Origin of the sequence: Duganella sp. Root1480D1 (assembly GCF_001427305.1) — a bacterium.
Taxonomy (GTDB): domain Bacteria; phylum Pseudomonadota; class Gammaproteobacteria; order Burkholderiales; family Burkholderiaceae_D; genus Rugamonas.
The window spans coordinates 166,780-264,474 of sequence record NZ_LMFZ01000049.1 but is presented as its reverse complement, the minus strand read 5'-3'; the positions used below and the strand labels follow the sequence as shown (position 1 = coordinate 264,474).

86 protein-coding genes and 2 tRNA genes (1 of these 88 only partly in view) are annotated in these 97,695 nt (G+C 60.9%); 29 read left to right on the top strand and 59 right to left on the bottom strand.

Annotated features, from left to right (window positions below):
• Positions 1-225 precede the first annotated feature (225 nt).
• From ASD58_RS29195 to ASD58_RS29185, 3 genes are read right to left on the bottom strand one after another with little or no spacing between them, the layout of a single operon-like run.
• A complete protein-coding gene (locus ASD58_RS29195) occupies positions 226-606 on the bottom strand; it encodes a hypothetical protein (protein ID WP_057265824.1) in 381 nt (126 codons plus the stop codon).
• Positions 603-6,122: an RHS repeat-associated core domain-containing protein gene (locus tag ASD58_RS29190; RefSeq protein ID WP_057265822.1), complete on the bottom strand. Its 5,520-nt coding sequence runs from the start codon at positions 6,120-6,122 to the stop codon at positions 603-605. Before ASD58_RS29190 ends, ASD58_RS29195 begins: the two co-directional genes overlap by 4 nt.
• 31 nt (positions 6,123-6,153) lie before the next feature.
• Positions 6,154-9,132, bottom strand: coding sequence for an IPT/TIG domain-containing protein (locus ASD58_RS29185; RefSeq protein WP_057265820.1), 2,979 nt, complete (start codon positions 9,130-9,132; stop codon positions 6,154-6,156).
• A 128-nt stretch (positions 9,133-9,260) separates the two neighbouring features.
• On the opposite strand from ASD58_RS29185, the gene ASD58_RS29180 reads away from it, so the two are divergent.
• Positions 9,261-10,409: a cytochrome-c peroxidase gene (locus tag ASD58_RS29180; protein ID WP_057265818.1), complete on the top strand. Its 1,149-nt coding sequence runs from the start codon at positions 9,261-9,263 to the stop codon at positions 10,407-10,409.
• A gap of 65 nt (positions 10,410-10,474) precedes the next feature.
• On the opposite strand, the gene ASD58_RS29175 is transcribed toward ASD58_RS29180, so the two are convergent.
• Genes ASD58_RS29175 through ASD58_RS30960 form a run of 3 tightly spaced genes read right to left on the bottom strand, consistent with a single transcriptional unit; the run spans position 10,475 to position 12,448 of the window.
• On the bottom strand, positions 10,475-11,095 hold the full coding sequence (locus ASD58_RS29175; RefSeq protein ID WP_156401555.1) for a hypothetical protein: 621 nt from the start codon (positions 11,093-11,095) through the stop codon (positions 10,475-10,477).
• On the bottom strand, positions 11,070-11,846 hold the full coding sequence (locus ASD58_RS29170) for a hypothetical protein (RefSeq protein WP_156401554.1): 777 nt from the start codon (positions 11,844-11,846) through the stop codon (positions 11,070-11,072). Before ASD58_RS29170 ends, ASD58_RS29175 begins: the two co-directional genes overlap by 26 nt.
• A complete protein-coding gene (locus ASD58_RS30960) occupies positions 11,843-12,448 on the bottom strand; it encodes a PAAR domain-containing protein (protein WP_082565768.1) in 606 nt (201 codons plus the stop codon). Before ASD58_RS30960 ends, ASD58_RS29170 begins: the two co-directional genes overlap by 4 nt.
• A 493-nt stretch (positions 12,449-12,941) precedes the next feature.
• On the opposite strand from ASD58_RS30960, the gene ASD58_RS29160 reads away from it, so the two are divergent.
• Positions 12,942-14,816 (top strand): cellulase family glycosylhydrolase, encoded by a 1,875-nt coding sequence (locus tag ASD58_RS29160; protein WP_156401553.1) that lies wholly within the window; start codon positions 12,942-12,944, stop codon positions 14,814-14,816.
• Between the two features lie 45 nt (positions 14,817-14,861).
• Here the strand turns inward: ASD58_RS29160 and ASD58_RS29155 are convergent, their stop codons facing one another.
• A complete protein-coding gene (locus ASD58_RS29155) occupies positions 14,862-15,596 on the bottom strand; it encodes an SDR family oxidoreductase (protein ID WP_057265812.1) in 735 nt (244 codons plus the stop codon).
• 78 nt (positions 15,597-15,674) lie between these two features.
• Between ASD58_RS29155 and ASD58_RS29150 the strand changes: the two genes are divergently transcribed.
• Positions 15,675-16,589 (top strand): AraC family transcriptional regulator, encoded by a 915-nt coding sequence (locus tag ASD58_RS29150; protein WP_057265810.1) that lies wholly within the window; start codon positions 15,675-15,677, stop codon positions 16,587-16,589.
• A 58-nt stretch (positions 16,590-16,647) separates the two neighbouring features.
• On the opposite strand, the gene ssb is transcribed toward ASD58_RS29150, so the two are convergent.
• On the bottom strand, positions 16,648-17,151 hold the full coding sequence (gene ssb, locus ASD58_RS29145) for a single-stranded DNA-binding protein (protein ID WP_057265808.1): 504 nt from the start codon (positions 17,149-17,151) through the stop codon (positions 16,648-16,650).
• 104 nt (positions 17,152-17,255) lie between these two features.
• Entirely contained in the window at positions 17,256-18,479 is a 1,224-nt protein-coding gene (locus tag ASD58_RS29140) for an arabinose transporter (protein WP_057265806.1), read from the bottom strand.
• Positions 18,480-18,591: 112 nt separating this feature from the next.
• Here ASD58_RS29140 and ASD58_RS29135 point away from each other — a divergent pair, with 112 nt between their 5' ends.
• The 3 genes from ASD58_RS29135 to ASD58_RS29125 all read left to right on the top strand — a co-directional run bounded on the left by ASD58_RS29135 (position 18,592) and on the right by ASD58_RS29125 (position 22,627).
• Positions 18,592-19,230 carry a TetR/AcrR family transcriptional regulator gene (locus ASD58_RS29135; protein ID WP_057265804.1) on the top strand — a complete coding sequence of 213 codons (639 nt, stop codon included), beginning with the start codon at positions 18,592-18,594 and terminating at the stop codon, positions 19,228-19,230.
• An 83-nt stretch (positions 19,231-19,313) separates the two neighbouring features.
• On the top strand, positions 19,314-22,166 hold the full coding sequence (uvrA, locus tag ASD58_RS29130; RefSeq protein ID WP_057265802.1) for an excinuclease ABC subunit UvrA: 2,853 nt from the start codon (positions 19,314-19,316) through the stop codon (positions 22,164-22,166).
• Positions 22,166-22,627, top strand: a complete 462-nt coding sequence (locus ASD58_RS29125; protein WP_057265800.1) for a YbaK/EbsC family protein — start codon at positions 22,166-22,168, stop codon at positions 22,625-22,627. Before uvrA ends, ASD58_RS29125 begins: the two co-directional genes overlap by 1 nt.
• Positions 22,628-22,646: 19 nt before the next feature.
• On the opposite strand, the gene ASD58_RS29120 is transcribed toward ASD58_RS29125, so the two are convergent.
• Together ASD58_RS29120 and ASD58_RS29115 are read right to left on the bottom strand one after the other, a co-directional pair.
• Positions 22,647-23,252, bottom strand: a complete 606-nt coding sequence (locus ASD58_RS29120) for a 2-hydroxychromene-2-carboxylate isomerase (RefSeq protein ID WP_057265798.1) — start codon at positions 23,250-23,252, stop codon at positions 22,647-22,649.
• Between the two features lie 203 nt (positions 23,253-23,455).
• Positions 23,456-24,073 carry a TetR/AcrR family transcriptional regulator gene (locus ASD58_RS29115; RefSeq protein ID WP_057265797.1) on the bottom strand — a complete coding sequence of 206 codons (618 nt, stop codon included), beginning with the start codon at positions 24,071-24,073 and terminating at the stop codon, positions 23,456-23,458.
• A gap of 122 nt (positions 24,074-24,195) precedes the next feature.
• On the opposite strand from ASD58_RS29115, the gene ASD58_RS29110 reads away from it, so the two are divergent.
• Positions 24,196-26,694 carry a kelch repeat-containing protein gene (locus tag ASD58_RS29110; protein ID WP_057265795.1) on the top strand — a complete coding sequence of 833 codons (2,499 nt, stop codon included), beginning with the start codon at positions 24,196-24,198 and terminating at the stop codon, positions 26,692-26,694.
• Here ASD58_RS29110 and ASD58_RS29105 read toward each other — a convergent pair.
• From ASD58_RS29105 to ASD58_RS29090, 4 genes are all read right to left on the bottom strand, one after another.
• Positions 26,688-27,176, bottom strand: a complete 489-nt coding sequence (locus tag ASD58_RS29105; RefSeq protein WP_057265793.1) for a GNAT family N-acetyltransferase — start codon at positions 27,174-27,176, stop codon at positions 26,688-26,690. The two genes, ASD58_RS29110 and ASD58_RS29105, sit on opposite strands and share 7 nt — an antisense overlap.
• Positions 27,177-27,196: 20 nt before the next feature.
• The gene (locus ASD58_RS29100) at positions 27,197-27,643 is read right to left on the bottom strand and encodes a GNAT family N-acetyltransferase (protein ID WP_057265791.1); all 447 of its coding nucleotides are present in this window, start codon (positions 27,641-27,643) and stop codon (positions 27,197-27,199) included.
• A 267-nt stretch (positions 27,644-27,910) separates the two neighbouring features.
• Positions 27,911-28,156: a hypothetical protein gene (locus ASD58_RS29095; protein WP_057265789.1), complete on the bottom strand. Its 246-nt coding sequence runs from the start codon at positions 28,154-28,156 to the stop codon at positions 27,911-27,913.
• A 6-nt stretch (positions 28,157-28,162) separates the two neighbouring features.
• Positions 28,163-28,636, bottom strand: coding sequence for a hypothetical protein (locus tag ASD58_RS29090; RefSeq protein WP_057265787.1), 474 nt, complete (start codon positions 28,634-28,636; stop codon positions 28,163-28,165).
• Between the two features lie 115 nt (positions 28,637-28,751).
• On the opposite strand from ASD58_RS29090, the gene ASD58_RS29085 reads away from it, so the two are divergent.
• Positions 28,752-29,468, top strand: coding sequence for a DUF6624 domain-containing protein (locus ASD58_RS29085; protein ID WP_057265785.1), 717 nt, complete (start codon positions 28,752-28,754; stop codon positions 29,466-29,468).
• Positions 29,469-29,542: 74 nt separating this feature from the next.
• Here the strand turns inward: ASD58_RS29085 and ASD58_RS32035 are convergent, their stop codons facing one another.
• The 6 genes from ASD58_RS32035 to ASD58_RS30950 all read right to left on the bottom strand — a co-directional run bounded on the left by ASD58_RS32035 (position 29,543) and on the right by ASD58_RS30950 (position 33,184).
• Positions 29,543-29,689, bottom strand: a complete 147-nt coding sequence (locus ASD58_RS32035; RefSeq protein ID WP_200951750.1) for a hypothetical protein — start codon at positions 29,687-29,689, stop codon at positions 29,543-29,545.
• A 3-nt stretch (positions 29,690-29,692) separates the two neighbouring features.
• Complete coding sequence (locus ASD58_RS29080; protein WP_057265783.1) at positions 29,693-30,901, bottom strand: RtcB family protein; 1,209 nt, start codon at positions 30,899-30,901, stop codon at positions 29,693-29,695.
• A 189-nt stretch (positions 30,902-31,090) separates the two neighbouring features.
• The gene (locus ASD58_RS31585; RefSeq protein WP_156401551.1) at positions 31,091-31,501 is read right to left on the bottom strand and encodes a hypothetical protein; all 411 of its coding nucleotides are present in this window, start codon (positions 31,499-31,501) and stop codon (positions 31,091-31,093) included.
• A complete protein-coding gene (locus ASD58_RS29075; protein ID WP_156401550.1) occupies positions 31,464-32,021 on the bottom strand; it encodes a hypothetical protein in 558 nt (185 codons plus the stop codon). Before ASD58_RS29075 ends, ASD58_RS31585 begins: the two co-directional genes overlap by 38 nt.
• Complete coding sequence (locus tag ASD58_RS30955; protein WP_082565765.1) at positions 31,972-32,595, bottom strand: hypothetical protein; 624 nt, start codon at positions 32,593-32,595, stop codon at positions 31,972-31,974. The genes ASD58_RS29075 and ASD58_RS30955 overlap by 50 nt, the downstream gene beginning before the upstream one ends.
• The gene (locus ASD58_RS30950) at positions 32,543-33,184 is read right to left on the bottom strand and encodes a PAAR domain-containing protein (protein WP_082565764.1); all 642 of its coding nucleotides are present in this window, start codon (positions 33,182-33,184) and stop codon (positions 32,543-32,545) included. Before ASD58_RS30950 ends, ASD58_RS30955 begins: the two co-directional genes overlap by 53 nt.
• A 99-nt stretch (positions 33,185-33,283) precedes the next feature.
• Here ASD58_RS30950 and ASD58_RS29065 point away from each other — a divergent pair, with 99 nt between their 5' ends.
• Positions 33,284-33,760: a hypothetical protein gene (locus tag ASD58_RS29065; protein ID WP_156401549.1), complete on the top strand. Its 477-nt coding sequence runs from the start codon at positions 33,284-33,286 to the stop codon at positions 33,758-33,760.
• Between the two features lie 46 nt (positions 33,761-33,806).
• On the opposite strand, the gene ASD58_RS29060 is transcribed toward ASD58_RS29065, so the two are convergent.
• Positions 33,807-35,669: a phosphoenolpyruvate carboxykinase (GTP) gene (locus ASD58_RS29060; protein WP_055938829.1), complete on the bottom strand. Its 1,863-nt coding sequence runs from the start codon at positions 35,667-35,669 to the stop codon at positions 33,807-33,809.
• 348 nt (positions 35,670-36,017) lie between these two features.
• On the opposite strand from ASD58_RS29060, the gene ASD58_RS29055 reads away from it, so the two are divergent.
• Positions 36,018-36,968: a D-2-hydroxyacid dehydrogenase family protein gene (locus ASD58_RS29055; protein WP_057265777.1), complete on the top strand. Its 951-nt coding sequence runs from the start codon at positions 36,018-36,020 to the stop codon at positions 36,966-36,968.
• Positions 36,969-37,019: 51 nt separating this feature from the next.
• On the opposite strand, the gene ASD58_RS29050 is transcribed toward ASD58_RS29055, so the two are convergent.
• Entirely contained in the window at positions 37,020-37,799 is a 780-nt protein-coding gene (locus ASD58_RS29050) for a hypothetical protein (RefSeq protein ID WP_057265775.1), read from the bottom strand.
• Positions 37,800-37,914: 115 nt separating this feature from the next.
• Between ASD58_RS29050 and ASD58_RS29045 the strand changes: the two genes are divergently transcribed.
• Entirely contained in the window at positions 37,915-38,400 is a 486-nt protein-coding gene (locus tag ASD58_RS29045) for an asparaginase domain-containing protein (RefSeq protein ID WP_057265773.1), read from the top strand.
• 1 nt (position 38,401) lies between these two features.
• Here the strand turns inward: ASD58_RS29045 and dsbD are convergent, their stop codons facing one another.
• Positions 38,402-39,862: a protein-disulfide reductase DsbD gene (gene dsbD / locus ASD58_RS29040; protein ID WP_057265771.1), complete on the bottom strand. Its 1,461-nt coding sequence runs from the start codon at positions 39,860-39,862 to the stop codon at positions 38,402-38,404.
• Positions 39,859-40,887 (bottom strand): redoxin domain-containing protein, encoded by a 1,029-nt coding sequence (locus ASD58_RS29035; RefSeq protein WP_057265769.1) that lies wholly within the window; start codon positions 40,885-40,887, stop codon positions 39,859-39,861. Before ASD58_RS29035 ends, dsbD begins: the two co-directional genes overlap by 4 nt.
• 49 nt (positions 40,888-40,936) lie before the next feature.
• Here ASD58_RS29035 and ASD58_RS29030 point away from each other — a divergent pair, with 49 nt between their 5' ends.
• Positions 40,937-42,364, top strand: a complete 1,428-nt coding sequence (locus tag ASD58_RS29030) for a PLP-dependent aminotransferase family protein (RefSeq protein ID WP_057265888.1) — start codon at positions 40,937-40,939, stop codon at positions 42,362-42,364.
• On the opposite strand, the gene ASD58_RS29025 is transcribed toward ASD58_RS29030, so the two are convergent.
• The 4 genes from ASD58_RS29025 to dinB are packed head-to-tail and all read right to left on the bottom strand — an operon-like array spanning position 42,361 to position 45,793.
• Positions 42,361-43,257 (bottom strand): recombination-associated protein RdgC, encoded by an 897-nt coding sequence (locus ASD58_RS29025; protein ID WP_057265767.1) that lies wholly within the window; start codon positions 43,255-43,257, stop codon positions 42,361-42,363. The two genes, ASD58_RS29030 and ASD58_RS29025, sit on opposite strands and share 4 nt — an antisense overlap.
• Positions 43,258-43,310: 53 nt before the next feature.
• The gene (locus ASD58_RS29020; RefSeq protein ID WP_057265765.1) at positions 43,311-43,952 is read right to left on the bottom strand and encodes a hypothetical protein; all 642 of its coding nucleotides are present in this window, start codon (positions 43,950-43,952) and stop codon (positions 43,311-43,313) included.
• On the bottom strand, positions 43,949-44,587 hold the full coding sequence (locus tag ASD58_RS29015; RefSeq protein WP_057265763.1) for a hypothetical protein: 639 nt from the start codon (positions 44,585-44,587) through the stop codon (positions 43,949-43,951). Before ASD58_RS29015 ends, ASD58_RS29020 begins: the two co-directional genes overlap by 4 nt.
• A gap of 54 nt (positions 44,588-44,641) precedes the next feature.
• Complete coding sequence (gene dinB / locus ASD58_RS29010; protein ID WP_057265762.1) at positions 44,642-45,793, bottom strand: DNA polymerase IV; 1,152 nt, start codon at positions 45,791-45,793, stop codon at positions 44,642-44,644.
• A gap of 81 nt (positions 45,794-45,874) precedes the next feature.
• On the opposite strand from dinB, the gene ASD58_RS29005 reads away from it, so the two are divergent.
• Together ASD58_RS29005 and ASD58_RS32690 are read left to right on the top strand one after the other, a co-directional pair.
• Positions 45,875-46,699 (top strand): ABC transporter substrate-binding protein, encoded by an 825-nt coding sequence (locus tag ASD58_RS29005; protein ID WP_057265760.1) that lies wholly within the window; start codon positions 45,875-45,877, stop codon positions 46,697-46,699.
• Positions 46,700-46,782: 83 nt separating this feature from the next.
• Positions 46,783-48,720, top strand: a complete 1,938-nt coding sequence (locus ASD58_RS32690; protein ID WP_057265758.1) for a methyl-accepting chemotaxis protein — start codon at positions 46,783-46,785, stop codon at positions 48,718-48,720.
• Here ASD58_RS32690 and ASD58_RS28995 read toward each other — a convergent pair.
• The 3 genes from ASD58_RS28995 to ASD58_RS28985 are packed head-to-tail and all read right to left on the bottom strand — an operon-like array spanning position 48,717 to position 50,751.
• Positions 48,717-49,526: a helix-turn-helix domain-containing protein gene (locus ASD58_RS28995; protein WP_082565763.1), complete on the bottom strand. Its 810-nt coding sequence runs from the start codon at positions 49,524-49,526 to the stop codon at positions 48,717-48,719. The two genes, ASD58_RS32690 and ASD58_RS28995, sit on opposite strands and share 4 nt — an antisense overlap.
• A gap of 10 nt (positions 49,527-49,536) precedes the next feature.
• Entirely contained in the window at positions 49,537-50,385 is an 849-nt protein-coding gene (locus ASD58_RS28990) for an alpha/beta fold hydrolase (protein WP_057265756.1), read from the bottom strand.
• Between the two features lie 15 nt (positions 50,386-50,400).
• A complete protein-coding gene (locus tag ASD58_RS28985) occupies positions 50,401-50,751 on the bottom strand; it encodes a nuclear transport factor 2 family protein (RefSeq protein ID WP_057265755.1) in 351 nt (116 codons plus the stop codon).
• A gap of 100 nt (positions 50,752-50,851) precedes the next feature.
• Here ASD58_RS28985 and ASD58_RS28980 point away from each other — a divergent pair, with 100 nt between their 5' ends.
• Entirely contained in the window at positions 50,852-51,463 is a 612-nt protein-coding gene (locus ASD58_RS28980; RefSeq protein WP_057265754.1) for a hypothetical protein, read from the top strand.
• On the opposite strand, the gene ASD58_RS28975 is transcribed toward ASD58_RS28980, so the two are convergent.
• Both ASD58_RS28975 and ASD58_RS28970 read right to left on the bottom strand, forming a co-directional pair.
• Entirely contained in the window at positions 51,456-52,715 is a 1,260-nt protein-coding gene (locus ASD58_RS28975; protein WP_057265752.1) for a glycerate kinase, read from the bottom strand. The genes ASD58_RS28980 and ASD58_RS28975 overlap by 8 nt on opposite strands.
• Positions 52,712-53,983, bottom strand: a complete 1,272-nt coding sequence (locus ASD58_RS28970) for an MFS transporter (protein WP_057265750.1) — start codon at positions 53,981-53,983, stop codon at positions 52,712-52,714. Before ASD58_RS28970 ends, ASD58_RS28975 begins: the two co-directional genes overlap by 4 nt.
• Before the next feature lie 66 nt (positions 53,984-54,049).
• Here ASD58_RS28970 and ASD58_RS28965 point away from each other — a divergent pair, with 66 nt between their 5' ends.
• The 3 genes from ASD58_RS28965 to ASD58_RS28955 all read left to right on the top strand — a co-directional run bounded on the left by ASD58_RS28965 (position 54,050) and on the right by ASD58_RS28955 (position 56,437).
• Positions 54,050-56,164, top strand: a complete 2,115-nt coding sequence (locus ASD58_RS28965; protein ID WP_229210142.1) for a S9 family peptidase — start codon at positions 54,050-54,052, stop codon at positions 56,162-56,164.
• A 101-nt stretch (positions 56,165-56,265) separates the two neighbouring features.
• A tRNA-Val gene (locus ASD58_RS28960) sits at positions 56,266-56,341 on the top strand.
• Positions 56,342-56,360: 19 nt separating this feature from the next.
• Positions 56,361-56,437: transfer RNA gene (locus ASD58_RS28955), tRNA-Asp, on the top strand.
• Between the two features lie 198 nt (positions 56,438-56,635).
• On the opposite strand, the gene ahpF is transcribed toward ASD58_RS28955, so the two are convergent.
• A complete protein-coding gene (ahpF, locus tag ASD58_RS28950) occupies positions 56,636-58,216 on the bottom strand; it encodes an alkyl hydroperoxide reductase subunit F (protein WP_057265748.1) in 1,581 nt (526 codons plus the stop codon).
• A 101-nt stretch (positions 58,217-58,317) separates the two neighbouring features.
• Entirely contained in the window at positions 58,318-58,881 is a 564-nt protein-coding gene (gene ahpC / locus ASD58_RS28945; RefSeq protein WP_057265746.1) for an alkyl hydroperoxide reductase subunit C, read from the bottom strand.
• Positions 58,882-59,146: 265 nt separating this feature from the next.
• Here ahpC and ASD58_RS28940 point away from each other — a divergent pair, with 265 nt between their 5' ends.
• A complete protein-coding gene (locus ASD58_RS28940) occupies positions 59,147-59,938 on the top strand; it encodes a hypothetical protein (RefSeq protein ID WP_057265744.1) in 792 nt (263 codons plus the stop codon).
• A gap of 70 nt (positions 59,939-60,008) precedes the next feature.
• Here the strand turns inward: ASD58_RS28940 and ASD58_RS28935 are convergent, their stop codons facing one another.
• The 7 genes from ASD58_RS28935 to ASD58_RS28905 form a co-directional block, all read right to left on the bottom strand.
• Entirely contained in the window at positions 60,009-60,473 is a 465-nt protein-coding gene (locus ASD58_RS28935; RefSeq protein ID WP_057265743.1) for an SCP2 domain-containing protein, read from the bottom strand.
• Complete coding sequence (locus ASD58_RS28930; RefSeq protein ID WP_082565762.1) at positions 60,470-61,357, bottom strand: U32 family peptidase; 888 nt, start codon at positions 61,355-61,357, stop codon at positions 60,470-60,472. The genes ASD58_RS28935 and ASD58_RS28930 overlap by 4 nt, the downstream gene beginning before the upstream one ends.
• A 2-nt stretch (positions 61,358-61,359) precedes the next feature.
• A complete protein-coding gene (locus tag ASD58_RS28925; protein WP_057265738.1) occupies positions 61,360-62,358 on the bottom strand; it encodes a peptidase U32 family protein in 999 nt (332 codons plus the stop codon).
• On the bottom strand, positions 62,355-63,989 hold the full coding sequence (gene ipdC / locus ASD58_RS28920) for an indolepyruvate/phenylpyruvate decarboxylase (RefSeq protein WP_057265736.1): 1,635 nt from the start codon (positions 63,987-63,989) through the stop codon (positions 62,355-62,357). Before ipdC ends, ASD58_RS28925 begins: the two co-directional genes overlap by 4 nt.
• An 81-nt stretch (positions 63,990-64,070) precedes the next feature.
• Positions 64,071-65,639: an oleate hydratase gene (locus tag ASD58_RS28915; protein ID WP_057265734.1), complete on the bottom strand. Its 1,569-nt coding sequence runs from the start codon at positions 65,637-65,639 to the stop codon at positions 64,071-64,073.
• An 83-nt stretch (positions 65,640-65,722) separates the two neighbouring features.
• The gene (locus tag ASD58_RS28910) at positions 65,723-68,512 is read right to left on the bottom strand and encodes an EAL domain-containing protein (protein ID WP_057265877.1); all 2,790 of its coding nucleotides are present in this window, start codon (positions 68,510-68,512) and stop codon (positions 65,723-65,725) included.
• A gap of 134 nt (positions 68,513-68,646) precedes the next feature.
• Entirely contained in the window at positions 68,647-70,881 is a 2,235-nt protein-coding gene (locus tag ASD58_RS28905; protein WP_057265732.1) for a YgiQ family radical SAM protein, read from the bottom strand.
• Between the two features lie 243 nt (positions 70,882-71,124).
• Here ASD58_RS28905 and ASD58_RS28900 point away from each other — a divergent pair, with 243 nt between their 5' ends.
• Positions 71,125-71,637, top strand: a complete 513-nt coding sequence (locus ASD58_RS28900) for a DUF1269 domain-containing protein (protein ID WP_229204499.1) — start codon at positions 71,125-71,127, stop codon at positions 71,635-71,637.
• 157 nt (positions 71,638-71,794) lie between these two features.
• Here ASD58_RS28900 and ASD58_RS28895 read toward each other — a convergent pair whose 3' ends face one another.
• Genes ASD58_RS28895 through ASD58_RS28880 form a run of 4 tightly spaced genes read right to left on the bottom strand, consistent with a single transcriptional unit; the run spans position 71,795 to position 75,121 of the window.
• Positions 71,795-72,067 carry a DUF4404 family protein gene (locus ASD58_RS28895; protein WP_057265728.1) on the bottom strand — a complete coding sequence of 91 codons (273 nt, stop codon included), beginning with the start codon at positions 72,065-72,067 and terminating at the stop codon, positions 71,795-71,797.
• 33 nt (positions 72,068-72,100) lie between these two features.
• Positions 72,101-72,616 (bottom strand): MerR family transcriptional regulator, encoded by a 516-nt coding sequence (locus tag ASD58_RS28890; protein WP_057265726.1) that lies wholly within the window; start codon positions 72,614-72,616, stop codon positions 72,101-72,103.
• Positions 72,613-72,963 (bottom strand): hypothetical protein, encoded by a 351-nt coding sequence (locus ASD58_RS28885; protein WP_057265724.1) that lies wholly within the window; start codon positions 72,961-72,963, stop codon positions 72,613-72,615. The genes ASD58_RS28890 and ASD58_RS28885 overlap by 4 nt, the downstream gene beginning before the upstream one ends.
• A gap of 43 nt (positions 72,964-73,006) precedes the next feature.
• Positions 73,007-75,121, bottom strand: coding sequence for a M3 family metallopeptidase (locus ASD58_RS28880; protein WP_057265722.1), 2,115 nt, complete (start codon positions 75,119-75,121; stop codon positions 73,007-73,009).
• Positions 75,122-75,246: 125 nt separating this feature from the next.
• Between ASD58_RS28880 and ASD58_RS28875 the strand changes: the two genes are divergently transcribed.
• The gene (locus ASD58_RS28875) at positions 75,247-75,918 is read left to right on the top strand and encodes a hypothetical protein (RefSeq protein ID WP_156401547.1); all 672 of its coding nucleotides are present in this window, start codon (positions 75,247-75,249) and stop codon (positions 75,916-75,918) included.
• On the opposite strand, the gene ASD58_RS28870 is transcribed toward ASD58_RS28875, so the two are convergent.
• From ASD58_RS28870 to ASD58_RS28855, 4 genes are all read right to left on the bottom strand, one after another.
• A complete protein-coding gene (locus ASD58_RS28870; RefSeq protein WP_057265719.1) occupies positions 75,893-76,096 on the bottom strand; it encodes a SlyX family protein in 204 nt (67 codons plus the stop codon). The genes ASD58_RS28875 and ASD58_RS28870 overlap by 26 nt on opposite strands.
• A gap of 32 nt (positions 76,097-76,128) precedes the next feature.
• Complete coding sequence (locus ASD58_RS28865) at positions 76,129-76,485, bottom strand: hypothetical protein (protein WP_057265717.1); 357 nt, start codon at positions 76,483-76,485, stop codon at positions 76,129-76,131.
• A gap of 74 nt (positions 76,486-76,559) precedes the next feature.
• Positions 76,560-77,012 carry a cache domain-containing protein gene (locus ASD58_RS28860; RefSeq protein ID WP_057265716.1) on the bottom strand — a complete coding sequence of 151 codons (453 nt, stop codon included), beginning with the start codon at positions 77,010-77,012 and terminating at the stop codon, positions 76,560-76,562.
• 43 nt (positions 77,013-77,055) lie between these two features.
• Positions 77,056-79,128, bottom strand: coding sequence for a UvrD-helicase domain-containing protein (locus ASD58_RS28855; RefSeq protein ID WP_057265714.1), 2,073 nt, complete (start codon positions 79,126-79,128; stop codon positions 77,056-77,058).
• Positions 79,129-79,198: 70 nt separating this feature from the next.
• Between ASD58_RS28855 and ASD58_RS28850 the strand changes: the two genes are divergently transcribed.
• Entirely contained in the window at positions 79,199-79,681 is a 483-nt protein-coding gene (locus ASD58_RS28850; protein WP_057265711.1) for an SRPBCC family protein, read from the top strand.
• A gap of 6 nt (positions 79,682-79,687) precedes the next feature.
• Here the strand turns inward: ASD58_RS28850 and ASD58_RS28845 are convergent, their stop codons facing one another.
• Positions 79,688-81,130: a dihydrolipoyl dehydrogenase gene (locus ASD58_RS28845; protein WP_057265709.1), complete on the bottom strand. Its 1,443-nt coding sequence runs from the start codon at positions 81,128-81,130 to the stop codon at positions 79,688-79,690.
• A 66-nt stretch (positions 81,131-81,196) separates the two neighbouring features.
• On the opposite strand from ASD58_RS28845, the gene ASD58_RS28840 reads away from it, so the two are divergent.
• Complete coding sequence (locus tag ASD58_RS28840) at positions 81,197-82,093, top strand: ArgP/LysG family DNA-binding transcriptional regulator (RefSeq protein ID WP_057265707.1); 897 nt, start codon at positions 81,197-81,199, stop codon at positions 82,091-82,093.
• Between the two features lie 5 nt (positions 82,094-82,098).
• Here the strand turns inward: ASD58_RS28840 and ASD58_RS28835 are convergent, their stop codons facing one another.
• Together ASD58_RS28835 and hemE are read right to left on the bottom strand one after the other, a co-directional pair.
• Positions 82,099-84,108, bottom strand: coding sequence for a primosomal protein N' (locus ASD58_RS28835; protein ID WP_057265704.1), 2,010 nt, complete (start codon positions 84,106-84,108; stop codon positions 82,099-82,101).
• 725 nt (positions 84,109-84,833) lie between these two features.
• Positions 84,834-85,910 carry a uroporphyrinogen decarboxylase gene (gene hemE, locus ASD58_RS28830; RefSeq protein ID WP_057265868.1) on the bottom strand — a complete coding sequence of 359 codons (1,077 nt, stop codon included), beginning with the start codon at positions 85,908-85,910 and terminating at the stop codon, positions 84,834-84,836.
• 75 nt (positions 85,911-85,985) lie between these two features.
• Between hemE and ASD58_RS28825 the strand changes: the two genes are divergently transcribed.
• From ASD58_RS28825 to ASD58_RS28800, 6 genes are all read left to right on the top strand, one after another.
• A complete protein-coding gene (locus ASD58_RS28825) occupies positions 85,986-87,899 on the top strand; it encodes a S9 family peptidase (protein WP_057265702.1) in 1,914 nt (637 codons plus the stop codon).
• A complete protein-coding gene (locus ASD58_RS28820) occupies positions 87,896-92,062 on the top strand; it encodes a DEAD/DEAH box helicase (protein WP_057265700.1) in 4,167 nt (1,388 codons plus the stop codon). Before ASD58_RS28825 ends, ASD58_RS28820 begins: the two co-directional genes overlap by 4 nt.
• Positions 92,063-92,070: 8 nt before the next feature.
• Positions 92,071-92,982, top strand: a complete 912-nt coding sequence (locus ASD58_RS28815; RefSeq protein WP_057265698.1) for a DUF2785 domain-containing protein — start codon at positions 92,071-92,073, stop codon at positions 92,980-92,982.
• The gene (locus ASD58_RS28810) at positions 92,979-93,404 is read left to right on the top strand and encodes a hypothetical protein (RefSeq protein ID WP_057265696.1); all 426 of its coding nucleotides are present in this window, start codon (positions 92,979-92,981) and stop codon (positions 93,402-93,404) included. Before ASD58_RS28815 ends, ASD58_RS28810 begins: the two co-directional genes overlap by 4 nt.
• Before the next feature lie 35 nt (positions 93,405-93,439).
• Positions 93,440-95,353 (top strand): DUF885 domain-containing protein, encoded by a 1,914-nt coding sequence (locus ASD58_RS28805; protein WP_057265694.1) that lies wholly within the window; start codon positions 93,440-93,442, stop codon positions 95,351-95,353.
• Positions 95,354-95,424: 71 nt separating this feature from the next.
• Positions 95,425-95,727, top strand: a complete 303-nt coding sequence (locus tag ASD58_RS28800; RefSeq protein WP_057265692.1) for a hypothetical protein — start codon at positions 95,425-95,427, stop codon at positions 95,725-95,727.
• Here the strand turns inward: ASD58_RS28800 and tatC are convergent.
• The 5 genes from tatC to ASD58_RS28775 form a co-directional block, all read right to left on the bottom strand.
• Positions 95,724-96,482 (bottom strand): twin-arginine translocase subunit TatC, encoded by a 759-nt coding sequence (gene tatC, locus ASD58_RS28795; protein WP_057265690.1) that lies wholly within the window; start codon positions 96,480-96,482, stop codon positions 95,724-95,726. The genes ASD58_RS28800 and tatC overlap by 4 nt on opposite strands.
• Positions 96,483-96,980 (bottom strand): Sec-independent protein translocase protein TatB, encoded by a 498-nt coding sequence (gene tatB, locus ASD58_RS28790; protein WP_057265688.1) that lies wholly within the window; start codon positions 96,978-96,980, stop codon positions 96,483-96,485. It lies immediately after the preceding gene.
• A gap of 6 nt (positions 96,981-96,986) precedes the next feature.
• The gene (gene tatA, locus ASD58_RS28785; RefSeq protein WP_057265686.1) at positions 96,987-97,211 is read right to left on the bottom strand and encodes a Sec-independent protein translocase subunit TatA; all 225 of its coding nucleotides are present in this window, start codon (positions 97,209-97,211) and stop codon (positions 96,987-96,989) included.
• Between the two features lie 73 nt (positions 97,212-97,284).
• Positions 97,285-97,659: a histidine triad nucleotide-binding protein gene (locus ASD58_RS28780; protein ID WP_057265684.1), complete on the bottom strand. Its 375-nt coding sequence runs from the start codon at positions 97,657-97,659 to the stop codon at positions 97,285-97,287.
• 2 nt (positions 97,660-97,661) lie between these two features.
• Positions 97,662-97,695, bottom strand: partial view of a phosphoribosyl-ATP diphosphatase gene (locus tag ASD58_RS28775; protein ID WP_057265682.1) — the end only. It continues 296 nt past the right edge of the window; the window shows 34 of its 330 coding nt (coding positions 297-330); its start codon lies off the right edge, out of view; it ends in the stop codon at positions 97,662-97,664.

Below are 97,695 nucleotides of genomic sequence, written 5' to 3'. Positions count from 1 at the left end.
GGCTGGCTTTGGTCCCATGAAACCCTCGAAAATTTGCAAGGAATTGCCACCATTTTAGCGAAACCTTGCAAATCTCAGCAGTGATTTTTGAGCGTTTCGCCTTTAGAATCGGGCGGTATGGGATTATTCAAGGCCGACTATTTAGCTCAACCTTTACAAAACTTCCAAGCGAATGTCTAAATGATAAAACGAACATCAGATCCCAGTTTACAACCTAAATATAGTTTAATCGCATAATTTGGGCTTAGCTGACGTCGGATGCACTACACAGCTCCAAATCACTTTTCCATTTATGATTTTTGGCTCCTGGACCAGGATTACGCCAAATTTTTCATTGTGCACGAAAATTACACCTGCGCGGGTAATCCAACCAAAGTCAGGAGGAGGAGTTTTAGTGCCGTCAGTGGGCCGCCAGACTAACGAACCCGCAATAGGCACATCTTTATCACTCAAAAGGGCTTTCGAAATAGCATTACGCTGCAATTCCAAATCTGCCACGACAAAGGCAAGATACTTGCGGGGGGTGACCTCGTCAACATGGCTGCATGACACAATCAGAAAGGCAAACATGGCAAGCAGGAAATATTTATATTCAAAACTTCTCATTTGCACTTGCAACCTCCTCGATTATTGCGATTGGGACTAGGGTTGCGATTCCTATTATATTCATCCATGACATCAGAATTAACCAAGTTTTCAGCCTTTTCATTCAATTCACGATGTAGATAACCAAGCGGATTCCCCATCCTAAACATGTTGCTTAACAATCGACTTCCAAATGATTCGTTAACATGGAGCATTTCATGCGCCATCGTTTCCACAAACAGTGTTGATTTTGCATCCGCTACCGGTGTGTTAGCGTCGCCGAAATAGCTCGAATTCATAAATATGTTATCCTTCCAATCTGTATAACCCAACCCACCTTCCCCCATGTCTGCCCACTTAACCGATTTGTGCTTTTTCTTGTATTCATTAGGATGAATACAACGCAGTGCCTCCTCAGCTGCTCGTATTTCATTGGCGGTAACAAGACCAGAAGGGTCGGAATTACTAATTGGGTCTCCAAGAACATAGCTATATGTATTAATTCCGCCATTAAGACCAATCGGATCACTCTGAATAAATCGACGAGCCGCTGGCGAATAGTAGCGAGCACGGTAATAATACAACCCACTCCCATCATTTTCGCGCCCTGTATACTGGAACGGATTACTATCCGCAACACTCGCCACACTTTTACCATAATCATCGTAAGAATATGTCACAACGCTAGCTCCAGCCATATCCTTGAGCGCCAAAACGGATCCAATATGATCTGTCAAATAGGTATCGATCCGATTTGACGATCCCTCTAGCACAATTCTTTGCAGCCGTTCATCCAACGCACCAGTAACATATACGGCTTTTACTTGCGATTGGCTCCCCCGCTCTTGCACAGCATCGACTTGGTCATAAACGTACTTGGTCATTTCACCGTAAATCGTCTTTTCGCGACGCCGCCCCAGAGCGTCATAGCTGAACTTCGCAATGACGTCTCCCAGCGAGTTGCGCATCTCAACTAATTGGTTCCTCGCATCCCAGATGTATGCAGTCGAGGCATCCCAAGTCAAATTCCCATTCCCATCATAGGTGAGGGTTACGCCGTTGACAGGAGACTCCTTAGCTGCCGCATCGTATGTAGCATCAGTCATCTCTTCTGATTGCGAGGACTTCGCAAGGCTTCCACCTTTTGCAACGATCTGACCATCAAGATCATACTGATAGGCAAGGTCACCAGCAACGCTCCCATCTGCTGCCTTATATGTGATCGAAGTCATCTGGCCAGACTTATCGAAACTATTTTCGCGGACCATGCCGTTAAAGTAGGTCGTGTTAGTTCGCCGACCAGCGGGATCATATTCAAAGGCCACTTTACGAACTTGGTTACCATTGATTGCGTCCGCTGCCTGAGAAATTCCTTCGACACCATTTCGCGCGGTATAGGTATAAGTCAGCGTCGGCTGCCCTGCCACAGACATCGTTTTGCGGCGTCCGTCAGCATAATATGTATAGATCACACTACCGTCAGGCGTCGTTTCATTGGTGATGTTATCCAGCCCATCATAGGTTCGCGTGATGGTTCCGTTTGCAGAATCAGCAATTTGGGAAACACGGTTCCCCTGGTCATATGTGTATGTGATCGTACTCTGATCGGCATAAGTGATCAGTTTCGTGCGGTTAAGCGCATCATGTTGGAACTGCGTCACTTGGCCCTTACGGCCAATGGTTTGCTTGACGTTGTGCGCCTGGTCATATTCAATCGAATCCGACTGACTAACCGGATTCGTCTGTTGCATGGTCGCGTTGCGCTTGTCGAATCCGAAGGTGTGCTCGGCTCCTTTCGCATCTCGAACCTTCGTTTGATTGCTGTTCCCGTCATAGTCCATGACGGTGGCGTTTCCAAGGCCATCACGCGCGGTCACCGGGCGGTCTAGCGCGTCCAAATCGACCGAAGTACGAATTCCTGATGGGGAAATGGCCGCCGTTACACGCCCAACCGCATCGGTTACCCTGCTTGACACACGGCCGAGCGGGTCGGTTACTTGTGCCAGATCGAAGCCATCATATTGGTAGGTGGTGAGGTTGCCGAGAGCATCTTCCGACGTTACCAGTTGGCCCGAGCCGTTATAGCTTCCTTTGAAAAGCACGCCATTCGCGTCTGCGACCTGCACCAAATTGCCCGCGCCATCGTAACTCCGTGTGGTCACCCGGCCGGTCAAGTCCTTATAGGTCTGGACATTGCTGTAGTCAGCCGTGTAGGTGGTCTCCGTTGAAACTGCATTGGCCGTCCCTGCGAGCAGCGTCTTCCGAGAGACATTGCCCCTCGCGTCGTACTCGTATGCTGTCTTCCGTCCAAGCGGATCGGTAACGGACAGCAGCTGATTGGTCGGCGTGTACTCGTAAGTGGTTACCTGCTGCTCCGGCAAACCCAGCGCTTGGATAATCGACGTGACATAGCCTCCCGATCCGAACACCATGCGCTTCACCACGCCGCGCTCATTCGTGATGTCGGTCTGCGTAACGCGATTGCTTGCGTCCAGGGTGTAGGCGAGCAGATTTGTAGTTCCGTCGGCGTAAGTTTGTTTCGCTACGCGTCCATTGCCATCGTACTCATTCGTCACCATCAAGTTGCCACGCTTGTCCTGCACCGTCAGCATGCGGTGGGCAGAGTCGTAAGTGAAGGCTTCGAAATTACCGAGCGGGTCGGTTACTTTGACCAAGCGGCCTTGCGCATCGTATTCATACTTTACGGTACGGCCGATATTGTCCGTCGCTTGCGTAATGCGGTTGGCCGAGTCGTACTGCAGATCGACAGCTCGTCCGGATGGCGAAGCGATACGCGTAAGATTGTCGTTCGTTCGAGTAAACGTCAATGCGTTGCCGTACCGGTCAGACATCGAAAGTGCTGCAGCACGGCGAGCAGACCCTGAACTCGTCGACTCCGGGAAGCAAATATGGCTTCCGTCCATCAATGCAAGATCCCAATAGCAGGCGGCGCCGCTGCCACGCCTAATGGTCGAACCATAATAGCTGGTAGCGGACGCCCTATGCTCGTAGACGGCGTCGGTAAAGCTTGTGCCAGGCGAGATTCGATTGAAGCGAATCCTTCCCCCGTCAGGCAAAATCAGCTCCTGATAGGTCCATGGGTTGACGTCCCCGACCAGGAATATGTCATACGCAAGATTGGTACCAATACCGAAAGCGCGGGAGGCCGCATCGCGAGGGCGATAGGTACGCGAAATCTGGATCGGCATGATGTCATTGATCATGAGGTCTGTCGCCGAATTCAGGAACAGGCCCGTTCCGCAGTCGACAGGGTCTGCATCGCAGCCTCTCGGCGGAGGTGGCTGATTTTTCGGGCAAGTAGCGCTGGGTCCTACCGAACCATTATCACCGCAACTTCCCGGTGCCGCACCGTCGGACGGCGCATTGCTTGGCAGCGAAATCATCGCGCCGGTGAACTCATAGATTTTTACGCCAGCATCAGGAACGGCCTGCTTGCCATCTTTGCTGATCGTGCCCTGACCGTACACATACCAGCCCTTGCCACGGGCATCGTAGTTCCAGAAGTCCACCCGGCTGCCTGGTGCCAGTCCGTTGAAATTCGGATAGATCAGGCGAGCACCTTGCAGCGCCTGACCGCTTGCGCTGGTCAGCGTCGCGCCACCAGGTTGGATCGTGAAATAGACAGGCACGCCAACGTTTGGTAGCGGGAACGGCGGACGGTCAACAGGAATTGCCGTCATGTTCAATTGCGTGACGATCTTGCCGTTGTGGTCACGAATGATTGTGCCCGCAGGGATACGCAGCTCCAGGCCCGGGATGCGCGGCGACGTCAAAACGACTTCGCCGGCAGTCGGTGAAGACAATGCCACATTACCAGCGGGATCGAGACGCGTGCTCCAGATTGTGTAATCCAATACGCTTGTCTGCTGCGCCTTGACGTCAACGCGCACCTGGTAGTAGCCGTACTGGCCCTTGCCCTCTCCGCCGCCATCGATAATCAACGGCTGTGCGCCGGGCGTGAGGTTCGTCAGCAGGAAGCGGCCCGTTTCATCCGTCAACGCCGTCTGGTTACCAATCTGGACCTTTGCGTTGCGCAGCGCGCGGCCATGGGCCGTAAGGATTTGCCCAGCGAGTGCAGTGACACCTGGGGGTGCCTTCAGCGGCGGCAGCTTCTGCAGGGGACTTGCTCCGCGCTTTGCGTTCCAGTCGCCTTTGAAATGACGCCCATCCGGCAGCCAGAATTCACTGTCGGTATTGTTAGCCGCTGCGGCCAACGCCTGGCGTTCCAGCGATTGCGATGCGCCAGTTGCATGCAGCGCCTCTTGCGCGAGGCTCGATGTGCTCGGCGAGCTTGTGCCTGCCTCCACGTGGTTTGCCGAACCGCTATTGGGCGGTGTATTGGGTTCGCCGTTATTGCTGCCGCCTTGCAGGCGAGCAGTGGTAAAACCGAACGAGTTGAATGGCAAGGCTTTGCCGGCCCAGGACTTCACGCCATCTAGGAACAGGTTATACCGGCTATCAGGCAGCAGATCGATCGTCGGCTTAACGAAGGCAAGCATGCCCTGCTCTACCGGTACAATCTTCACCGGAACGGCACCGTGTGGTCCCATCAACGTCACTGTCGATGCGTCAAGAGTCGCCACCGCCATCGGCTGGTTGAAACGAATCACGATTGGTTGATCTACCGGCGCAGACGGATCGTTGGCTTCTGGCCGTGTCGCCATAATGGCTGCAACTTCTGGCGCTTTCGCTCCGCGAATGGCCTCCGCCGTTGCTGCCTTCGACAAAGCGCTAAATCGCTGGGATGCAAATTCGTACAACTCGCCGTCTTCGCGAGGTTGATTCTCTGCGTCGAGTCCTTGCCAAAGCAGGACGTCGGCCGATGGGAGCAGCGTCGCAATATGATTCAGGCGGGGAGCGTCAAGCTTTGGATTAAAGCGCTCAATTGTCTTGGTCATGGGATCATAAATTTCGGCCTCATAAACCGCGTTTCCTCGAGCGTCTGCGCCACCTGCAATCAGAACGCGCCCATCCATCAATACTGTCGCCGTATGGCCCCTGCGGGGGAGTAAGCCGGTGTCTTCCGGATCAGTAAAGCGCCCGGTGGCGGCATCAAAACGCTGAAGCGTCGGGACCACTTCGCCAAAACTATCGGTGCCGCCTATGATGAGCACCGTTCCATCTGGAAGTAGTGTCGCGGAATGGGCGGCACGGCTGGTGGTCAGTTGGGCCGCGAGTACCTGTGGCTTACCATCGGGCAGGACAAGTGTCGCAGACGCGATCGCTTTATGGTTCTTGCCCTCACCTCCGAGCAACAGCCATCGACCATCCGGCAAAAGCGTGGCTGATTGGCCTCGCTTGGTGACCGGTGCAGCCGGGAAGCCTACGGCACCGGGGCCGGATGCAACGGGCACTGCCGCCAGCGCCGGCAGTTGGCCGACAGCAGATATACCCAGCAGCGCCGGGAACAGGCCCGCAATCACCCATTTAAATACACGCGACTTGCCGGTTCGAGCGGGAACCGCAAACTGCTCATGGTCTTGATTTGCCACGTTGATTTTTCTTTGTGGAGTCATAGCTATTCTTCGCATTCGTTAGCTGTTTTTCTTACTGCAACTGGACGTTGACCTGGCCAGTCGTCGTTCCACTCGGTCCGATAAGTACTGTGTAAACGCCTGCCGTCGTAAGTGCCGACAGGTTCAAGGTCGCGCTGGATAACACCGATGTCGAATTCACCGTATTGCCGCTTGGATTCAATACTGTGATGCTGACGAAGGATGGGAAGGTGCCGCCAGTAAATCGCAAGGTGTAGGCTTGGCCTGCGACGCCATTGAACGTTAGCCGCGCGCCCTGCCCAGCACGAGCAATATTCACGTTCAGGGGATCAGCATTCTGAACGAGCGTTCCAGTCACGTCACTCGACAGCAGTAGCGACATGTTCGCGGAAGCGAAAGCAGCAGACTGCACCTTGATGGAATAGGTGCCACTCGCGGGCAAGGCAGGCAGGCTGTTGCCGTTACTGCTGTTCCCACTAGCCGAGAACAGTTGGCTTCCATCAGGTTTAAGCACGGTGTAAGAGATAGACTGCGACACCGGATTGGTGATGACGTTGGTGTACCCCAGGCCCAAGCGCTGACCAGCAGCCCCATTGAAGTTGAGCATTGCGCGCTGGCGAGCGTTGAGGGAAATAGGCAACGCTGCGCCGTCGACCTCAATTGCACTGACAAAATCGCCGGGAATTGTCACAAGCTCCACGTCGACCTTGCCGGTCGCAGTAGACGGGGCATCAAACCAGATGGCGTAAGTCCCCGATGCGGAAAGAACGCCCGTGTCAAGGTCCTGCGACGTCGAAACCGAAGTGCTGTTCATCTCAGACCCATCCGGCTTGTAAATGTAGACAGTGGGCGCTCCAGAAATAGGGAAGGTCCCTCCGCGCAGCTTGAGCCAATAATGCTGGCCGGCGACGGCATCGAAAGTCAGGCGGGCATTTTGCCCAACGCGAGCAATGTTCACGTTCAAGGGAGCAGCATCCGGAACGAGCGTTCCCGTCACTTCGCTCGACAAGAGCAGCGACAGGTTCGACGAAGCAAAAGGAGACTGCACTTTGATAGTGTAGGTGCCACTCACGGGCAAGGTGGGCGGGTTGCTGCTGTTACTGTCGTTCCCGCTAGACGAGAACAGCTGGCTTCCGTCGGGTTTAAGCACGGTGTATGTGATTGATTGCCGCGCAGGGTTGGTCGTGACATTGGTATACCCCAGTCCTATACGCTGGCCGGCAGTACCATTGAAGGTGAGCATGGCGCGCTGGCGGATGCCCAGGGATAGCGGCAATGCTGATCCGTCAATTGCTATTGGACCCGTTACGTCCGGTGCAACCTGGCCAAGCTGAACGTCAACCTTTCCGATCAATGTGGAACTTGGATCAATGAAGATGGCATACGCGCCGGTCGTCGGCAATGCCGGGATCTCAAAACTTGCGGCCGCAGTACCGATGGAAAAACTCGTCAGCAATGCGCCATCGGGCTTTACCACATTCACAAAGGCAGTCGAGAGCGTGCTGCCGTTGAACGACAGCCAATAGCGTTCTCCAGCAGTGCCGCTGAACGTAGGGCGGAAGTTCTGCCCGACACGGGAAGAGCTCAATGCCATTGCCTGCCCGGATTCGAACTGGCCTGGGGTATCCTTGGACAACCATATTTTTACGCTGGCAGTCGAGATGGCAGGCGGGTCAACGACAAGCGTATAGGTTCCAGATGCCGGCAACATTGGCAAGTTGTCGCTGCTGTTATTGTTCCAGGTATTGCTGAACAGCTGCGATCCGTCTGGCTTGAAGACTTTATACGACATCGACCCGCCAGGATTCATCGCGAGGTCGGTGTACCCCAGCCCTAGATACTGCCCCGCTTCGCCAGCGAACGTGTAGTACCCGTTTTGCGCAGCGCTAAGGTTGACAAGCTTCGCTGGACCATCGATCACCAATGTGCCGGTATCAGCCGCCTTCAGTTGCAGGTCAGCTTTCCCTGCAACGGACGCAGAAAGCACCATCGTGTATGTGCCATAGCGCGGCAGCGCGGTGAAGTCAAAATAGCTATTGTTGTTTATGCTGGAGGACGCCACTATCCCTCCATCTGGGTCATAGACTGTCATCGCTGGGGAACTCGAAAAAGTTCCTGCCGCAGAAAACAGAGAAAGCATTTGCTTCGCATTGCCGTCAAACAGAAGGATCGCTTTCTTTCCCGCCGTCCCTATCTGCACGGTCTGCGCGCTTCCGCCGACAACGAGTCGCCCCGTATAAACGACATCGGCAGCACTTACGCCTGGGGGCAATGCGAAGAAGTCCGTTGTACTAACTGCCTTCCCAAAGGCCGTGGTCAAAGAAATCCTGCCCGATGCTGAAATCGTTGGGGCGGAAGTCACAACCTGATTGGCACTGGAGGCACTTACACTGGCAGAGTGTTCGCCGATCTTCACCTTGTTCGCGGCCGGTTGAACACTAAAGTTAGTTCCCGAGATTGTGATTGCTGTCCCTACTGGCCCCATGGCCGGAGTAAAGGAAGTAATCGATGGCGCGTTGGCGGTCGCTATCACGAAATCTGAAATGCTGGTCGCCGTCCCCATCGAATTGGACACGCTGATCTTTCCCGTCGTCGCGTTCGAAGGAACTGTAACGGTCATCGCGGACTTCGTCGCGTTCAGAACAGCAGCCGATGCACCATTAAAGGTTACCGCGTTGTTTGAAGGGACTTCATCGAACCCGCTGCCATAGATCGAGACCTGGGCCCCGCTCACACCCGAATTTGGAGAGAACCCGGAAATGACAACACCGCCAGCGACAATGCGCTTGACTGAAAGAATATTTCCAATTTCGTCGTAGCGATACACCGTCCCACTTCCATCGGACGAAGTCGCCTGAACCAGCCTGCCAGCATCGTCATAAACGTAGCGAATCTGATCTGCCATTGCCGGGGTGTTGGCTTGCACCGCCACTGCAACAACAAGGGAAACGAACAGAGTCCAAGCTCCTCCGAGAGTGGAGCGCAACCCTTCTCCCTTCAATAGCTGTCTTCCAGGCAAAACAAACAACATCGCAACCTCTTCAATCGAGTTTTCAGGTGTGTATAATTTCTAAATAGAAATTTGCGGTCGGAAAGTTTTGCATAGCGCAAGACAAAGATCAACCAATTTGTTAAAGTGATAATTGGATAGAATTCTCAATGTTGGAAAAATTGAAACTGATGCGAATGCGGCTTTGGTGCATCCACGTTTTCTTGGCCAGCCTCGCGGGACTCGCGTTCTTCGCAACTACCGAAGCGGGTGAAATATTCGATAAGCTTCGAGGGTTGCCCTCTAACAGTGGGGAACAAGCGCAGCAGTCCCCCAGTCTTATCGCTTTGGGTAAGCAACTGTTCTTTGACAAGCGGTTGAGTGCAAACGGAACAATCAGCTGTGCTTCCTGCCATATGCCTGAGAAGGCCTTTACCGATGGAAAAGCACTTGCCATTGGCATTAATGAGCAAGTAGGCACGCGTAATACGCCATCGCTGCTAAACGCCAAATTCAATACGTCGTTCTTTTGGGATGGACGACGAGATACGCTGGAAAATCAGGCACTTGATCCGATCTTGAATCCCAGGGAGCATGGATTAACCGATCTGGATAGTCTGTTGAATGCTATCCAAATTGATTCTGTCTATAGCAAGCTGTTTGCTTCAGCTTTCCCAGAAGGTTCTGCTGAAGCCAGTGCCAAAAAGGTCTCTTACGCAATTGCTGCGTATGAACGGACCTTGGTCGCCGCAGACTCTCCCTTTGATCGCTTTTATTACGGCGGCAATCAATCTGCGATCAGCGCGGCTGCAAAACGCGGTCTGAAATTATTCCAGGGAAGTGCAAAGTGCGTCACCTGCCATTCGTTTGACAGGCAGAGTGCGTTGTTTACGGACAATGAGTTTCATCAACTCGGCGTTGGTATCACCAGGATCGCAAACGAATTGCCTGAACTAACGAAGCGAATCGTAAAGTTAAAAGAACAAAACCTGAGTCTTGATTCATCCATTCTTCACGACATAAAGCTCGCAGAACTCGGACGATTTGCAGTAACCATGCGGCCGCTGGATATCGGTCGGTTCCGCACGCCTTCGCTTCGCAATGTGGCGCTTACAGCTCCGTATATGCACGATGGAAGCATTCCTACCCTGCCTGAAGCAGTCGAACTCGAGCTTTACTACCGCAGCACCGAGATCGGATATCCACTGATTTTGACCCCGGCTGAAAAGGAAGATCTTGTGCAGTTCCTCGAAAGTCTCAACAGTCCTGCCGCCCTTGCTCCGCCTCGCGAATGGCAGGCGCCACAGACTCGGCCTTAGAGCAAAAGCCGGGCTGCTAACTATGCGGAGCGGCGTTCTTCCAGTGAGGTAATCTTCTTCACCAATTAAGTTACTGGAACCCGAACACGCCAGGACCGTGGCATCGGTGCCGAATCTATTGTTTTGGCGCAGATAATGTCGACACTCAGCTCGACGTCTTTGTTGCGCCACTCGGCCTTCAGTGGCACAGCGCATTTGTAGACCATCGTGGATGCCGACGGATATCCAGCTTCCTGGTTTGCTCCGCCGCGGGTCGGCTCCGAACGAATGAACTTCAATGCGGCTTCGTGGATGTCGTAGTTGCGCTGCAAGCGGTCGCTCCCGATGGACACCGGTAGTTCCCACCGCCGCTGCGGAGCCGAAGTCACCGTGCGACTACAGCTAACCAGCACGCTTTTACGCGATTCAAACATGGTCCATTTGCTTTTCAACGGGACCGCGCAGCGATCAACCACAATCCGAATATCGGGATCAATGGGCCGCCAGTCAGTGCCGTCTCGAGCATTCTGTCGGTCGAGGAAGTCTTTTGCCTCCGCCCGAACCTCGTACAGCCCATGAATTTCATCATTGCTGCGATACTTCGCAAGCGGGTCAATGGCCGGTTCCGTCGTCACGCCACCAGCTAGTGCAGCGCCTGCAGAGAGGATCGCGAGGATTGCACTATTCAATCGTAACAGTACCGACATACTTCCCTTCCTTGTCACTGCGGTTGGAGATCAAATATTTGTACAGCGCATTCCACTTCGTTAAATCGTACATGGTGACGCAACCTTCAGACAGATTGCCGACGTGGACGAAGTTACTGTTCTGGGTAGCGGCGTATTCAATCGGGAACCATACCGTATGATATTTCAGATCAGGATTCCCACCCGGTGCCGTCACGTAGAAGCTGGTGAAATCGGCACGCTTGGCGACTACCGGCGTGAGGATCCGGTAGGTTCCTTTCGGCAGCGGCTGCGAATGCCTTACCTGCTCATAGTACGGGCTCAGAGGATTCGATTCCTTAAAATCCACGTCCGAATCCAACGTGATCATTGCGCTCTGACCATCGAAGGTTAGTGTTGCGATCAGTTGATTGAGTACTTCGTTGTGACGGGGCTTGGAAGCCAGGCGTTGCCGGCCCAATGTCTTCGCTATGAGTTTGGCGCCACTCCCTCGTGACGTCGAGACAAGGCAATTTGCTGCATTTTCACTTTTGAGGCTGGCCACCTTGCCCTTATGTTCGCCCTCAAGAATCATAAAGTGAGTACGACTGTCCTCCTTGGTCACCGAGACCTTCACGTACTCCGGAAGGAACGTCATTTTGCCTGAGGGTTCCAACTGAACCTTCAACCAGCCTGACGTGTCCGAAGACTTCGTAAATTTCGTCGTGACCACTACCGGATGTACGCTACCCGCCGTGGTGTTGGTGCGAGCCCTCGCAATTACTTGATTCATGTTTCGATGTGCCCCAAACAAATTTCGATGTACTGGGCGTCGCCTGTACGATAGCGGCCGGTGCGCCCCTCTGTGTCCGAGATACCGTGGATCAGCTCACCTGATGGGAGTTTTACGGTGTACGGCATGTCGGCCAAGATCACATCGTCTCCATCCTTAAGGAGGAACTGTTCATCGTAGAGCGATTCGTTCTTGCCATTGTCTGCGGCGAGCGGTGGAGACGACTGGCCTCCGCCGAGAGGCGCGGCCAACGGGGCAATGCCCGAAGCTGCCTTTTCACTGGGTGGGTCCGAAGGTTTTGCAGTGGCTTTGGCGGCGCCCGAGGTACCGCCACCGCCCCATTCGACGGTATCGGTAAATTGGCTGGCAATGAGAACTGCCCCGCACGAAGTCTTCATTCCGGCCAGCGCAACGCCTTTGCCGAAGAACGTCGTGGTTGGTACGCCTTCTACGATCGGATAGTCGCCTTTGCACTTGGGACAATGGACTTTGTGGCCGATATAAGCGATCGGTTTGCCCAAGCAAATATCGGTCTGTGATCCTTCCAGGACCGTCCCATCGTGACTGGTTCTGTCACCGAGACGAATTATTTCTCCGGCCATGCATTACCCTTCAATCTGCGTGATCGAATATTGTATTTCTTACCACTTCGTTTCGGCCGCACTGTTGACTCTGCTATTTCATTCCACCAATTGGCAGATTTCGTAATATCTTCGCCAGAGTGCAGGGTGCAGAATCAATGCATCGACTGTTACATTGCGATAGATTTGAACAGGCGATATCGTCAGCAAAGGAGACATTGCGATGGTTCACAATAAAGGACGCGATAACGCGCCTGTTCTTCCTGCGCGACGCGCAACCCGCCGGCTTCCCAAAGCCGTTCACAGGATGCGTGCTTGCCAACATCACTGGCTGGGGCACGCACCCGGGCCACTGTCGTCTTCCAAGCTGGCGCCCTCCGAGTAATCCGACCGTTTCCCTGGTCAATCCATGGCGGCCTGAAGTGCCTGGCCAAAGGAAGGCGCGCGCCTGCTCGCCCCGCTCTGGTCATCCTTTCCGGCGTCTCCACAATATTAATATCGATAAGGTAAAAAAATGGAGAATAAGCGTTTAATTGTTACATCCCTTCTTCTGGCATTATCAGGAAGCGCTGTAAGCGTGCAGGCTCAAACCTGCACTCCGACTGCGGTAACACCCTATGTCAAGGTAGCTGGCGTCTGGAATCAAACAGCAACTGCATCGGTGAATGCCGGAACTCAAATCGTATTGGGGCCGCAACCAACTCAGGGTGGGTCCTGGCTATGGAGTGGAGACTGTGGGACCACAGGTACTGCGCGTGAGCAAACACTGACGCCAAGCGCTAGCTGTACTGCGACAGCTGCCTATACCAACACTTGCGGCGCAAAAACCTATCGAGATTTTACGATCAAGGTTCCTCTTTATCCGAGCTACAACACCAATCCAATTGCCCCGAATGCGACTGGCATGAGCAGTAACGCCATGCAGCTGGCCGCCAAAATCAAGCTGGGAACGAACGTTGGCAATACGATGGAAGCTTATGGTTGCACCCCGGCGGCGGAGACCTGCTGGGGCAACCCCATGGTTTCTGCCGCTTACGTCAAACTGGTGAAGGACAGCGGTTTTGACGCGATCCGGATTCCCGTGTCGTGGGATCAGTATGCCGACCAGAAGACTGGAAAAATCAGTGACGCTTGGCTCAACCGCGTAAAGCAAGTGGTGCAGTACGCGGTGGATAACGGGCTTTACGTCATCGTTAACATCCATTGGGATGGCGGTTGGCTGGAGAAGAATTTTACCGAGGATAAGAAGGAAGCGGTCAACGCCAAACAGAAAGCCTATTGGGAGCAAATTGCCACGCAACTGCGTGACTTTGACGAGCATGTCATGTTTGCAAGCGCCAATGAGCCGGATGCCGACGATGCAGCCGAAATAGCAGTTCTTGAAAGCTATCACCAAACATTCGTCAATGCGGTGCGCTCGACGGGTGGTCGAAACGCCTATCGTGTGTTGATCGTCCAAGCGCCACAAACCAACATCGATTTGGCTGCCGATAGTTGGAATGTCATGCCGTCCGACACGGTAACGGGTCGCCAAATGGCGGAAGTGCATTTTTACCCATTCAGCTGGTCGATCCAGACGCAAGACGAATGGTATGCCTCCATGTTCTACTACTGGGGTAACGGCTTCCACTCGACGACTGACACCACTCGAAACGCGACTCGTGAGGAAGAGCCTTTTGTGAATGCGGAGTTTGCCAAAATGAAGGCAAAATTCGCGGACCACGGAATCCCGGTAGTGTTGGGAGAGTTCGAGGCGGCGTTGCGTACTCAACTGACTGGCGATAACCTTGCTCTGCATCGCGCTTCGCGGGCATATTATTCTCAATATGTCACCCAAACGGCGCTTGCCAATGGCATGGTGCCATTCTATTGGGAGATTGGATCTGCGGTAGACTTGTTTAACCGCACCGCTCCGGCTGTGAATGATCCCCAAATTCTTGATTCACTTCTGGCAGGCGCAGGAAAAGGTGTTGTATTAAGTGCGCGCCCAAATAGCTGGACTGTGAGCAGCGGCGCGGCCGATACGAGTTCGGGTTCAAACATGCGGTTCGTTCTGAACCAGGCGGGTGCGGCGGCCAGCTATACCTTTGCCAATCCAGTGAATTTGAATGGCGCGACCTGGAAAATGGTCCTCAATTTTGATCAGGCATTCGTTTCAAATCGAAATGGTGGGATGGATTCCATTTTGCAATTCTACGCTTATTCCGCGAATTGGGCTGCTTCCGAGTTTAAGTGCTGGACCGCGAATCAAGCGCTGGTTGCAGATCAGGATACAGAGTTCACATGTTCTGCCTTCACCATTCCGAACGCGGTGGGGGTAGGCCTCCAATTCCCTAAAGCAGCAGGTTCCGTCACCATCAAGCGAGCAGCGATTAAATTTGCTCAATAATGGCAAAAACGGCCTATCCGCAGAGGCGGATAGGCCGCCTGGGTGCTACAGCAGAGCCAGCGCATCAGCACCGGCTGCGAAGCGCAATCGACCCGAGGAATCGTTGGCGGCCGTCCACACAACCTCGGCCACGTCGGACTCCTTCGTCACTGCGGCGAGATTTGCGAAACCGGCAAACACGCGGTGCGCAAAAGGCTCATAGGCGAAAGGAATCAGGCCTTGCATGCGCTGCTGGCCGTTAGCCGTGAAGCTGGTGGAAGGACCGTAGCCCGGCTCGACCAGTTTGCTGCAAATGCCGAATTCGTTCAGCTCGAGTTCGAGCGATGCTGTGAATCCTTCAATCGCCATCTTGCTGGCCGTATAGGCTGCAACCAAAGGAAACGGGGCCAGCGTTGCGCTGGACGTCACGTTCACGATCGTGCCTGCGCGGCGTTGCCGGAATTGCGGGATGACAGCCTGGCACATCGCCATCACGCCAAAAGTGTTGGTCTCGAAAATCTCGCGCACTGTGGCCATCGGCGTTGCCTCGAACGCGCCGAACAAGCCGAGGCCCGCATTATTTACCAGCACGTCGATCGGCCCGGCTTCGTCCAGCGCACGTGCGATGCTGTCAGGCTGGGTAACGTCCAGCTGCAACACGCGCAACCTGCTCGACGCGGGAAGCAGGTCCGTGCGCGGCGAGCGCATGGTGGCAATGACTTTCCAGCCTTGCGAGAGAAAGTGCCGGGCGGTTTCCAGGCCATATCCGGAGGAACATCCAGTGATCAGTACAGTTTTCATTTCCAGCTCCAAGTGTGGTTGACTCGGAGTGAACGATAAAGGAAGATTGCCGGATGATCGATAACGCAGAGTCCTAATATGTTTAGCGAAAGTCCAAAAACCTCGGACCCGCTATCGGAGGTGGTCAGGCTTTTGCGGCCGCATGCGGCCTTCACCAACACCATCAGCGGCAAGGGGAACTGGGCAGTCCGCTACGCCGAATATGGCCTGCCCAGCTTTTGCATCGTACTGGAAGGCGGCTGCCTGCTGTCGGTGGATGGTCACGAGCCGGTGTCGATTGAAGCGGGCGATTTCATCCTGCTGCCAGCCACCCCGGCCTTTACCCTGTCGAGCTTCACGCCGGCGCCTCCGGTGTACCTGGACCCAAACAAGGTCGCGGACGAGCGCAAGGAACTGCGCTATGGCGATCAGGATGGACCTGCCGATATGCGCTCCCTAGGCGGTGCTTTCCTGTTCGACTGCCACGATCCGGGCTTGCTGGTCTCCTTGCTGCCTGGCCTTGTGCATGTGCGGGAATCAGAGCGGCTGCCGCTGCTGGTGAAAATGGTCGAAGATGAATCTGCCGGCCAAAAACCCGGCAGCGAATTCATGCTCGCCCGACTGGCTGAACTCCTGCTGGTGGAAGCGATGCGATCAACGACTACAGGCAACGCGCCGCCGGGACTGTTGCGGGGATTGGGAGACGCGAGGCTGGCTCCGGCGCTGAGAGCCATGCATGCGCGCATCGGCCATGCATGGACGATCGAGCAGCTGGCGAAGATTGCAGCGCTCTCGCGCACGGCATTTTTCGAACGCTTCAACAATGCGGTTGGCAAGGCGCCGATGGACTATTTGCTGGCGTGGCGCATGGAGATTGCAAAAGAGCTGCTGCGCGCCAATGAACTTTCCGTTTTAAGCATCGCCGAACGCATAGGCTATGGTTCCTCCAGCGCCTTCAGCGTAGCGTTCAGCAGGCACGTAGGGCTGCCGCCAAGCCAGTACGCCCGATCCTGAAAGAAAAAACCCTGCAAGTCTTGGACTTGCAGGGTTTTGTTCGTGCATCTACCGTTGCTTAGAACGGAATATCGTCGTCCATATCGGAGAAGTTAGGCGCCGGGCGCGCTGCCGGACGTGGTGCCGGTGCCGGAGCTGCCTGTGGACGTGGAGCCTGGCGTGGGGCCGGTGCGTCGTAGCCCATGTCGTCGCCACCGCCCATACCGCCACCCATGCCGGCGCCATCGCCACGGCCGCCCAGCATCTGCATGTTTTCAGCGATGATGTCGGTCGCGTACTTTTCGATGCCGTCCTTGTCGGTGTATTTGCGGGTCTGCAGGCGGCCTTCAACGTAGACGGAAGAACCTTTTTTCAGGTACTGGCCGACGATTTCAGCCAAGCGGCCGAAGAAGGAAATACGGTGCCACTCGGTCAGCTCTTTTTGTTCGCCGGTGTTGCGGTCTTTCGAACGATACGAGGTAGCCACGGCGATGTTGGCAATCGCGTCACCGCTAGGCATGTAGCGGATTTCCGGATCGCGACCCAGATTGCCGACGATGATCACTTTGTTGACTGATGCCATTTATGAAACTCCTGAAGGGGTGTAGGGGCTGTTCCGACGGCCCCAAAACCACGGAGTTTACCCTAAATTAATTTGCTATCAAATATAGAGGGAACTGACACAGCTCAATTTGTTGTCGGGTTAGCGCGTGGCGGCTTCAGCAGTCGCAATGCGATCACGAGTGCACAGGAAACCGCCCCGCAGCCAGCCAGGTAGACTGCATTGACGCCATGCGCGCCAGCCAGCGCACCGGCCAGCGGACCGGTCAGGCCAAGCGAAATATCGAGGAAGGCAACGTAGGCTCCCATCGCCGCGCCGCGGCTTTGCGGTGGAGTGCGCTTGACCGCCTCTACGCCGAAACCGGGAAAGGCCAGTGAATAGCCAAAGCCTGTCAGCGCGGCGCCGACGTACACCAGCGGCGGTGCCGACGCTTGCCAGATGCACAATTGGCCGGCTGCTTCGATCAGAACGCACACCAGCGCCACGCGCGCGCCGCCGATCTTGTCCGGCAAGTGGCCGAACAGCAGGCGGGCGCCGATGAAGGCCGCGCCGAAGGCGGTGAACGCCAGCGACGGGCTGCCCCACGCCTTGGCCGTGAACAGCAGCGAAATAAAGGCGGTAATCACGCCAAAGCCGACGCTGGAAAACGCCAGCCCCATGCCAGGCCACCACACCGCGCCCAGTACCTTATAGAACGGGATGCGGCGCGCGCTGGCCGGCGGCAGGCCTTGGATATTGGCGAGCACCAGCAGTGCCAACACCGGCGCCAGCATGCCGGCAAAGGCGATGCCGTGGAAACCGACCTGCTGGTACAGCGCCATCCCGGCCGGCGCGCCGGCAGCGTAGGCGCCGTACATCGCAATGCCGACCCAGGCCATGACCTTGCCCGCGTTTTGCGGCCCGGCCAGGCAGACGCCCCAGCTCAGGGCGCCTGTGACGATCAGGCTTTCGGCGCCGCCCAGCAGGATGCGTCCGGCGATCAGCACCGCGACCGATGCCTCCGGCTGCGCGACCATCGACAAGGAAGCAAAGTAGGCCAGCGCGGAGGTAACGGCCAGCACAAAGCCGGTCATTACGGCGCGCTTGGAACCGCGGACGTCGCACAGTCCACCGGCCCAGGCGCGGGTCAGCAGCGCGGCGACAAACTGGGCACCGGCGACGACGCCGACCATCAGGGTGCTCAGGCCAAGGCGGTCATGCACGTGCAGTGGCAGCGCAGGCAGCGCGATGCCAATGGCGAGGAAGCTGGCAAACACCGCCAGCACGATAGGAAAAATCCTGGTTGCCACATTGACGGCCTGCGGGGCAGCGGCCGTGGTGGGAGAAGCGAAATCTTTGGGCGGGCTCATATAAAATCTTTCATGGTTGACAATGAATTCTTAGAATGCGAGCATTTGCTCACATACAGCCAAAATTCTAAAATCAACAACACCCCGCGAAAACTCGCATTCCAAAACGCCCATGGTCGACATCCCGCAACCCCGCAAAGCCCCGCGCCAGGCGCGTTCCAAAGCCACCGTCGAGGTGATACTGGAGGCAACGGCTCGCATTTTTTCCGAGCATGGCTACGCCGGAACCAATACCAACCTGATCGCGGAGAAGGCCGGCATCAGCATCGGCTCGCTCTACCAGTACTTCAAGAACAAGGATGCGCTGATCGCGGCCCTGCACCAGCGCCACGCCGAGCAAGTGCAGCAAACGGTGGAAGAAGTGCTGGCAAGACCTTACGAACCGACGCTCGCCGGCCATATCGGTGCGCTGGTGCAGGCGCTGCTCGCGGCCCACCTGCTGGAGCCGGACCTGCACAAGATGCTGGAACTGCAATTCCCGTATTTCGATGCGCCGCAGTCGGAAAACGAGGCCGACCAGGGCATCTTCAAGCGCGTGCGCGCGCTGCTGGAGGATTGGCGAACCGACATCGTGCCGCCCAACCTGGACCTGGCCACCTGGGTTGTCCTTCAGATCATGGAATCGATGGTGCACGCCGCCGTGATCGACGCGCCGGGCTTCGAAATGGCCGACATCGAGGCATCCATCACCGGCGCCATCATGGGCTACCTGACGTATCGCCCGAATACTGGTAATATGTACAGTATTTGACGCTGGGCTTGGTGTATCCAGGGCGCGGCGCAAGAATTCATTCGACGCTATAGTATCGGGCTGACCCCGAAAGGTATCCACGCATGGAAGAGATCCGCATCCGCGGTGCGCGCACGCACAACCTGAAAAACATCAACCTCGACCTGCCACGCAACAAGCTGATCGTGATCACCGGCTTGTCCGGCTCCGGCAAGTCGTCGCTGGCGTTCGACACCCTGTACGCTGAAGGCCAGCGCCGCTACGTCGAGTCGCTGTCGGCCTATGCGCGCCAGTTCCTGCAACTGATGGAAAAGCCGGACGTGGACATGATCGAAGGCCTGTCGCCTGCGATCTCGATCGAACAGAAGGCCACCTCGCACAATCCGCGTTCGACCGTGGGCACCGTGACCGAGATCCACGACTACCTGCGTTTGCTGTACGCGCGCGTCGGCACTCCTTACTGCATCAACCACCCGGACCACGCGCTGGCTGCGCAATCGGTGTCGCAGATGGTCGACGCCGTGCTGGCCATGCCCGAAGGCACCAAGCTGATGATCATGGCGCCGGTGGTGGCCAACCGCAAAGGCGAACACGCCGACCTGTTCGAAGCAATGCAGGCCCAGGGCTTCGTGCGCTTCCGCGTGCAGAGCGGCACCCACGACGCCAAGATCTATGAAGTGGACGACCTGCCCAAGCTGAAGAAAACCGAGAAGCACACCATCGACGTGGTGATCGACCGTGTGAAAGTCAACGCAGAGATCAAGCAGCGCCTGGCCGAATCGTTCGAAACCGCGCTGCGCCTGGCCGATGGCCGCGCCATCGCCTACGAAATGGACACCGGCGCCGAACACGTCTACTCCAACAAGTTCGCCTGCACCACCTGCGGCTACTCGCTGCAGGAACTGGAGCCGCGCCTGTTCTCCTTCAATAACCCGATGGGCGCCTGCCCCGAGTGCGATGGCCTGGGCCATATCGAGTTCTTCGACCCGCGCCGCATCGTCGCCTTCCCCAACCTGTCGCTGGCATCCGGCGCGGTGAAGGGCTGGGACCGCCGCAACCAGTTCTACTATTCGATGCTGGCGGCGCTGGCGGCCTACTACGATTTCGAACTCGATACGCCATTCGAGCAACTGCCTGCGAAAGCGCAGGACGTGGTGCTGCACGGCTCCGGCAAGACCGCCATCCCGTTCACCTACATGAATGAGCGCGGCCGCGCCGTGGTCAAGGAACACACCTTCGAAGGCATCGTCAACAACCTGCAGCGCCGCTACCGCGAAACCGATTCGATGGCGGTGAAGGAAGAACTGGCGAAGTTCATCAACGAGAAGAAGTGCCCGAGCTGCGAAGGCGCACGCCTGCGCGTGGAAGCTCGCCACGTGAAGATCGGCACCGGCAAGCAGGAACGCGCGATCTACCAGATCGCGGACAAGCCGTTGCGCGATACGCTGTCCTACTTCGAGCAACTGAAGCTGAAGGGCGCCAAGAAGGACATTGCCGACCGCGTGATCAAGGAAATCGTTTCGCGCCTGACCTTCCTGAACAATGTGGGCCTGGACTACCTGTCGCTGGAGCGCAGCGCCGACACCCTGTCGGGCGGCGAAGCCCAGCGTATCCGCCTCGCTTCGCAGATCGGCTCCGGCCTGACCGGCGTGATGTACGTGCTGGACGAGCCGTCGATCGGCCTGCACCAGCGCGACAACGACCGCTTGATCGACACCCTCAAGCACCTGCGCGATATCGGCAACTCGGTGCTGGTGGTGGAACACGATGAAGACGCGATCCGCACCGCCGACTACGTGGTCGACATGGGTAAAGGCGCCGGCGTGCATGGCGGCGACGTGATCGCTGCCGGCCCGCTGAAGGACATCCTGAAATCGAAGGAGTCGCTGACCGCGCAATACCTCAGCGGCAAGCTGCAGATCGCGGTACCGAAGAAGCGCCATGTGGCCGATCCCCAGCGCCAGCTGACCATCACCGGCGCCACCGGCAACAACCTGAAAAAGGTATCGCTCAACCTGCCGGTCGGCCTGATGACCTGCGTGACCGGCGTCTCCGGCTCCGGCAAATCGACCCTGGTCAACGACACCCTGTACCCTGCGCTGTCGCGCCACCTGTTCGGCTCCCAGACCGAGCCGGCGCCGCACGACTCGATCAGCGGCCTGGAACACTTCGACAAGGTGATCTCGGTCGACCAGGCGCCGATCGGCCGCACGCCGCGTTCCAACCCGGCCACCTATACCGGCCTGTTCACGCCGATCCGCGACCTGTTTGCCACCGTGCCGGTGGCGAAAGAGCGCGGCTACTCGGCTGGCCGCTTCTCGTTCAACGTCAAGGGCGGCCGCTGCGAAGCCTGCCAGGGCGACGGCGTGATCAAGGTCGAAATGCACTTCCTGCCGGACGTGTACGTGCCATGCGACGTTTGCCACGGCAAGCGCTATAACCGCGAAACGCTGGAAGTGCACTACAAGGGCAAGAGCATCACCGAAGTGCTGGACATGACGGTGGAAGACGCGCACGAATTCTTCAAGGCCGTACCGGTCATCGCGCGCAAGCTGCAAACCCTGCTGGACGTCGGCCTGGGTTACATCAAGCTGGGGCAAAGCGCCACCACGCTGTCCGGCGGCGAAGCGCAGCGCGTCAAGCTGTCGCTCGAACTGTCCAAGCGCGACACGGGCCGCACGCTATATATCCTGGACGAGCCGACCACCGGCCTGCACTTCCACGATATCGACCTGCTGCTGAAGGTGATCCACCGCCTGCGCGACCACGGCAACACCCTGGTCATCATTGAGCACAACCTCGACGTGATCAAGACTGCCGACTGGATCGTCGACCTTGGTCCGGAAGGCGGCGCCGGCGGTGGCCAGATCATCGCTAGCGGCACGCCGGAAGAAGTGGCGGCCAATCCGGCCAGCGTGACCGGCAAGTACCTCGGCCCTCTTCTGAAGAAGAAATAATGAGCCTGCATTCCGTCAAACACTTCCTGGCGCAGCACGCGCCGGACCTGGAAGTCATCGAACTGGCGGAAAGCACGGCCACCGTGGCCCTGGCTGCCGCTGCACACGGCGTCGAGCCGGGCCAGATCGCCAAGACGCTGTCGCTGCGCATGAAGGAAGGCATCGTCCTGGTGGTAACGCGCGGCGATGCGCGGCTGGACAACAAGAAGTTCAAGGCCCACTTCGGCGCCACCGCGCGCATGCTGGGTGCGGATGAAGTGGAAGCGCTGACCGGTCACCCGGTCGGCGGAGTCTGTCCTTTCGGCCTGCCCGGGCCGATCCCGGTTTATTGCGATGTTTCGCTGCGCGCCTTCAGCGAAGTGATTCCCGCCGGCGGCGCGATCAATGCCGCAGTGCGCATCTGCCCCGAGCGCATGGCAACGCTGACAGGTGCCGAATGGATCGATGTAGCGCAAGCCTGACGGCAATGCGCTTTTCGACTTACGCCGCGCGGCGTAACGCGGCCAGCCAACGCTCCAGTTGCGGGAAGCGGTCGTAGCCCCAGAACGGTTCCCCATCCGCCAGCACGAACGGTACACCGAACACGCCCTGCGCCAGCGCCTCCTCATTGCCCTGCTTGAACTGCGTCTTGATCGCGGCATCCTCCATGCCCGCCAGGAAGGCCGAACCATCAATGCCCTGGCTCTCAGCAATCCCCAGCAACACCGCCTTGTCCGCGATATCCACGCCGTCGGCGTAGTAGGCCTGGAAGCAGGTGCGCGCAAACGACACCGCCGCATCTTCGCCATGGTTGGCCCGCACCCACAGCATGGCGCGCCCCGGCGCTATCAGCATTTGCGGGAAGGCGCCGGAGGGATTGAAGGGGATCGCCTCCTCCTGCGCCGTGCGCTGCATGTCGCGCGTGACGTACTTCCATTTGACCGGCACCACCGGCGACGGCAGCACCCCGGTCACCTGGGTCAGCGCCGGCAGCAGCACCGGATGCCAGCGCACGGTAGCGCCATTGGCTGCCGCCAGCCATTCGATGCGGCGTGCAGCAAAGTAGGAATAGCCGGAAGCGAAATCAAAGTAGAAGTCGAGAACCATGGCCGCTCCTTAATAGTTTTCGCCAAAATCGCTATTGTTCTTCGGCAGCCCGCGCAGGATGCCCCACAAGCTGCTATGGCTCACAAAGTAGATGCCGACCGGCACCAGCAAAAGAAGGAATCGCATTTTCTTTCTCCAATTTCGCACACCCGTGCGAAGTTCGGTTAAAAAAAGGCCGCAGGCGAACCCGCGGCAACCCAAAATCACAAATCGTTGAAACTCTTGTACGTCGAAATCAGGCGGTTGAACGCGCGCTGCGCATGGCGCGGCGACTGCTCGTCACGCAGGAAGCGAGCGTCGTGCAGCAGGCCCACTACCAGGCTGTAAATCTCGAACACCAGTTGTTCGGGTTCGGTGTCCGGCCTTAACTGGCCGGCTTCCATCGCCTGCAGGATGGTCTTGCGCAGCGAAGCGCGCCAGGCCAGCGCACCCTGCGCCAGGCGGTCGCGCACCGCGCTTCCTTCATAATCGTCGAACTCGAAGGCGCCCGCCGTGTACAGGCAGGAAGTGCGCAGCGCCTCGTCGGCCGCGCGCTGGAACCAGGCTGCTACCTGTGCCTGCAACCGCGGCAAGCCGCGCGGCAGCGTGAGCGATGGCATGAACACTTCGGCGGCAAAGCGGCGGTCGTATTCATCCAGCACCGCGCACTGCAACTGCTCCAGCGAGCCAACGCGCGAAAACACCCCGCTCTTGCTGATGCCGGTGCGCTTGGCGATCTCGCCCAGCGACAGCTTGCCGATGCCTTCCGCCGCCGCCATTTCCATGGCGGCATCGAGGATGGTGGCAAAAGTCGCTTCGCTTTTCGCGGTCAAGGTGTCCATGTAGCGAACTTTAGCACACATGTGCGAAATATCAAACCTAAATATTTTCGTTATTGTTTTTGATTGACTATTTTGCAAATCTGACTAAAGTTGTATGCGGGAAATATTCCAAGGAGAAAATTTTGAACCTGCCCCCACTGCGCCATCTCGCGTCTGCTGCCCTGCTGGCCTGCGCCACCCTGTCCGCACAGGCCCAGATTTCAACCGGCACCATGACCGTGCCGCGCATGTTCCACCAGGCCAGCACGCTGCCTGACGGCCGCATCATGCTGACAGGCGGTGCCCCGCAACCCGGTAGCAACATCTATTCCAGCACCGAGATCTACGATCCGGTGAACGGGCAATTTACCCCCGGAGCGCCGATGCTGATGCCGCGCCGCAGCCACGCTGCGGTCACCCTGCTGGACGGCCGCATCCTGGTCGCCGGCGGCATGTCGACTAATGGCTATTACACCAACACGGCGGAGATTTACGACCCGGCCACCGGCCAATGGAATATGACCGGCCCAATGAACACCACGCTGGCCGATGCGATCGGCCTCCTGCTGAACGATGGGCGCGTCATGTTGCTCGACAAGCGCGCCGGCGGCCTGGAGGCCGACGTCTTCAATCCATCCAGCGGCCTGTTCACCCGCACCGGGCCGATGGTGGAACGCGCTTACGACTCCGGCCTGGTGGTGCTGCCGGATGGCCGCGTCCTGAAAATGGGCGGCCTCTCCTCGGATGGCTATAGCAGGAATGCCGAGCTGTGGGACCCGGCCACCAACCAATGGAGCGCCACCGGCCAGATGAATGAGCCGCGCAACACGCTGCAACCTGTCGTACTCGGCAACGGTACTGTCCTGGTTGCCGGGGGCCGCAGGGAGTGGTCGCAAAGCAGCACGGAAATCTACGATCCCGCCGCAGGCCAGTTCTCGACCGGCGCCACCATGCCAACCAGCTTCGAACCGAGGAGCGCCAAGCTGCTGCCGAACGGCGACATCGTCTATACCGCCGACTGGACTCGCCAGCTCATGCGTTACCAGGCTGCCACCGGCACCTGGAACCTGACCGGTCCCCAGCGCAAAATCGCGCGCGACAACGCCGTTGCGCGCCTGCCCGACGGCAGGGTACTGATTACCGGCGGCTCCGAGCTGAACGAAGCCACCTCGTATGCGGCGATCTGGGAGCCAGCCTGCGCCGGCCAGGTGACTGAGGTTATGTCGCCCGACCAGGACTTCGCCGGCGACGGCGGCGCTGCCAGTTTCGTGGTGACCGCTGCACCTGGCTGCCGCTTCGAAGCCGCCGAACTCCCATCCTGGTTGACCGTCAACGGCGGCAACGTGCAGCAGATGCCCGAGAGTGGCCTGATGGAGGTGGTCTTCACCGCGGCCCCCAACCAGACCGGTGCCGCGCGCAATGCCAGCTTCATGCTCGCCAACGCCAGCGTCAACGCCACACAAGGAGCATCCCCAAACTGCCCATCGGCGCCGGTTGTGTCGCCCAATCCATTTAACGTTGGTAACCTCGGCGCCAGTGGTACGCTCAGCGTGACAGCCGCCGCCACCTGCCCATGGAGCGTCGCCTCCATGCCGAGTTTTGTGACGGCAACCGGCGCCACCAGCGGTACCGGCAACGGCAGCATCGCCTTCACGGTCCCCGCTAACAATGACCCCGCCGCGCGCAGCGGTTCGGGCCAACTGGTCGCCAAAGGCCAGTACGTTACGTTCACCTTCACCCAGGATGGCCGGCCTTGCCCGACCGTGCCCACCATTAGCCTGAACACCAGCACCTTCCCGGCAACCGGCGGCACGGCAACCGGCACCGTCGCGGCAGCTACGACCTGCACCTGGTCGATCAGTGCGCCAAGCTGGGCCACCGTTTCGGCCGGCGCCACCGGTACCGGCAATGGCAGCTTCACCATCACGGGGCCGGCCAACACCGGTGCGGCGCGCAGCGGCTCGGGCATGCTGACCGCTCCTGGCATAGCCTCGACCTTCAATATGAGCCAGGCCGCTTCGCCATGCGCATCCTGGAGCATCACGCCGTCCAGTGCCAGTATTCCTGCCGCAGGCGGCAGCGGCAGCTTTACCGTCACCGCCAATGCCGCCTGCACCTGGTCCCTTGGCACGGTGCCAAGCTGGCTCACGCTCACCGGTACCCGCAGCGGTAGCGGCAATGGCAGTATCAGCTACTCGGCCAGCGCCAATACCGGCGCCGCGCGCAGCGCAACGACCACCTTGTCGGGTTCCGGTCCAAGCTTGTCGGTCAGCCTGAACCAGGCATCGGGCCAGGCGACTGCCTGCAGCACGCCGATTACCAGCGGCACCCCGGTCAGCGGCTCGCTCAAGTCGAACGGCTGCCCGGCCGGCGCCCGCGGCGGCAGCTACTACACCGACCGCTATACCTTCTCCGGCACCGGCGGCAAGGTCGCGACGATCGTCATGTCCTCATCGAGCTTCGACACCTACCTGTACCTGCGCGATCCGGCAGGGAACGTAGTCAGGTCGGACGACGATGGCGGTGGCGGCACCAACTCGCGCATCAGCTTCACCCTTCCGTCCAGCGGCACCTACACCATCGAAGCTACCAGCTACGGCAGCTACTCGACCGGTGCCTATAGCCTGTCCTTCGCTCAGTAAGGATCGGGGCTCCAGACGGCGTACATCTCGCCGTCTTCCTCTACGCCGGCCTCGATGAAACTGCAGGCGGCGTAGAGTTCCTTCGCCACGGCGTTGCCGGGAAGGTAGCTGGTCCAGATACGCTGCACGTCCCCATGCTTCTGGATTTCCGCCAATGCCAGTTCGACGGCACGGCGGCCATGTCCCCGGCCCTGGAAGCGGCGGTCCACCATCAAGTGGTAGATCGCATAGTCGCCGGGTTCATCGTCGGCGCCAGGCGCGGCGTACATCAGGAAGCCCACCACGCCATCCTTGTCGGCGATGGCGCGGCAGTGGTAGTTGGGGTGGAAGCTGGCTTCCGCAATCGCATACATGGTGGCAGGTGCATGGTCCTGCTGGTGCTCGTGCAATTCGAGTTCGGCGATGTTGGCAAAATTCTCCTTGGTGACCACGTGCAGGTTGGTGGTGATCCATTTCCTCAGGAAGCGTTGGTATGGCCTCATTAATGACTCCTTCTTCTTCGTTACAGCTCTAGTACTGCATTCATTTCGCCATCTTCGTCGACGTCGGTTTCGACGAAGCCCATGCTGGCGTATAGCTCTTTGGCCCGGGTGTTGTCCGGCTGGTAGCTGATCCAGATCTTGCGCACGCCGCCGCGCGCCCGGATCTCGGCCAGCGCCGCCTGCAGCGCCTGGCGGCCGTAGCCCTTGCCCTGGTGAGGCAGGTCCACCATCAAGCGCCACACGCCAAACTCGCCGGGTTGCCCCTCCAGTTTCAGGTCGACGTACATCAGAAAGCCAACCAGCTCACTGCCGGCGTAGATGGCGCGCGCCTGCATCTCCGGGTAGAAGCTGGCTTGGGCGATCGAGTAGGCATTGCTGGCGATGTAATCGCGTTGATAGTCCAGCAGCCGCAAGTCGGTGATGTCGTCGAAGTTCTGCCGGGTGACAGCTTTGAGTTGGATCTCCATGATTCCTTTCCTCCTTGCGCCGGGACCAAAAAACAAAAACCCCGGCAAGTATCCTTACCGGGGTTTTTGTCGTGGGACGTCCGGCTCGGGGGTGGCGATTTGCCAGAAGCCCCGAGCGCACGCGCATCAGGGCTATCTGGTGTGCTTAATGCAGGTGATAGCGATATTGCGCATGACTGTCCTTTCTTAATCTGGGTTATGAAACTAACGAGCGCTGATTCTGCTCTCTACGCGAATGTGGTGTCAAGAAAAACTTTGAATAAATATTCACTCAGCGTTCTTGTACAGGACATCAATGCGTTTGATGATCTTTTCGCTCAGCTTTGCCGCATTGGCATAGCGCTCATACAGTTGCGGAACCGCGATGGAATTGCGCAGCAGGCGCTTGCCGTTCGGTGTGGCCAGCACATGGTAACGCTGCTCGATGCTGTCGCCCTGCTCCAGCGCGACGTCGAGGTAGTTGTGCAGTTTTTCATGCCTGCTGCGCCAGCCGCCCTCCGACAATTGGATCACGCGATGCTATTCCTGGTACAGCGTAAGGATGTCGTTCAGCAGTTCCTCGTCCTCGATATTGATCAGTTTACCGCTCGACTTGAAGCCTTCAAAGCGGCTGTTGATAGGTATGAAGAAGCGGTTCGAGTAGACCATGAGCCACGCAGGCTCGAACTTTTCCGCATCCGGACTTCCTTTGGGATCGAGTTCGGCCAGGTAGCGGAAGTCGGTATCGGATTCGCGGTAGGCCCCCGGAAGCCAGTTCAGTTGTTTGGTATCAGCCACCAGGTCGGCCTTCAAGCCAAGCAGGAAAACGCGCACCTGTTGCTGCTCGTGCCGATGCTCGCTCATGCTGTGGAACCAGATGCTGATGCTGACCGCGAACACGATGATCGCGATTTCCAGCGCAATCTCTTTCAGCTTGTGCGCCAGGCCATGCTGTTTGCTGGCCGCCATATTGATGACGTTCTTGCCGTGCTTTGCCACTTCGAGCTCCGCCATATTCCCCCCAAAAAAATGAACTGGAAATGATAGCCGGGAATGGCTTGCAAAAAGTCACTCTTTATCACGCAACCATCCGTGCACCGCGGTTTGCACAGGTTTGCTACCGTAAGTCATGATAAGCATTTACAAGCTTGCGCTACCGCTGCTGCTGGCCTGCCAGGGGCTTGCCATTGCGGCTGAGCCAAGCCGCATCAGCGTGCAGACGCTGGCGGCGGGCAAGGAAGTCGCACGCATCATGCTGCCCATCGGCCAGCAGCACACGATGCAGGTGGAAGCGAACCAGGTCGAGCAGGATAACCGCGGCACCACCCATGCGCGCGGCAATGTGCGGGTGACCATCCGCACGGGCGCTGCAACCACCTCGATCGTCGGCGAAGAAATCATCATCAAGCGCAAGGTGCTCGATACCCGCGAGCTGGCCGCCATCCGCGCGCTGGAAGGGATGGGCGCCCCCGGCAAGCGCGATGCAGCGCGCGACCGCAAGGAACTGGCGCGGCTGAAGACCATCGTCGCCTCGCACGGCTGGCCCGGCACGCGCTTCGCGGGCCCCGAGCTGTCGCAAAATGCGTTCACGGTCTTGATGCGCATGCCGGAGAAAGAACTAGAAGCCCTGCTGCCTGCCTTGCGTGAGGCTCAAGCAGAGAACGACGTGCCGGGAGCGCAACTGGCGCAAGCCGAAGACCGGCTGCGTGTCGCCAAGGGCCTGCCGCAACGCTACGGCACCCAGCTCGCCAGCGGCAAGCCGGTCGTGATCGAAGACGAAAACGAGCTCAATATCCGCCGCAAGATGATGGGGTTGCCACCGATGTCCGTTACCTCCGGCCAGTAGCGCACGCACAAAGTCGAGCAAGGTTCACAGCTACGAAGCGGCACGACGGGGCGCTTATGCCGCAAGCCTTGCGCTTATTCCTCCCGCTCCAGCTGGCGGCGCAGTTGCTGTTTCAACGCGCGCCGAGATTGTTCGACGCGCTGGTGGCCGCCGGCCTTGCGCTGGCGCGCCAGCACGGCCAGCGGGTTGCGCGGCTTGGGTAGTTTGATGGTTACCTTCATTGCTTATCCTTTCACGCACACGACTTGCTTCAGCGTGTGCACGATTTCGACGAGGTCGGACTGGTGTGCCATGACCTGGTCAATGTCTTTGTAGGCGGCGGGGATTTCATCCACCACGCCACCGTCCTTGCGGCATTCGATGCCTTGCGTCTGTTCAGCCAGGTCGAAACGGTTGAATTTCCGTTTCGCCTCGCTGCGGCTCATGCGCCGTCCGGCGCCGTGCGAGCAGGAGCAGAACGATTGCTCGTTGCCCTTGCCGCGCACGATGTAGCTGCGGGCACCCATGCTGCCGGGGATGATCCCCAGCTCGCCTTCGCGCGCCGAGATGGCGCCCTTGCGGGTGACGTACAGCTTGTGGCCGAAATGCGATTCCTGCGCCACGTAGTTGTGGTGGCAGTTGATCGCCTCGCCATCGAGCTTGAACGGCGGGACGTGCGGCTCCAGTGCGGCCACCACGCGGCGCATCATTTCGCGCCGGTTCAACATGGCATAGTCCTGGGCCCAGTCCACCGCTTCCACATAGTCGTCGAACAGTTCCGAACCTTCGCTGAAGTAGGACAGGTCACGGTCCGGCAAGTTCACCTTGTGGCGCATCATTTCCTTGCGTGCAGCGGAAATGAAGTAGCGGCCGATGACATTGCCGATGCCGCGAGAGCCCGAATGCAGCATGATCCACACGCGCTGCGCTTCATCGATACACAACTCGATGAAATGGTTGCCGCCGCCGAGGGTGCCAAGCTGGCAGATCCAGGTCTGCGCGAACTTGTGCTGCATCTTCATGATGCCCTTGTGGCGCGCCACAATGCGGTCCAGGCGGTCGTTCAGCGGCCGCCCGACGCGGGCGTGGGCGGAGCCGCGCACCTTGTCGAAGGCATGCTGTTCGAAGCCGACCGGCACCAGCGTCTCGATCGCGCTGCGCACGCGCGCCAGGTTGTCCGGCAACTGGCTCGCGGTCAGCGTGGTGCGCACGGCGTTCATGCCGCAGCCGATGTCGACGCCGACAGCGGCAGGGATGATGGCGCCGCGCGTCGGGATCACGCTGCCGACGGTTGCACCGATGCCGGCGTGTACGTCGGGCATGGCGGCCACGTGCGGATGCACGATCGGCAGGTTCGAAATATTCAGCAGTTGCTGGATGGCCGAATGATCAATGTCATCCGTATAGATGTGCACAGGCACCAGGCCTTTGTGCAGGCTTTGCTTAATTGGCATAACGTCTTTCGTTATGCCGGGGCTGTAGAAACAAAAACCCCGGCGAGTTTCCTGGCCGGGGTTCGTGTTGGAAGAACGACCGGCTCGGGTGGCTAGATTGCCTGCCCCGAGCGCTCGCGCTGCGGGGCTATCTCATTTGCAGATTGTTGATAGCCTTACGTGGCATGGTCGTCCTTTCGAAAATTCGGGTTAATAAAAAATCAGTGGACGCGATTCTGCGCCGTTCGCGAACATCATGTCAAGAGACTTTTTGATCATTTCTTTTCGTTGATTTTTTCGCCGGGCTTGATACTGCCATCCTTGACCGGCCACATCAAACTGTTTTGAGTCGTAAGGAGCACCAAGGAACTTACCTAGCTGATCTACTAATTCTCTCGGCAAGCGAGAGAGTTTTGCGGACCGTTGGTAGTCCCAAGCGTCTGCATATCGCATATATTTTTTGAGATCAGCTTGATCCCCAGCCGAAGCAATACGGCTTGAAGTAAGCGGAGCCGGAAGCAAAAGAGTTGTGAGAGTAGTGTCGTTCAATTCGGTGAGGCTTTCTGTATTTCGTTCAGACGGTTCAGTCCACGAACCGCTTGTTCCATCGTTCGACATCATGCGGTACGTATTTACTGCTCTGCTTCCGCAGTAGCGACCGTTTTTTCTCGATTGTCGCGAATGGTGGGTAGCCATCTTGCCGAACAATTTCACCCTGAGCCCCGTGAGAGTTCAGTTTCCCAGAAAAAGTAAGGATGACTTTCGCCTCTCTCTTTTCTGGCGGAATATCCTTTCCATACTGGGTTCCTTCAGAGTATTTCGCTTTGAAGGAAAGTGTCTTGGACTTTTCATCGTACAAAATGTCGTACAACTTCGCGCCTACTGGTTCAGGAGAACCTACCGCAACTCCAATGCTGCCAAATACGACATCACCCTGCTTGTACAGGTCCAATGCATACCCTGAAATGGCATGGGGATCGACGTCCCTAGTCCAGACTTGGTTCGAATAGTGACCAATGAGAGTGGGAGCCGTGGCTTCGGCGTAGACAGAGCCTAGATTACCAACCAAAAGCGCCCCGACGACAAGCACTTTAATGCCCAGTCGTGGACCAGTGCGGCTTATCAGCATTGCCGCCGACATATTTTTTGACTCCATACGTTAACCCAATCTCTTTAAGTTGAAGATTCATGCCTGTACGAGGCAGAGTGTTGACTTCGACAACCGAACCATCCTTCTTTGCAACGTGTATGGTGCCACTCCAGGTAATCGACATGTCAATTGCCTCACCAATTGCGTGAAGTGTATTTAAGGCCGGCGCGGTGTTGGCAGCCAAGTTCTGGATTTGGAATCCATCAACCATATCTTGTGCGGCCCTAACCGATTGTTCTAATGTCGGATGATCCCACCTGATGTGAACTCCCGCCATTGCAGGCACGCTGGCCGGATTAAATCCGTTTCTCGCAATCTTGTGAGCCCAGTGCATCATGTAAGCGCGCTCTTTTGGCCTGAAGGTATTCGCAATTTTCACGTGCGCGCCAGCGGCTTCCAACGCGGCTTTAAAACCATCAACCGCAACTTTAAAGTCTGGGGTAAGGAAGTCTGTGGTGTCTTCTGCAGGAAATCGAGGCACCCAGACCTCGCCGCTGAGTTCATTGGCAACATTAACAACTGCAGGTGTCTGGTTCGATTGTGGAGTCAGCGTCGCGGACGTCATAGTAGGGTATCTCTATCTTTGCATTCTGGGCGTAATCGGAAAATACCTTTTCCGTATGCCCGTTCTTATCGGTAACACCAATGAACTCCCGCCCATCGTCCAAGACGATCCGGTAAGGGACATTGGCGAGGCTGGTTTGATTCGATTCATCTTTGGCATGGAAAAACAAATCGAACTTCGCTGCATTCTCGGGCGTTTCCTTGGGCTTGGACTGGGCAAATCCATTCACCGGAGCCACTATATTTGCGGCGGCGACTGGCGGGACGATGGCGTCAGGTGCGGCACTAGAAGCGGCACTGCCCGACGATCCCTGTCCCTTCTGGCCGTATTCAACCGTGTCAGTGAACTGGCTGGGAATCAGGATCGCACCGCACGAGGTCTTCATTCCGGCAAGGGCGACGCCTTTGCCATAGAAGGTCGAGGTCATCGCCCCTTCGACAATTGGGTAATCCCCTTTGCACTTCGGGCAATGGACCTTATGCCCGATATAGGCGATAGGCTTGCCGTGGCAGATATCCTGCATCGAACCTTCCAGCACCGTTCCGTTATGGCTTGTAGTATCGCCCTGACGGATTATTTCTCCTGCCATCTGACTTCACCGAATCTTCATCAATATTGCGATAATAATAACTGATTGAAAGAATTGCCTGCGCACAATACGTAGTTGGATACTTAGGAGATGGAAATCATGGGTCGTCGCCTCACCTCTGCGGTCGCACTTGCTGCGATATGTTTCACCGCCAGCGCAGGCAACCTGGTCAAGGCTTATGCCGACAAGGCGCGGAATGTCCATGTCGTGACAGCGTCGGGGAAGGACATCAAGTTGACGACAGACCGGCGGGCGGATGATGTCCGGCTCGCGCCCGACGGCGAGTCCGCGGCCTGGCTCGTACTTGACTATTTCGCCGCAGATGGCAGGAGATGGCCGACCGAGCTGCATGTCTATCATGGCGGCCGCACGCGTTCCAGCAAGTGCGGGTTGATTATTCGGGAATACTGGTTCTGGAAGAATGGCACGCATGTCGCCACCGATTGCGGTGGCCTGCATTTCTCCGGGCTCGAAACGCTATACGAGGTGCGTACCATGAAAGAGGTCGACAGCTTCGACCAGGCCGAGGTTCCGGTCGAGAAGCGGCCGGAATGGTCGACAGCGGACCGGGAATAAAAAACGCGCCCCGTGGACGCGTTTTTTTGCGGAAGCGGAAAACAGCTTAGCCGTTCAGGCGCTGTTCCAGCTTGGCCATATTGTCCTTCAGCTCTTGCGGCAGGTGGTATGCCAGCTTTTCGAACAATTCTGCGTGCAGTTTCAGTTCCGCGCGCCATGCATCCTTGTCGATCGAGGTGATGGTCTCGAACTCTTCGGCGGTGAATGGCAGGCCGTCCCAGCTGATGTCGCCGTAGCGTGGGGTGGTGCCGAAGATGTTTTCGACGCCGCCGCCATTGCCTTCAACACGTTCCAGCATCCACTTCAGCACGCGCATATTGTCGCCGAAGCCTGGCCATACGAAGTGGCCGTTTTCGTCGGTGCGGAACCAGTTGACGCAGAAGATCTTAGGCAGGGTGGCGCCCTTGCCTTCCAGGCGCTTGCCCATGTCCAGCCAGTGCTGGAAGTAGTCGCTCATGTTGTAGCCCATGAACGGCAGCATGGCGAACGGGTCGCGGCGCACCACGCCCTGCTGGCCGGCGGCTGCAGCGGTGGTTTCGGAGCCCATGGTCGCGGCCATGTACACGCCTTCGATCCAGTTGCGCGCTTCGGTGACCAGAGGCACGGTGGTGGAGCGGCGGCCGCCGAAGATGAAGGCGGAGATAGGCACGCCGGCTGGATCATCCCATGCCGGGTCAATCACCGGGTTCTGGGTTGCAGCCACGGTGAAGCGGGCGTTCGGATGCGAAGCCTTGGTGCCGGACGCCGGGGTCCAGTCCTTGCCTTGCCAGTCGACCAGGTGCGCAGGCGCTTCCTTGGTCAGGCCTTCCCACCAGATATCGCCGTCGTCGGTCAGCGCGACGTTGGTGAAGATGGTGTTCTCGTTCAGGCAGGACATGCAGTTCGAGTTGGTCTTGGTGTTGGTGCCAGGAGCCACGCCGAAGTAGCCGGCTTCAGGGTTGATCGCGTACAGGCGGCCGTCCTTGCCCGGCTTGATCCAGGCGATGTCGTCGCCGATGGTGGTGACTTTCCAGCCGTCGAAGGTCTTCGGCGGGATCAGCATGGCGAAGTTGGTCTTGCCGCAAGCCGATGGGAAGGCAGCAGCAACGTAGTGCTTCTTGCCCTCTGGGGATTCGACGCCCAGGATCAGCATGTGTTCTGCCAGCCAGCCTTCGCCGCCGTTCTTGGCGTCGTTGTAGCCCATGGTGGAAGCGATACGCAGCGCGAAGCACTTCTTGCCCAGCAGCGCATTGCCGCCGTAGCCGGAACCGTAGGACCAGATTTCGCGGGTCTCAGGAAAGTGCACGATGTACTTGGTGGCGTTGCAAGGCCATGCCACGTCTTTTTCGCCGGCAGCCAGCGGCTTGCCAACGGTGTGAATCGCAGGCACGAACTCGCCATCGGTACCCAGCACGTCGTACACGGCCTTGCCCATGCGGGTCATGGTGCGCATGTTGACGGCGACGTATGGGGAGTCGGACAGTTCCACGCCGATGTGGGCGATCGGCGAGCCCAGCGGGCCCATCGAGAACGGCACCACGTACATGGTACGGCCAGCCATGCAGCCGTCGAACAGGCCGTTCAGCGTGCCGCGCATTTCTTGCGGGTCCATCCAGTTGTTGGTCGGGCCGGCCGCTTCCTTGGTCTGCGAGCAGATGAAGGTGCGGTCTTCAACGCGGGCGACGTCGGTCGGGTCGGAGCAAGCCAGGTAGGAGTTTGGACGCTTTTCAGCGTTCAGCTTTTTCATGGTGCCTGCGGCAACCATTTCAGCGCACAGGCGGTCGTACTCTTCCGCCGAGCCGTCGCACCAGTAGATGCGCGCAGGCTTGGTCAATGCGGCGACTTCGGCCACCCAATTGATCAGTTTTTGCTGTTTGATGTAAGCTGGTGCGTTCATAGTAGCAACGCCTCCCATAACGGGCTGATTCATAGTACCTCCAATGCCAATAAAGAATTCTGTCTTGTCCCGGCACGGCAGGAATCGTCGTCAGCTGATAGCTTGCGCGGAAGAATTTTTGTTACTTCGGCGAAATACGGCGGTTCTGTCGATGCGCCCGATTACTCGAGGGCGCGAGCGCCTGGCGGGGGTGTGCCTGGTCGCTGGAACATATACTGCTGGAGCCTGGTTGGGCTCCTTGAATTGGCCGATTGTACACCTGCGATCTCGCGTTTCCGACCAAAATGTAGGAATATTGCCCGACTAATGTAGTAGGCTATTCGAGATATTCACAAACCTGTTATTTCCCTACCATTTTCATCACAAAATCTGCTAACTGACATGAAAATTGCGATTCTCGATGATTACCAGGATGCAACTCGTAGCCTGGAATGCTTCAAGCTCCTGGATGGCCATGAGGTCAAGGTTTTCAACAATTCCGTGCGCGGCATGGGCCAACTCGTGGCGCGCCTGACGCCATTCGAAGCGCTGGTGTTGATCCGCGAGCGCACTGCGTTCAACCGCGCCTTGTTATCGAAGCTGCCGAACCTGAAAGTGATTTCGCAGACCGGCAAGGTGAGTGGGCATGTCGATATGGAAGCTTGCCGCGAACTGGGCATTACCGTGCTGGAAGGGGTGGGCTCGCCGACTGCCCCGGCCGAACTGACGTGGGCATTGGTGATGGCGGCACGGCGCAAGCTGTTCCAGTACGCCGGCAAGTTGCGCGATGGGCAGTGGCAGCAGGTATCGATCAGCCATGAGCACAATACGCTGGGCCTGGTGCTGGCGGGAAGCACCATGGCGATCTGGGGCTACGGCAAGATCGGCAAGCTGGTGGCGGGGTATGCCAAGGCGTTTGGCATGCGCGTGGTCGTCTGGGGCAGCGAGCAGAGCCGCGCTACTGCAGTGGCGGATGGCTACGAGGCGGCTGCCTCGCGCGAAGCTTTCTTCGCGGACGCCGATGTGCTGTCGCTGCACCTGCGCCTGGCGGACGGCACGCGCGGCATCGTCACCGCCGAAGACCTGGCGCGCATGAAACGCGACGCGCTGTTCGTCAACGTGAGCCGTGCCGAACTGGTGGCGACCGGTGCGTTGGAAGAAGCATTGAAAGCCGGCCATCCCGGATATGCAGCACTGGACGTTTTCGAAACCGAACCGCTGCCCGAAAATTCACCGCTGCTGCGCATGCCGAACGTGCTGTGCACTCCACACCTCGGCTACGTCGAAAAGGCCAGCTACGAGCTCTACTTCCGCCACGCCTTCCAGAACCTGGTCAAGCACATCAACGGCTGAGCCCGTGTCACACCATGGGGTCACACCCCAGGCGTGACACGAGCTCGGGCATTACACGGCTGTGTCCGTGTCACAGTTGGGGTGTGACCCCAGGGTGTGACACGGGCTGGGCTGTGGGGGCATGGCGTGAACTTTGCTCCAGAGGCCGGCCCAGCCTGGCGGCCAGGTGATTGGCTGGCCTTCGTATGGCGGGAGATTGGCGCGCACGGGCATCACCGGGACCGCGGGCATGTCCGTTAGGGGGGCGCCGTTGGGGCGTTGCATGTCCAGGCTGTACATGTAACCGGGCAGCAGGGCGTCGCAGACCTGCGCGAACCATTCGGTGTGGTCTTCATCGCGGCCCAACGCTTGCGCCAGGCCTTGTGGATCGAATTTGGCCAGGGCGTGCACCAATTCTTCCGTCGTGGCGCCGGGCTGGTCGCCCCAGCCCATCACGGGATTGAAAATGTAGTCGGCGCCGGAGCCATACCAACCTTCACGCCAGGAGCGCTGCATCCAGTCGCGCGGCCCGGTGAATAGGTGCCAGCGCCAGTGCAGCCCGGACGCTTTGGGCCAGGAGTACAGGTATAACTTCTGGTAGCCGGCTTTGTGCAACTCGCGCACGACTGCCATCAGCCGCGCGTGCGGCATGCGGTCGGGTGGCGCGCGGCGGAACAGGATCGCTTCGCCGTCGGCAAATTGCACTTCGTCGGTGGAGAGATTCAGGTCGAGCGTGCGCGATTCATTGCCAAAACGGGCGGAAATCCAGCCGGTCAGCAAATTGACAGCCGTGATGACGCCATAGCCGCGGTAGCGGTGGAAAATCACGGTTCCTGGTGCGAGCGCTTTCATGGTCTTGCCGGGCAAAAAACCCAGTGTAGTCAACTGTTCGGCGGAATGCCAGCCGGAAGTGGCAAACTTTTTCGGCTATCATGCACGCCATTCATCGATTTCATTTTAATTCATCATGACCCTGCGCATCATTGCCACCGGCGGCACTTTCGACAAGCACTATAACGAACTGAATGGCACCCTGGCTTTCGCCGACAGCCACCTGCCTGCAGCGATCAAGCGCGCCCGCATCACCACCCCTTGCGAGCTGGAAGTCGTGTCCCTGCTCGATTCCCTGGACATGGTCGATGCCGACCGCCAGCGCGTGCTGGCGGCTTGCCAGGCTGCTTCCGAAAAAGCCATCGTGATCGTGCACGGTACCGATACCATGCCGCAAACCGCGGCCGTCCTGGGCCAGGCCATCAAGGACAAGACCATCGTTTTTACCGGCGCCATGATCCCTTACGAGATCGATAATTCCGACGCTTTCTTCAATATGGGCTTTGCCTGCGGCGTGGCGCAAGTGCTGCCGCCTGGCGTGTACGTGGCGATGAACGGCCAGATCTTCGCTTGGGATAACGTGCAGAAGAACAAAGCGGCTGGTGTGTTCCAGCCGCTCTGAGTTATTTGAGTTTCGCCAGCGTTTGCTGGAAGCGCGCGGCGTCCTGGTAGCCGACGACGCGCGCGCGCTCGACTCCCGCACCATCGAACAGGATGATGGCGGGCGGTCCAAACAGGCCGTAGCGTTTCAGCAGGGCCTTGTCCTCTTCGCTGTTGGCCGTGACGTCGGCCTGCACCAGCACTGTGCCTTCCAGCGCTGCCTTTATTGGCGCGGCGCTGAAGGTGAACTTCTCCATCTCCTTGCATGACACGCACCAGTCGGCGTAGAAATCGAGCATGACGGGGCGGCCTTGCGCCAGTTCGGCCTCGAGCTGCCGCACATTGGTGACCTGTTTGAACGGCAGGGCGGAGACGTGGCGGTTCGGCAGCAGCGGCAATGCCATCCACACGGCCAGCGCCAGCAGCATGAGGCCGAAGCAGCGCTTGATCCACACCATCCACGCCCCTGCTCGAGGTAGCAGGCTGCCAGCGGATACGCCAACCAGCACCAGCGGCACGCTCATGCCGGCCGCCATCGCGAACAGTGCGCTGCCGCCAACCAGCACGTCGCGCGTCTGGCTGATGTAGACCAGCGCTCCCGCCAGCGGCGCGGCCACGCAGGGGCCGACCATCAGCGCGGAGATGGCGCCCATGCCGAACACGCCTGCCAGCTTGCCGGCGGTGCGGCGATTGGCGCTGTCGGACAAGCGCGATTGCAGGGCCGCCGGCAGTTGCAGTTCATAGAGGCCGAACATCGAGAGCGCCAGTGCAGAGAGCAGCAAGGCAAACGCGCCGATCACCCACGGTTTTTGCAGCGAGGCGGCCAGCCCTTCGCCTGCCAATCCGGCTGCGATGCCAAACGCGGTGTACACCAGTGCCATACCGAGCGAGTAGGCGCCCGACAACAGCAAGCCACGCTTGCGGCTGGGCTTTGCACTGTCGCCGACGATGATCGAAGACAGGATGGGGACCATTGGCAGCACGCAGGGCGTGAATGCCAGGCCCAGTCCAAGCAGCAGGAACAGCGGCACGATCGTCAGCAATTGGCCGCCTTGCAGCACCTGCGCCAGCGGGGCCGCCGCTTCCAGCGTGATGCCGGTGTCCATCGGCGAGTAGCACAGGCCTGCATCGGCGCAGCCTTGGCTGGTCACGCGCAGCACGAAGGGGCCTTCGCCCTGCACCGGTACGTGCACGGTGACGCGGTGACGGTAGGTTTCCACTTCCTTGCCAAAGGCCTGGTCGAACTTCACTTTGCCCGGCGGCAGCTCGGGCGCCCCCAGCTTGGCCCCGTCCGCGCTGAAGCGGAAGCGGTCGCGGTACATGTAGTAGCCGTCGGCGATGTCGAAACTGACTTCTGCGGTGCCGCCGCCGGCCATGCGCGCCGAAAAACGAAATGCAGCTTCCGGTTCGAGGAAGTCTTGTGCCACCGCCCGCGCCAGGCCGAGCACCGTAAGCAGCAGCGCCAGCAAAAAGCGCCGCATCATTGCACCTGCAAGGCTTGTACTGCCTGCGCCAGGCCCTTTTCCTCAGGCCCCATCACGCGTGCTACGCGTCCCTGGCGGTCGAGCAGGACGATGCTGGGAATCTGGCGTACTCCGAAGGCGTTGAACAGCGCTCCATCCTTGTCGAGCCGCATGGCCATGCGCGACTTTTTGCTGCGGGCGAATTCCGCCACTTCCTTTTCCGACGACCATACCGGCGATGCGACGGCAGTCCATTCGACGCCAGGTGCTGCGGCCAGTGATTCGGCTTCTTCCCGCACGCGCTGGCAGGCTTGCGCTGTCGCTGGGCGGCTTTCGCGCAGGTAGGATTCGCACCACGGCGAGAAGAACACCAGGGCGCGCGGCTTGCCCTGTGCGGCTGGCAGCCGCAGCCCTTGCGCGAGGTCGCCGACTTTCAGGGCCGGTCGGGGTGCCGCGGCGGCCGGCGCCAGTGCCAGCGGGCTCGCGACTGCGCGTTCGCCCACGGCGCGTTGCAGCGCTTTCTCAAGTTCCTTGTCGTGCAAATGGCCGATGTGCTGGATGCGGCCATCGCGGCCAATCACGATGTGCTGCGGCGTGACGCGCAGGTTAAGGCTGGCTGCCAGCGAACCGTCATCGATGACGATTGGCATGTGCAGGCCATACTGGGTGCGGTAGTTCTTCACTTCCGCTTCGGTATCGCTGTAGCCGGCGTTGACGGCGACGACGGCGAGCTTGTCGCCGTACTGCTGGAAGGACTTCTCGAACGCGGGCATCTGCTCGCGGCATGGCACACACCAGGTGGCCCAGAATTTGAGGTAGACCGGCTTCTTGCCGTAGTACGAGGCGAGGTCGATGCGCTGGCCATCGATGCTTTGCAGCACGGCAGCGGGACCGGGCTGGCCCAGCAGCGCCTTGCCGGCCAGCTTGGCGCGGCTGGCGCCGCTGCCTGCGTCGCCGGCATGCGCGGGGATGGTCGTGAGGCTCAGTAACAACGCGGCGATCAAGGGCTTGAACATGATGGCTTTCGGGGATTGGGATGAATCCATGGTATCTTTGCCTTGGGCTATCAAAAAGACGCAAGATTGCACTGAATTTATGTACCATTCCCTCAAGCTGTCCATCGACCGCAAGGCCGCCGCCACGCTGGCGGACCAGATCTTTCTCGGTTTGCGGGGTGCGATCGGCGATGGGCGCCTGGCGCCGCAAGCGCGGCTGCCGTCCTGGCATGACCTGGCCGCGCAATTGGGCGTGGCGCGCGGCACGGTGCGGCAGGCTTACGAGCGGCTGCGCGACGAGCAACTGGTCTACACCGCCGGTGCAGCGGGAACTTTCGTCTGCGCCGGTGGCATGGCGGCAGGCGCCGGCCGCCCAAGCGGCGAAACAGCCCGGGCAACGCCCGGCGCCGCGGCGCTGGAAGTGGTGCAGGCCTTCCCTGGCCGGGCAGTCAGCACCAATCCTTTCCAGGTTGGCGTGCCGGCCCAGGATGCCTTTCCCTTCAAGACCTGGTCGCGCGTGATGGGCAGGGCGGCGCGCACGGCGGCGGCAATGCCGCTGTCCTATCCGGACCCGCGTGGCGAATATGCGCTGCGTGCCGAAATCGCGGCTTACCTGTGCGTCGCGCGCGGGCTCGATTGCACGCCCGGCCAGGTCCTGGTCTGCAACGGTTACGCTGGCGCGCTGGGACTGGTCCTGCGCGCGCTGGAACTGAAAGGCGAGCAGGCGTGGACTGAGCAGCCGGGATATATGGCCACGCGCGATGCTCTTGCGGCGGCAGGATTGAAGCTGGTGCCGGTGCCCGTCGATCCCGAAGGCCTGGATGTGGCGGCCGGTGTGCAGATGGCACCCCACGCCAGCCTGGCGGTGGTGACGCCAGGCCAGCAGGCGCCACTCGGGGTGACGCTGTCGCTGCGCAGGCGCCAGGCCTTGCTGGAGTGGGCGGAGCAGGCTGGTGCCTGGATCATCGAGGACGATTACCTGGGTGAATTGCAGCCGCAGGGCCGTGCGGCGCCGGCGCTGGCCGCGCAGGACCGCAATGGCCGCGTGCTGCATCTTGGTACCTTCAGCAAGACGCTGACCCCAACGCTCAGGGTAGGCTTCCTGGTGGCGCCGCCGCAACTGGCGGACTTGCTGGCGCAAACCGCCTCTACCTGCGGTAGCGCCCCGCCGCCGATGGTGCAGTTGGCCGTGGCGGAATTCCTGCACAGCGGCGCCTACCTGCGGCATTTGCGGCATATGAAACGGCTGTACCAGGAACGCCGCAGCGCACTGGGCGCAGCGCTCGACGAATTGGGCGCAGTCCATGCGCCGGCAGCCCTTGGTGTGCTGATGCAATTGCCGCCGGGTGTCAGCGATGTGGAGATTGCCGCACGTGCGCGCAGCCTTGGCATGGCGCCATCCGCCTTGTCGGGATGGTATGCCGGCGCAGCACCCGCCCACGGCGGGCTGCTGCTTGGTGTGACCAATGTACCCGAAGACAAGGCCCCGGGCTATTGCGAGCGCCTGCTGGCGCTCACGCGGCCTTAGGCTTTCGCTTCGCCGCCCAGCGCGTCAACCACGTCCTGCAGCAGCTTGGCCAGCTCGCCGGTCATCAGCATGAAGTCGCCGTCGAAGCGTTCGTCGTCGTTACGGGTAACGGCGTCGTTTTCCTTCATCACGTCCAGCGGCTTGACACCCTTGATGGCCAGCGCTTCGGTCAGCACGAAGCTGATCTTGCTGTTCCAGGTCATGGCCAGGCGGGTGCACTGCTTGCCGGCCGCGATGTGGCGGCGCACTTCTTCCGGCTCCAGGGTGTGGCGCACGTAACGCACGGCCGCCTTGCTCTCGCCGGTGGCGCGCAGTTCGGTGTCCATGTCGACGGTGAAGCCGGCTGGCGCTTCGTCGTCCTGCAGCCAGGCGGTCATCACGCCCACTGGGGAACGCTGTACGCGCAGGCTTTCGATCGGCATGCGGTCGACCGCTTTCAGCAGCATCTTGATGATGTCGTCAGCCTTGGCCGGGCTGGCGGCATCAACCACCAGCCAGCCGTTGACCGGGTCGATCCAGCACCAGGTGTTGCTGCGGATGGTGAAGGCGCGCGGCAGCAGTTCGTCGTGCACGCGTTCCTTGAGCTCTTTCATGGCTTTTTTGCCAGGAGCGAAGCCTTGCTGCTCTTCCATTTCGGCAGCGCGCGCCTTGGCAACCTGGTTGACCACGGTCGATGGCAGCAGCTTTTTCTCGGTGCCCAGCACCATCAGCATCTGCTTGTTGACGACGTGCACCAGGCCACCGTTCGGACGTGGCTTGTCCCAGCCCTGGCGCATCAGCTCATTGCTGCTGGCAGGAGAGAAGGACTGCGACTGGAGCGCCTCTTCGAGTTGTTCTGGAGTAAATGCCCATGGGGCGGGCAGACGGTAAACCTGGAGATTCTTGAACCACATACGTGTTTGCAGCCTAACTGAGCATTTTCAAAGGAACGACATTTTAGCAGGAGCTATTTGGGGCAGCTAACGATTAATGTTCTGCCGGCGTTGTCGATGGCGTTCAGGCCTGCCTTGCCACGGTTGCCGCGCTTGAGCATGCAGTAGCCGCCGAGGGGCGTGGTGACGCGGGCCAGGGTGTCGCCGTTGGGCAACACCGTTTCGGTCATCGAAAAGGCGCCCGAACCTTTATAGGCCAGGGCAATGTCCTGCGCCAGTTTCGGCTCGTGCGCCAGCACCCGGTCATTGTCATTTTTGCTCTCCTTGCGCAGTTCGCGGTCGACGCCGATGGCCGCCGAACGGGCCCGCTCAACCAGGCTTCGCACTTCGGGCGCCGGTTGCGCGAAGGGATCGGGCGCAGCCGTATCCGGCGGCAGTTCCGCTGGCGGCATGCCGGCGGCGACCGGGGCTGTGGGAGCTGGCTGCACGGGCAAGGGCACGGCGCTGCGGCGCGTGCGCGGCGCCGAGGCAGCAACACGCGGCGCATCGTGTTTCGGCTGCCGGTCCGCACTGTGCAGAAGGAAGACCATCTGCCCCTCGCGCTGCGCCACGTTGGGAACAGTGCGCGTTGCCGTCACGCGCCAGCCAACCAGCAAGGCCAGGTGCAGGCCGGCAATCGCGAGCAGCCAGCCATACCGCGGGCGGAGCGCGCTCATGGGCAGGTCTTCACCTGGTATTTGTTTCCGTCGCGGAAGGGGGCCTGCCCCGCCGCCCCCACCAGGTTCACCACTTCACACCATTCCTGGCCGCCGGCGCGGTAGCGTTTCATGGTGCGGCCGTCAGACATGCTGGAGACTTGCTCAAGCACCACTTCCCCGTTATAGGCGCGTGCCAGTTGCCGGGCCAGCGGACTTTGCTCTTGCACGATGGTGGCGAACTTGTTCAGGCTCTCCTTGCGTAACTGGCGGTCGATGCCGGCGGCCAGCTTGCGGTTTTTCTCGAGCAGGCTTTCAGCCGGCTCTGCCGGCTTGGCGAACGGATCGGCGGGATCGCCGCCGGTCGCTGGCACGGTTACCGCCTCGGCGGCCTGGGGCTCGCTATCCGGCGCCGCGGGCGCGGGGACGATGCGGACCAAGGGCGGCGGCGGCATGGGCCGCCCGGCCGCGCGCGGGGCAGGCGGGACGGCAGTATTGGGCTTGGGAAGCGCCAGCAGGTAGACCGGTTCGCTTTCCCGTTGCGGACCGGCCATGCGCCGATCGGGCAGGCCGCGCCAGCCCAGGAAGGCTGCAAGGTGCAGCAGGGCGATAACAGCCAGCCAGGCGCGGCGCGCCGGGCGGAAATCTGTTTGCATAAGGTAATCCGTTTTGCAGCCGGACTCAGCTTGCCGGCTCGCGCGGGAAAGGTATCATAAATTAGCAAAAAGATCACCCTGCGCTGGCTGAGCTTGGGCGGCCTCTTCCAGCGTGCACAGGGCTGACATGCGCACGCCGAGCAAGCGCAGCCGGTTGTCCAGCGGCACGCGGCGCAGGCATTCGCCGGCAGCGCGGCGGATGGCGGCGGCATCGGCAGTCGGCGCCGGTAGGGTCAGGTCGCGCGTCACCGTGCGGAAGTCGGCATAGCGCAGCTTGATGCCCACGGTGCGGCCGGCATAACGCTTGCGCGCCAGGTCGTCCGCCACCTTCTGGCACAGGCGGGTGAAGATCTCGGACAGCTCGGCGCGGTCGCGCTTGACGTGCAGGTCGCGCGAGAAGGTGGTTTCACGGCTCACTCCCTTCGGTTCGCTGCGCGTGGCAACCGCACGTTCGTCGCGGCCATGGGAAATGCGCTGCAGCCATTCGGCGTAGTTGAGTCCGAAATGCTCCTGCAGCAGGGCGGGATCGGCGGCCGCCAGTTGCCCCACCGTGTCGATGCCAAGCGCAACCAGCTTTTTCTCCGCCTTGGGGCCGATGCCGTTCACCTTGCGCACCGGCAGCGGCCAGATGCGCGCCGGCACGTCGTCATGGCCGACCACCGTCAGGCCGTTGGGCTTTTCCAGGTCGGAACAGATCTTGGCCAGCAGCTTGTTGGGCGCGACACCGATCGAGCACGACAGCCCGGTGGCGGCGCGCACCGCATCCTTGATGCGCTGCGCCAGCTCGCGCGTTTCGCCTTCCACCTCGCTCAGGTCGATATAGATTTCGTCGATGCCGCGGTCTTCGATCTGCGGGGCGATGCTGGCCACCGCCGCCTTGAACAAGCGCGAATACTTGCGGTAGGAATCGAAATCCACCGGCAGCAGGATGGCGTCCGGCGCCAGGGCGGCCGCCTTCATGGTGCCCATCGCGGAGAACACGCCCAGCGCCCGTGCCTCATAGGTGGAAGTGGTAATCACGCCACGCCCCACGTAATCGCGCAGACGGGAGAACTCGCGGGTGCCGTCCGGCAGCTCGCGCGGCTGGTGCCGCCCGCCGCCGCCGATCACGACCGGCAGGCCGCGCAATTCCGGATAGCGCAACAGCTCCACGGACGCGTAGAAGGCGTCCATGTCGAGGTGGGCAATGCGGCGGGGCCAGTCCATAACAAATAGTCGAGTTCGCTTATGATACTGTAATTATATACAGCATTTTGAGCAAGGTGCCCGGCGGATATACTGCTGGCCATGCGCATCCTTCCCCTGCTGTTCGTCCTTGCCGCCGCTCCCGCGCTTGGCGCCCCCACCTGCCCGGCGCCCTTGCATGCCGGCGCCAGCGATCTTGGGCTGGCATCCTTCCGCGAGGATGACAAGGTCAGCGGGGCGGCCATTGACGTCGTGCGTGAACTGGCGCGGCGCACCAACTGCCCGCTCGACATCAGCTGGTACCCGCGCGCGCGCCTGTGGGCCGAATATGCAAACGGCCGCATCAACCTGACCGCCAGCTCCGCCCGCAGCGCCGAACGCGATCGCCTGGGCCAGTTCGTGCCCTTTGTCACCACCCGTTTCGACCTGGTGCTGTCGCACCGCGTAGCAGGCAGGTACAAATCGCTGGCCGAATTCGTCGCACATGGCAGTGCGCGCCTGAACCTGGTACGCGGCATCCTCTACACCGCCGAGGTTGAAGCCCAGGTCGAACGGCTGCGTGCGCAAGGCCGGGTTGAAGTGGTCAACGACTTTGATATCGCCTTCCGGAAAATGGCATCGAAACGCGCCGAGGCAACGCTGGCGCCGATGACGATCTATTCACGCTACCTGCAAAGCGCCGGCCTGCAGGAGCATGTCAGCGTGATGCCGGTGGCCGAATCGGCGCCCGTGCTTGCCGGTGCCTATTTTTCGCGCAGCGGCCTGCCGCCGGCCGCACGCAAGGTGTTCGCCGAGGCTTTGCTTGGCATGGTGACCGACGGCTCCGTGGCGCGCATCTACGGCAAGTATGTGGGTGATGCAAATGGCCGCACCCTGGTGCCGGACCATGGGCGCGGCATCGTTTCAGCCTACCAGCCACTCCCCTGACGTTGCTGTGGCATTGATCGCCGCGCCGCGTTACCATGCCATTGCGATCATCGAACAAAAACCACTTTCTGGCGAGGCTTGGCATGAGCTTTTCGAACATGAATATCGGTGTGAAGCTGGCGATCGGTTTTGCGCTGGCAATTGCGATCCAACTGGCGATGTCGCTGACAGGGATCAGCCGCCTGAGCCACAACGCGAACCTGACCGACCGGCTGATCAGCGATCGCTACCTGAAGGTCCAGTTGACCAACGACATGCGCAGCTACTCCAACCGTTCGGCACAGGCATTGCGCAATGCCATGCTGGCGCCGGACAAGGTGAGCAGCGAAAACTTCCTGGCCAGCATGGCGGAGGCGGACAAGGCCGGGGCCGCAGCGGCCGACAAGCTGCAGAAGATCCTGGTGCTGGAAGAAGCCAAGAAGCTGTTTGCCGAGGAAACCCAGGCCTTCGAAGCCTTCCGCGCCAAGCGCGACGCGGTGCTCAAGCTGTTCAACGAAGGCGACCAGGATAGCGCGGTGCAAACGCTGTTCAAGCAGGCCATCCCGCTGCAGAACGCCTACTTCGGCAAGCTCGATGCCATCCTTGCCATGCAAAACAGGCTGATGGCGCAAGATGGCGAGGAGGCGAGCAAGTCGGCATCGAATGCAACCATGCTGATGATTGGCCTGCTGGTGCTGGCAACGGTGTTGTCGATTGCGGCAGGCTACCTGATCACCCGTTCGGTGACGGGACCCTTGATGCAGGCAGTGGAGGTAGCCGAGACCGTGGCACAAGGCGACCTGACTGCCGACATCGACTCCAGCCGCCGGGATGAAACCGGGCGGCTGCTGAATGCACTCAAGGACATGGTGGCGTCGCTCAAGCGCACCGTGGGCTCGGTGCGCACGTCCACCGATACGATCAATACCGCTGCGGCGGAAATCGCGGCAGGAAATCTCGACCTGTCGCGCCGCACCGAACAGCAGGCGGCGAGCCTGGAGGAAACCGCTTCGTCGATGGAGGAATTGACGTCGACGGTCCGGCAGAATGCGGACAATGCGCGCCAAGCCAACCAGCTCGTGGTGTCGGCCGCCAGCCACGCCAGCGAAGGCGGGCAGGTGGTGGGCGAGGTGGTCTCCACCATGGGTGGGATCAAGGCCAGTTCCGCGCGCATGTCGGACATCATCAGCGTGATCGATGGCATCGCCTTCCAGACCAATATCCTGGCGCTGAATGCGGCTGTGGAAGCTGCGCGCGCTGGCGAGCAGGGGCGCGGTTTCGCCGTGGTGGCGTCGGAGGTGCGCAATCTTGCGCAACGCAGTGCGGCGGCGGCCAAGGAGATCAAGGAGCTGATCGACGATTCGATCGCCAAGGTGGATGCGGGCGGCGCTCTGGTGGATCGCGCCGGGGCGACCATGCAGCAGATCGTGGCGTCCGTGCAGCAGGTGGCGGACATCATGAATGAGATTACGTCGGCCAGCCAGGAACAGTCTTCCGGCATCGAGCAGGTGAACACGGCCATCGTGGAGATGGATAACGCGACGCAGCAGAATGCGGCGCTGGTGGAACAGGCGGCGGCGGCGGCGCGCAGCATGCAGGAACAGTCGGAACGGCTGGTGGAGGCGGTGTCGGTGTTCAGGATGGAGGATTCGGCAGGGGCGTATTCGGCTCCCCGGGCGCCAGAGACTCGTGCCTCCATCGCGGTGAGCGTGCCGGCGCGGGCTACCGTGCCTGCGTTGAGGGCGGCGCGGGGTACGCCGGGCGGCAATGCCGGGCGGGCGGCGCCCCCTGCGGCGGGCAGTGGTGCGGCCCCGAGAGCAGCGGCGGCGGCCAGCAAAAAAGCTGTGGCGGACGAAATACTCGACGCGGAAGTCCAGGGCGAATCGGGCGCTGCGGAGTCTGGCGCTTCTGCTGCGGCGACCGGGGCGACGCGCGCCAAGGCTGCACGAGCGGGCGCCGCGAGCGCGGCGCGGGGTGCTTCGGCAAAACCCGCTGCACCGGCGCGCGCAACGCCGCCTGGCGACGACTGGGAAGAGTTTTAAGCCGATTGCTTGCGGAACCACTCCGCTGTCGCTTCGTCAGCGGGGAAGAATGCCTCCATGCGCAGTTCATGCACCGTCACGTCGTGCGGCGTGCCGAGCGTGGTGATGGTGGTGAACAGGTTGAGCTCCACGCCGTCCTTGCGCACCGTGAACGGCAGGAAGGGCAGCGCACGGCGGTCCAGGTTGGCCGTCTTCGACGCCGCCCGGATGCCGGGAATCGCCAGCAATTCCTCCAGCAGCATGGTGGCCTCGCTGCCCGGTCCATCACTCATTGCTTCGCGCTGAATCCACTGCAGCAGGTCGGCGCTGACGTCCTCCCAGTTGACGATGTACTTGCGCAGCCCATCCGGCGCCAGCGTCAGCTTGATGACGTTGCTGGTGGCAGGCGGCCCATCCAGCAGCCACTGGATCATCTTGCCGGCCGGGCCATTACTCATGACCAGGTTCCATAAACGGTCCACCACCAGCGCAGGATAGGGCGCCTGCTGCTGCAGCATGAAGTCCAGCGCCTGCTTCACCGCCTTCATCTCGGGATCGGACAGGTTGCGCTCCTGGTAGGCCGGTGCATAGCCGGCTGCCAGCAGCATCACATTACGCTCCCGCAGCGGAATATCGAGCACGATGCCAAGCTTCAGGATCATTTCTCGGCTGGGCTGCGAGCGACCGCTTTCCAGGAAGCTGATATGCCGCTGCGAGATGCCGCTCTCGGTCGACAGCCGCAACTGGCTGAAACCGCGCTTGCCGCGCCAGTAGCGCATCGCCGCCGCATAGTCGCTGAAATACTGCCCAGATGCTGCCGCTCCCATAGTGCTCCTCTCATGACTGGATAAAGTCCAGCAGGTCCTTGTTCACGCTTGCCATGTGGGTGAGGAACATACCATGCGGCGCCCCTTCGTACACCTGGAGTTTCGCATTCGGCAGCAGGGCGGCGCTGGGCCTGGCCGTCAGTTCGAACGGGGCGCTGGCGTCCCGCGTGCCGGCAATCAGCAAGACCGGCAGAGTAATGCCCGGCAGCTCGGCGCGGAAATCTTCGCGCTGCAAGGAGCGGTTGCATTCGTACAGCGCCTGCAGCGAGACTTGCAAGGGCATGGCACGCAGCCAGTCGCGCATGCCCTGCGGCGTATCTTCGGCAACAAACGGCGGCAGGTTCTCGTCGATCCACCGGGGCAGGTCCTTCATGAGCTGCTCCTGACGGAAATATTCGAGCAGCGCGGGGTCGATGGCGCCTGGATTGTCCGCGGCTTCGGCGATGCAGGGCGTCATGGTGCCCAGCATGGCGACGCGCTTGATGCGGCGCTGCCCATGGCGGCTCAGGTAGCGCACCACCTCATTGCAACCCATCGAATGCGCCACCAGGGTGACGTGGTCCAGGTCCAGCGCTTCCAGCACGGCAGCCAGGTCGTCGGCTAGGGTGTTGAAGTCGTAACCGCGGCCTGGATCGCTGGAGCGCCCGTGGCCGCGCCGGTCGAAGGCAATCACGCGCATGCCCTGCTCCGCCAGCGCCAGCATCTGGTAGCACCAGGAATCGGCACCCAGCGACCAGCCGCTCACGAACAGCACCGGCTCGCCATCGCCCCAGTCGCGATAAAACAGGTTGACGCCGTCGGCAGTGCGCACGGTGTTCGGTTCGATCACGCGCGCGCCGGAGATTTTGTATGCGGTCATGATTGCCTCCCTCGCTTACTGTGCGAAGTAGTCGATGAAGCCGGTGACGCTGCCCAGGCGGCCATCTGCTGCAACGACGGCGAAGTCGGTGCCTTTGGCAACCGGATCGCTGCCAGGCGCACCCAGCGTCCACGAGAAGCGCAGCACGTCGTTATGGCTGTCCGGGGTGCCTGCCAGTTCGAAACGGTGGCCTGGGAAGTGGCCCTGCGCACCGGCGATCATTGCATCGATGGCGGCATGGCCGGCGCCCTGCATCAACGGATCCTTATAGCTGGCTTCCGGTGCAAAGGCGGCGGCCACCCGGGCACGCCGCTCGTCGGCATTGCGTTCGTTCCAGGCGGCGAGGTATTGTTCTACGATCTGCATGGTGTTCTCCTTTCGTTGGTTGGTGAAGCCATTGTCAACAAATGCGCGCCGTGCGACGATTACCTCCCAGGTAATAGAACTTGAAAAACAGGAGTCTCACGTGAAATCGATTTTGTTTGCGGCCAGCCTGGCCCTCAGCGCTGCCGCAGCCGTGGCGGCGCCCGCTGCGCCGGCCAAACCAGCCAAGCCGGCTACCCCTGCTGCCGCCCCGGTGCAGACGCGCGACGTGCCGGTCAACCAGTTCATGCAGGGCCGCCTGCCTTTTGAAATTCCGCTGAATGTGCCGGTGCCGGTGGAATACGAGCAGTCCAAGGTCAAGAAGATCGGCTACTCCTACTGGATGCGCCCGGCCGATGCGGCAACGGCAACCGCCGCCGCGCTGCCGAACCGCAATGGCTATTTCTACGGTTCGACCGCAACCAACGTCACGTATGACGCGCAGCACCATGTGTTTTACGGCATCGACGATCCGGGTTCGCTGAACAAGCTGCGCGGCGCGGCCACCAATATCCAGGTCAAGCAGTTCAAGGAAGGCAGGAACCCGGCTGTGATGATCTCCATGATCAGCGGTACCACGGGGCAGCCGGCCTACTTCATGTACATGGCTACGGGTAAGAAGAATGAGGCATTCTTCCTGTCCTTCCGCGCGCCGGACGGCCGCCCGGATATTGGCGAAGCCGTGTGGAGCAAGCTGGCCGCCAATATCAAATAAGCAGGATTGCGCGGAAGTCGTTCACATTAGTGCGGGTGGGGCCGGTGACCACCAGGTCGCCCAGCGCGGAGAAGAAGCTGTAGCCGTCATTGTTGTCGAGCAGGGCCTGGGCGTCGAGGCCTTGGGCGGCGGCGCGCTGCAGCGTGTCCGGCCCCAGCACGGCGCCCGCGTTGTCTTCGGTGCCGTCGATGCCGTCGGTATCGCAAGCAATGGCATGTACACCGGGCGTCCCTTGCAGCGCAACGGCCAGCGCCAGCAGGTATTCGGCATTGCGTCCGCCGCGGCCGGTGCCGCGCACAGTGACGCTGGTTTCCCCGCCCGACAGGATCACGCATGGCGGCCGCAATGGGCTGCCATGCTCGATCACGCCTTGCGCCAGCGCCGCGTGCGATACCGCCACGGTGCGCGATTCGCCCTCCAGGCGGTCGCTTAATATCAGCGGGCGCAAGCCCTCGGCGCGGGCAACGTCGGCCGCTGCCTGCAAGGCGTGCCTGGCGGAGGCAATCACTGCCACGCTATTGCGTGCCAGGCGCGCATCGCCGGGCTTGGGCGTCTCCTGCACCGGATCTTCCAGCACGGCGCGCACGGACGGCGGAATCCCGATGCCGTATTGCTGCAGGATGCGCAGGGCATCCTGCGCAGTGGATGGATCGGCCAGCGTAGGGCCGCTGGCGACCACGGCAGGATCGTCGCCCGGCACGTCCGACAATACCAGGGTCACGACACGGGCTTCGCCGCAGGCCAGCGCCAGCCGGCCGCCCTTGATGGCCGACAGGTGTTTGCGCACGACGTTGATGTCGCCGATCGGCGCGCCGCTGCGCAGCAGGGCCTTGTTGATGTCGCGCTTCTGCTCCAGGGTGATGCCGGGAGCCGGCAGCGACATCAGTGCCGAGCCGCCGCCGGACATCAGGCACAGCACCATATCGTCCGGCCCCAGGCCGCGCACTGCCGCCAGCATGCGCCGTGCGGCGGCCTGGCTGGCGTCGTCCGGCACCGGATGGCCGGCTTCGATGACCTCCACCTGCCTGGTCGGAGCGCCATGCCCGTAGCGGGTGACCACTACGCCGCTGAGGGGGCCTTGCCAGCGCCGCTCCACGCCCTGCGCCATGCGCGCGGAAGCCTTGCCGGCACCGATGATGACGGTGCGTCCTTTCGGCGGCGGCGGCAGGTGGGCAGCGATGGTTTCCAGCGGGTCGGCCGCGCGCAGGGCGGCGTTGAACAGTTCGGACAGCAGCTCACGGCCAGTCTTCACAGCATTTCTCCTTTGCGCCCCACGCACAACAGCACCAGCACACCGCCTGCCGCCAGGCTGGCCGCCACCAGCAGCATGCCGTTGGCCGTGCTGTGCGTGGCGTCCTTGATCGCGCCCACCAGGTAAGGGCTGACGAAGCCGGCCAGGTTGCCCAGCGAATTGATCATGGCAATGCCCGCCGCTGCGGCAGACCCGCCCAGCATGGCAGTCGGGATGCTCCAGAACACCGGAAAGGTGCTGAGGATGCCCGCCGTGGCCACGCTCAGCGCGGCCAGCGCCAGCACCGGGTTGTTGGCATAGTGCGTCGACGCCAGCAGCGCCGCTGCACCGCTGAAGGCGGCCACTGCGACGTGCCAGCGCCGTTCGCCGGTCTGGTCCGAATGGCGCGCCACCAGGATCATCGCCACTGCAGCAACGCCATACGGGATGGCCGTCAACAGGCCGATATTGAGCACGTCCTGCACGCCGCTATTGCGAATCAGTTGCGGCAGCCAGAAGCCGACGCCGTACAGTCCCATCACGAGCAGGAAGTACACCAGCGCCAGTATCCACACCCTGCTGCTGCCGAACACGTGGCGCAGGCCCCATTGCGCGCGCGGTGCGCCATCGCGTGCCAGTTCTTGCTTGAGGAGCGCCTTCTCCTCGTCGCTCAGCCAGTTTGCATCGTCGATGCCATCGTCCAGCAGCGCCAGCGTCAGCACGCCCAGCGCCACCGCCGGCAAGCCCTCCAGCAGAAACAGCCACTGCCACCCCGCCAGGCCGCCGTGGCCGGCGAATTGCGACATGATCCATCCTGATAGCGGCCCGCCCACCACGCCAGCCACGGCGACGCCGCTCATGAAGATGGCGACAATCCGGGCGCGCCGCTGCGCCGGGTACCAGTAGGTCAGGTACATGATCACGCCGGGGAAGAAGCCCGCCTCCGCCACGCCGAGCAGGAACCGCATCACGTAGAAGCTCAGCGGGCTGCTGGTGAACAGCATGGCTGCCGACAGCAGGCCCCAACTGGCCATGATGCGCGCGATCCAGCGCCTTGCGCCAACGCGCAGCATCAGCAGGTTGGACGGCACCTCGCACAGGAAGTAGCCGACGAAGAAGATGCCTGCGCCCAGCCCGTACACTGTGTCGGAAAATCGCAAATCCGCCTGCATCTGCAGCTTGGCAAAACCGACGTTCACCCGGTCCAGGTATGCCACCACATAGCACAGGAACAGGAAGGGCAGCAGGCGCTTGCTGACGCGCGCATACAGCATTTCGGTAGTGATCATTCTTGTTGTATTTCCAACTATGGCACCCTAGAATCATTGCACATTTTTCCTCTTGGAGCTGAAGAAGTGAGCAAACTCCTGATTACCAGCCTGCTGCTGCCTCTGTTGGCTGCACCGGCCCTCGCCGCGGACCTGCCGCAGCCGCCTATCGCCGAAAAGACGCAGTGGATGGAAACCCGCCACGGCGAACAGGTCACCGACGATTACCGCTGGCTGCAGGACAAGACCAATCCTGCCGTCATTGAATACCTGAACGCGGAAAATAGCTATACCGCCGCCATGACCGAAGGCATCAAGCCTTTCGCCGATACCTTGTACAAAGAATTCAAGGACCGCACGCAGCCAGTCGATTTGTCGGTGCCGGCACGCCGCGGCAATTACTACTATTACACCCGCATCGAGGCGGGCAAGCAGTACCAGCTCAACTGCCGCCGCAAGGCCGCGTCAGACGGCAGCTACGACGCCGCCGCGCCGGAAGAGATCATGCTGGACCAGAATGCCATGGCCGAGGGCCTGAAGTTCTTCGCCCTCGGCGCGGTGCTGCCCAGCCCGGACGGCAAGCTGCTGGCCTATACCACCGACAACAACGGCTTCCGCCAGTATGAGCTGCATGTGAAGGACCTCAGCACCGGCAAGGTCCTGTCGACCACCATGCCGCGCGCTACTACCATCGCCTGGGCTGCCGACAACCGGACCCTATTCGTGGTGCAGGAAGACCCGACCACCAAGCGTTCCGACCGCGTGTTCCGCCTGACGCTGGACGGCCAGCCGGAGCAGGTGTTCCACGAGCCGGTCGAACAGTTCGCGCTGCAGGTTTTCGCCGGCTCGGACAACAAGCATATCTTCCTGTTGTCGGCCGCGACCGACACCACCGAAGTCTTCATGCTGCCGTCCGGCCAGCCGAAGGGCAGCCTCAAGTCGGTACTGGGGCGCACCAAGGGCCATCGCTATTACGTCATGGGCCACCGCGACGGCAAGCTGTACATCCGCACCAACAAGGAAGCCAAGAACTTCCGCCTGGTGGCTGCTCCTGTGGCCAACCCGCAGAAATGGACCGAGATCGTCCCGCATGACAAGGACACGTTGCTGCAGAGCGCCATGCTGTTCAAGGGCTTCCTTGCGCTGCAGGAGAAATCGCGTGCGCTGAACCGCACCCGCATCTACGACTTCGCCACGAAAAAGTGGCTGACTGTGAAATTCGACGATGAAGTGTACGTCTCGATGCCGGGCGGCCAGATGGACTACAACGTCACCAAATACCGTATCAACTACCAGTCGCCTTTGTCGCCCCCGGCCATTATCGACGTCGACATGAAGACCGGCGAACGCACCGTACTGAAAAAGCAGGAAGTGGCAGGCGGTTTCGATTTCAGCCAGTACGAAACCCGGCGCCTGTGGGCGACTGCGCGCGATGGCGTGAAAGTGCCGCTGTGGGTGGCCTACAAGAAGGGCGTGAAACTGGATGGCTCGGCGCCGCTGGTGCTGTACTCCTACGGTTCCTATGGCAGTTCGCAGGAAGCGACCTTCTCGCTGATCCGGCTAAGCATGCTGGAACGCGGCGTGATCTACGCAGCGGCGCATATCCGCGGCGGCAACGACATGGGCGAAAAATGGCATGACGACGGCATGCTGATGAAGAAGAAGAACACCTTCAATGACTTCATCGACAGTGCCGAATACCTGGTCAGGGAAAAATGGACTTCGCCCAGCCGCCTGGCGATCCAGGGCGGCAGTGCCGGCGGCTTGCTGATGGGGGCTGTGGTCAACATGCGTCCGGACCTGTTCAAGGCAGTGCATGCCGCCGTGCCGTTCGTGGACGTGATGAACACCATGATGGACGCCAGCCTGCCGCTGACCACCGGCGAATACCTCGAATGGGGCAATCCGAACGAGAAGGCGGCTTACGATTACATGCGCAGCTATTCCCCGTATGACAACATCTTGTTGAAAGACTATCCGGCCATGCTGGTCACCACCAGCCTGAATGACAGCCAGGTGATGTATTGGGAGCCGGCCAAGTACGTGGCCAAGCTGCGCCGCAATAAGACCGACAGCAATCCGCTGCTGCTGAAGGTGAATATGGGGGCGGGACATGGGGGCTCGTCCGGGCGCTATAACGCCTTGGGCGAGAAGGCCTTTGAGATGGCCTGGCTGCTGTCGCAAATCGGGGTTTCCAAATAATTTTGAGGTTTTTTGGAAAAACGCTTGCGCGACTTTCAAAATCCATCCTATAATTCGGCCTCTTCTGAACGTTGTGACAAACGTTCAACGGTGAAAGACAGGGGCGCTTAGCTCAGTTGGTAGAGCGGATCCCTTACAAGGATTAGGTCGGGAGTTCGAGCCTCTCAGCGCCCACCAGTCACACTGATGAAGAATTGGAGCGGTAGTTCAGTTGGTTAGAATACCGGCCTGTCACGCCGGGGGTCGCGGGTTCGAGCCCCGTCCGCTCCGCCAATATTCAGAGAGAAGCCCCGAAGAAATTCGGGGCTTTTTTCATTTTGGCTCGCTGAAAACCGGTAAACCAGTGTCAGGCACAAGTGCCTGACACTGTCTGATCGGCAGCCGAGGGCGGTTGTGCGCCTTTGATCTTCGACGAAAGTCAAAGGCCCAGAACCAACCCCAATGGCATTCGCCGCCCCCGCCTTACCGGTTTTAAGCAGCAATCGCCGCCGGCTCGTCGTCCGCGCTTGAGCGGATCAGGTAGTCGAACGAGCCCAGCGCTGCCTTGGCACCTTCGCCCACTGCGATCACGATCTGCTTGTACGGCACGGTGGTCACGTCACCCGCCGCAAACACGCCAGTCTCGGAAGTCTGCCCCTTGGCATCCACCTCGATCTCGCCATGCTTGGACAAATCAATGGTGCCCTTCAGCCATTCGGTATTCGGCACCAGTCCAATCTGCACAAACACGCCTTCCAGGTCCACGCGATGCGACTGGCCGGACTCGCGGTCGGTGTAGCTCAAGCCATTGACCTTCTTGCCGTCGCCATGGATCTCGGAAGTCTGCGCCGACTTGATCACCTTCACATTGCGCAGGGTAGCCAGCTTGCGCTGCAACACCGCATCCGCGCGCAGCTCCGCGCCGAACTCGATCAGGGTCACGTGCTCGACGATGCCGGCCAGATCGATCGCCGCTTCCACGCCGGAGTTGCCGCCGCCGATCACCGCCACGCGCTTGCCCTTGAACAGCGGGCCATCGCAGTGCGGGCAGTAGGCAACGCCGTGGTTACGGTATTCCTTCTCGCCCGGCACATTGATTTCGCGCCAGCGGGCACCGGTCGAAATGATCACGGACCTGGCTTTCAACACAGCGCCGCTTTCGGTGTGGACCTCCTTGATCTTGCCCGGCACGATCTTCGATGCGCGTTGGGTGTTCATGATGTCCACGTCGTATTCCTTGACGTGCTGCTCCAGTGCGACGGCGAATTTCTGGCCGTCGGTTTCCTTGACCGAGATGAAGTTCTCGATCGACAGGGTATCCAGCACCTGGCCGCCGAAACGGTCGGCGATCACGCCGGTGCGGATGCCTTTGCGCGCCGTGTAGATGGCCGCAGCAGCGCCTGCAGGGCCGCCGCCGACGATCAGCACGTCGAACACGTCTTTCTTGCTCAATTCAGCCGCAGCGCGGGCCGAGGCGCCGGTATCCAGCTTGGCGAGGATTTCCTCGACGTTGGTGCGGCCCTGGCCGAAGTGCTGGCCGTTCAGGTACATCATCGGCACAGCCATCACCTGGCGTTCCTCGACTTCTTTCGGGAACACGCCGCCATCCACCGCCACCACCTTGATGCGCGGGTTGATCACGGACATGGCGTTCAGTGCCTGCACCACTTCAGGGCAGTTGTGGCAGCTCAGGGAGATGAAGGTTTCGAAGACGAAATCGCCGTCCAGGTTGCGGATCTGCTCGATGACTTTTTCATCGAGCTTGATCGGGTGGCCGCCGACTTGCAGCAGTGCCAGCACCAGGGAGGTGAATTCGTGGCCCATCGGGATGCCGGCGAAGCTCACGCCGATATCGCTGCCTTTGCGGGTGATGTCGAAGGAAGGCTTGCGGGCCTTGTCGTCAGTGCCTGCAACGACGGTAATCTTGCCGTGGCCTGCGGATACGATGTCCTGCAGCAGGGCCGACATTTCCTGCGATTTGGCGGAGGCGTCGGTGTTCGCCACGATCTCGATCGGGTGGACAACGCGCTCCAGGTAGGAGGAGAGTTGGGCTTTCAGGTCTGCGTCCAGCATGGCTATTCCTTTCTTGATTAGTCGCTTGCGGTAGGTACCGCTTCAACGCCCCAAGGCGACCCCGTGGGGTCGCCTGTTCAAGCCATTAGCAGACGAGATGCTTAGATCTTACCGACCAGGTCCAGCGATGGCTTCAGGGTTGCTGCGCCTTCGGTCCACTTGGCTGGGCACACTTCGCCTGGGTGGGAAGCCACGTACTGGGCTGCCTTCACTTTGCGCAGCAGTTCAGCAGCGTCGCGGCCGATGCCGTTGTCGTGCACTTCCATCACTTTGATGAAGCCTTCTGGATTGATCACGAAGGTGCCGCGCAGTGCCAGGCCTTCTTCTTCGATCATCACTTCGAAGTTGCGCGACAGGGTGCCGGTTGGGTCGCCGATCAGGGCGTATTGCACTTTCTTGATCGCGTCGGAGGTGTCGTGCCATGCCTTGTGGGCGAAGTGGGTGTCGGTCGAGATGCCGTACACGTCCACGCCCAGCTTGGCGAATTCTGCGTGGTGGTCTGCCAGGTCTTCCAGTTCGGTTGGGCACACGAAGGTGAAGTCGGCTGGGTAGAACACGAATACGGACCACTTGCCTTTCAGGGATTCTTCGCTCAGGTCAACGAATTTACCGTTGTGGTATGCGGTGGCCTTGAATGGTTTTACTTGGGTGTTAATCAGGGACATTGTGGTTTCCTCGTGGGTTTGTGAATCAATGAGACGCCAGTTTAAGGCCTTCCCGGAGATTTGGAAATTTGATTGTTCAAATAGACTCAATAGTCTTTGCCTATTAGAACCGCCTAGCGCGATCGCTATTATCGCCTTTTGACGGCAGCTGATGTTGTCGCTGCCATACGTTTATCGGAATGATATTGCCGTGCGGCTTACGTAATGTCTCTTTTGACAATTTCCCGCGCTATACTGCGTTTCTTTTAATCAACAAAAGGAAATCATGTTTCGCCGAGAATTCTCCGTCATCGTCGCGGCTTTGGTCCTGAGTGCATGCAGCGCCCCGGTCCCCAAGTTCCAGTCCGCCGTGCCTGACGCAGGCAAGTCAACCTATGCCATGGCTGCTGCGCCGCTGGCCAACACCAGCAGCACCATCCAGCATCTCGATAACGACAAAACCATCGTCTACCAGCAGAACTATGGCGGCGGCGGCGTCGGGCTGGGCCTGTTGCTGGGCCCGATTGGTGTCGCTGCCAACGCGTCCATGATTGAAAGCATGACCAAATCGGACGTCGAAAAAATGCGCGAAAAAATCCTGGTCAAGCCGCGCAACGTATTCGAAAGCGCTGCCCGGAAGAAGGGCGTGCAACTGGATAACGTGACCGATGCAAAGATCACTCCTTACCTGTACGTGTCGAAAACCGAAAATGACCGCCTGCTCGTCGCCAGCGCCATGGTCGTGGAGCAGGCTGCCTGGTCCGGAAAATATATGTACCAGCTGCCTGTCACCTACTCGATCGATGAGTTGGCGGGACTGGATGGCAACGCCACGGTGCAGCTGCAGAACGCTGTGGAAGGCGGTTTCGAGGCGCTGCTGCAGCAAATGCAGGCCGAAAGCGCAGCCAGCGAGGCGTCCGAGAAGCCTATCACCTTCAAGTCTGACTTCGTGACGCCACGCTTCGGGTTCGACATGTACGGTTCCCTGGTCGGCACCGACAACGACGTCGTGTGGGTGCGTACTGTGGGCGCCGTGTATGGCCTGCGCAAGTCCAATGTGAGCTATGCCCCGCGCTAATTACGCGCTTTGAGCATGGCCTCGGCCTCCGCTTTGGAGGCCGAGGAATTACGCCTGCGGCATCGCCTTGTCAGCCATGGCGGGCGCCGGGCGGCACCGGAATCCTGGGAAGCAGCTTGCGCCAATCGAAGGCGCTGGCATCCAGGCCGTCCAGCGTGTTCTTGAACAGCAGGCCAAGTTCCGTGTCGCCTTCGAGGATCAGGCGGCGGCTGAAAAACAGCGTGTCCGGGTCTTCCTGGCGGCGCGCCATCAACACCAGGTCGTGCGCGCAGGCGCCGATCGTCAGGTCGGGCTGGTCGCCGTGGCGGGCCATTTCAAAGCACTTGCCCTGCCAGCTGAAGTCGATCGCCAGGCCGGCGTCTTCCACCCTTAATCGCAGGCGGCGGGCAAATAGGGCCTGGCGCACGTCTTCAGGCAATTGCGGCGCCAGGATTCGGTTCAAGCCCTGCACGAACAGCCAGGCGGGCGGCTGCGGCGGCAGGCGGCCCAGCAAGCGGCCAATGGCCGGCGGGATACGGAAGGGGGCGGCCGTCATGCTACGCGCTCCATGCCGGGCTGGCCGTACCAGAAGCCGTCGCAGCTCCCGCCGGGAGCCAGCGGCTCCAGCATCACGGCTGCGTGCGGCGCCTGCCACTCACCGCGGCGCACCTTGTCGAAGGCCGCTACGACTTCCTGCGTATCGCGCGACTGCGGCGAGATGCGCAGCACGTTGATGCCCATGTCGGCCATCTCCGGCATCACGCGCACCAGGTTGCAGCACAGCGCGGACTGGGTCTGGATGCCGTTCAGCACCAGGAAGGCTTTCTGCTCGCGGGTGTCCATGATCAGGCCGTCGGGATAATCGATGCAGCTGAATTGGCAATCGTCTTTCGGCAGGTTGCGGTTACGTGCCGTCATGCAGCGGGCGGAGAACGCCAATGGCATGCGGCCCCAGGCAAAGACTTCGCTTTCCATGCCGGCTGGCTGGGTCTTGAGCAGGGTCTGGATCGCACTGCGGTCCATCTCCAGCGGCGCCACCCAGCGGCGCGCACCCTGGCGGGCCAGCACAGCCAGCGTCGGTTCGCTGTAGATGTTCAGGTGCGGGCCGGCGATAAAGCCGGCACCTTCCAGGTTGCGCACCGCACCGAAGTCATTGGCTTCCACCAGAAAGTCGCGGTGTTCGCACAGCTTGCGCATGGTGGCCAGCTCGGCGCCCGATTCAATCAGGGCTTGCGTGGATAGCACAACTTCCTTGCCCGCATCGCGCAACAGGGCGGCGATATCGAGCCAGTCCGGCAGGCGCAATTCATGGCGGCGCGAGCATACGACCTCGCCCAGGTAGACGATGTCGACCGGGCTCTCCGCTACCTGCTGGTAGAACTCGAACATGGTCAGGCGCGGCCAGTAATAGAGCACTGGGCCGAGGGCTAGTTTCAACATACTTATTTCCATTTGCGGTGATAGGCGCCCAAGGTGTGCTGCTGGCCTTCCGCCACGCGGTCCAGTGCGGCGCTCCAGCTCGGGTGGATGGCGAAACGGCGCTTGCCGTCGCCACAGGCATCAATGGCGGAGCGCCAGGCTTGCGTCACCTGCGCCACATAGGCGGGACTGCGCTGGCGGCCTTCGATCTTGATTGCCTTGACGCCCATCTGCAGCAGCTGCGGCAGCAGTTCCATGGTATTCAGGCTGGCCGGCTCTTCGATCGCGTAATAAGTCTCGCCTTCCACCTCGAAGCGGCCCTTGCACAGCGTTGGGTAGCTGGCGTTTTCATCCGGCTGGTAGCGGTCGATCAGCACGCCGTTCAGGCGCGATTCGAGGCCTTTCGGCGTTTGCTGCCAGCGTACTGCCTTGGCGGGCGAGCAGACACCGGCAGTGTTGGGCGATTCACCTGTGGCGTAGGACGACAGCGCGCAACGGCCTTCGACCATCACGCACAGGCTGCCGAAGCCGAATACTTCGATCTCGGTCTTCACGTGGCGGATCAGGTGCTCAACCTGCTGCATCGACAGCACGCGCGGCAACACGGCGCGCGAAATGCCGAACTGCTCGTGGTAGAAGTTGATCGCTTCGTAGTTGGTGGCGGAGCCCTGCACGGAAAGGTGCAGGCGCAGGCCGGGGTGCCTGCTGCGCGCGTACTCCATCAGGCCGGGGTCGGCCAGGATGATGGCGTCGATGCCGGCGCCAGCGGCACGGTCGACTGCTTCGCGCCATAGCTGCCAGTTGGCCGCTTGCGGATAGGTGTTCAGCGCCAGCAGGACTTTGCGGCCGCGCTGGTGGGCATAGCGGATGCCTTCTGCAATCGCGGCCTCGTCGAAATTCAGGCCGGCGAAGTTGCGGGCATTGGTTGCGTCGCGGAAGCCGAGGTAGACGCTGTCGGCACCGTTATCGACAGCAGCTTTCAGCGCCGGCAGGCTGCCGGCGGGACAAACGAGTTCGATCATGCTTTGCTTCCCTGCAGACGGCGCACGCCGTTGACGAAGCGCGCCAGGGTGTCGGATTGGCCGCCACGCGGCAGCATCACTTCCACCAGTTGGAAGCGGCCGCGCTGATGCACGGCGCTCTCCAGTGCCGCCACCAGTTCAGCGCGCGTGGTGACGCGATAGCCGTCGCCGCCCAGCGCTTGCGCCATGTCGGCAAAGCGCCAGTCGCTCAAGTCGCAAAAGCCGGACTGCGGCTGGAAGGCGCGCAGCATCTCCCAGCTACAGTTGTTGAAGATGACCACGATAGGGTCAAGCCCGTAGCGCTGGCAGTTGCCCAGTTCCCACCCCGTCATCTGGAAGGCGCCGTCTCCCACCAGCACCAGCGGGCGTTCGCCGCCGGCAGCTTGCAGTCCGAAGGCAGCAGGTACGCCGTAGCCCATGGTGGCGTAGTAGCCGGGAGCCAGCAGGTCGGTGTTTTCGATATCCAGCGCGGTAAACAGGCAGTCGCCGATGTCGGAGGCAATCGTCATGCGGCCGTGCTTGCGCATCATGTCGTTGATGGCACTTGCTACATCGTGCGGCACCAGCAGTTTGTCATCCGCAGGCAGGTCGCATGGATAGGCGGTGCGCTCACCGCGCAGGGCCGCATCGGCTCGCAGCGGCTTGGCGTGGGCCAGCAGGCTATCAACCAGCGCTTCCAGCGGGATATCGTGGTAGGTGTGGTAGCCGAGGGTCACGTCGCCATCCAGCGCCAGCATGCACTTGCGCAGGTCGATGCGTTCGCGCTGGACGCCGAAATTAGTATCGGACAGGATCACACCCAGCATCAGCAAGGCATCCGAGCCTTCCACCGCTTCGGTGACTTCCGGTGCGCCGGCAACGCCAAGGTAGGTGCCGAGCAGCGGCGCTTCCGGCTCGCTGGCCAGCAGGCCGCGGCCCATGAAGCAGGTGACGACCGGAACCTGCAGCTTGGTGGCCAGTTGTGCGACCTTGCTCTCCAGGCCGAAACGCCGGATTTCAATATCGACCATCAGCACCGGCCGCGCGGCCCGCTCGAGGCGTGCCAGCACTTCCTCAACGCAGGCTGCCAGCGCATCTGGATCATGGGTCGGCGCCGGCAAGGCATGCATGCGCGCGCAGGGCGCATGGACCATGTCGCGCGGCAGTTCGATATAGACCGGGCGCGAATGCGTGATCGCGCTGCGCAATACACGCGCAATATCGTCCGGTGCGCGCTGCGGGTCGTCCAGCACGCACTGGTCGCAGGTGATCTCGCGGAAGATCGCCATTTGCGAATCCAGATGCTTGACCTGGTGATGCAGCAGGAAGCCATTGCGGCGCTCATTGGTGCCCGGCGCGCCGGAGATCACCACCATCGGTACTTTTTCTGCGTAAGCGCCCGCGACGGCGTTGACCATATTGAGTGCCCCCGCACCATAGGTCACCGCCGCCACGCTTATGCGCCCGTGATAGCGTGCCGCCCCATCGGCTGCAAAACCTACACCCGGCTCGTGGCTCAGGGTGTAGAGGGGCAGGACGCCAGATTTCTCAACTTGTTCGAAAAAGGCAAGGACGAAGTCTCCGGGGATACCAAAGACTTCACGCGCGCCGTGATCAGCCAGCGCGTGCAAGAGTGAGTTTGCGAGATTCATAGCCGGCATCTTGCGCGGGCGCGACTGAAAAATCCTTGAGCCAGGTCAAGGATTCCCCAATCGGCTATCCGCCTTCCATTGTCAGGCCGCCTTGACCAGCGCAGCCAGCATCACTTCAAGCGTTTTGTCGTGGCGCTTGATCGGCGGGATTTCACGGTCGATGCCGAGCAGCTGGTAAACCGCCATTTGGGCCGCGCGCACGGAGTATTCGACCGTGAACACCACGTCATCCTGTACTTCGACGAACTGGCTGACCAGCGCAAGATTGCGCGAGCCGGCAGGCACCGGCAGCGGCCGGTCGCTGTAGTGGCGCGGCATGAACATGCTGGTGATGTACGGCATGCGGCATGGAATGCAGTTGGCTTGCGCGAATACCTCGGGCTCAAAGTTCAGGTGGCCCGCCAGTTCGCGCAGAATCTCTTCGCCGGTGCAATCAGCCATTGGCTTCGCGATGAAGTTGCCGACACGGTCGGGATGCAAGGCATAGCCCCAGAATACCTTGACGCCGGCCGGCTGGCCGGCAAAGTGCGGCTGGTGCGCCAGCACGACTGACATCAACCAGTTGGAATCCTTGAAGGTTACCAGCCCACCGGTACCGGCGACGTTGCCGCTGAATGCCTCCATCTGGTCGAAGAAGGCCGAGTCGTGCAACGTCACCGTGAACGACTCCCACCAGGATTGCTGGATATTGCGGTTGAACGCGGCCGGGTTGCCAAGTTCGGGACGGCCTTCCGCCAGGCGCTCCCACAGCTTCCATCCGCCGCTCTGGTGGCGGTCAAGCCGGGGCGGCGCGGAAGTCATGCTGCCGAAGCTGGAGGCGTCGGTCATGGAGCCGTTCTGGAAGAACACCAGGTCGTCAGGCGTAATCGGCAGCAGTTCGCGCTGGCCATTGCGTTCGAGCTCGATTGCATGCACCAGAAGTTCGTCCTTCCCATCGGCCAGTTTGATGTCGATCACGGTGCAACCGGTCTCGATCCGCACGCCCTGCCGCGCCAGCCAGGCCTGCAATGGCCGGACGAACGAATCGTACTGGTTGTATACCGTGCGCTTGACGCCGGCCAGCGTTTCGATGCGCGAGAACTCCTTCATGAAGCGATGCAGGTAGCGCTTGAATTCCACTGCGCTATGCCAAGGCTGGAAGGCAAAAGTCGTGGCCCACATGTACCAGAACGGCGTTTCAAAGAATTCCGGCGACAAGTGATCTGTGATCGGGCTGTTGCCCAGTGCAGCTTCATCGGCTTCGTGCAGCTTGAGCAGTTCCATCCGGTCGCGCAGGCTGAAGCCCATCGACGTCACGTCCACTTTATGGCGGTTGCGATCAACCAGGCGTGCTTGCGAGTGTGACTTGTGCAGTTCGTTGAATGCCAGCGTTTCGTCCAGCACCGTCTGTCCTGGATGAACCAGCGATGGAATTGACCCGAACAGATCCCACGTGCACTCGTAGTTATCGGTCGTCAGCATGCGGCCGCCGCGCAGGCGATAGCCGTCTTCAGCGTTACCCGCGCCATCCAGGCTGCCGCCCGCTACGCCCAGTGATTCGTAAATATGAATCTGGTCTCCGCGCATTTTGCCGTCGCGAATCATGAAAGCCGCTGCCGCCAGATTGCCAATGCCGGCGCCGACCATATACACCTGTTTTTCTTTTCCCATTTCATTACTCCTTGGTTGGTTCGGGAGTAACTATAGGTTTTTGCAAGGCTGCTTGACTTTGACCTGGGTCAAGTGCGGCGCAATCAGGCGGCAGTGGCGTGCGGGGTAGCTGCGGTGGGGATGGATTGCTGGTGCAGCATCGCATCGAAGTCGGCGGCGGGCAGGGGGCGGGCGAACAGGTAGCCCTGGCCGTAGTCGCAGCCGGCGCCGGCCAGCAGGTCGCGCTGCTCGGTGGTTTCCACGCCTTCTGCAATCACGTTCAGGCCAAGCTTGTGGGCCATCACGATGATTGCGTCGGACAGGGCCATGTCGCTCGAATCGGGCGCGAGGTTGCGGGTGAAGCTGCGGTCGATCTTCAGGTAATCGATGTCGAATTTCTTCAGGTAGGACAGCGACGAGTAGCCGGTGCCGAAATCGTCCAGCGCGACCTGGATGCCGGCGTCGCGCAGTTGCAGGAGCTTGTCGGTGACGCTGGTGTTTGCATCGAGCAGCAAGCCCTCCGTGATTTCCACCACGATGCTTTCGCCCGGCACCCCGAGCTGCTGCAGGTAGGCCAGCCAGTCGGCATACGTAGCACGCTCGCGCTGGAATTCCATCGGCGACTGGTTCAGGCTGACCTGGAAGCCCGGATGCACTTCCTCGCGCCAGCGCTTGACCCATTGCGCTGATTCGCGGAACACCCATTCGCCGATATCGACAATCAGGCCGCTCGACTCGGCCAGCGGGATGAACTCCAGCGGACTGACCATGCCGCGCTGCGGGTGCTCCCAACGAATCAGCGCTTCGGCCTTGTGGATCTTGCCCGTCGGGAGATGCACGATAGGCTGGAAGTAGAGTTTGAGCTGGTTGCCTTTCAGGGCGCCGCGTAGGTCGTTGGTCAGGCGCATGCGGTTCAGCGCGGCGACCTGCAAGGCCGGCGTGAAGTAGCTGAAGCGGTTGCGGCCCGCGCCCTTGGCCGCATACATGGCCTGGTCGGCATGCTTCAGCAAGTCTTCCATATTGCCGGCATCGTCCGGGTAGATGGTAATGCCGACCGAGGCCGATACGAATGCTTGCTCCTGACCGAGCTGGAAGGGCATGCGCAGGCTGTCGATGATGTGCTGGGCGATGCCTTCCACCCGGTCCACTTCCGACAACTCCGGCAGGATCACGGTGAATTCGTCGCCGCCCAGGCGCGACACGGTGTCCGACTGGCGCACGCAGGCGCCGATGCGCCGCGCAGCTTCCACCAACAGCACATCGCCCTGGTGGTGGCCCAGGGTGTCGTTGACTTCCTTGAAGTGGTCTAGGTCGATGAACAGGATGGCAATGCGGGTGCCGTCGCGGCGCGACTTCAGGATATCGTGCTGCAGGCGGTCCAGGAACATGCGGCGGTTCGGCAACTGCGTCAGCGTGTCGAAGTTGGCTTGTTGCCAGATCAGGGCTTCGGTTTCCTTTTTCTCGGTGATGTCTTCGATCATGCACAAGTGGTGCGGCTGGCTCTCGGTGCCCACGGCGTTGATCGATGCTTCCACCCATACGATGCGGCCGTCGGGGCGCACCAGGCGGGTCTCCATCTTGAAGCCGGCGATCTGCTGCGCAGTCAATTGCGCCATTTTTTCCTGCTCCGGCGCCACGTCGTCCGGATGACAGATTTCCAGCCAGCGGCTGTGGCGCATTTCCTGTGCCGAGCGTCCCGCAATTTCGGCAAAGCGCGGATTCACGTCGCGGAACTGGCCGCCGCTTGAATCGATCAGGGCAATGCCCATCGGCGCCGCTTCGAACATGGTACGGAAGCGCTGTTCTCCTTTGCGGATGGTTTCCTCGGCGCGCGTGCGCTCGCGCGTGAGCAGCGAGAAGTGAATCATGGCGCCCAGCACCAGCAAGCCCGCAGCGACACCAAGCACGCGATACAGCCAGGTCAGGTCCGAGCCCGGATCGGCGTTATACAGGAAGCCGTTCCAGGTGGCGCCTTTCGGCATCATGCCCAGCTCCGTGTAGATGTCGGCGATGTGCTGCCAGCGATCGGGATTCATGTAGCCGATTTCCACCAGCACCGGCTGCACCAGCGGCACCATCTGGCGCGCTTCGTACAGCAGGTGCATGCGGTCGTGCTGGCGCGAGTACTTGCTGAGGATCAGGTCGACGATCTCTTCCTGGTGGCTCATGGCATACTGCCAGCCGCGCATGCTGGCGACGCGGAAGGCGCGCACCCGATCCGGATGGTTCTTGACTTCCGCTTCGCTGGTGAACAGGTTGTCGCCGTAGAAATCGATGCCGGCTGCACGGGGACTGTAGATGTCGTAGGGGAAGCCGAGGCGATCAAGGTAATCCGGCTCGTTGCTGACGAAGATCGACATGGCATCGACCTTGCCCTTCACCAGGTCGTCCGGGTTGAAGCTGTGCTCCACGCGCACCAACTGGTTGGTGGGGATGCCTTCCTTGCGCAGGTAGGCCATGATCTCGTCGGCCTGGGTCAATTCGTCGGTCAGGGAGCCGATCATCACGCGCTTGCCGATGATGCCACGGATGTCCGGCGCCGGGCCGGTCTGGCGCATCGCCAGGGCATACGGGGAATGCTGGAAAATTACCGCCAGTACCACCAGCGGTTTGCCGGACAGCCGTGCCAGCAGCAGACTGCTGCTGCCTACGCCATACTGGGCGCGGCCATCGAGCACGGCGCGTTCTGGCTCATTGCCGTCGCTGCCTTCCAGCAGTTGCACATCGAGGCCGGCATCACGGTAGTAGCCTTTTTCCAGTGCGGCGTAATAGCCGGCGAACTGGAACTGGTGGCTGTGCTTCAGTTGCAGGGTGACGCGCTCCTGCGCCTGCACCCAGGGCGCAGGTGTCGACAGCAACAGAAATATGAACAGGCCAGCCAGGAATTGGGGCACGTTTTCGTCCGGATACAAAGTTGGCAGAGTCTACAAGCCGATTGTATCCGCTTCGCCGCACGCGGCGCGCCGAAGTGTGGCATTCCTGCTGCAAATTCCTATGGAATTGCAGCAGGTGATAGCACGTTAGCGTTTTACTTACGGCCTGGGCGGCCGCCAGCCTTGGCCGGTGCGGCCTTTGGTTTGACTTTGATAGTGTCAAGGATGGATGGACGGGCCTTGGTTTCCACCGTGGCCCGGGCCGTCATCGAACCGGTCAGGGCATTCGGCTTGCCGCCGCGGCCGACGTGGGCCGGCGGAGGCAGGCCGGCGCCGCGCTTCTGCTGGCCGGGGGCCAGCATCGGCATGGAGCGCTTGCCAGCCGAAGCCTTGAAATTCTCTTCGCCGACGCGGTATGGCGGGATCAGGTGGCGTTCGCCATCGCCAATCAGGTCGCCACGGCCCATGCGGCGCAAGGTCTCGCGCAGGATCGGCCAGTTCTTCGGATCGTAGTAGCGCAGGAAGGCCTTGTGCGCCTGGCGCTGTTTCAGCGTGCGCGGGGTTTCCACGTTTTCCGAATTTTCGGTGACCTTGTGCAGCGGGTTCTTGCGCGAGTGGTACATGGCCGATGCCATCGCCATCGGGGTCGGCATGAAGGTCTGTACCTGGTCGAGGCGGAAGTTGTTCTTCTTCAGCCACAAGGCCAGGTTCAGCATATCCTCGTCCGTCGTGCCCGGGTGAGCCGCGATGAAATAAGGAATCAGGTACTGCTTCTTGCCCGCTTCCAGCGAGTACTTCTCGAACATCGCCTTGAACTCGTCATAGGCGCCGATGCCCGGCTTCATCATCTTGCTCAGCACATTGCTTTCGGTGTGCTCGGGCGCGATCTTCAGCAGGCCGCCCACGTGGTGGGTTACCAGTTCTTTCACGTATTCAGGCGAACGCACGGCCAGGTCGTAGCGCAGGCCGGACTGGATCAGGATCTTCTTCACGCCCTTGATCTCGCGCGCCTTGCGGTACAACTGGATCAGCTTGCTGTGGTCAGTGCCCAGGTTGACGCAGATCGACGGGTAGACGCAGGACAGGCGGCGGCAGGTTTCCTCGATCGACTTTTCCTTGCAGGACAGGCGATACATATTGGCGGTCGGTCCGCCCAGGTCGGAGATGATGCCGGTGAAGCCCTTGGTCTTGTCGCGGATATGCTCGATTTCGCGCAGGATGGACGGCTCGGAGCGGCTCTGGATGATGCGGCCTTCGTGCTCGGTGATCGAGCAGAAGGTACAGCCGCCGAAGCAGCCGCGCATGATGTTGACCGAGAAGCGGATCATTTCCCAGGCCGGGATATTGGCGTTGCCGTAGCTTGGGTGCGGCGCGCGCGAATATTCCATGTCGTACACGCCGTCCATTTCGTCCATGGCCAGCGGCAGCGGCGGAGGGTTCATCCACACGTCGCGGTCGCCGTGCTGCTGCACCAGCGCGCGCGCATTGCCCGGGTTGGACTCGAGGTGGAACACGCGCGAGGCGTGGGCGTACATCACCGGGTCTTCCTTCACCACCTCATAAGATGGCAGGCGCACTACGGTCTTGTTGTGCTTTTCCTTGGCGGCGGCCAGGCGCTCTTCGCGGGTCATGATGATGACCGGCTTGACCACCGGTTCCGGCGCGGCGTTCTCGGTGGCGCATTCCTTCTTGTCTTCCTTCGCCATGGCGTAAGGATCGGGATGCGGGTCGACGCGGCCCGGCACGTCGACGCGGTTCGAGTTGTGCACCGCCCATTCGTCGGACGGCAGCCAGCCGTGCGGTACCAGGAAGGCAGTGCCGCGCAGGTCCTTGATCTCCTTGATCTTCTCGCCCATGTCCAGGCGGCGGGTCAGGTCGACCAGGGCGCGTTCGGCGTTACCGAAGATCAGCAGGTCGGCCTTGGACTCGGTCAGCACCGATTTGCGCACCTTGTCCGACCAGTAGTCGTAGTGGGCGATGCGGCGCAGCGAGGCTTCGATGGAACCGATGATGATCGGCGTGCCAGGGAAGGCTTCGCGCGCCTTTTGGGCATACACGGTCACGGCGCGGTCAGGGCGCTTGTTCGGCTCGGCGTTCGGGGTGTAGGCGTCGTCGGAACGGATCTTGCGGTCGGCCGTGTAGCGGTTGACCATCGAGTCCATATTGCCGGCGGTGATGCCGTAGTACAGGCGCGGCTTGCCCAGTGCGCGGAACGATTCGACGTTGTGCCAGTCCGGCTGGGCGATGATGCCCACGCGGTAGCCTTGCGATTCCAGCAGGCGGCCGACCAGGGCCATGCCGAAGCTTGGGTGGTCGATATAGGCGTCGCCGGTCACCAGGATGACGTCGCACTGGTCCCAGCCCAGGACGTCCATTTCGGCGCGGGACATGGGAAGGAAAGGCGCAGCAGAAGCGCGCGCAGACCGCTTGGCGACGGTCGCGAAAAGATTGGCTGGGGGATTCATCCCGGCATTGTACCGGAAATCACTGGTTAGCGCCCGCTTCAGCACACAAAAAACCTTTAAGTTTCAGTAACTTGTGACGTTCCAGCAAGCCGTTTTGGCTAAATACATATTGAACATCGTGACATTTTTGCTATAACGGGTATACAACGTCTTCCATGGAGTGTAATCATGCGACGCAGACTGTACTACATGCTTCCCAATGTCAAAGCCGCCCGCGCAGAACTGGACGAACTGCTGCTGGCACGCATCGAAGAACGGCATATCCACTTCATGGCGAAAGAGGGCACCCTGCCCGATGACATGCCAGATTGTAATTTCCTGCTGCGAACGGACCTGATCCACGGCGCCAAGCTGGGGATCGCCATTGGCGGGATTGTGGGGCTGTGTGCCGGCATCTTCCTGGTCGTTTTCCCACCCGAAGGGCTGACCCTGCGCACCATGACCATTTTGCTGGTCACGCTGGGCGGCGCACTGTTCGGTGGCTGGGCAAGCGGTATGAATGCGGCGGCCGTCCCCAACAAGAAGCTGGAGCAGTTTTCAGAACGTATCGAACAAGGTCAGGTTTTGATGATGGTAGACGTGCCAGTGCGGCGCATGAAGGAGATCGAGGAAATGATCGCCAAACGTCATCCTGACTTCAACTTTGGCGGTGAAGAACCGCCCATGCTGGCCTTCCCATAAGGCTAGCCTCCCGGGGGCCGGCCGGACAGTCGGTAAAACCCCGGGTTCCATACCGAAGGCGGGCTGCGGCCCGCCTTCTCTTTTTTGATCAGTTGGTGCCAGGGCCGAACACGCAACGCGCTGCGCGTGTCGCGTATGCGGCGCTGGCACCAATTTGTTAAATTCCCATATTCCCCAGGATGCGCGTGAGTTCGCGCAAAGTAGGCTCCAATGCCGGGTGTTTGGCAGCAAATTTGGCGGTAATTTCCTGAGTGCGTTCGGCCAGGCCGTAGGTGGAGGTGCCGCCGTCGGGCTCCGGCGGCTGGTCGAGGATCAGCTTGATGTCGCCATCGAGCTGGCGCAACAGGCTTTGCAATTCCTCATCGACCGGGCCGTGGTGGGCCAGCGTGGCGTGCAATTGGCGCAGAGTCTCCTTCAGCTTGGTGTCCATGATTCCTTTCCCCGGTGAAGTGGCTACCCCTCTTTATACACCCATCCGGCGGGACCAGCTACGGATGTGCTCAATTTCGGACGCACCCAGCCCGAGGGAGCGCAGGAAGGTTTCGTGTGCTTGCGGGGCTTGCTGTTCGAACAGTGCGTGCCAGCGTTCCATGGCGGCGTCATCAAGGCCGGCGGCGCGCAGGAGGGCGGTCCAGGCGGCCTTGTCGATACTTGCCAATGGGGTCTTGCCGAGCAGGCGCAGCAGCACGTCCTGCTGTTCGCGCAGGCGCGCCATGTCGGCCGCAATTTCCTGCAGGCGGTGCTCGATAGGACCGGCGTTCTCACCATCGCGCAGCAATGCGGCAATGGCACGGACGTCCATGCCGGTAGCGCGCCAGGCGCGGATTTGCTCGGCACGCGCGACGTCAGGTTCGCTGTAGCGGCGATAGCCGGCAGCGTTGCGGGCCGGCGCCAGCAGGCCTTGTGTTTCGTAGTACAGCAGCGTACTGCGCGAGATTCCGCAACGGCGGGCAAGCTGGCCAATGGTGAGCGCTGTCATGGCAAAGGCGCCAGGTCGGGCGGCACGAACGCCGCGCGCGATGCAGACGCGGCGAGCAGCGCGGGGCTGTAGTGCAGCGCCAGCAAGGCAGGTGCGTCGGCCAGCACGGTGGGGCCATGCGCGTGCAGCAGGCGCACCAGGGCGACCGTGATGGTGGCGTGATATTTGTTCGCCCCACCGAGATGCGTTGCGTAAGCGCTGATAGTGGCGCAGGTGCGCGCGATAGCCTCGTCGAGTGGATACCGGTCGAGGTAGAGGCACGCCAGCCGCACATGGCCGGCGTGGTTGAAATGCTCGGGAGCGAGCGTACAGGCTTCGAGCCGGCTTACGAATGTGATGTCGTCCATGGCTTAAGCTTAAAGCTGTCTACCATGGACGGGTCAAGCGCTTTTAGTTGGCTTTCAAGCCGCGGCGTTCCAGCAACGGATCGATCTTCGCATCGCGGCCGCGGAACTCGCGGTACATCTGCATCGCATCCATCGTGCCACCCTTGGACAGCAGGGCCTTGCGGAAATGGTCGCCATTCTTGCGCTGCATGCCGCCATTCTCGGTGAACCATTCAACCGTATCAGCGTCCAGCTTCTCCGACCACAGGTAACCGTAGTAGCCCGCCGAGTAGCCGCCCGCGAACACGTGCGAGAAGTAAGTGGTGCGGTAGCGCGGCGGCACCGGTGCGAAGTCGACACCGGCATCCTTCAGCACCGACGATTCGAACCCCAGCACATCGGTCGGGATCTTGTCAGCCGGCAGTTGGTGCCAGCGCTGGTCCAGGATCGACGCCGCCAGGTACTCGGTGGTGCGGAAGCCTTCATTGAACTTGGCGGAGGCCTGCACCTTGTCCAGCAATTCCTTCGGCATCGGCGCGCCGGTCTGGTAATGCTTGGCGTAATTGTTCAGGATTTCCGGCCAGGCCATCCACATTTCATTGACCTGCGAAGGGAATTCCACGAAGTCGCGTGGTACGCGGGTGCCGGCAAAGCGCGGATATTTCACATTGGAGAACATGCCGTGCAGCGCGTGGCCGAATTCGTGGAACAGGGTGCGCGCCTCGTCATAGGTCAGCAGGGTCGGTTCGCCGGCCGCCGGCTTGGGAATGTTCAGGTGGTTGGCCACGACCGGCTTGGTGCCCAGCAGCTTGGACTGCGACACGTAGGCGTTCATCCATGCGCCGCCACGCTTGTTGCTGCGGGCGTAGAAGTCGCCCAGGAAGATCGCCAGTTGCTTGCCGTCGGTGTCGAACACGTCGAACACGCGCACGTCCTGCTGGTACACCGGCAGGTCCTTGCGTTCCTTGAAGGTGATGCCGTACACCTTGGTCGCTGCGTAGAACACGCCGTTCTGCAGCACGTTATCCAGTTCGAAGTACGGCTTGAGCTGGTTCTGGTCGAAGGCGTAGCGGGCCTGGCGCACCTTGTCGGTGTAGAAGGCCCAGTCTTGCGCAGCGTTCGCGAAGCCGCCTTTTTCCGCATCGATCACGGCCTGGATGTCGGCCGATTCCTTGCGCGCATTGTTCACGGCAGGCTTGGACAACTCCCCCAGCAGTTTGTTGACGGCGTCGGTGTCGTGCGCGGTCTGGTCTTCCAGTTGATAGGCGGCGTGCGAGGAATAGCCTAGCAGCGCAGCGCGTTCCGCGCGCAGCTTGGCGATCTTCAGCACGACTTCGCGGTTGTCGAAATCGCCGCCGTGGCTGCCGCGCGCCAGCGAGGTGGCAAGCAAGCGCTCACGGGTAGTGCGGTTGGTCAGCACTTCCAGCGGCGCCTGGCCGGTGGTGTTGGCGATGGCGATCAGGAATTTGCCGTCCATGCCTTTGGCCTTGGCGGCCGCAGCGGCGGCATCGATAGCCTTGTCGGACATGCCGGCCAGTTCTTCACGGCTGTCGGCCACCAGTGCGGAAGCATTGGCTTCCTTCAGCACGTTCTGGCTGAAGGTGGTGGACAGCGCGGCCAGTTGCGAGTTGTAGGCCTTCAGTTTTTCCTTGTCGGCTGCGGACAGCTTGGCGCCGGCGCGCACGAAGTCGGTGTGATAGCGTTCCAGCAGGTGCTTCGATTCAGGATCCAGCTTCAGCTTGTCGCGCTTGTCGTACAAGTTCTTGATGCGGGCGTACAGTTTTTCGTTCAGGCGGATCGCGTCGCTGTGCGCGGACAGCTTTGGCGCCAGTTCACGGTTCAGTGCCTCGAAGGCGTCGTTGGTGTTGGCGCCGGACAGGTTCCCAAACACGGAGCTCACGCGGTCCAGCAGGCGGCCGGAACGTTCCATTGCGACGATGGTGTTTTCGAAAGTCGGCGCGGCCTTGTTGTCGGCGATCCTGGCGATTTCGGCGGCCTGCTGCTTCATGCCTTCTTCATAGGCTGGAGCATAGTCTTCGTTCTTGATCTTGTCGAAGGCAGGGTAGTTCAACGGCAGCTTCGATTCTGCTGCGAAGGGATTGGATGACGGCAGGGCGGCATTTGCCATACCGGCAACAGCCAGGCTGGTTGCGACAAGCAACATTTTCGGACGGAACATTCTCTCTCCTGTTTGTAATGTTTCGAGGCGCACGATAATAGCAACCTTGCTGAGCAAAGTCATGTTGCGCTGCGCTGCGATTACTGTCATTGTTGATATCCAGTAGCGAACCAAACTCGGAGAGCATGATGAGAGTAATTGCTTGCCTTGCATTTGCAGTTTGCAGCACCGCGCCGCTGTCGGCCGGTGCCGGCGTGATCGACTTCGAAGACTTGCCCCACCTGGCCTACTTTGAATTTTCGTCACAAATCTCGCGTGACTACCTGATCACCCACGGCGGTAACCTCATCGACCCGTTTGCATATGTCGTAGGCCCGGCAGGCGAAGACGCCCTGGATTTTTCGGGCAATGGCAGCAAGCGGCTGGTCGCCTTCAATTCATCCGCCATTACCGTGAGCCGCCCAGGCGGCGGTGCATTCGACCTGCTGCAATTCGATGGCGGTGAAAGCTGGCTGGACATACCTCATGTGTGGGCGCGCCAGATCCAGGTGGTGGGGCAGTTGCAGGCCGGTGGCAGCGTTTCGCAAGTTTTCACGCTGGACTTGATCAAGAACCTGCAGAACGGATTGCAGCCTTTCATCCTTGGGAATACCTTTCGCGACCTGGTGTCGGTGACGTTTTCCGGGCTGGGCGCGACAGGCGGCGGCCCCGAGTTCTCGCTCGATAACCTGGTGGTCGCGCAGGAAGCAGCGCTTGCAATCGATGCACCGCCTGCCATTTGGCTCGCAGGTGCCGGGCTGGCAGCATTGGCGCTTGCCCGGCGGCGCAGGATCAGTAGTGCGGTGGCGGTTCGTTGATTGGCGTCTGGCTCGACTGCGAGGTCGTGCGTACCCGCTCGGCCAGAGCCACCAGCATCGCCTCCAGCTGGTCGATCTGCTTTTGCTGTTCGTAGACGCGCTGGTTCAGCGACTCCACCAGGTCTTCCTGGTGCGCCAGTTTGATTTCGATGTCGATGAAACGGTCTTCGGTGCTCACAGCCTGCTCCTGCTTCGGATAAAGCAGGCATTTTACTTCAGCATGTTTACGATGACGTAGCCTTGCAGGGTGCAGACTGAAATCACGATGCCAACTGTCCAGCATATAATGTCGATCTTGGCGCGGTGGATCTTTTCTGCGAGCTCGGCTTTGGTCAGGTCGATCTTGGCCTCAAGTTCGGCCTTGGTACGGTCTATCTTCGTGTTGAGTTCGGCAAGGCCCCTGCCGACCTTGTCCTCATCGTCACTGGACTTCATTTTACTGTCCAGTATCTCGAGTTCGCACTTCACCTTGCCGATCGCTTCTGCATGCACATGCGCCTGCGCGGCCGGAACACCAAGCTTTGTCAGGTCTTCCTCATAAGCGAACGGGTCAATATTATTCGGCATGACAGCTCCAATAGCTGCCATTATCCCGCCCTCAGGGGAGAGGTGGACGCACGCTTGTTTGATGTAAATCAGCCTTACTTCAGGTAGACACCGCCGCAGAGAATGATGTCTTCCTCAGGCACGCAATACATGGTTTTCGGTTCGATCTTGCCGGTGACCGGGTTGTTGAATTTGTAGTCCTGCCAGAACGGGGCTTTCTTCTTCGCCATTTCGACGCGCTCTTTCACGAATGCCTTGCCGTCGACGTCCTTCAATTCCATCAGGTTCTTGCCGATCATCTTGGCGTTGGCGCCGTGCGCACGCACGACGCCGTCGGTGCCATACACGGTGAGGTACAGGTCGCGGTCGACGAACTGTCCATCCTTCTTGTCGATTTCCGCGAAGGTTTTTTCGCGGCCATTGGCTTTCAGGTAACTGAGGGCTTTTTTCACCATCGCCTCGGCTTCAGGCTTGGTCACCACATCCGCAGCGCTTGCCAACGGTGCTGCACCCACCAGGGCGGCGAGCAGAAAAATGCGAGTCAACATGGGAGCCTCCTGTCAAAAGGAAGAGTACCCATGCTAGCACCAATTACGCTGGATTAATGTCGCGCGGAGCCGACAGCAATTCCTTCATGCGCGCCAGGCGTTCGCGCGGCGACAGTACTTCGGATTCCGTCGGTGGAGCGGTGCCGACATCGAGCGCCATCTCGGCGATGAAGCGCGAGATATCGCATTGCACATGCTCGCCGCCGCGCTTGCGTTTCTTGCACCAGGTCAGCTGCAAGGTGCGCTGCGCGCGCGTGATCCCCACATACATCAGGCGCCGCTCTTCTTCGATGCGCTGGGCCAGCAATTCCACCGGCGCGTCCGGATCGCCCTTGTGCGGCAGGATGCCCTCTTCCACGCCGACCAGGAACACGTGCGGATACTCCAGCCCCTTCGACGCGTGCAGCGTCGACATGCGGATCGCATCGGGCTCTTCGTCCTTGCCATCCAGCATGGACATCAGTGCCACCATCTGGGTCAGCTCCAGCACGTTCTTTTCTTCGCCGTCACGGTCCTTGCCGCCGCGGCCGCGGTCCTTCAGCCAGTTGACGAAATCCATCACGTTGTCCCACTTGCCTTGCGCCGCGCGTTCTTCGAAGGCGTCGTACAGGTAGTGCTCGTAGTGCATGCCTTCCATCAGGTCGTCCAGCACCTGCGCCGCGTTGTCGCCGCTGCCCGATGGGCCCGGACGCGTGGCGCGCGACTCCAGTTCGAGAATGAAGTTGCAGAAGTCCTGCAGCGGCTTCAGTTGGCGGTCGTTCAGCACCGCCTCGATGCCGCCCTTGAACACGGCTTCGAACAGCGAGCATTGCCACTTGCCCGAAAAGGAGCCCAGCGCTTCCAGCGTCGACTGGCCGATGCCGCGGCGCGGCGTGGTCGCCGCGCGGATGAAGGCAGGATCGTCGTCCGGATTCGCCATCAGGCGCAGGTAGGCCATGATGTCCTTGATTTCCGCCTTGTCGAAGAAACTCTGGCCGCCGGAAATCGTGTACGGAATGCGCTGCGTGCGCAAGGCCTGTTCGATCACGCGCGCCTGGTGGTTGCCGCGATACAGGATCGCGTAATCCGCCCATTTGTTCTTGCGCTCGAAGTGATCGGCCGAGATCATGATCGCCACCTGCTCCGCTTCCTGCTCCTCGTTCGGCATCGAATGCACCTTGATCGGTTCACCGATACCCAGCTCGGACCACAGCGATTTCTCGAACAGCTTGGGATTGTTCTGGATCACCGCATTGGCTGCCTGCAGGATGCGGGTGGTGGAGCGGTAGTTCTGTTCCAGCTTGATCAGGCGCAGGTCCGGGAAGTCGACCTGCAGCAGCGCCAGGTTTTCCATGGTTGCGCCGCGCCAGCCGTAGATCGCCTGGTCGTCGTCGCCCACCGCGGTGAACATCGGCTTTTTGCCCAGGCCTGTAACCATCAGTTTCACCAATTCGTACTGGCAGGTATTGGTGTCCTGGTATTCGTCGATCATCAGGTAGCGCAGGCGGCGCTGCCATTTGTCGCGCACCACGTCGTGGTTACGGAACAGTTCCACCGGCAGGCGGATCAGGTCGTCGAAGTCCACCGCCTGGTAGGCGGCCAGGGTGGCGATATAGCTGCCGTAGATGCGCGCCGATTGCGCTTCCTCTTCGGTCTGGGCCTGTTTCAGCGCTTCCTCAGGGGTGACCAGGCCGTTCTTCCACAGCGAAATGTCGTTCTGGATGCTGCGGATCAGGTTCTTGTCGGTGGTGATGGCCAGATCCTGGACCAGCGAATAACAATCGTCGCTGTCCATGATTGAAAAACGGTCTTTCAGCCCCAGATGGTTGCATTCCTGGCGCAGGATACGCACGCCAAGGGAGTGAAAGGTACAGACGGTCAGCAGCTTGGCCTGGCGCGGCTGCTTGAGCATCTTGCCGACCCGCTCCTGCATTTCCAGCGCCGCCTTGTTGGTAAAGGTGAGCGCGGCGATCGTGCGCGGGTCATAGCCGCGATCCTCGATCATATGGGTAATTTTTTGCGTAATGACGCGCGTCTTGCCCGAACCGGCCCCCGCCAGTACTAGGGCAGGGCCGTCGAGATAGAGCACGGCTTCGCTCTGGGGCCCGTTAAGGCCGAACTGGGGTGCATTGGACATCCCGGCATTGTACAGAATATAGTGGTATCCATCCCCCAAATGAGCTCCGAAAAAAGCGGGCAGAAGTGTTATGAAATTTGAACATTTGATAGAAGTGAACGACCTCCTCAACCCGCTGATGGACACCATCACCCACCAGCAGTTGTGGCGCGGCCTGGTACTGCGCGCGGAGTCGCCCAAGCTGTTCGTTCCGCACCTGGACGAAGCGCAAATCTCGGACCGGAGCACGGCAGGCTTCAGCCGCCGCCTGCGCTATGGCGATGTGGTCATCGAAGACAACGTGGTGCTGCACGAGCCGTATGTGGTGCGCTACAACGTGCCGGCGCAGAAAGACATCAGCGCCTCCAGCCTGACCATGACCATCGAAATGCCGCAACCGGAGCGGCTGTACGTGCGTTTCCAGTACGACGACGGCCATGACGCGGCGACCGATGCCGCCAACGCCATGTACGACGATTTCCGCCGCTCCGCCTACCAGGAATCCGACCTCGACACCATCCGCGTGCTGCGCGAACTGGCCAGCCAGGGCCGCCTGGATTCGAGCCTGAACTGACTTGGCCTAGCAGCCGGGCGTGCAATCGTTCGGCACCGGCTTGGGCGGGGGCGGCGGCTTTTGCAGCTCCAGTGCCAGGTCGCGCAAGGCGGTGCGCAAGCCTTCTTCCACTACCGGGTGGTAGAAGGGCATCTCCAGCATCTGCGGCACCGTCAGCCTGGCCTGGTGCGCCCAAGCCAACAGGTGGCCGATGTGCTCCGCACGCGGCCCCACCATCTCGGCGCCGAGGAAACGCCCGCTTGCATACTCCGCATACACCCGCAGCATGCCTTTGTTCTGGCGCATGACGCGGCTGCGCCCCTGGTTGTCGAAACTGACGGCGCCGATCGCGAAGTGCTCGCGGCCATTCGACAGTTCCTTGTAGCCTTGGCCCACGGTGGCGATTTGCGGTTCGCTGAAGGTGATGGCAAGCGGCGTGCGGCGCAGTCCGGGCTTCACCTCGGGATAGCTGGCGGCGTTGGCGCCGGCGATCTTGCCCTGGTCGGCTGCCTCGGGCAGCAAAGGGATTTCGGCGCTGGCATCGCCGGCGATGAAGATGCAGCTATCGCCGCACTGCATGGTGTGGCGGTCGAATTTCGGTACGCCGTTCTTGTCCAGCGCCAGCCCGGTGTGGTCGAGGCCAAGGCCGGAAACGTTCGGCGTGCGGCCGGTGGTGACCAGCACATAATCGAAATGCTCGGTGCGCTCCTCCCCTTCGGTACCGCGCGTGCGCAGTTCAAGCCCGTCGCCGGCACGCGTGATGGCCGACACTTCGGTGCGGAAACGAAGGTCCATTTCTTCGCCCAGTGCTTGCGAAGCGGCAGCCAGCACATGCGGGTCCTTCAGTTGCGCCACGCTGCTGCCGCGCGCAATGATTGCAACCCGCACGCCCAGGCGGTGCAGGGCCTGCCCCAGCTCAAGGCCGATCACGCCGGCGCCAATCACGGCGACTGAGCGCGGCAAATCGGTCCATTCGAATACTGCGTCACTGTTGATTACGCGCGGGCCGGCTGCCGCCCATTCGGACGGGATGTCGGGACGCGAACCGGTGGCGATGACCACGGCCTTTGCCGCTACTTCCAGGTTGGCACCGATCTGCAGGCGGTTTGGCGCGGTAAAACGCGCGCGCCCATGCAGCTTGTCCTCGGCAGGCATGGCAGCCACGTTTTCCAGCACGAAGCCGACAAAGCGGTCACGCTCACTGCGCACGCGCTCCATCACAGCCTTGCCATCGACTTTCAGGCCACCGGGCTGGATGCCGAAGCCCGGTGCCTCGCGCACCGCATGCGCCGCCTCCGCCGCAGCAATCAGCAGCTTGCTCGGCATGCAACCGACGCGCGCGCAGGTGGTGCCGTGCGGGCCGTCCTCAATCAGGATCGCGTGCTTGCCGGCGTTGCGCGCCGCGCGGTATGCGCTTAACCCGGCCGTACCTGCACCGATCACCGCCACATCGCACTGGATGGTTTCCATCTTGCCTCCATCATTGGTAATGCATTAGTATGACTTATCTTTTCGCGCTTTTATTAAGCATACCTTATGGAAAATCTGGACTACCGCGCGCTGGCGGTGCTGGATGCCGTTGCAAGCCATGGCAGCTTCGAAAAGGCGGCCAATGCGCTCGGCATCAGCCAGCCGGCCGTATCCCAGCGTATCAAGGCGCTCGAGGACGCGGTAGGCAGGCTGCTGATCGTGCGCGGCTCCCCCGCCGAAGCTACTGGCCTGGGCCAGCGCCTCATCTCGCATTACCGTAACGTCAAACTGATGGAGGCAGCGCTCGACATCGACCTTGGCCACGAGACCAGCATGCCCGAAATCGCGATGGCCGTCGATGCGGCCAGCCTGGCGACCTGGCTGCCTTTGGCCCTGCGTCCATTGCTGTCGCCGCCGCGCTGCCAGCTCGATGTGGAATGCGCGGAGCGCGAGGTGGCACTGCACCTGATGCGCGAAGGGTCGGTGTTTGGCTGTGTGGCTGCGCGCGCTGAAGTGCCTTCGCCTGCCGCTGCCGGATCTTCCGCTATCCCGCTCGGCGCCATGCGGTATGTGTGCGTGGCTGCGCCTTCGTTTGCGGGGCATTGGTTCGGCGATGGATTCAGCGTTGAGGCTTTGGCGCTGGCGCCGGCGGTGGTGCATGACCGCGACCTGATGGCGCGCTTCCTGGCGCGCGAGGTCGGCTACATGCGCCCATTCCCGCACCATACACTGCCGCTGTCGACGGCTTTGAACGATACCGTGTTTGGCGGGCTGGCTTATGGCTTGCTGCCTTACCTCCAGGCGGCGCATGGATTGTCGCAAGGTTCGCTGGTGGATCTGGTGCCGGGGCGTTATATCGACGTGGAACTGGATTGGCATGCGTGGGAACTGGATACGCCATTCACACATGCGCTCACCGAGCAGATTGTCAGCACCGCGCGGCGGTATCTGGTGCAGGCTTAGCGGTTTTAAATATCGACCGGATCCACTTCAAGCGACCACTTGATGCGGGTCTTCTGCTCGCGCAGCGCCTGCATCCACTCCTTCAGGAAGGCCTGCAACGCCGGGCGTGACGGCGACTCCACCAGCAACTGCGCACGCTCCATATTGTGCACGCGCGCCATGCTCATCGGGATCGGATCGTTGATCGTGATACCGCCATGCTGCACCAGCTCGCGCGCACTGCGCAGGAATTCCAGCGCCAGCTCCAGCTCACGCGCCTCCGCCCGCAAGATGGCCTGGTACAGGTAGGGCGGCAGGCCCGCCACTTCCCGCTCCCCGAGCAGCGAATTGGCGAAGTAATCGTAATCATGCGCCACCAATGCCGAGAACAGCGGATGCTCCGGATAGCTGGTCTGCACCAGCACCTCGCTCTCGCTGCCGCCCTGGCGCCCAGCGCGCCCCGCCACCTGCATCAACTGCGCGAACAGCCGCTCGCTGGCGCGGTAATCCTGCGAGAACAGCGAGCTATCCGGATTCATGATGCCCACCAGCGTCAGGTTCTTGAAGTCGTGCCCCTTGGCGACCATCTGCGTGCCGACCAGGATATCCACCTCCTGCCGGTGTACGCTGTCGAAAGCTTCCTGCGCGCTGCCCTTGCGGCGGGTGCTGTCGGCATCGATGCGCAGCACCCGCGCCTGCGGGAACAGCTCCTGCAAGCTCTCTTCGATGCGCTGCGTGCCTCGTCCCAGCGGCTGCAAGTCGATATTGCCGCAAGTCGGGCAATGGCGAGGGATGCGCATCTCCAGGCTGCAGTGGTGGCAGCGCAGGCGGTAATCCGATTTGTGCAGCACCATGGACGCCGTGCAGCGCTTGCACTCGCTGACCCAGCCACATGATTCGCAGGTAATTACCGGCGAATAGCCGCGCCGGTTCAGGAACAGCAAGGACTGCTCGCCGCGTTCGATGCGCAGCCTGATCGCTTCCACGAGCTGCTCGGTCAAGCCTTCCTGCCCGCGCCGGCGCGAGGTATCAATCAGCTTCACGGAAGGCAGCACCGCCTGCTGCACTGCGCGTTCGCGCAATTCCAGCTTGCGGTAGCGGCCTTTCAGCGCGTGGTGCCAGCTTTCCAGCGACGGCGTGGCGGAGCCCAACACGACCGGGATCTGGAGCTGGTGGGCGCGCCACACGGCGAGATCGCGCGCGGAGTAGCGCAAGCCTTCCTGCTGCTTATATGAAGGATCGTGCTCTTCGTCGATCACGATCATCTTCAGGTTGGGCATGGAGGCGAGGATCGACAGGCGCGTGCCAAGCACGATGCGCGCCTTGCCTTCATGCGCAGCCAGCCAGTGCAGCATGCGTTCGCCCTCCGACAGGCGGCTGTGCAGGGTAGACAGCATCACGCCGGGGAAACGGTTGCGGATATTGGTTTCCAGTTGCGGCGTCAGGTTGATCTCGGGGACCAGCACCAGCACCTGGCCCTGCGGCTCGCGCGCCAGCACTTGTGCACAGGCCTGCAGGTACACCTCGGTCTTGCCGCTGCCTGTCACGCCATACAGCAGGAAGGGCGCAAAGCCCTGGGCGCCGACGATGGCATCGGCCGCCGCCTGCTGGCTGGCGTTGAGCACCGGCACATTGGCTGGCGCCGGGTCATGCGGCTCCTCCAGCTTGGCCAGCTTCTTGATGGCGCGGTCCAGCGCAACGGTGCTGGTGACGCGCAGGTTCTTGGGCAGCCCGGGCAAGGCCACCTCGCCCAGCGGGCGCTGGTAGTACTCGGCGGCAAAGCCGGCCAGCGCCAGCCATTGGGGGAGCAATGGTGCCAACTGGCTGCGCACCGCCAATGCCGCTTTCAGCTTTTCCTCGGGAACATCCGTTTCTTCAAGGATACCCACAATGAACCCGACTACCTCGCGCGGACCAAACGGCACCATTGCCAATTGTCCTACACGCGGCCGATCTGACTTTTCGCAAGCCCAGCGGTAGTCAAATACCGCGTTCAGCGGCGTGTCCAAGGCAATTCGGAGAATGCAGTGCGCCATCCAGGGCTATCAATCGAGGGTTTTTCAACTATCCACAGAAACTGGGGATAACTTTGTGAACAACGGGGCTGGAATCCAGAGCAAGCACTAACCTCCAGCTTGCAATCCGGGGAAACCCAGCAAAAGCGCCTGATTTTTCCCCTTTTAATTCAATCACTTACAAGAGCCATCGTAGGAGAGCCAGAAAGCGCATAATTTTCCGCGCTCTGTGTATAAGTGCACCATTTAAGGAGCAGTTTTTCCTCGAAATCAAGCATTTTTTACAGCTTTTTCTGTGCAAAACGTGCTTGGTGCGCCACAACATCAAGCCAAGCATTGTACACAGGCATGCGTTGCAAGGTTTGTGTTTCCGCAAGCGTTTGCACCACTGAAAGTCTTAGCGAAATATCATGCATCGCAACATAACGCTAAGACAATTCCTACAAATTCCTACTAAGTGCCGGTTTACAAAGTACTTTTGACTTTTTTCCACAGTTTTTGTGGATAACTTTGTGGAGAATGGCCCAACAAGCTCGCTTGCACCTTGGGATAAGGTTTACAAAAGCCAAAACATTGACAAAAGCAGTAAAAAATAAACCCTTAAAAATCAAATACTTGCGAATCCACTGAGAGGGAAGCATTTGCCACTGCCTCTTATTTCCGCAGTAAAAATTTTTGTGCATAAGTCGCTTCTGCACGAAATAAAAAAGGGCGCCGTAGCGCCCTTTGAACCGGGACTACATCTTTCAGCCGCCGCGCAGCTTGCGGCTGTGACTGTGGACAGTCTCCACCAGCGTCGTCACCGACTCCGGCGGGGTGAACTGGGAAATGCCATGGCCCAGGTTGAATACATGGCCGGTATGGTGCGGGCCGTAGCAATCCAGCACCCGGCGCACTTCAGCCGCGATCTGCTCCGGATTGGCAAACAGGATAGCCGGATCGATATTGCCCTGCAGGGCCATTTTGTGGCCCACCAGCTCGCGGATCTTGCCGATATCGGCAGTCCAGTCCAGGCCCATGGCGTCGGCGCCGATAGCGGCGATTTCCTCGGCCCAGTGGCCGCCGCCCTTGGTGAACACGATGGCGGGAATCTTCACGCCATCTTTTTCACGCTTCAACAGGCTCACGACCTGCTGCATGTATTTCAGGGAGAACTGCTGGTAGGCGCCGTCGGCCAGCGCACCGCCCCAGGAGTCGAAGATCATCACGGCTTGCGCGCCGGCGTCGATCTGGGCATTCAGGTATTCGGCAACCGCGCGGGCGTTCACGTCCAGGATGTGATGCATCAGGTCCGGGCGCGCGTACATCATCTTCTTGATGGTGTGGAATTCGCGCGAGCCCTGGCCTTCCACCATATAGCAGGCCAAGGTCCATGGGCTGCCGGAGAAGCCGATCAGCGGCACGCGGCCATTCAACTCGGTGCGGATCTGGGTGACGGCCTTGAACACGTAGTCCAGCGAACCGGCTGGCGGCAGTTGCAGCGCCTTGACGTCTTCCTCGGTCTTCAGCGGGCGCTCGAACTTCGGGCCCTCGCCTTCCACGAAGTACAGGCCAAGGCCCATTGCATCCGGCACCGTCAGGATGTCGGAGAACAGGATGGCAGCGTCCAGTGGATAACGGTCGATCGGCTGCAGGGTGACTTCGGTTGCCATGTCCGGGTTGGTCGCCAGGCCCATGAAGGAGCCCGCCTTCTGGCGCGTTGCGCGGTATTCAGGCAGGTAGCGTCCTGCCTGGCGCATCAGCCACACCGGGGTGTATTCGGTCGGCTGGCGCAGCAGCGCACGCAGGAAGGTGTCGTTCTTCAGCGGGGCAAATTGTGGCATGAAAGACAATCTAAAGCAGATAGAAAGGGGGTATTATCGCATCCCTGCCCTGTTTTTACGCGTTTTGGAGCGCCCATGACATCCACCTCCACCGCGCCTTTTGGCGCCTGGCCATCACCGATCAGCGCCGAGATGGTTGCCGCAGGCGCTACACCGCTGTCTTCGGTCGTCCTGGACGCGGCGGATATTTATTGGCTGGCCGGACGCGCTGCCGAAGCCGGGCGGACCACCTTGATGCGCCGCCAGGGTGCTGCGGCTGGCGAAGTGACGCCGATGCCGTTCAACGTTCGCAATCGCGTGCATGAATACGGCGGCGGCGCCTATGCCGTGGCCAATGGCGTGGCGGTGTTCTCCCATCATGCGGACAACCGCCTGTACCGCCTTGCCCCAGGCGGCAACGCAGAGGCATTCACCTCGCCGGGGCGCCAGCGCTTCGCGGATTTCGTGTTTGACCACGCCCATGCGCGGCTGATCGCGGTGCGGGAGCAGCATCCGCAGGATGAGGGCTCGCATGGCCAGCCGGTGAATACCATTTGCGCGGTAGGCTTTGATGGCACCGAACAGGTGCTCGTGATGGGCAATGACTTTTATTCCTCGCCACGCCTGTCGCCGGACAGCCGCCGCCTGGCCTGGCTGTCGTGGGATCACCCGCGCATGCCGTGGCAGGGCACCGAATTGTGGGTGGCGGATGTACAGGCCGACGGCCGCCTTGGCACGCCTTCGCGCGTGGCGGGCGGGCCGCAGGAATCGATCTGCCAGCCCGAGTGGTCGCCTGCTGGCGCGCTGCACTTCGTCTCGGACCGCAGCGGCTGGTGGAACCTGTACTGCCTGCGCGAAGGCGCAGGCGGCACGGCCAGCGCGGTCGAGGCGCTGTGCCCGATGGCGGCGGAGTTCGCAACCCCGCACTGGGCCTTCGGCAATTCGCTGTACGGCTTCGGCGCCGGCGGCGACATTGTGTGCAGCTATATAGAACAAGGCGTCAGCAAGCTGGGGCGCCTGCATGCCGGCAGCACCGTGCTGGAGCCGATCGCCACGCCATACCAGGAAATCCGCGAACTGCGCGTGGGCGACGGCTATGTGGTCGTACTGGCGGGCAGCCCGACCATCGCGTCGGAGATTGCCCGTATCGACCTGGCGACCGGCGAGCGGGAAGTCCTGGAGCGTTCGATCGCCGAGCTGCCGGCGCCGGGCTACTTGTCTGTCCCCTCAAGCATCAGCTACCCAAGCGCCAACGGCCGCACGGCCTATGCTTTCTACTATCCCCCAACCAATCAGAACGTGCACGCAGCGGAAGGCGAAAAGCCGCCGGTCATCGTCATCAGCCACGGCGGGCCGACCGGCATGGCGGCCAGCACCCTGAGCCTGAAAACGCAATTCTGGTCCAGCCGCGGTTTCGGGGTGCTGGACGTGAACTATGGCGGCAGTACCGGCTTCGGCCGCGCCTTCCGCGATGCGCTGAAAGGCCAGTGGGGCGTCGTCGATGTGGAAGACTGCATCGCCGGCGCGCGCCACCTGGTTGCGCAAGGCCTGGCAGACGGCGAACGCCTGATCATACGCGGCAGCAGCGCCGGTGGCCTGACCACGCTGTGCGCATTGACCTTCCACGATGTATTCAAGCTGGGCGCCAGTTATTACGGGGTGTCCGACCTGAAAGGGCTGGATGACGACTCGCACAAATTCGAATCGCACTACAACGAATACCTGATCGCGCCCAAGGAGCAGGCCGAGGCAGTGTACGCCGAGCGCTCCCCGATCAACCACACCGGCCGCCTGTCGCGCCCCATGATCTTCTTCCAGGGCCTGGACGACAAGGTCGTGCCGCCGCAGCAATCGGAAGCCATGGTGAATGCGCTGCGCAAGCGCGGCATCCCGGTGACTTATATTGAACTGGCAGGCGAAGGCCACGGTTTCCGCAAGGCCGACACCATCGTGCGTACACTGCAGGCGGAGCTGGACTTTTACCAACGCATGTTTGGCTTGACCGGATGAGCGACACCCTGCTGGCGGAATTCGAAGCCCTCGAACAGCCTGAAAAGGCCGTTCTCGCCTTGCTGTCACTGGTGGGCGACCCGGTCGGCCGCACCGCCATCCTCGACCACGTGGTGGCCGCCGGCATCCGCGATGCAAACGGCCAGGCCTTCACTACCCTGACGCTGGACGACCCGCTGCTCAAGCTGGAGCGCCTGGCCTTTACCACCGCTGTGATGGGCCGCGGCTACGTCTGCAACGCCCGCCTGCGCTGGCCCGCCATCCGCGCCGCCATCGGCGCCCACCTGCTGGACGATATCTGCAAGGCCTACGAGTCGCTGAACCCGATGCGCCAGAACTGGAACGGCGCCTACGAGCCGCGCAGCTACCGCCACGGCGTGGCGCGCCTGCGCATGGCCATGCTGCGCGGCCGCCCGCCGCGGGACGTGATGCCGCTGCTGGCTGCGTGCATGGTGTGCTACGAAGCCGCGCAACTGCATCCGATTGTCGACATCTTCTCGCGCCCGTTCGAAGCGGGCATGCTGCTGCTAGTGCATCCGGCACTGCAGGACGATGTGCTGATGCTGCTGATCCAGCACACCCAACGCGAGCCCGGCTTGGCGCCATTGGTGCGCGGCTATGCCGAACGCCACCTGCAGCGCCGCCAGGCCGCCGGGCAGCAGGTCAGCCCGGCCTTGCGGCTGGCGATGGCGGAACACGCCATCCTGTGCGGCAAACTGGCCGATACCGTGCGCTATATGGAAGGGATGGACGGCGCGCTGGCGCAGTGCTTCTCCAGTGCTGTGCTGCTGCTGCGCGGCGACGTGACGGGTGCGATCAATGGCTTTGAAGCCGCGTTGAAATCGATCCGCCGCGAATCCGGCAAGCGCAAGCACCTGTTCCAGGGCATTGCGGGGCACCTGTACATCCTGGCGCTGCTGCGCAGCGGCGATGCGAAGCACCTGAAATCGGCGGAGAGCTACCTCGACGTAGCGGTGCACGCCCAGCACAATGCCGATAGCGCGGTGTACCAGCAACTGAGCATGCTGCGCCAGGTCCGCGCCGGCACCATGCAGGCCGACCTGGTGACCCAGCGCGCCTGGGAAGCACCGCTGCAGGCGCAGATGTTCCAATGCATGCTGTATTATTGGCTCGCGCTGCCGCAATTGAAGCAGCGCCGCGCCGAACTGCAGGACTTGTCGCAAGCTGCCGAGGCGGCAGGCTTCATGCTGCTGGCCGGCGGCGCGGAAAGCCTGCTGGGCCATCTTGGCGATGAGGCGGCAGCGGGGCGTGCGGCTGCCTTGCGCGAGCAACTTGGGTTTGCCGATATGGCCACCTGGTTCGAGCGCCAGGAAGCATGGCAGCGCCAGTTGGCTGCCCTGATCAACCTGCAGCAGGGCGGCCCCGAGACTGGCGGCGAAATGCGCCTGGTCTGGACTATCACCTATGGCGAACGACAAGGCATCGCTGAAATTGAGCCGCGTGAGCAAAAAAGGGATGCACGCGGCGCCTGGGGCAAGGCGCGCCCGGTCGCACTGAAACGCCTGCGCGACGACGGGGCGCAGATGGAATTCCTTACGCCGCAAGACATGCGTGTCAGCAGCGCCATCATGCCCTCCCGCCAGGCTTACTCTTCCGGCCTGCGCTACGACATCGACATTGAACAGGCGGTGCTCGCGCTGGTCGGTCATCCATTGGTGTTCTGGATGGAGGCGCCGGATACCCGCGTCGAACTGCTGGCGGGAGCGCCGGAACTGCTGATCCGCACGCACCAGGGCCAGTTGCACCTGGCGCTGCACCCCGCCATTGAAAACCTGAACGCCAACCTGATCGTGGTGCGCGAAGCGCCCAACCGCCTGCGCGTGGTCAGCGTACAGGACGAGCATCGCCGCATCGCCGCCATTGTCGGCGATGGCCTGAGCGTGCCGGAGCACGCCAAGGACCAGGTACTGAAGGCAATCGGCACGGTGTCATCGATGGTCACCGTGCAATCCGATATCGGCGGCGGTGCTGCCAACACCGAACAGTGCGATGCCGACCCGCGCCTGCACATCCACCTGCTGCCTTACCAGCAGGGCTTGAAGATGCAGATTCAGGTGCGCCCGCTGCGCGATGCCGGGCCGTATTACGCCCCAGGGGCCGGCGCCGAGAACGTGATTGCAGACGTCAATGGCCGCTCGGTCCAGGCGCGCCGCAGCCTGGTAGGCGAGCGCGATGCCGAGCGCCAGCTGGTGCTCAAGTGCGAAGTGCTGGAGCAAGCCACCGAGGAGCACGGCGAATGGCTGCTGGGCGAGCCGGCATTATGCCTGCAGCTGCTGGCTGAATTGCAGGAGCAGGGCGCCGACAAGGTGGTGCTGGCGTGGCCGGAGGGAGAAGCCTTCCGCCTCACCAAGCCGGTGTACACCAAGCAGCTGCGCCTGAGCATCAAGAGCAAGAAGGACTGGTTCGCCGCCAGCGGCCAGTTGGTGGTCGATGAAGACCGCGTACTGGACCTGCGCTCGCTGCTGGACATGATCCGCGCCGGCAAGAGCCGCTTCATCGCCTTGGGCGACAAGGAATTCCTGGCGCTGTCGGAAGAGCTGCACCGCCGGCTGTCCGAGCTTGCCACCTATGGCGAGGACGACGACGCCGGCATGAAGGTGCACCGCCTGGCTGCTTTCGTGCTGGAAGAACTGGCCAACGACGTCGGCATGGTGGAGGCGGATGCCATGTGGCGCGAGCACTTGCAGCGCATCGAAGCCAGCGCCAGCTACACGCCGCAACTTCCAAGCACCCTGCAGGCCGAGTTGCGCGATTACCAGTTGGCCGGCTTCGAATGGCTGGCCCGCCTGGCACATTGGGGCGTTGGCGCCTGCCTGGCGGACGATATGGGCCTGGGCAAGACCTTGCAGGCCTTGGCCCTGGTCCTGCTGCGCGCGCCGCAAGGGCCGACGCTGGTGGTGGCCCCGACCTCGGTCTGCCTGAACTGGGCCAGCGAGGCGGCGCGCTTTGCGCCGACGCTGAACGTGAAAATGTATGCCACCGGCGAGCGTGACGACATCGTCAGCAACGCCGGCCCATTCGACCTGGTGATCACCAGTTACGGCCTGCTGCAACTGGAATCCGAGCGTTTCACCAAGCCGAAGTGGCACACCATCGTGCTGGACGAAGCGCAGAACATCAAGAATGCGGCCACCAAGCGCTCGCAGGCCGTGATGGCGCTGAAGGGCGACTTCAGGATGGTGGCCACCGGCACCCCGCTGGAGAACCACCTCGGCGAACTGTGGAACCTGTTCCGCTTTATCAATCCCGGCCTGCTTGGCAGCCACGAACAGTTCAACCTGCGCTTTGCCGGCCCCATCGAGCGCCAGCAGGATCATCGTGCGGAGGTCGGGGCGCGCAATCGCCTGCGCCGCCTGATCGGGCCTTTCGTGCTGCGCCGGACCAAGGCGCAAGTGCTGACCGAACTGCCGGCACGCACCGAGATCGTGCTGGAAGTCGACCTGTCGCCGGAGGAAACCGCGCTGTACGAATCGCTGCGCCGTGACGCCCTGGAAAACCTGGCCTCCATCGAAGGCCCGGCAGACCGGAAATCGATGCAGATCCTGGCGGAAATCATGAAGCTGCGCCGTGCCTGCTGCAATCCGAACCTGGTCGCGCCTTCGCTGCGGCTGGAGTCGAGCAAGCTGGCCGCCTTTGCGCGCCTGCTGGAGGGCTTGCTGGAGAACCGCCACAAGGTGCTGGTGTTCAGCCAGTTCGTCGACCACCTGGCGTTGATCCGCGCCCATCTGGATCGCAATCAGGTCAAGTACCAATACCTCGACGGTAGCACGCCGATGGCTGCGCGCAAACAGTCGGTGGACGCCTTCCAGGCCGGCGATGGCGATGTATTCCTGATCAGCCTCAAAGCCGGCGGCGTCGGCATCAACCTGACCGCAGCAGATTATGTGGTCCACATGGACCCATGGTGGAATCCTGCCGTGGAAGACCAGGCCTCCGACCGCGCGCACCGCATGGGGCAACTGCGGCCGGTCACCATTTACCGCCTGGTGGCGCGCAACACCATTGAGGAAGGCATCGTTGAACTGCATGGCCATAAACGCGAACTGGCGGACAGCCTGCTCGATGGCAGCGACACTGCCGCGCGCATGACGGCGGAAGACATGCTGGCGATGCTGCACGAAGGCTTGCGCCGCTTCGGATAGGAGACGCTATGCAACTGTCATCAATTGCCGTCCACGCCGCCGCACTGGCGATGGCTTGCCTGGCGGCGCCGTTGCTGTCGGCGGCCGGCACGCCGGGCGCCATGCCGGCTACCTGTCCCACCCCCGCTTTGCGCGACGTCAAGGCCGTAAAGTGGCTGGTCGACGACCACGCCCGGCGCCAGGCACTGGCGCTGCAAGCCGTGTCCTGCCTGTCATCGCCCGACCCGGTCGAGCGTGACGAGCTGGCATTCGAAGCCCTGCAGGCCTGGATGCGTGCCGACAAGCTGGATGCCACAACAGTGCAGGAGCTGCGCATCCGCCTTACCGCGCAACTGCAAGCACCAGACCCGCAAGGTTTCGCGCGGCCTTTCGCCGCTTTGGTGCTGGCAGACGTAGCGCGAGTGGACCGCATCAAGCCTTACCTGTCCACCGAACAGCGCGCGCAACTGGTCAATGCTGCGACGGAATACCTGCGCGGCGTGAACGACTACCGGGGTTTTGACGAAAAGCAGGGCTGGCGCCACGGTGTCGCGCACGCTGCCGACATCATGCTCCAGCTCTCGCTCAATCCGGCGCTTGGCCGCCCGGAACACGAGCAAATACTGGCAGCTATCGCCAGCCAGGTTGCACCGCCTGGCGAACATTTCTACCATTACGGTGAAGGCGAACGCCTGATGGCGCCCGTCTTCTACCTGTCGCGCGCCAAGACCCTGGCATGCAGCGACTGGGATGCCTGGTTCGCCCGTCTGGCAGTGGCCCCCGCATCCGCCAGCACGCAACAAGGGGCACTGGCCCGCAAGCACAACCTGAAGGGTTTCCTGCAGCCGCTCTATGTCAACGTCAGCGAAAGCAAGGATGAAGCGCAGCGTAGCTGCCTCAAGCCACTGCTGCTGCGCACCTTGCGACAGGTTGCAGAATGAACGCGCAGCAGGCATTGGCCTTCGTCGAGCAGCACGGCGTCGTACTGGCATCAGCGCGCGGAAAAGCGCCCACGCTGACGGAAGCCATCATCGGCGCGCCGATCAAGGGAAGCTGGTGGGGCCACCCTGAAGGAAAGCGCATTTTCGCCGTGCTCAGCGAGGTGCAGGAGAATGACGACATCCTGGTCTGCCGCCTGGTGGCCGGCAAACTGACCCTGGTGCACCGTCGCCTGTGGCCCGCCGTAGCAGCATTGGCGGGCGAATTGCCGGCCGGCGCAGTGGCGCGGGTACGCCAGGTGCATACCGCCACCGGCAAGCACGTCAACGAAGAAATCCCCTTTCCACAATGGCTGCCGCCCGATGCGGCCAAGGCAGCCGCTGGCCTTGACCCTGACCGGGCGCGGGCAGCACTCGGCTTGTGATAATCTCCCACGCTGCACTAGCAAGAGGTTGAAATATGATGAAAACCAAAATCGCCCTCGCCGCGATGATGTTGGGCCTGGCCTTGTCGCCAGCCGACGCTGCGACGAAGGCCAAGAAGTCCAATACTCCGGCCAAAACGGCCGTCAGCAAGAAGTCCAGCAGCAGCAAGGGCAAGACGAGCAAATCGTCGTCCAAATCCACCAAGGGTGGCAAGGCCGCCGGGAAATCCAAGGCGGATAAGGGCAAAGCAGCGGCGGCCAGCAAGCCGCTGCCTGCCGAACGCCGCCAGGACAAGGCATTCGACGGCCAGGCCAATCAGTTCCTCGGCGCGCTGTGGCGCATTGATCCCGAAACCGCCATTTCGGTCGGCAAATACGACACCGCCGCGCAACTGACCGTTCCCGACCAGGCTTACCGCGACCAGCAGCTCGCCTTCATCGACGAATGGCTGGAAAAATTCGGCAAGATCGACGCCAGGCAGCTTTCGCCGAAACAGCGCAGCGACCTTGGCCTGCTGCAGAACAAGCTGAACTCGGACCGCTGGTACCTGACCACCTTCCGCGAATGGGAATGGAATCCGGCCATCTACAATATCGCCAGCCCGATCGACTTCGTGCTGAACACCGAATACGCCGCGCGGCCGCAACGCCTGCGCACCCTGCTGCGCCGTATCGCCTCCGTGCCGGCGTATTACGAAGCGGCGCGCAACAATATCAAGAACCCGACGCGCGAGCACGTGAAGCTGGCCATCGACCAGGCACCTGGCGTGCTGGCCGTGCTGTCGGACCTTGACAAGCAGGCGCAGGACTCGATCCTGAACGCCAATGAAAAGAACCTGTACTCGCAGCGCATCGCGGCTGCCAAGGTAGCCGTGGAGGCTTATGCCGCCTGGCTCGGTGAACTGGACAAGTCGCTGGCCATCAGCGGAGCGCGTTCCTTCCGCATCGGCAAAGAGCTATACGAAGCGAAGTTCGGCTACGACATCCAGTCCGGCAGCAATGCCGAACAGACTTACCAGAAAGCGCTGGCGGCCCGCGAACAACTGCTGTCGAACATGGACCGCATTTCGGACGACCTGTGGCCGAAGTACCTGGCCGACAAAGCCAAGCCGTCCGACCGCTTCGCCAAGATCGGCATGATGATCGACAAGCTGTCGTCCAACCATGTAACTCGCGAAGAATTCTTCCCGGAGATCCGCCGCCAGATTCCTGTGCTGCAGGATTGGGTGGTGAAGAACGATCTGCTGACGCTGGACCCGAACAGGCCGCTGGTGGTGCGAGAAACCCCTGCCTACCAGCGCGGCGTGGCCGGCGCCAGCATCGAAGCCCCGGGCCCGTACCGTCCGCAGGACCGCACTTACTACAACGTGACTCCGCTGGACGACGCCACGCCGGAGCAGGCCGAATCCACCCTGCGCGAGTACAACCACTGGATCCTGCAGATCCTGAACATGCACGAAGCGATCCCCGGCCACTATGCGCAACTGGTATACGCCAACAAGTCGCCGTCGATCGTGAAGTCGATCTTCGGCAACGGCGCCATGGTGGAAGGCTGGGCGGTGTACAGTGAGCGCATGATGCTGGAATCGGGCTACGGCAACAACGATCCCGAGATGTGGCTGATGTACTCGAAGTGGAACCTGCGCAGCGTGACCAACACCATCCTCGATTACAGCGTGCACGTGAAGGGCATGACGGAAGAGGAGGCGATCGACCTGCTGACCCGCCAGGCCTTCCAGACTGCCGCCGAAGCGAAAGAGAAATGGCGTCGCGCGCAGCTCACCTCCGTGCAGCTCACCAGCTATTTCTCCGGCTTCTCCGAAATCATGGAACTGCGCGAACAGCGCCGCGCCGCCCTGGGCAGCAAGTTCTCGCTGAAAGAGTTCAATGAAGACTTCCTGAGCTACGGCAGCGCGCCTGTGCGCGTGATCAAAGAGCTGATGCAGTAATCGGTTTAGGCTGCTCCCATGCCCCGCGCGCGCCGCGGGGCGATTCTGCTACGATGAATGAGGGAGTGGCCATGACCATGCCGATCCAGTTTGATACAGCGCAATACATCAAGACGCTAACCGATGCAGGTATCCCGCATGAGCAGGCTGAAGCACACGCGGAGGCCTTGAAACTTGCGATGAGCCAGCCGGTGGCAAACGACTCCGACCTGGCCATTCAGCGAGCTGAACTGCACGCGATGTTTGCGGAGCACGAAGCAAAGATGATTGCTCTGATAGATGAGCGGCTCAGCGCCAAGCTCAGGCCGATCTACTACTGGCTTGGCGTGCTGACGGTGATGCAGGCCATCACCATGACCAAAGTCTTCCTTTAGTCCGCTTTTTCTTCTGGCGCCGTGGTGGCTTTGACGAACATCGGCGACAGGATCACGCCAATCTCAAACAACAGCCACATCGGAACGGCCAGCGAGAACTGGCTGACGATATCAGGCGGGGTCACGATGGCGGCGATCACGAAAGCGGCCACGATCACGTAACCGCGCCACTCGCGCAGCTTGGCGACCGACACCAGCCCCATACGTACCAGCACTACCACCACCACCGGTACTTCAAACGCGCAGCCGAAGGCCAGACACATCGACATGACGAAGTCGAGGTAGTTCTCGATATCCGGCATCACCGCAATCGAGGTCGGCGACACCTGGTTGATGAAGGCGAACACCTTGCCGAACACCAGGAAATAACAGAACGCCACGCCCGCCATGAACAGCGTGGACGAGGCAATCACCAGCGGCGCCACCAGGCGCTTTTCATGCTGGTACAAGCCGGGCGCCACGAAGGCCCACATCTGGTACAGCACCCACGGCAGCGACAGGATGAAGCCGAACAGCAGCGTCACCTTCATCGGCACCAGGAAGGGCGAGATCACGCTGGTGGCGATCATCTTCGAGCCCACCGGCATGGCGGCGATCATCGGCGCGGCGATCAGGTCATAGATCCTGGATGGGCCGATGCCGAAGCCAATCAGGGCCGTCATCACCGCGATGCAGATGCTGGCCTTGACCAGGCGGTCGCGCAGCTCAACCAGATGGCTGATGAAGGTCTCTTCGACGGGTTCTTGTTGACTCATTTAGAAAAACGATGCGTTCTTGCGGCTGCCGGGGCGGTGGCGCTTCATGCGCGCCGCGCCGGAGATGACGTGGGTGCGGACGCCTGCCTGCTGCTTGTACCACAGCGGCACGGCCGAGCTGCGCACCACGCGTTTGCGGCGGAAGTCCTTGGCCTTGCGCGCCATGTCTTCGCTGGTCGGGGTGTACAGGTCCAGCGCCGGGGTGGTCGTTGGCTGGTCGCGCAGCGCCGCCTCCACCTCCGCCATATCCTTGCCGATGGAATTTTCCATCTCGTCCTTGAAGGTGCTGGCAGCTTCCTCGGCCTGCTTGCGCAGGTTCTTCAGCTCATCCAGCTCCATCTCGCGCGAGACTTCGGATTTGACGTCGTTCAGGTAGCGCTGGGCGCGGCCGTACAGCGTCCCGGCCATGCGCGCCACCTTGGGCAGCTTTTCCGGACCGATGACGACCAGGGCCACTACCCCGATGACGGCGATTTTGGTAAGACCGAGGTCGATCATTGCTGATTACTGCTTGGTCTTTTCCTTGGCTTCGACCTCGATCGTGCCTTTGTCGGTCACCTGAGCTGGTGGAGGTGCAGGCTTGTCTTCATCCGCGCCCTTGACGCCATCCTTGAAGCCCTTGACGGCCTTGCCCAGGTCGGAGCCGATATTGCCCAGTTTCTTGGTGCCGAACACCAGCATCACGATGACGAGGACAATCAGCCAGTGCCAAATGCTAAAGGAACCCATTACAAAACCCCTAAAAAAACGTTAGTTTGGACAGTATACGCGAAGCGCACCCCGTCATGTGCCTGTCATAAGCTCAAGTCCGCATGCCGCGCCATGGACGCGGGCCGCCGTACAGGTGCATATGCAGGTGATACACCTCCTGGCCGCCATCCGGACCACTGTTGATCAGGGTCTTGTAGCCGCGGGTCGGGGTGCCATCCGCCTCGTAAGTGACGGCGATGTCATGCTGCTCAGCCAGTTGCGGCACCAGCGCCAGCATCTTGCCCAGCAGGGCGGTGTGCTCCGGCTTGCAGTCAGACAAGGTCGACAGGTGCAGTTTCGGGATGATCAGCAAGTGTACCGGTGCGGCCGGGTGGATGTCCTTAAACACCATCAAGTCGTCGTCTTCGTGCACCACGTTCGACGGGATCTGTTTTGCTGCAATCTTGCAGAACAGGCAATTTTCCACTTTTATTCCTTACGGGATGCTTTTTCTTCGAGGCCG

Bases quoted from the DNA above. Each gene is read 5' to 3' on its own strand.
- ipdC (WP_057265736.1), bottom strand. From the start codon at position 63,989: ATGAATCTCGCAAACTCACTCTTGCACGCGCTGGCTGATCACGGCGCG.
- ASD58_RS29175 (WP_156401555.1), bottom strand. From the start codon at position 11,095: ATGTCGGTACTGTTACGATTGAATAGTGCAATCCTCGCGATCCTCTCT.
- ASD58_RS29195 (WP_057265824.1), bottom strand. From the start codon at position 606: ATGAGAAGTTTTGAATATAAATATTTCCTGCTTGCCATGTTTGCCTTT.
- ASD58_RS29060 (WP_055938829.1), bottom strand. From the start codon at position 35,669: ATGAATCAGCCCGTTATGGGAGGCGTTGCTACTATGAACGCACCAGCT.
- ASD58_RS29075 (WP_156401550.1), bottom strand. From the start codon at position 32,021: ATGTCGGCGGCAATGCTGATAAGCCGCACTGGTCCACGACTGGGCATT.
- ASD58_RS28905 (WP_057265732.1), bottom strand. From the start codon at position 70,881: ATGTCCCGCGCCGAAATGGACGTCCTGGGCTGGGACCAGTGCGACGTC.
- ASD58_RS29105 (WP_057265793.1), bottom strand. From the start codon at position 27,176: ATGAGGCCATACCAACGCTTCCTGAGGAAATGGATCACCACCAACCTG.
- ASD58_RS28865 (WP_057265717.1), bottom strand. From the start codon at position 76,485: ATGCCGAATAATATTGACCCGTTCGCTTATGAGGAAGACCTGACAAAG.
- ASD58_RS28940 (WP_057265744.1), top strand. From the start codon at position 59,147: ATGTTTCGCCGAGAATTCTCCGTCATCGTCGCGGCTTTGGTCCTGAGT.
- ASD58_RS29100 (WP_057265791.1), bottom strand. From the start codon at position 27,643: ATGGAGATCCAACTCAAAGCTGTCACCCGGCAGAACTTCGACGACATC.
- ssb (WP_057265808.1), bottom strand. From the start codon at position 17,151: ATGGCATCAGTCAACAAAGTGATCATCGTCGGCAATCTGGGTCGCGAT.
- ASD58_RS29170 (WP_156401554.1), bottom strand. From the start codon at position 11,846: ATGAATCAAGTAATTGCGAGGGCTCGCACCAACACCACGGCGGGTAGC.
- ASD58_RS29140 (WP_057265806.1), bottom strand. From the start codon at position 18,479: ATGAGCCCGCCCAAAGATTTCGCTTCTCCCACCACGGCCGCTGCCCCG.
- ASD58_RS29155 (WP_057265812.1), bottom strand. From the start codon at position 15,596: ATGAAAACTGTACTGATCACTGGATGTTCCTCCGGATATGGCCTGGAA.
- ASD58_RS28875 (WP_156401547.1), top strand. From the start codon at position 75,247: ATGATGAGAGTAATTGCTTGCCTTGCATTTGCAGTTTGCAGCACCGCG.
- ASD58_RS32035 (WP_200951750.1), bottom strand. From the start codon at position 29,689: ATGAAGGTAACCATCAAACTACCCAAGCCGCGCAACCCGCTGGCCGTG.
- ASD58_RS29090 (WP_057265787.1), bottom strand. From the start codon at position 28,636: ATGGCGGAGCTCGAAGTGGCAAAGCACGGCAAGAACGTCATCAATATG.
- ASD58_RS28860 (WP_057265716.1), bottom strand. From the start codon at position 77,012: ATGTTGACTCGCATTTTTCTGCTCGCCGCCCTGGTGGGTGCAGCACCG.
- ASD58_RS28850 (WP_057265711.1), top strand. From the start codon at position 79,199: ATGAAATTTGAACATTTGATAGAAGTGAACGACCTCCTCAACCCGCTG.
- ASD58_RS28970 (WP_057265750.1), bottom strand. From the start codon at position 53,983: ATGATCACTACCGAAATGCTGTATGCGCGCGTCAGCAAGCGCCTGCTG.
- ASD58_RS29160 (WP_156401553.1), top strand. From the start codon at position 12,942: ATGGAGAATAAGCGTTTAATTGTTACATCCCTTCTTCTGGCATTATCA.
- ASD58_RS29015 (WP_057265763.1), bottom strand. From the start codon at position 44,587: ATGCAAACAGATTTCCGCCCGGCGCGCCGCGCCTGGCTGGCTGTTATC.
- ASD58_RS28885 (WP_057265724.1), bottom strand. From the start codon at position 72,963: ATGGACGACATCACATTCGTAAGCCGGCTCGAAGCCTGTACGCTCGCT.
- ASD58_RS29190 (WP_057265822.1), bottom strand. From the start codon at position 6,122: ATGACTCCACAAAGAAAAATCAACGTGGCAAATCAAGACCATGAGCAG.
- ASD58_RS29135 (WP_057265804.1), top strand. From the start codon at position 18,592: ATGGTCGACATCCCGCAACCCCGCAAAGCCCCGCGCCAGGCGCGTTCC.
- ASD58_RS32690 (WP_057265758.1), top strand. From the start codon at position 46,783: ATGAGCTTTTCGAACATGAATATCGGTGTGAAGCTGGCGATCGGTTTT.
- ASD58_RS29065 (WP_156401549.1), top strand. From the start codon at position 33,284: ATGGGTCGTCGCCTCACCTCTGCGGTCGCACTTGCTGCGATATGTTTC.
- ASD58_RS29085 (WP_057265785.1), top strand. From the start codon at position 28,752: ATGATAAGCATTTACAAGCTTGCGCTACCGCTGCTGCTGGCCTGCCAG.
- ASD58_RS28925 (WP_057265738.1), bottom strand. From the start codon at position 62,358: ATGATCGAACTCGTTTGTCCCGCCGGCAGCCTGCCGGCGCTGAAAGCT.
- ASD58_RS29150 (WP_057265810.1), top strand. From the start codon at position 15,675: ATGTTTAGCGAAAGTCCAAAAACCTCGGACCCGCTATCGGAGGTGGTC.
- ASD58_RS29005 (WP_057265760.1), top strand. From the start codon at position 45,875: ATGCGCATCCTTCCCCTGCTGTTCGTCCTTGCCGCCGCTCCCGCGCTT.
- ASD58_RS28990 (WP_057265756.1), bottom strand. From the start codon at position 50,385: ATGACCGCATACAAAATCTCCGGCGCGCGCGTGATCGAACCGAACACC.
- ASD58_RS28985 (WP_057265755.1), bottom strand. From the start codon at position 50,751: ATGCAGATCGTAGAACAATACCTCGCCGCCTGGAACGAACGCAATGCC.
- ASD58_RS28840 (WP_057265707.1), top strand. From the start codon at position 81,197: ATGGAAAATCTGGACTACCGCGCGCTGGCGGTGCTGGATGCCGTTGCA.
- ASD58_RS29025 (WP_057265767.1), bottom strand. From the start codon at position 43,257: ATGTGGTTCAAGAATCTCCAGGTTTACCGTCTGCCCGCCCCATGGGCA.
- ASD58_RS29180 (WP_057265818.1), top strand. From the start codon at position 9,261: ATGTTGGAAAAATTGAAACTGATGCGAATGCGGCTTTGGTGCATCCAC.
- ASD58_RS28915 (WP_057265734.1), bottom strand. From the start codon at position 65,639: ATGGGAAAAGAAAAACAGGTGTATATGGTCGGCGCCGGCATTGGCAAT.
- tatA (WP_057265686.1), bottom strand. From the start codon at position 97,211: ATGGGTTCCTTTAGCATTTGGCACTGGCTGATTGTCCTCGTCATCGTG.
- ASD58_RS28890 (WP_057265726.1), bottom strand. From the start codon at position 72,616: ATGACAGCGCTCACCATTGGCCAGCTTGCCCGCCGTTGCGGAATCTCG.
- ASD58_RS30960 (WP_082565768.1), bottom strand. From the start codon at position 12,448: ATGGCCGGAGAAATAATTCGTCTCGGTGACAGAACCAGTCACGATGGG.
- ASD58_RS29030 (WP_057265888.1), top strand. From the start codon at position 40,937: ATGTACCATTCCCTCAAGCTGTCCATCGACCGCAAGGCCGCCGCCACG.
- ASD58_RS29055 (WP_057265777.1), top strand. From the start codon at position 36,018: ATGAAAATTGCGATTCTCGATGATTACCAGGATGCAACTCGTAGCCTG.
- ASD58_RS29115 (WP_057265797.1), bottom strand. From the start codon at position 24,073: ATGGACACCTTGACCGCGAAAAGCGAAGCGACTTTTGCCACCATCCTC.
- ahpF (WP_057265748.1), bottom strand. From the start codon at position 58,216: ATGCTGGACGCAGACCTGAAAGCCCAACTCTCCTCCTACCTGGAGCGC.
- ASD58_RS28805 (WP_057265694.1), top strand. From the start codon at position 93,440: ATGATGAAAACCAAAATCGCCCTCGCCGCGATGATGTTGGGCCTGGCC.
- tatC (WP_057265690.1), bottom strand. From the start codon at position 96,482: ATGAGTCAACAAGAACCCGTCGAAGAGACCTTCATCAGCCATCTGGTT.
- ASD58_RS29035 (WP_057265769.1), bottom strand. From the start codon at position 40,887: ATGGATTCATCCCAATCCCCGAAAGCCATCATGTTCAAGCCCTTGATC.
- ASD58_RS29125 (WP_057265800.1), top strand. From the start codon at position 22,166: ATGAGCCTGCATTCCGTCAAACACTTCCTGGCGCAGCACGCGCCGGAC.
- ASD58_RS28900 (WP_229204499.1), top strand. From the start codon at position 71,125: ATGCGACGCAGACTGTACTACATGCTTCCCAATGTCAAAGCCGCCCGC.
- ASD58_RS29050 (WP_057265775.1), bottom strand. From the start codon at position 37,799: ATGAAAGCGCTCGCACCAGGAACCGTGATTTTCCACCGCTACCGCGGC.
- ASD58_RS29080 (WP_057265783.1), bottom strand. From the start codon at position 30,901: ATGCCAATTAAGCAAAGCCTGCACAAAGGCCTGGTGCCTGTGCACATC.
- ASD58_RS28835 (WP_057265704.1), bottom strand. From the start codon at position 84,108: ATGGCGCACTGCATTCTCCGAATTGCCTTGGACACGCCGCTGAACGCG.
- dinB (WP_057265762.1), bottom strand. From the start codon at position 45,793: ATGGACTGGCCCCGCCGCATTGCCCACCTCGACATGGACGCCTTCTAC.
- ASD58_RS30950 (WP_082565764.1), bottom strand. From the start codon at position 33,184: ATGGCAGGAGAAATAATCCGTCAGGGCGATACTACAAGCCATAACGGA.
- hemE (WP_057265868.1), bottom strand. From the start codon at position 85,910: ATGCCACAATTTGCCCCGCTGAAGAACGACACCTTCCTGCGTGCGCTG.
- ASD58_RS29185 (WP_057265820.1), bottom strand. From the start codon at position 9,132: ATGTTGTTTGTTTTGCCTGGAAGACAGCTATTGAAGGGAGAAGGGTTG.
- ASD58_RS28855 (WP_057265714.1), bottom strand. From the start codon at position 79,128: ATGTCCAATGCACCCCAGTTCGGCCTTAACGGGCCCCAGAGCGAAGCC.
- ASD58_RS29045 (WP_057265773.1), top strand. From the start codon at position 37,915: ATGACCCTGCGCATCATTGCCACCGGCGGCACTTTCGACAAGCACTAT.
- ASD58_RS28930 (WP_082565762.1), bottom strand. From the start codon at position 61,357: ATGTTGAAACTAGCCCTCGGCCCAGTGCTCTATTACTGGCCGCGCCTG.
- ASD58_RS28815 (WP_057265698.1), top strand. From the start codon at position 92,071: ATGCAACTGTCATCAATTGCCGTCCACGCCGCCGCACTGGCGATGGCT.
- dsbD (WP_057265771.1), bottom strand. From the start codon at position 39,862: ATGATGCGGCGCTTTTTGCTGGCGCTGCTGCTTACGGTGCTCGGCCTG.
- ASD58_RS28895 (WP_057265728.1), bottom strand. From the start codon at position 72,067: ATGGACACCAAGCTGAAGGAGACTCTGCGCCAATTGCACGCCACGCTG.
- ASD58_RS28845 (WP_057265709.1), bottom strand. From the start codon at position 81,130: ATGGAAACCATCCAGTGCGATGTGGCGGTGATCGGTGCAGGTACGGCC.
- tatB (WP_057265688.1), bottom strand. From the start codon at position 96,980: ATGATCGACCTCGGTCTTACCAAAATCGCCGTCATCGGGGTAGTGGCC.
- ASD58_RS28825 (WP_057265702.1), top strand. From the start codon at position 85,986: ATGACATCCACCTCCACCGCGCCTTTTGGCGCCTGGCCATCACCGATC.
- ASD58_RS31585 (WP_156401551.1), bottom strand. From the start codon at position 31,501: ATGATGTCGAACGATGGAACAAGCGGTTCGTGGACTGAACCGTCTGAA.
- ASD58_RS28995 (WP_082565763.1), bottom strand. From the start codon at position 49,526: ATGGGAGCGGCAGCATCTGGGCAGTATTTCAGCGACTATGCGGCGGCG.
- ASD58_RS28880 (WP_057265722.1), bottom strand. From the start codon at position 75,121: ATGTTCCGTCCGAAAATGTTGCTTGTCGCAACCAGCCTGGCTGTTGCC.
- ASD58_RS28935 (WP_057265743.1), bottom strand. From the start codon at position 60,473: ATGACGGCCGCCCCCTTCCGTATCCCGCCGGCCATTGGCCGCTTGCTG.
- uvrA (WP_057265802.1), top strand. From the start codon at position 19,314: ATGGAAGAGATCCGCATCCGCGGTGCGCGCACGCACAACCTGAAAAAC.
- ASD58_RS29020 (WP_057265765.1), bottom strand. From the start codon at position 43,952: ATGAGCGCGCTCCGCCCGCGGTATGGCTGGCTGCTCGCGATTGCCGGC.
- ahpC (WP_057265746.1), bottom strand. From the start codon at position 58,881: ATGTCCCTGATTAACACCCAAGTAAAACCATTCAAGGCCACCGCATAC.
- ASD58_RS28820 (WP_057265700.1), top strand. From the start codon at position 87,896: ATGAGCGACACCCTGCTGGCGGAATTCGAAGCCCTCGAACAGCCTGAA.
- ASD58_RS28810 (WP_057265696.1), top strand. From the start codon at position 92,979: ATGAACGCGCAGCAGGCATTGGCCTTCGTCGAGCAGCACGGCGTCGTA.
- ASD58_RS29120 (WP_057265798.1), bottom strand. From the start codon at position 23,252: ATGGTTCTCGACTTCTACTTTGATTTCGCTTCCGGCTATTCCTACTTT.
- ASD58_RS30955 (WP_082565765.1), bottom strand. From the start codon at position 32,595: ATGACGTCCGCGACGCTGACTCCACAATCGAACCAGACACCTGCAGTT.
- ASD58_RS28800 (WP_057265692.1), top strand. From the start codon at position 95,425: ATGACCATGCCGATCCAGTTTGATACAGCGCAATACATCAAGACGCTA.